We start from the raw sequence: 115343 nt of genomic DNA, 5'->3' as shown, positions 1-115343 counted from the left end.
GAACTGCACGCCGTTGGGCAGGTCGTGCACCGAGGTTGCGCCGGCCGAGGTGCCGAACTCATGCTTCATGCCCAGGTTCTCGGTGGCCACCGCGAGCAGGGCCTTGACCCATTCGCCCTCGGGGTTGCGGTACATCGGCTCGTCCAGGCTGTAGTCGAAGGCTACCGAGGTGTGGCTTTGGCGGGTCCACTTGCCCAGTTTGTCAGCCAGTTCGTCCTTGATCGTGGCGATCGGCTTGCCCTTCGGAATACGCAGGTTCACCGCCAGTTTCAGGCCTTTGTCATCCACCCCGACAAACGTCAGCGAGGCAGTCAGCGGGCCCATGAATGCGTCCTTGAACGCCACGCCGAGTTTGTTGCCCAGGTAGTCCAGGCCCCAGTTGTCGGCGGCGTAGCGGGCGGCGTCGGTGAAGTGGTTGTGCTTGAGCGGAACCTGCTTGTCCACGCCGTTGATGAAGTCGAGCATGCGGGCCACCGGGTTCACCCCGGACTCCGGCTCCGAAGAGTGGGCGGAAACACCGGTCACCGTGAGCAGCACGTTCTTGCCCTCAGCTTTGGCGTCGATGCTGAAGTCGCCGCCATGCTGCTTCACGTACTTGGCACCGGCTTGCTGCAACTGTTTGGCCAACTGCGTCGGGTTGTCTGAAACCAGGGTCGCTACCGAGGTGGTCGGGATCTGGTTGGTGGCCAGGCCGCCAGTCAGGTTGACGATTTCTGCGCCCTTGCCAGTGCCCGCCCGCTTGCTGAAGCTGGCCATGACCGTGCCGTAGCCTTTCTCGGCGATCACCACCGGGTAGCCGCCGTCGAGGGCCAGGTTGTAGTCGGGCGTGGGGTTGCGCTCGAAGTAGTAAGGGATGGCGTCACCGCTGGTTTCTTCGGTGGTGTCGATCAGCAGCTTGAACTGCCGGGCCAGCGGCAGGTTCTCGTCCTTGGCCACTTTCAGCGCGTACATCGCCACCACGATGCCGTTCTTGTCGTCTTCGGTGCCACGGCCGTACATGCGGTCGCCAACCAGAGTGACCTTGAACGGGTCCAGGCGTGTGCCGTCGGCCAGCTTCCAGTTGTCCGGGTTGACCGGCACGACGTCGGCATGGGCATGGATGCCGATTACTTCCTTGCCGCTGCCGAGCGAAATCTCGTACACGCGGTTGTCGATGTTGCGGAAGGCCAGGCCAAAGCTGTCGGCCAGGGCCTTGATCTTGTCGGCAATCTTGAGGAACTCGGGGTTCTGGTACTGCGGCGTACCCTCGACATTGAAGGTGGGGATGGCCACCAGCTCGCGCAGGGTTTCGGTGGCGGCCTTGCCATACTTGATGCGGGTATACAGGCCGAGCAGGCGGTTGATCTCGTCTTGCTGCTCGGCGGCCAGTGGCTTGCCGGCCAGGTAGGCGTCGAGGGTTGCCCCGAGGTTGTCGGCCTTGGCAAGGTCGCTGCCTTTGAGCTTGTCGAGGAACTGCTTGAAGTCGCTTGGGTTGCTGCCGTCGAAGGCTTTGACGATGGCAGCGGACTGCTGCTGGGTGAGGTTGGCCTGGGCCGGCTGGGTGAACAGGCCGATGCTGGCCAGCAGCAGGGTGGTGGCGGTGAGTTTTTTCAGGTGCATGGTTGCGTGCATTCCTTCGCCAATCATTGTTGTGGGTTACCCGTTCGAAAAACGGGAAGACGCCCACGCTAACACCAATGACCTATGGCACGGGAGTGCCAGAAACGCGACATGTCGCACAAACGAAAAAGCCCCGGGCTCAGGCCCAGGGCTTTTTTGATATGGCGCACTCGGCGGGATTCGAACCCACGACCCCTGCCTTCGGAGGGCAGTACTCTATCCAGCTGAGCTACGAGTGCAACGCGCACGCATGATACCCATCTGAATCGGTGGCGTCCATCGCCTTGATCTGTAGCTGTTTTTACCTGCCAAGTCACTCCGGCTGGGCGTTCAACCCGATCAGAGCGCGATCAGTTCTGGCCTTAGCCCTTCCACGCGGCGTACTGGCGGCAGGTAACCGCCAGTTCCAGTAATCTGGTGCAGCACCTTCTCGCGCAGGCCATGCAGCGCAACGCCGGTGCGCAACCGTGGGTGCGGCAGGTCGATTTCCACCACCGACTTGATCCTGCCTGGGCGTGGCTCCAGCACCACGACCCGGTCCGCCAGGTACGTCGCCTCTTCGGCATCGTGAGTGACCAGCAAGGTGGTGATGCCGGCACGTTCGCGAATGGCCAGCAACTCGTCCTGCAGCTGCTGGCGGGTCAGCGCATCCAGCGCGCCGAATGGCTCGTCGAGCAGCAGGATCCGAGGGCTGGCGACCAGGCCACGGGCGATAGCCACGCGCTGTGCCATGCCGCCGGACAGCTGGTGCGGGTAAGCCGATTCGAAGCCCACCAGCCCCACCAGTTGCACGAACTCATGCACGCGCCGCGCACGTTCACCTTGCGTCAGCGACTCATTGACCAGGCCCAGGGCAATGTTCTGTTCCACGGTCAGCCATGGGAACAGACGATGCTCCTGGAACACGATGCCGCGCTCACCACCAATGCCTTTCACGGTATGGCCGTCGACGCGAATGCTGCCGCTGTAGTCGGTATCCAGCCCAACCAGCATGCGCAGCAAGGTGGACTTGCCACAACCGGATGCGCCGACAATGGCGATGAACTCGCCTTCGTTGATCGACAGGTTGAAGTTGCGGATGGCCTCGAACGGTTGGCCGTCCACGGTGAACACCTTGCCGACCCCTTCGAAGCTGACCAGGGGCGGGGTGGTGTCGGGCTGGTTGGCCGCGTGCAGGTGCGAGGTGTTGAAGGCGTTCATGCGGTTCTCCAGCGCGTGGCGCGCGATTCGAGGCGTTGTCCAAGGTTGCCGAGCAGGGCGCCGACCAGGCCGATCAGGACCATGGCGGCCATTACCTGGTCCATGCGGAACAGTTGCTGGGCGCCGATCATCAGGCTGGCGATGCCGCCGTCCGAAGGCATGAAGTATTCGGCGCCGATGGTGCCCAGCCAGGCGTAGATCAGCGACAGGCGCAGGCCGGCGAAAATCGCCGGGGCCGCACCGGGCAGTACCAGCAGACGCAAGCGTTGCCACAGGTTCAGGCGCAGCGTGCGGGCGGCTTCGCCCAGCTGTGGCGAGAGGCTGGCGATACCGCGTTGGGTAGCGATCAGCAGCGGGAAGAACGCGGCCAGGGCTACGAAAACGTGCTTGGCCCCTTCACCCAGGCCGAACCAGGCGGTGAGCAGCGGCACCCAGGCGAACAGCGCCACCTGGCGCAAGGCCGAAAGGCTTGGCCCGAAAAGGCGTTCTGCGTGGTTTGAAAGCCCTAGCAGCAACCCGGTCAGCAGGCCGGCGCCACCCCCCAGCAGCAGGCCGGTGAGGGTGCGTTCCAGGCTCAGCAGCAAGGCCTGCGGCAGCGACCCATCGGCCAAACCGACCAGCAGCGTGCGCAGTACCTCAAGTGGTGAGGTGAGAATGTTCGGGTCAACCCAGCCAAAGCTGCTGCTGGCTTGCCACACTGCCAGCAGTGCCAGCGGCAACAGCAGGCTTTGCCAGCCCCGTGGCACTGGCCCGCGCTGCTGTTCGCCGGTGGCCGGTTGCGGCCAGAACAGCACGTGCTTTTCCAGGATAGAGAAGCTGCGCTCCAGCACGGCACCGACCAGGCCAATCACCAGGATGCACAACAGCACAAGGTCGAGCATGAACAGCTGCCGACCCCACACCATCAGGTAGCCGATCCCTTCGCTGGAGGCCAGCAACTCGACCGCCAGCAGCGAGGTCCAACCGGTGGCAAGGGCCAGACGCACGCCGGTGAGAAACGCGGGCAGGGCAGCCGGCAGCAGCAGGCGCAGGAACAGCAAGTGCCGGGGCAGGCGCAGGGCCAATGCGGCTTCACGCAGTTTGGGCTGGGCATCGCGCACACCTACCAGCGTGTGCAAGGTGACGGGAACCACCACGGCCTTTACCAGCACCACGAGCTTCAACAGTTCGCCGATGCCGAAGAACAGCATGAACAACGGAATCCAGGCCAGCGTAGGAATCTGTGCCAGTGCCACGAAGGTTGGCAGCACCAGTGTCTGTGCCCGCTGCGAAGCGCCCAGCCATACGCCCAGCAGCAAGCCGCTGCCGATACCTACCGCCAGCCCCCAGAACAACCGTTGCAAGCTTATCCACAGGTGCCCCCAAAGCTCGCCGGAGCCAAACTCCACCGCGCTCTGCCACACCAGCGCTGGCGCCGGCAGAATCTGCTCGCTCATCCAGTGCTGCCGGCTGGCTATCACCCAGAGCACGGCAACTACCGCAGGCACGAGGTACGCAAGGCCCCTGTAGGAGCGGCCTTGTGTCGCGATCGGGCCGCGCAGCGGCCCTCGAAGCCACCTCCGATTCCTGCTCAGAACTCCATTCATCGGCCATCTCTCGAAGCGTTGTTATGTTATTCACTTATGGAATTAGAAATTCTCAAAAGCACATTTCAAGAGATAAGAGCATGCGTCCCCTGCATACGGAAGCCCCCCGCCGTTGCGTTTTCCTCATATTTTCCATGCGCTTTTCGCAAGCCTGGCGCAGGCCCGCATGCCGCCTGATTTATGCTTTTCAGTTACTAAAAAATGAAGTTTTGATCTTTGTAGGTTCTAACCAGACCTGCCTAGCTTCTGGCCAAAGCGCCGGCCATCGCCGGTGGCAGCCTGCCAAGGAGCCTTGCCATGAAAACCCCGTTGCGCCACCTCGTCACCGCCCTTGGGCTGGCCTTCACCCTCAGCGCCCAGGCGGCCGAGCCCGCCAAGCCTGAAAGCATCCGCATCGCCGTACCCGACCTCAGCGCCGGCAGCAAGCCCAGCGCGGGCGGCGTAGTCGATGTATTGCGTGACCAGCAGTTGCTGGAGAAGGAATTCGCCAAGGATGGCATCCGCATCGACTGGCACTTCTTCAAGGGGGCCGGCCCCGTGGTGAACGAGGCGTTGGCCAATGGCCAGGCCGACTTTGCCTACCTGGGTGACCTGGCCGCGATCGTTGGCAAGGCCAATGGCCTGGATACCCGCGTGCTGACGGCGGGCGTGCGTGGGGTCAAGAGCTACCTGGGCGTGGTGCCTGGCTCTGGCATCAAGACCCTGCACGACCTCAAGGGCAAGCGCGTAGCGGTGTTCCGCGGCACAGCCAACCAGCTGTCGTTCGCCAGCGCCCTGGCCAGCCAAGGGCTGACCGAGCGTGAGCTGAAGGTGATCAACCTGGACTTCAACGCCGCCAACGCTGCGCTGGCGGCCAAGCAGATAGACGCCACCTGGGGTCTGTCCAACCTGCTGTCGCTGCGTGAACGCGGACTGGTCGAGCTGCCGGTCAACTCGCGGGACCTCGAAGGCGCCGGCAGTACCCAGGCAGTGCTGCTGGGCACGGGTGACTTCATCCGCAAGTACCCCGAACTGGTCCAGCGGCTGGTCAACGCCCAAGAGCAGGCCAGTACCTGGCTGCGTGACGAACATAACCGCGACGCCTACATCAACCTGGTGGCCAACAACGCCAACTGGCCACGCAGCATCCTCAGCGATGACCTGGCCAAGGAAGACCTCGCCCACTACTTCGACCCACGCCTGGACGCCGAATTCGTCGGCCAGTTGCAGCAGGGCGTCGACCTGGCAGCCAAGGAGCGGCTTATCCGCCGTGGCTTCCAGGTTGCCGACTGGATCGAACCGCGCTTTCTCGATGCCGCGCTGAAACAGGAACAGGCCGTGCAGGCCGCCCGCTGAAGCCGAACAACCCGACAACAACCGCAAGGACCACGACCATGAGCAATGCCGCCCTGGCCACCGCGCCACAAACCCTCGAACTCGACATTCACCCGGTTGCCGGCCGTATCGGCGCCGAAATCCGCGGTGTGCAACTGTCTGCCGACCTCGATGCCGCCACCCTGGACGCCATTCAGGCGGCGCTGGTGAAGCACAAGGTGATCTTCTTCCGTGGCCAGACCCACCTGGATGATCAGAGCCAGGAAGCCTTCGCCAAGCTGCTTGGCGAGCCGGTCGCCCACCCCACCGTGCCGGTGGTGGACGGCACCAGCTACCTGCTGCAACTCGATGGCGCCGAAGGCCAGCGGGCAAACTCCTGGCACACTGACGTGACCTTCGTCGACGCCTACCCCAAGGCCTCGATCCTGCGCAGCGTGGTGGCGCCGGCTTCGGGTGGCGATACCGTGTGGGCCAACACCGCTGCGGCCTATCAGGAGTTGCCCGAGCCGCTGCGTGAGCTGGCCGACAAGCTGTGGGCGGTGCACAGCAACGAATACGACTACGCCAGCATCAAGCCCGATGTGGACCCGGCCAAGCTGGAGCGCTATCGCAAGGTATTCACATCGACCGTTTACGAGACCGAGCACCCGGTGGTGCGCGTGCACCCGATCAGTGGCGAGCGGGCGCTGCAACTGGGGCATTTCGTGAAGCGCATCAAGGGTTATTCGCTGGCGGATTCGCAGCACCTGTTTGCGGTGTTGCAGGGGCATGTGACGCGCCTGGAGAACACCGTGCGCTGGCGCTGGCAGGCGGGGGATGTGGCGATCTGGGATAACCGGGCGACGCAGCATTATGCGGTGGATGATTACGGGACCCAGCCACGGGTGGTGCGCCGGGTGACGTTGGCGGGTGAGGTGCCGGTGGGGGTTGATGGGCAGTTGAGCCGAACTACGCGTAAAGGCTGATATCGCCGGGGGCCGCTTTGCGGCCCTTTCGCGACACAAGGCCGCTCCCACAAAAGCACGGCGTACGCCGGTCCATTGTGGGAGCGGCCTTGTGTCGCGAAACGGGGGCAAAGCCCCCGCCAGCTACAACTCGGTATCACAGGCAATCAGCTGCCTGACCAGCCCTTGAGCCAATGGCGATAGCCCATACCCCACCCGGCTCACCACCCCATAGCGGGTATAGAACGTCTCCTCCTGCTCCGCTGTCAGGTCCGCCAGCTTCAGCGCCACCAGTCCCCGCTCCATCTGATACGGCCGCAAATTGGCATTGCAGGCAATGCCAATGGTGTCCGAATGCATCACCACATTCAGCAACGCATAGCCATGCTCGCACTCCACTGATGGCAGGAAATCCTGCCGCCCGCTCAGGTCGCTGAGGATTTTGCGGATATTCGGCGGCCTGAAGGTCGTGGCCAGCGGGTAGTCGAACAGGTCACGCGCCTGCACGCTCTCCTGTTCGGTCAGCGGGTGCCCGGCGCGGCAGCAGAAATGCCAGCGTTGCGGGGCCAGCTTGTGCACCTGGTAATCCGGGTCGGACTCGAACTGGCGGGTGTCGGCAACAAAGAACTCGATCTCTTCGGCAACCAGCTTGCGGTTCAGCGCCTGCCAGTTGTCCACCTGAAAGCACGTGCGCGCCGCCGGGTACTCGGCCACGAAGCGCGCCACCGCTCGTGGCACCAACCCTCCGGCCGGTGCCGGGCCGGAGCCGAAACGCACCACGCCCGTGGTGGCGCCGTTGAACTGGTGGATTTCGTTGACCAGGTTGTGCGCCCCATGCACCAGCCGCCGCGAATGCTCCAGCACCAACAGGCCTTGGCGGGTGGGTGCCAGCTCTTTGCTGGCGCGGTCCACCAGGCGGCAGCCAATGTTGTGCTCCAGGGTCTGGATGCTGCGGCTGAACGCCGATTGCGACAGGTTCACGGCAGCCGCAGCGGCCACGAAACTGCGGTGCTCGACAAGGGCGATGTAGTGGCGCAACTGACGCAGATCGATATGCATTTTCTACATTAAAACCTTCGGTCAAATGCAATTGCTGACAAGGGTGAGTCCCCTTATAAAGGGAGTTGCTTATTCCACTAAATATGAATTACAAATATTTATATCACTTAAAAGAATATAAGCCCAACTGACCGCGATTCGGTTCCGCCAACGGAAATGCTCGCCAGGGCCCATGCCTCAAGGAGCATTTGCATGTCCGGACTTTCCCGTTGGCCTGCGCGCGCGTCGCGTTTCACCTTGCAACCCTTGGCCGCTGGCGTGCTGCTGGCGGCGTCCGCTGGCAGCTTCGCCGAAGAGCCGGTCAGTGCCACCCCGGCAGTGGAACAGGAAGCCAAGCTTGGCACCGTCACGGTCAATGCCCGCCGCCGCGAAGAAACCGCGCAAAGTGTGCCCACACCAATCAGCGTGCTCGACAGCGAGACATTGGAAACCCAGCGCATCTACCGTGTGCAGGATCTGCAACAGCTGGTGCCCAGCACCAACGTCGCCTACGTGCATGCCCGCCAGTCGAGCATCTCGATCCGCGGCCTGGGCAACAACCCGGCCAGCGATGGTTTGGAGGGCAGCGTCGGCATCTACCTGGATAACGTCTACCTCGGTCGCCCCGGCATGGCGGTGTTCGACCTGCTGGACGTGGAGCAACTGGAGGTGCTGCGCGGCCCGCAGGGCACGCTGTTTGGCAAGAACACCACGGCCGGGGTGCTCAACATCACCACGCGCAAACCCACCTTCCACCGCGAGGGCAGCATCCAGCAGTCGATTGGCGAAGACGGCTACCTGCAAACGCAAGGCAGCTTCTCGGGGCCGATCAGCGAGACCTTGGCCGGGCGTATCAGTGCCTACCGCACCGAAGACGATGGCTATGTGAAGAACATCCACAACGGCGACGACCTCAACGGCGGCAAGCGCCAGGGCTTTCGTACGCAGTTGCTGTTCAAGCCCAGCGACACCTTCAACCTGCGCTGGATCGGCGAGTACAACGAGGAGGACTCCAACAATGGCATCCTCAGCCTGTACAGCACCGGCCCCACCATCAATGGCGTCAACCGCTACGAAAGCCTGGCCGCCCAGGCGGGCGCGACGCTGGTGTCGGGCAAGGACCGCAAGGTCAATTTCGACGCCGACCAGCAGGTAACGGTGTTCCAGGGTGGCACCTCGGTGGAGGCCAACTGGACGTTGCCCAACGACTTCACCCTGACTTCGATCACCGCCTACCGCTGGTGGGACTTCACCCCGCGCAACGACGATGGCCTGAACGTGCCGGTGTTCTACAGCGCCGGGGTATCGGTGCGTGACAAGCAGTACTCGCAGGAAATCCGCCTGGCTTCGCCCACCGGTGGCGCCTTCGACTATGTGCTGGGGGCGTACTACTTCAAGCAGGACCTGGACAACAAGTCCTTCACTTATTACGGACCGCAGGCGGATGTCTGGAACCTGACGCCCGTCGGTGCCTTGAACAATGTCGACACCATCGGCAACGGCCACATCGACACCGACAGCTACGCGCTGTTCGCCCAGGGCACCTGGCATGTCACCGACCGCCTGGATTTCACTGCCGGCATTCGCGGTACCTATGAGGAGAAGAGCGCCTGGGTAACCCGCGATGCACCAAGCGGCGGTGCGGCTGTAACGGGTGCTGCTGCAGCGGCGCGGCAGGCCCGGATAGGTGCCTACGATTCGGGCGACCTCAACCAGTACAGCTTCAGCCCCTCCGGCCTGCTGGGCCTGAGCTACCGCTTCAACGAGCAGCTGCTGGGCTACGCCACCCTGACTCACGGCGAGAAGTCTGGCGGCGTCAACCTCACTGTCGGCGCTGCGCCACGGCTGGGCACCGACTCGCTGCTGGTCGGTACCGAGCGGGTCAATAATGCCGAGCTGGGCTTGAAAAGCACCCTGTTAGACGGCCGCCTGCAACTCAACAGCAACCTGTTCTGGGCCGAAGTACATGGCTACCAGGCCAACGTCTACGACCAGATCAACCGCGTGCAATACCTGGCCAACGCCGGCCGCGTACGCTCGCGAGGCCTGGAGTTCGAGGCCACGGCGCTGCCGATCCGCGGCCTTACCGTCAACTTCAACGGGTCGTGGAACGATGTGCGCTACACCGAGTACAAGGATGCCCCGTGCCCACCTGAGGTGAGCCTGGCTAATGCCACCGCCACCTGCGACTTGTCCGGCCACCAGGTGGTCGGTGCCTCCAAGTACATCGCCAACCTCAACACCCAATACAAATGGCAGGCCACCGAGCACGTAGAACCCTACGTCACTGCCAGCTACGCCTTCCGCTCGAAGGCGGTGGGCACCATCGACGATTCCGATTTCGGCCAGATCCCCAGCTACGCGCTGGTCAACCTTTCCGCCGGAGTGCGCCTGGACCAGGGCGACGGCGTAGTCGACCTGTCGCTGTGGGTGAAAAACGCCGGCGACAAAACCTATTTCACCAGCCTGTGGAACTCCGCCAACGGTGGCTATGCCGGTGTACTCGGCACCCCGCGCACCTTCGGCGCAACTGCCCGTTACGACTTCTGAGCACAAGGAGCTTTGCCATGAATGCCAAGACTGAAACCCCTGCATTGCCTGAGGGCGCCTGCCTGACCGCGAAAGTGCCGGAGCGCGACGAAGCGCTGCTGGGGGACGTGGTCGTCAACCCGTACCGCCTGGCGCCGTTGACCGCGATCATCCGGGACGGTGGCCGCAGCCTGAGTGACGCGCATGTGCGCGTATTGGGGCGCGGCGAGCGCGGTGTGGACATTGCCTATGAAGTGTCTGACCGCTCGTTGTGGACCTACGGCGGTATCCCCGTGTTCGGTTTGTACCCGGACTACGTCAATCAGGTGGAAGTGACCTATAAGCTCGACGGCGAGCGTATTCGCCAGCAATACCAGATCTACGCCCCGGCCGTGCGCCTGCCGGTGGTGGCGAAGCAGACCGCTGCGTTGCCGGAAGTGGAGCCGATCAAGGTGGCGCCGGGCTTTGAAAAGCGCCTTTACCTGTTCAACCACTTGCAGGGCGATATTCCTGGGGGCCGTGCCTTCAAATGGAACGCACTGGGCGGTGCGGCGGAATGGGACCAGGTGGGCAACAACTGGATCGCCGACAGCAACGGCGATGTGCGCTGGTACCTGGACATCGAGCAGATCCACGATTCCAACCGCCGCGATGGCCTGGGCGGCACCATGGGCTTCCAGCAGACCCGCGACGGCAAGCTGATCTGGGGCCAGGGCCAGACCTATTCCAAGTACGACTTGCTGGGGCGGCGTATCTGGCAGCGCACGCTGCCCGACAAGTTCGCCGATTTCTCCCATGAAATTCGCGAGACTACCAATGGCACTTATCTGCTGCGGGTGGGTACCAGCGACTATCGCCGCCCGGACGGTAAGCGCGTACGTTCGATCCGCGACCACATCATCGAGGTTAACGAGGCCGGGGATGTGCTGGACTTCTGGGACCTCAACCAGATCCTCGATCCGTATCGAGGCGACTTGCTGGAAACCTTGGGCAAGGCCGCCATTCAGTTGCCGGAAGGGGTGCAGAAGCAAGACGAGCGGCTGGCAAATGAACTGGCCGAAGGTGATTTGCCCTTTGGTGACACCCCCGGCGTGGGCACCGGGCGCAACTGGGCGCACGTCAATGCCATCGACTACGACGCCGATGACGACAGCATCATCGTTTCAGCACGGCACCAGGGCGTGGCGAAGATCGGCCGCGACAAGCAGGTGAAATGGATTCTTGCCTCGCCCCAAGGCTGGCCGCAGCATCTGCGTGAGAAGGTGCTGAATCCGGTCGAGCGCGAAGGTTTTGACTGGTCGTGGACCCAGCACACCGCCTGGCTGACCGGCAAGGGCACGCTGACCGTGTTCGACAACGGCTGGGGCCGCGACTTTGCACCGACCAAACTGAGCGGCAACTACAGCCGGGCGGTGGAATACCGCATCGACGAAGCCAAGGGCACCGTCGAGCAGGTGTGGGAGTACGGCAAGGAGCGCGGCGACGAGTGGTACAGCCCGGTAACATCGGTGGTGGCCTACCGGCCCGAGACCGACACCCAGTTCATTTACTCGGCCTCGGTTAATTTCCTGACCCCCGAAAAACTGACCACGACCGTGCTCAACGAGGTACGGCGCGGGACCCAGGAGGTGCTGGTGGAGCTGAAGGTGCACAGCCGACAGCCGGGCAGTGTCGGCTACCGGGCACTGGTGATCGACCTGGCCAAGGCCTTCTGACACATCCCTGCCGGGAGGGCCGTCGGTCCTCCCTTCACATTTCTTTCAGCTTGTTCGTCTAACCTGTACCGGCCCTATCGCCGGCAAGCCAGCTCCCACAGGGACCCCACAAAATTCAGCACCTGTGCAGTCCCTGTGGGAGCTGGCTTGCCGGCGATAGGGCCAGTTGCCACAGCACAAAATTGTGAAATTTCCGCCCGGCTGTTCAACCATTCGTTCTTTTTTTCGAACAGCCTATTGTCCAACACCCCAGCAGCCGCTTAGCATTCGTTTGAGATTTCAAACGCTCGATGCCCTGCCTTGGGCGCTTTTCAACAATCAACAATTCGGGAAGCCGACATGCAGCTCAAAGACGCTCAGTTGTTCCGCCAGCAAGCCTATATCAATGGTGAGTGGCTGGATGCGGACAACGGCCAGACCATCAAGGTGACCAACCCGGCCACCGGTGAAGTCATCGGTACCGTGCCGAAGATGGGCACCGCGGAAACCCGCCGCGCCATCGAAGCCGCCGACAAGGCCCTGCCGGCCTGGCGTGCCCTGACCGCCAAGGAGCGTTCGGCCAAGCTGCGTCGCTGGTTCGAACTGATGATCGAGAACCAGGACGACCTGGCTCGCCTGATGACCACCGAGCAAGGCAAGCCACTGGCCGAAGCCAAGGGCGAAATCGCCTACGCTGCCTCGTTCATCGAGTGGTTCGCCGAAGAAGCCAAGCGCGTCTACGGTGACACCATCCCTGGCCACCAGCCAGACAAGCGTCTGATCGTCATCAAGCAGCCAATCGGCGTTACCGCGGCCATCACCCCGTGGAACTTCCCGGCCGCCATGATCACCCGTAAAGCCGGCCCGGCCCTGGCCGCTGGCTGCACCATGGTGCTCAAGCCTGCTTCGCAAACCCCATACTCCGCCCTGGCCCTGGTCGAGCTGGCCCACCGTGCCGGTATCCCGGCTGGCGTGCTGAGCGTCGTGACCGGCAGCGCTGGCGAAGTTGGCGGCGAGCTGACTGGCAACTCCCTGGTACGCAAGCTGTCCTTCACCGGCTCGACCGAAATCGGTCGCCAGCTGATGGAAGAATGCGCCAAGGACATCAAGAAGGTTTCCCTGGAGCTGGGTGGCAACGCCCCGTTCATCGTGTTCGACGACGCCGATCTGGACAAGGCGGTCGAGGGCGCGATCATCTCCAAGTACCGTAACAACGGCCAGACCTGCGTCTGTGCCAACCGTATCTACGTGCAGGACGGCGTCTACGACGCGTTTGCCCAGAAGCTGGCCGCCGCTGTTGCCAAGCTGAAGATCGGTAACGGCCTGGAAGAAGGCACCACCACTGGCCCGCTGATCGACGGTAAAGCTGTCGCCAAGGTTCAGGAACACATCGAAGACGCCGTTGGCAAAGGCGCCAAGGTGCTGTCCGGTGGCAAGATCATCGAAGGCAACTTCTTCGAGCCGACCATCCTGGTTGACGTACCGAAGACCGCTGCCGTCGCCAAGGAAGAGACCTTCGGCCCACTGGCGCCGCTGTTCCGCTTCAAAGACGAAGCCGAAGTCATCGCCATGTCCAACGACACCGAGTTCGGCCTGGCTTCGTACTTCTACGCCCGCGACATGAGCCGTGTATTCCGTGTTGCCGAAGCCCTGGAATACGGCATGGTAGGTATCAACACCGGCCTGATCTCCAACGAAGTGGCACCGTTCGGTGGCATCAAGGCTTCGGGCCTGGGCCGCGAAGGTTCCAAGTACGGTATCGAGGACTACCTCGAAATCAAATACCTGTGCATCAGCGTCTGATAGCACGGTAAAGGCTTTACCTCTGCCAGCGGGGCGCGAGAGCGACGTCTCGCTGGCCTTTTTTACATCGCAGTACCTGGTGGCCAGGGCGTTTGCGGCAGTCGATCAACGAATACTGTTCGCGAGCACTCCCAGCCACCCCCGAATAAAAGCGCCATTCCTGTCGGCGCAATGAGGGCATTATGAGCAAGACCAACGAATCCTTGATGCAACGTCGTGTAGCTGCCGTCCCACGTGGCGTCGGCCAAATCCACCCGATCTTCGTCGACACCGCGAAGAACTCGACCGTGATCGACGTTGAAGGCCGCGAACTGATCGACTTCGCCGGCGGCATCGCAGTACTGAACACCGGCCACCTGCACCCGAAAGTGGTTGCAGCCGTGCAAGATCAGCTGACCAAAGTCAGCCACACCTGCTTCCAGGTGCTGGCCTACGAACCCTACGTAGAACTGTGCGAAAAGATCAACAAGCTGGTACCAGGCGACTTCGACAAGAAGACCCTGCTGGTCACCACCGGCTCCGAAGCCGTTGAAAACGCCGTAAAAATCGCCCGTGCCGCCACTGGCCGCGCTGGCGTCATCGCCTTCACCGGCGGCTACCACGGCCGTACCATGATGACCCTGGGCCTGACCGGCAAGGTCGTGCCGTACTCCGCTGGCATGGGCCTGATGCCAGGCGGCATCTTCCGCGCCCTGTTCCCGAGCGAACTGCACGGTATCAGCGTTGACGACGCCATCGCCTCGGTCGAGCGCATCTTCAAGAACGACGCCGAGCCACGCGACATCGCCGCGATCATCCTCGAGCCAGTACAAGGCGAAGGCGGCTTCCTGCCAGCGCCGAAAGAGCTGATGAAGCGCCTGCGCGAGCTGTGCGACAAGCACGGTATCCTGCTGATCGCCGACGAAGTACAGACCGGCGCTGGCCGTACCGGTACCTTCTTCGCCATGGAACAGATGGGCGTTGCGCCTGACCTGACCACCTTCGCCAAGTCCATCGCTGGCGGCTTCCCGCTGGCCGGTGTGTGCGGCAAGGCCGAGTACATGGATGCCATCGCGCCAGGCGGCCTGGGCGGCACCTACGCCGGTTCGCCGATCGCTTGCGCCGCGGCCTTGGCCGTGATCGAAGTGTTCGAAGAAGAGAAACTGCTGGACCGCAGCAAGGCTGTGGGTGAGCGCCTGACCACTGGCCTGCGCGAAATCCAGAAGAAGTTCCCGATCATCGGCGACGTCCGTGGTCTGGGCTCGATGATTGCTGTCGAAGTCTTCGAGAAAGGCACTCACACCCCGAACGCTGCTGCTGTTGGCCAGGTTGTTGCCAAGGCACGCGACAAGGGTCTGATCCTGCTGTCCTGCGGCACCTACGGCAACGTCCTGCGTATCCTGGTACCGCTGACTGCCGAAGACGCCCTGCTGGACAAAGGCCTGGCCATCATCGAAGAGTGCTTCGCTGAACTCGCTTGATGTGACACGCTTCAGAAAAAACCCGCCTCGGCGGGTTTTTTTTGTGCCCAGAAAAGCCATGGGGCGCTATCGTTAGCGGAGGATTTGCTTTGGAAGCTGCGACGGACTGTGTGTCAGGCTAATCAGGAGCTGTTGGCGATGAGCGCTGCAAACCCCACCGCACCAAACGTACTGATTGTCGAGGGCGATCCTTGGGTACGTGACATGCTCAGCGAAATGCTGCTCAGCGTACGCTGTGATGCCCGGTTGCATGTATGCGCCGACGGTTCGCAGGCACTCAACCTGTTGGCCAACAAACCTGACCTGATCATCGCCGCCCGCGAGCTGGCCGGTGTCGACGGCCTGGACCTGTTGCGCAAGGTCCGCGCCAAAGGGCCGGAGTTGCCGTTCATCCTCATGAGCAACCGCAGCGACAGCGCCAGCGTGCGCGAAACATTGCCGCTGCACCCTACCGCCTACCTGAGCAAGCCGCTGAACCTGGACAACCTGCGCAAGCGCCTGGAAGAGCTGCTGGTGGCGGTTGGCGAGGAAATCGCCTGCCCGGTCCCTGCCTTGCAGCCCGGTGCCAGCCTGCCGGCCTACCTTGAGCAACGCCGCGCTACTGCCGATGGTGGGCCGTTGCTGGCGGATGTGCAGGTAGCGATCAAGCGCGCGCTCAACCCTCAGGGCCTGAACCTGAAGGTGCTCGAAGAGGAAGTGCGTAACGACCCTCAGGTTACCGCTGTGTTGATTGCCGCCGCCAACAGCGCCGCGCTGCACCGTGACGCCCCGGTACAAACGTTGCTGCAGGCCTTGAACAAGCTTGGCAGTACCCAGAGCATGAACCTGATCCTGGGCATGACCCTCAAGCGCAGCGCACGCCTCAGCGACCCGTTGCTGGCGGAACATGCCGCCCGTTACTGGGACCTGTCGCTGCACACTGCCGAATATGGCCGTACCTTGGCGCGCATGCTCGAACTGGACGAAGGGCGTTGTTATTGCGCGGGTTTGCTGCATTGCCTGGGTGACCTGGCGGTGTTGCGTTGCCTGCAGGAGTGGCGCCTGGCCGGCGGCGAGCTGGACGAGGGCAAGGTGCAGCTGTCGCTTGACGAATTTGGTGCTGCGTTCGGCTCGGCGCTGCGTACCCGCTGGCGCTTGCCGTTGGCGCTGCGGGAGTTGATCGCGGCCATTTACCAGCTTGGCGGTGGCGTGTATTCGCGGGAGATTCTGGCCATGAACCTGGCTGGGCAGTTGTCGCGGCTGCCGGCCGAACAGGGAATGGAGAAGGTGGCCAGTGGCAAGACGGCGCGGTTACTCAAGCTTGGGTTGCCAGAGCTGAACCGGCTGCGCAAGGTGGAAAACCCGGAGTTGAAGCCGCAGCAAGAGCCGCCTGTGGCTGAGACTGAAGTGTCCAACTGAGATTTTGGGGCCGCTTTGCGGCCCATCGCCGGCAAGCCAGGCTCCCACAGGTACAGCGCAATGCCTGAGGGGTGCACCGTACCTGTGGGAGCCTGGCTTGCCGGCGATGGGCTGCGCAGCAGCCCCATTTATTCTCGGCATCGCCTGAGTCGCGGGTAATGCGTCAGCCGCGGACTATCTGGTTCTTGCCCTGCCGCTTTGCCTGGTACATCGCCGCGTCAGCCCGGGCATACAGGCTATCCAGCGTCACATCTTCATCCGTCAGCGCAGTTAGCCCCTGGCTCACCGTCACCCCGTACACCTGCTCTTCATGGCTAAAGCTCAAACGCTGGATCGCCCGCTGCAAGCGCTCGGCAATCTGTTCTGCCGCGTGGGCATCGCAACCCGGGAACACCGCCGCAAATTCCTCGCCACCAATACGCCCGAACAAGTCGCCACGGCGTAGCACGGCCTTGCCGCTGTCGGCGATGCGTTGCAGCACCTGGTCGCCTTCCTGGTGGCCGTAGCTGTCGTTGATGCGCTTGAAATCATCGATATCCAGCAACAGGAAGGCCAGCGGCGTACCGGCTTCGCGGGCGTTGTCGAAGGCTTGCTGGGCACACTCGAAAAAGTGCCTGCGGTTGCTGCTCTGGGTCAGCACGTCAGTGGTGGCCAGGCGTTGCAACTCGCCTTCAAGCTGCTTCTTTTCGGTGATGTCTTCGGCGATGCCGACAATGATCACCCGGTCGCCGTCGTGCTGCTGGTTGATGTAGCACTTGTCGCTCAGCCAGCGCAGTTGGCCGTCGGCATTGAGAATGCGGTATTCGCGGTCTTCCACCGAGCCCTTGAGCAGCACCTGGGCCAGGCTGCGCTCGGCGTACTCCAGGTCGTCGGGGTAGATGCTGTCGCGCCATTCGTTGTAGTCGGCCAGCACCAGGCTGACCGGGCGGCCGAAGATTCGCTCGTAGGCGGGGCTGACGTACAGCACCTGGCGGGTTTCCCAGTCGAAAGCCCAGAGCACCGCATTGACGCTGTCGAGCAGTGAACTGAACAGTTGCTCGCGTTCGCTCAGGCGGGCGACTTCGCCTTGGGCGTGGAGCAAGGCCAGCAGGGTCTGGGCGGCTTCAGGAGGCGGGGTACCGGGCAGGATCGTGGGGATGTTCTTGGCCATGTGCACGAATCAGGTCTCGACTTGAAAGCGTGCGGCCAGCATCCTGCCCGCCACGCGGGCGATGTGCGAGTTTGAGTGGTGGCGAGGGGGCGAAGTTCCGAACGGCATGCCCCGAAAGGGGGCATGCCGACTAACGGCGGTCAGGCGCCGGAGGGGCGTAGGGAATAGGTTTTCAGCTGCGCTGCGAAGTCGCGCAGGGCATGAATGCCGCTGGTTTCGGCCTCGTGTACCCAGTCCTTCATGGCCGCTAGCATGTCGTGCCCGTTGGCGCTGGTACGCGCCCAGATCTGCTGCAGGGCCAGGCGCTTTTCGTAAATGGTCTTCAACGCCTGGCTGTGCGCAAGCATGGACTCGATGCGCATGTGGTGGCGGTCTTCCAGCAGGCTGGTTTCACGCGACAGCAGGCGCTTGGCGCGGCGGAAGTGGTGACTTACCGAGGCGTCTACCCGGGCCAGCTCCTGCTTGACCAGCGGGCCGATCACCAGCTTGCGGTACTGCGCCATGATCTGGAAGCGGTTGTTGAGGATGGCCATGGCGGTGTCCATGTCCAGGCTGGCCTTGCCCGCCACCCGGTGAGCGATCGGCGCCACACGCTGCACCTTGGCCAGGCGCAACAGGCAGAACAGGCGTATCCAGGCCCAGCCCATGTCGAATTCCCAGCGTTTGACCGACAGCTTGGCCGAGTTGGGGTAGGTGTGGTGGTTGTTGTGCAGTTCTTCACCTCCAATGACGATGCCCCAAGGCACCAGGTTGGTGGCTGCATCGCGGCATTCGAAGTTGCGATAACCCAGTGCGTGGCCCAGGCCGTTGACCACGCCGGCTGCCCAGAACGGAATCCACATCATCTGCACGGCCCAGATGGTGATACCGATGGTGCCGAACAGCAGCAGGTCGATGACGGCCATCAATGCAATACCGCCCAGCTTGTAGCGCGAATAGAGGTTGCGCTCGATCCAGTCCTCCGGGCAGTTCTTGCCATAAATGCGCAGGGTTTCGGGGTTGCGCGCCTCTTCCCGGTACAGCTCGGCACCCTTGCGCAATACCGTGCTCAGGCCTTTGTGAACAGGGCTGTGCGGGTCGTCGGGGGTTTCGCATTTGGCGTGGTGTTTGCGGTGGACAGCGGTCCACTCGCGTGTGTTCTGCGCCGTGGTCAGCCACAGCCAGAAGCGGAAGAAGTGCTTGAGCGCGCCGTTGAGCTCCAGAGCCCGGTGCGCGGAGTAGCGATGCAGGTAGACCGTGACGCTGACGATGGTCACATGGGTCATCAACAGAGTGATGCCGACCAGTTGCCAGGCCGACAAGTCGAGCAGGCCGTTGTACCACATAGGTGTAAAAACCCTCGGAATGCAGGAGGAGGGGCTGATTATCCCCCGGGAGGGAAATAAAACCAGTCACCCGTTCAGATAGGAGGTCACGACATGTTTCAGCCTTTATACTGCCCCATTATTTCTGATGGGCTATCCCACCCGACATGTCTGTTTCCGTTCGCGACGCCTTGCGCATGGCTGCGCTGTATGTGGTGCTCTCGATCCTCTGGCTGGTGCTGGCCGAGGTGGTGCTGCACGGCATGACTGACGATCCCCTCGCATTGACCGTGGGGCGGCAGATCAATGTGGTGCTGTGGGTGCTGTTCAGTGCCTTGCTGATTTACGTGTCGCGGGTGCGCCTGCTCAATTTCATCGGCCGTGGTGCCCGCTTGCGTTGCGAAGACCGTGAGCGGCTGCGCATGGCGGCTGCGGTGTTCGACAGCACACTCGAAGGGGTGTTGGTCACCGACCGCCAGGGCCTGATCGTGCACGTCAACCGCGCGTTCATGCGCATCACCGGCTACCAGCAGGATGAGGTCATCGGGCAGCGCCCGAACAAGTTCAAGTCAGGCCGCCATGGGTTGCCGTTCTACGAGCAGATCTTCGCCACGCTGGCCGATAAGGGCGAGTGGAGCGGGGAAATCTGGAACCGGCGCAAAAGCGGCGAAATCTACCCGCAATGGCAGACCATTTGCGCCATTCGCGACGACGATGGCGAACTGAGCCATTACGTGGCGGTATTCAGTGATATCAGCGCAATCAAGCATTCGGAGCAGGAACTGGCCTACCTGGCCCACCACGACCCGCTGACCGGTCTGCCCAACCGGCTGCTGTTCACCGACCGCGTCGAGCAGGCTTTGGCGTCGGCCCAGGCCAACAAGCGCGGTTGTGCCCTGTTGCTGCTGGACCTGGACCACTTTCAAAGCATCAACGACGGCCTGGGCCACACCATCGGTGACCAGTTGCTGAAGCTGGTGGGCGAGCGCCTGGGTGAGGTACTGGGTACAGGCGTGACCTTGGCGCGCCTGGGCGGCGACGAATTTGGCGTGCTGGCGGAGAACTGCCAGCAGGTCGGCCAGGCGGGCAAGCTGGCGCAGTGCATCATCGAGCGTATGCGCGAGCCGTTCCAGTTCGATGGCCATCGCCTGTTCATCAGTGTCAGTGCGGGCATCAGCCTGTTCCCCAGCGATGCGTTGAGTGCCGAACAACTGCTGCGCAATGCCGATTCGGCGCTGTTCAAAGCCAAGAGCAACGGGCGGGCGTGCTATGCGCTGTATACCGAAGAACTGACCGCCCATGCCCAGCACCGGGTAGAGACCGCCGGTGAGCTGCGCCGGGCCCTGGAGCAGGATGAGCTGCGGGTGTACTTCCAGCCGGTACATGACCTGGCTTCAGGCCGACAAGTCGGGGTCGAAACGCTGGTGCGCTGGCAGCACCCCCAGCGCGGCCTGGTGCCGCCGGGCGAGTTCATCCCGATTGCCGAGCGCACGGGGCTGATTGCCGAGATCGACACCTGGGTGCTGCGCCAGGCCTGCCGGCAAATGGTGCAATGGCAGGCCGAAGGCCGGCAGCTGGCGTTCGTGGCGGTAAACATCTCCAGCCGCCTGTTTGGCCAGCACGAGTTGTACCGGCAGGTGGCCGAAGTGCTGCACGAGACGGGCCTGGCCCCGGCCCTGCTGGAACTCGAAGTAACCGAAAGCGCAGTGATGGAAGACCCGGAAGTGGCACTGGAGCAGTTGCACCGATTGCGTGAGTTGGGGGTGACCTTGGCCATCGATGACTTTGGCACCGGGTATTCATCGCTGCTGCGGCTCAAGCGTTTGCCGGTGCAGAAGCTGAAAATCGACCAGGGCTTCGTGGCCGGTTTGCCGCATGATGAAGACGACATCGCGATCGTGCGGGTGATCATCGCCCTGGCCCACAGCATGGGTATGCAGGTGCATGCCGAGGGCATCGAGCAGGCAGAGCAGGCCAGCTTCCTGTTGCAGGAGCAGTGTCAGCTGGGGCAGGGCTATTGGTTCGGGCGGCCGGTGCCGGCTGGGGATCTTCGCTGGGATTGAGATCTTGGGGCCGCTTTGTGGCCCATCGCCGGCAAGCCAGCTCCCACAGGTACAGCATAAGGCTGGAGGGCTGCGCGGTAGTTGTGGGAGCTGGCTTGCCGGCGATGGGCGCAAAGCGCCCCCTATCTATCGCTTGTTCAAGCCCTTCGCCAAGCGGTCCCCGCCCAGCTGGATCAACGCCACCAACGCCACCAGCATGGCGATCACGGTCAGCATGATCTGGCTGTCGAAACGCTGGTAGCCATACCGGTAGGCAATATCCCCCAACCCTCCCGCACCAATCGCGCCGGCCATGGCCGAAGAGTTGATCAGGGTTACCAGGGTAATGGTGAAGCCGCCGACAATGCCGGGCAGCGCCTCAGGCAAAAGCACATGCCAGACGATGTGCCAGCGTCGGCAGCCCATGGCCTGCGCAGCTTCCACCAGGCCATGGTCCACTTCGCGCAGGCTGACCTCGGCAATCCGCGCGAAGAACGGTGTGGCGGCAATGGTCAGCGGCACCACCGCCGCCCATACGCCGTAAGTGGTGCCTACCACCAGGCGGGTGAAGGGGATCAGCGCGACCATCAGGATCAGGAACGGGATCGAGCGGAACAGGTTGACGAAGGCGCCCAGCACGCGATTAAGCAGCGGTGCTTCGAAGATGCCACCCTTGTCACTGGTGACCAGCAGCACCGCCATCGGCACCCCTACCAGCAGGGCGATCAGCGACGACACGCCGACCATCAGCAGGGTATCGAGCAAACCTTCCAGCAGGCGATCAAACCACATGGCCCAGTACCTCCACGTCCTCGGCCCAGCGGCGGGCGCGCTCCAGTAATTGATGCGTGTCATGCGGCGAGTGCCGCACCGACAGGATCAGCTGGCCCAAGGCATGTTCGCCAATGGTCTCCACGCCGCCCTGCAGCAGGCGCACACGCCCGCCCAGTTCGTTGAACAGGGCAGACAGTTCAGGCTCGCCCAGCACCGTCAGTTTCAACACCACGGCACTGTCGCGGCTCGCCGGGCTGGCTTGCAGGCCGGCTTGCAGCGCGGCAGGCAGCCTGGCCTGCAGTGGCGCAAGCAAGGTGCGGGTGACCTCGTGGCGAGGCGAACCGAACACCCGCCAGACCTCGCCCTGTTCGACCACTTCGCCACGTTCGAGCACCACCACCCGCTGGCAGATATCGCGGATCACGGCCATTTCGTGGGTGATCAGCACGATGGTCAGCCCCAGGCGCTGGTTGATGTCGCGCAGCAGCTCAAGGATCGAGGCCGTGGTTTCCGGGTCCAGCGCGGAGGTGGCTTCGTCGCACAGCAGAATCTCGGGGTCGTGTACCAGCGCCCGGGCAATACCGACGCGCTGCTTTTGCCCGCCGGACAGCTGCGCCGGGTAGACGTGGTGTTTTTCCTGCAGACCAACCAGCTCCAGCAGTTCACGCACCTTGCGCTGGCGCTCGGCCTTGGCCACGCCGGCCACTTTCAATGGCAACTCGACGTTCTGCCACACGGTTTTGGCCGACATCAGGTTGAAGTGCTGGAAGATCATGCCGATGCGCCGACGCAGCGCCACCAGGCGGTCTTCGTCGAAGGGGGCGATGTCCACCTGATCGATCAGCACCCGGCCCTGGCTGGGTTGCTCCAGCCGGTTGATGGTGCGCAACAGCGATGACTTGCCGGCCCCGCTGCGGCCGATGATGCCGAAGATCTCGCCATGGCGGATGTTCAGGTCGATGCCTCGCAAGGCCGGTTGTGCCTGGCCAGGGTAGGTCTTGCCCAGGCCGATGAAGCGCACATGGGCTTCATTGACCTCCGGGCGCAGGGCCTGTTCCTTGACCGTTGGCGGCAATGGTTGGGGGGTAGGCGCCCTGAGCGCGCTGGCCTGGCTCATGTCAGCCTTCCCAGCCGGCTTGATAGAGCTTGCCGTGGGCTTTGTCGAGCGCTGCACGCACGGCTGGCGAGTGCTGGTAGATGTCAACAAACTTGGCCAGGCGCGGGTCGTCCTTGCTCTGTGGGCGAATGACGAACTGGATCACGTATTCCTTGTTCTCCAGGCCGTCGAACAGCAGCGCAGAGCCTGCGTCGAAGCTGTTGGCCAGGCGGATGTAGGCCGGGTAACCCTGCACCAGGTCGGCGTCATCGTAGGCGCGGACCAGCTGAACCGCCTCGACCTGAAGGATTTTCAGCTTTTTCGGGTTGGCGACGATGTCGTCCTCGGTGGCCTTGTAGCCAACGCCCGGCTTGAGGGTAATCAGCCCGGCCTTGGCCAGCAGTTGCAGGCCACGGCCGCTGTTGATCGGGTCGTTGGCAATGGCCACGCTGGCGCCCTCAGGCAGCTCGGCAAAGCTTTTGTACGTTTTCGAGTACAGGCCAACGTTGTTGATGATGCCGGGTGCGTAAGGCACCAGGTTGAAGCCGGCAGCTGCCTTGGCGTTTTCCAGGAACGGGATGTGCTGGAAGTAGTTCACGTCGATGTCGCCGCTGTTGAGGCTGACGTTGGGTGCGATCCAGTCGCTGAACTCGATGAGCTTCACTTCCAGGCCTTGCTTGTGCGCTTCTTCCACGGCGGCTTCCAGCGGGATCGCAAAGGCCGAGGTGGTGCCGATCTTCAGTGGGTCGGCTGCCAGGGCGTGGGCGGACAGGCCAAGGGTGAGGGCAATGGCCGCGACGGGCCGGAACAGTTTCTCAAGCATGGTGCGGGACTCCAGTCGGGGCAGGGGAAGGGACAAAGCGATAGGCCGAACCAGGGTGATCGGCGGGCAAGTGCGGGTGGTCGGCCTGGAACAGCTTCTCGCGCAGGGTGCCTTCGGCGTAGGCCGTCTTGTAGCGGCCACGCTGCTGCAGTTGCGGGACGACCAGGTCGATGAAGTCTTCGAAGCTTTCCGGGGTGACGGTGCGGGTCAGGTTGAAACCGTCCAGGCCGGTTTCATCAATCCACGCGATCAACTGCTCGGCCACCTGGTCAGGTGAGCCGACCAAGGTTACGTAGCGGCCACCGAGGGCGTGCTGCTCAAGCAGACGGCGGCGGGTCCAGGCGTTGTCTTGTAACTGGCGCGTGGCGGACTGAATGGCGTTGCCCTGGCTGAAGCCGATTGGCTCGTCCAGTTCATAGGCCGCAAAGTCTATGCCGGTGGATGCTGCGAAGTGCGCGACGCCGGCTTCAGGGCTTGCATGGCGCAAGTACTCGGCATGCTTGGCCTGGGCCTCTTGCTCGGTGGCTGCCACGATCACTGTGATACCCATGAACACCTTGATTGCCTGCGGGTCGCGGCCAGCGGCCTGTGCAGCGGCGCGCACCTTGTCGACCTGGGCGCGGGTGGCGGCTTTGTCCTGGCCACTGATGAACACGCATTCGGCATGATTGCCGGCAAAGGCCAGGCCGCGCTGCGAGCTGCCGGCCTGGAACAGCACCGGCGTGCGCTGTGGCGAGGGTTCGCTCAGGTGATAGCCCTCGACGTTGTAGAACTCGCCGTGGTGGCTGACTTTGCGCACCTTGTCGGGCTGGGCGTACACGCGCTGCTGGCGGTCGGCGACCACCGCATCGTCGGCCCAGCTGCCTTCCAGCAGCTTGTACAGCACCTGCAGGTATTCGTCGGCCTGGTCGTAGCGGCGGTCATGCTCCGGTTGCTGCGCCAGGCCCATGGCCCGGGCGGCGCTGTCGAGGTAGCCGGTGACGATGTTCCAGCCCACCCGGCCATTGCTCAGGTGGTCGAGGGTGGAAAGGCGCCGGGCGAACAGGTACGGCGCCTCGTAGGTGAGGTTGGCGGTAAGGCCGAAACCCAGGTGGCGGGTAACTGCTGCCATGGCCGAAACCAGCAGCAGCGGGTCGTTGACCGGCAGCTGGATCGACTCCTTGAGGGTGACGTCCAGCGACTGACCGTAGATGTCGTAGGTACCCACGATGTCGGCAATGAACAGCCCATCGAACAGGCCGCGTTCCAGCAGGCGTGCCAGGTTGGTCCAGTAGTCCAGGGTCTTGTACCGGGTCGAAGTGTCCCGTGGGTGGGTCCACAGCCCATGGTTGATGTGCCCGATGCAGTTCATGTTGAAGGCATTGAGCAGGAGCTGCTTGGCCATCAGATGGTCCCCCGGCGTGGCGGGTTGGCATCGTTGAGGTAGTAATTGCCGATGGCGTGGTACTTCCAGCGCACCGGGTCGTGCAGGGTGTGCACGCGGGCGTTGCGCCAGTGGCGGTCGAGGTTGTGTTCGGCCAGGGTGGCCTGGCTGCCGCCCAGTTCGAACAGGGCGGTACCGGCGGCAAGGGAAATCTCGGTGCTGATGGCCCGTGCTTCGGCCACGGCGATGGAGGCGGCGGCCACATTGTCGGCGGTGCTGTCGTCGCGGGCGCGGTCGAGGTATTCACCGGCGCGTTCCAGCAGGGCCTCGGCGGCGTGCAGGCGGATGGCCAGGTGGCCGAAGCTTTTGAGGGTCAGCGGGTCGTCCGTGGCTTTGTCCAGGCCGGAGTCGACCCACGGGCGGCTGCGGGTACGCACGAAGTGCAGGGCATCTTCATAAGCGGCGCGGGCGATGCCGGTGTCGATGGCGGCATGAAGGATCTGCGCCAGCGGGCCGACCGGGGTAGGGCGCTCGAAGGCGCTCTGGAACGGCACCACGTCGGCAGCGCTGACGTACACGTTGTCGAACACCACCGAGCCACTGCCGGTGGTACGCTGGCCGAAACCGCTCCAGTCGTCGATCACTTGCAGGCCCTGGCTGTCGGCCGGGACGAAGGCCAGCTGCTGTACGCCTTGGTCATCAACGACCGAAGTCGGGATGCGCTGGGCATAAATGGCGCCAGTCGAATAGAACTTGCGGCCGTTGATGCGGAAACCATCACCCTCACGGCTCAGGCGAGTGGTGCGCTCGTTGGCGGTCTTGGTGCCCAGTTCGGCCAGGGCGTTGCCGAAGCGGCTGCCGGCCAGCACTTCGGCGTACAGGCGTTGTTGCTGCTCGGGTGTACCGTTTACCCGTAGCACTTCCAGACCGTAGAAGTGGTTTTGCGGGATTTGCCCGAGCGAGCCGTCGGCCTGGGCGATACGGGCAATGACCTTGGCCAGGGTGACGTTGGACACACCAGCGCCGCCGAAGGCCTTGGGTACGCTGATGGCCCACAGGCCGGAGCGGGTGAACAGCTCCAGTTCGGCGTGGGGCAGGCGGCGCTCGCGGTCGCGCAGGGCGCTGTCGCGGCGCAGTTGCTGGGCGATGTCTTCGGCGACGGCCAGGGCTTGGGCGTCGCTGGTGATGATTCTTGTAGTCATGTTTTTTCTCCGGGGCCCTAGGGGCCGCTTCGCGCCCCAATCGCCGGCAAGCCAGCTCCCACAGGGACCGCACAGGTCTTGAGGTCAGTGCGGTCCCTGTGGGAGCTGGCTTGCCGGCGATTGGGCTGCAAAGCAGCCCCCAAGGCCTGAAAATCAGATCCAGGAATGCCGCGCAGGCAGGGTGCCGTTGAGGTGGTAAGCGCCCACCGCGTGGTACTTCCAGCGCACCGGGTCATGCAGGGTGTGCACCCGGGCATTGCGCCAGTGGCGGTCGAGGTTGAACTCGGCAAGGGTGGCGCGGCTGCCAGCCAGCTCGAACAGCTTCTCGCTGGCTTGCAGGGAAATCTCGGTGGTCAGCACCTTGGCCTCGGCCACGGCAATCGAGGCTCGCGCCGCGCTGGCTGCGTCGATTGGCGCGGCATTGACCTCGTCCAGTACCCGCGCAGCCTTGCGCAGCAGCGCTTCGGCGGCGTGTAGCTCAAGCTTCAGGCGCCCGATGTCGGCGATGACATACGGGTCGTCGCTGGCGCGGTCCACGTTGGCTTCGATCCACGGGCGAGACTTTTCGCGCACGAAGGTGATCGCATCATCAATTGCTGCTTCGGCGATGCCGGCATCAATTGCCGCCTGGATCAGCTGTGAAGCCGCACCCTGGATGTTGGGGATATCACGCTGGCGCCAGTTGTCGATCACCAGCTCCGCGTCGACCGGCACCTGGTCCAGCAGCACGGTGCCGCTGGCAGTGGTGCGTTGGCCGAACCCGGACCAGTCATCGACGATGCGCAGCCCCGGGCTGCCACGGCGCACGAACGCAAGGCGCTGACGTCCTTCGTCGTCCAGTGCCTTGACGGCCACCCAGTGGGCGAACAGGGCGCCGGTGGAATAGAACTTCTCGCCGCTGATGCGATAGCTGTCGCCAGCGCGAGTGATCCGGGCCTTGAGGGTGAGGGTGTCTTTGGTGCCGCGCTCGGGGCCGGCATTGCCGATGCGCCAACCGTCGAGCACGCTGCGGAAGATCAGCGCCTGTTGCGCCTCGGTGGCTGTCAGGCGAATCAGTTGCAGCATGCCGAACTGGTTCTGCGGGATCTGCCCCAGGGCCGGGTCGGCGGCGCTGATCACGCGGAACACTTCGGCAACGGTTTCGAACGACACGTCGGGTCCGCCGTGGGCCTTGGGTACGCTGATGCTGCCCAGGCCGCTGCGGGTGAACAGTTCGATCTCGGCCCAAGGCAGTTTGCGTTGCTGGTCGCGGCGGGCGGCCTGCTCGCGGGCGACCTCGGCCAGTTCGCGGGCCGCTTGCAGGGCTTCGGCGTCGTTACGCAGTACCTTGGCCGGCAGCAGCAGGGGCGAGCTGTCGAGATCGCTGTGGAATTGGGTATTTGGCTGGCTGGACATCAGTACCGCTCCTTGGCTGCACTCAATGCCCTGGCGATACGCACTGGGGTGATTGTGATCCTGACCATTCCTGACCTCACAAAAAAGTTGTGCCGCTACAGCTGATCGCGACAGATATGTGCTGGTCCGGTGGTCCGGTTTATATACCCTAATGCTTTATAAAAAGTTTATGAACTAACTCTTTGGAATATGTATAGAAGGAGGGATTTACAGCGGATGTGCCGGCCCTTTCGCGGGTAAACCCGCGAAGAGGCCGTAACAGGTTTACTCGGAGGCGGCAGTACCCAGGAACTTGCGCAAGAACTGCCGGGTACGCTCTTCCTTTGGCGCCGCAAACAGTGCCTTGGCTTCCCCTTGCTCCACGATCACGCCCTTGTCGAAGAAGATCACCCGGTTCGCCACATCCCGGGCAAAGCTCATTTCGTGCGTGACGATGATCATGGTGCGCTTCTCCTCGGCCAGGCCGCGGATGGTCGCCAGCACTTCACCCACCAGCTCCGGGTCCAGTGCCGAGGTGGGTTCGTCGAACAGGATCACCTCCGGCTCCATGGCCAGGGCACGGGCGATAGCCACCCGTTGCTGCTGACCACCGGACAAGCGCCGGGGGTAGGCGTCTTCCTTGCCTGCCAGGCCAACCTTGGCCAGCAGGCGCCGGCCAAGGTCGATGGCCTGCTCGCGGGGCGTCTTCTTGACGATCACCGGCCCCTCGATCACGTTCTCCAGGGCGGTGCGGTGCGGGAACAGGTTGAAGTTCTGGAACACGAACCCTGCTTGCTGGCGCAATCGGCGAATCGCACTTTGCTGCCCGCCCAGCGGGCGGTTGGCATCGATGCTGATAGCGCCGATCTGGATCTGCCCGGCATCCGGGGTTTCCAGCAGGTTGAGGCAGCGCAGGAAGGTGGTCTTGCCCGAGCCGCTGGGGCCGATGATGGCCACCACTTCGCCGGGCTGTACGGTCAGGTCGATACCGTTGAGCACGGTCTGGCCCTTGAACCGCTTGGTCAGGCCTTTGACTTCAATCATGCTCAGTGCTCCTGGTCATGCTGGTTGACCCGCGCTTCCATGCGGTTCTGGAAGTGCGCGAGGATGCTGCACAGCACCCAGTAGATGACCGCGACCGCCACGTACATGGTGAACACTTCGAAGGTGCGTGCGGTAATCAGCTGCGCCTGGCGGAACAGTTCGGGCACCTGGATGGTGGCCGCCAGGGCGGTGTCCTTGACCAGCGAAATGAAGCTGTTGCCCAGCGGTGGCAGGGCAGTGCGCAAGGCTTGTGGCAGGATCGCCCGGCGCATGGCCTGGACGCGGGTCATGCCGATGCTGGCGGCCGCTTCCCACTGGCCACGGTCGATCGAGGAGATGGCTGCGCGCAGGATCTCGCAGATGTAGGCCGCCATGTTCAACGACAGGCCGATCAGCGAGGCGGGGATGGGGTCGAGTTCGATGCCGATCTGCGGCATGCCGAAATAGATCACGAACAGCTGCACCAGCAGCGGCGTGCCGCGGAAAAACGATACGTAGATCCGCGCCAGCCAGTTCAGCGGCAAGATCTTCGACAGCCGCATCAGCGCCAGGGCAAAGCCCAGCACCAGGCCGAAGAACATGCCGCCAACGCTGAGCAGCACCGTATAACCCGCGCCCTTCAGCAGGAAGGGCGTGGAGTCGACAACGAGTTGCAGGCTTTCAGCGATCATTTGGTGACATCAGCACCGAAGTATTTCTCGGACAGCTTGGCCAGCGTGCCGTCAGCCTTGAGCTTGTCGATGGCCTTGTTGATGGCAGCCAGCAGCTCTGGCTCGCCCTTGCGAAGGGCCACGCCGCTTTCCAGGCGCGAGAAGGCATCGCCGGCCAGCTCCGTGTCCTTGGCTTTTTGCGCGTATTCCAGCGCGGCCAGGCGGTCGATCAGGATGGCGTCGATGCGGCCGTTACGCAGGTCGGCGAACTTGCTCGGGTCGTCTTCATAGGTGCGCACATCGGCTTGCGGCACGTCTTTTTTCACCCACTGTTCGTAGTTGGTGCCCAGGCCCACGCCCACTTTCTTGCCGGCCAGGTCGGCGGCCTTGTGGATGTTCAACTGCTCGGCCTTCTTCTTCAGGATCAGCGCCTGGATGCCGGAGATGGTGTAGGGCTCGGAGAAGTCGTACTTCTTCTTGCGCTCTTCGGAAATGGTCACCTGGTTGATGACTACGTCCAGGCGCTTGGACTCCAGCGCAGCAAGGATGCCGTCCCACTTGGTCGGCTGGACCTTGGCCTTGACCCCCAGCTCCTTGGCCAGCAGCTCGGACAGCTCCACTTCGAAGCCAGTCAGCTTGCCGTTTTCGTCCTGGAAGCTGAACGGTGGGTAGGTGCCTTCCAGGCCGACGTTGATCACGCCTTTTTCCTGGATGGTCTTCAGCTGCTCGCCCGCGAAGGCCTGGCTGAGCAGGCCGGTACCCAGCAGAACAGCCAGGGTAGCATTGAGTAGCGGTTTGGCGAATTTCGACATGTCAGAGCCCCGCGCTTGTTGTGTAAGTAGTGAGGTGGCGACTATAGGGTTGGCTGCTTAGGCCAGGAAATACTAAAAAATTATTTTGTTATTTCCATTTTGATTGGTGCCAGGAGCTGGCTGCTTTGAGGGTAGGCGAGGATGCCTGTGCCGTCATCGCGGCTTATGCCTGACTTAGCGCAGGATGGAATAAAGCGTTGTTTTTTCCAAGGGGCTGATTTGCCGTAGAGTGGATCGCATGTAGGCAGGCCCAGCCTCTTCACGGGCCTGGCGACACCATTAGATGGCCTATACGGCAGGAGAAAACCGTGAGCGAACAACCTTCATCCGCGCACTGGCAGTTGCAGAGCATCGTCAGTGGTCTGCGCGGCGCCCGTGAGCAATGGCGCACCCGTAATGGCCGCAGCATTGGCGAGCAGGGTGGGCGCGAGTTGCCGTCGCGCGAGGCGATGCGGCAGATTCTGGAGCAACTGTGCGGCGCGCTGTTCCCCATGCGCCTTGGCCCGGTCGATTTGCGCGAAGAGAGCGAAGATTTCTACGTCGGCCATACCCTGGATGCCGCGCTGACCGCCTTGCTTGCCCAGGCTCGCCTTGAACTGCGCTATGCGGCACGGCAAAGCAAGGCTGAGCTGGCTGGCGTCGATGCCCATGCGCTGAGCCTGATCCAGGGTTTTGCAGCTGCGCTACCGGAACTGCGCGTACTGCTCGACACCGACGTGCTGGCCGCCTACCACGGCGACCCGGCAGCGCGCAGCGTGGATGAAGTGCTGCTGTGCTACCCGGGTATCCTGGGGATCATCCACCACCGCCTGGCGCACCACCTGTACCAGGCCGGCTTGCCGCTGCTGGCGCGGATCAGCTCGGAGCTGGCGCATTCGGCCACCGGTATCGACATTCACCCTGGCGCGCAGATTGGCCCGAGCTTCTTCATCGACCACGGGACCGGTGTGGTGATTGGCGAAACCGCGATCATCGGCGAGCGCGTGCGCATCTACCAGGCCGTGACCCTGGGCGCCAAGCGCTTCCCGAGCGATGAGTCGGGGACCCTGCACAAAGGCCTGCCACGGCACCCGATTGTCGAGGACGATGTGGTGATCTATGCCGGGGCCACGGTGCTGGGGCGCATTACCATCGGCAAAGGTTCGACCATTGGCGGCAATGTGTGGCTGACCCGCAGTGTGCCGGCTGAAAGCAACATTACCCAGGCCAACCTGCAGCTGGATTGCCAGGACAAGAACTGATCTAACCTTGCGGTAGGCCGCGACGAGGCTGGAACGAGAGGGCGCCAATCGGCGCCCCGGTTCGCAATGAAATTCGATCCATGTTTAACTTGAACGCTTGTTCAATGAAAAACGCTGGTCCGCTGCCGGTGTTCAACAGGAGGATTCCTTTGCTGAACCCGTTCATTCCGAACCTCACGTCATTCGACGAGGTGCATACCTCATGAGTGCGCCGATCCCTTCCAACAGCACGATCCGCATGAACCCTCCGGTGTTCTACTTCGCGGCAAGTTTCATCCTTATTTTTGGCCTGGTAGTCATTTCCAACCCGCAAGCGGCAGGTGACTGGTTGCTGGCAGCGCAGAACTGGGCGGCCAACACGGTCGGCTGGTACTACATGCTGGCCATGACGCTGTACCTGGTCTTCGTGGTGGTCACCGCCTTGTCCGGCTACGGCAAGATCAAGCTCGGTGCCGACCACGACGAACCCGAGTTCAGTTACCTGTCGTGGGCCGGCATGCTGTTTGCCGCCGGTATCAGCATCACGTTGTTCTTCTTCTGTGTTTCCGAACCGCTGACCCACATGCTGCAGCCGCCCCAGGGCGAAGCGGGCACGGCAGAGGCCGGGCGCCAGGCGATGCAGATTCTGTTCCTGCACTGGGGCCTGCATGGCTGGGGGGTGTTCGCCTTCGTCGGCATGGCCCTGGCCTATTTCGCCTACCGGCACAACCTGCCGCTGGCGTTGCGTTCGGCGCTGTACCCGCTGATCGGAAAGCGCATCAACGGGCCGATCGGCTACGCAGTGGATGGCTTCGGCATCATCGCCACGGTGTTCGGCCTGGGGGCCGACATGGGCTTTGGCGTGCTGCACCTGAACGCGGGCCTGGACTACCTGTTCGGCATCAGCCACAGCCAGTGGGTGCAGGTGATCCTCATCACCCTGATGATGGGCGCGGCGGTAGCCGTGGCTGTTGCCGGGGTGGAGAAGGGCGTGCGGGTGATGAGCGACATCAACCTGTTCCTGGCCTGCGCACTGCTGCTGTTCGTGCTGTTCGCCGGGCCGACCCAGCACCTGTTCAATACGCTGATCCAGAACCTTGGCGACTATCTGGGCGCTTTGCCACGCAAGAGTTTCGATGTGTATGCCTACGGCGAAAACCGTGACTGGCTGGGTGGCTGGACGGTGTTCTACTGGGCCTGGTGGATTGCCTGGGCACCGTTCGTGGGCCTGTTCATCGCCCGTATCTCCCGTGGCCGCACCATCCGCGAGTTCGTCTTTGGCGTGCTGCTGATTCCGTTGGGGTTCACCCTGGCGTGGATGTCGATCTTCGGCAACAGCGCGCTGGACCAGGTGATCAACCATGGCATGACCGCACTGGGCCAGTCGGCACTGGATAACCCGTCGATGAGCCTGTACCTGCTGCTGGAGACCTACCCCTGGAGCAAGGCGGTGATCGCCACCACGGTGTTCATCAGCTTCGTGTTTTTCGTCACGTCGGCCGACTCGGGCACCGTGGTGCTGTCGACCTTGTCGGCCAAGGGGGGTGAAGCCGATGAGGACGGGCCGAACTGGCTGCGCATCTTCTGGGGCGCGATGACCGCGTTGATCACCAGTGCGCTGTTGTTCGCGGGCAGCATCGACTCGCTGAAGTCGGCGGTGGTGCTGACCTCGCTGCCGTTCTCGCTGATTCTGTTGTGCATGATGTGGGGGCTGCACAAGGCGTTCTACCTGGAGTCGCAACGGCAGATCGCGCAGATGCACTCGCTGGCCCCGTTCGCCCAGTCACGTCGCGGTCGAGGTGGCTGGCGCCAGCGCCTGAGCCAGGCCGTGCATTTTCCGTCGCGTGATGAGGTGTACCGCTTCATGGATGACGTAGTGCGCCCGGCGATTGCCGAGGTGCGTGAGGTGTTCGAGCAGAAGGGCCTGGTGCTGATTACCCAGGATGACCCGAGCCACGACAACGTCAGCCTGAAGATTGGCCATGGCGAGGAGCAGCCGTTCATCTACCAGGTGCAGATGCGTGGGTATTTCACGCCGTCGTTCGCCTTGGGTGGGCTGGGCACGCAGGAGTTGAAGAACCGCCGTTATTACCGGGCGGAGGTGCACCTGTGCGAAGGCAGCCAGAACTATGACCTGGTGGGCTACAGCAAGGAGCAGATCATCAACGACATTTTGGACCAGTACGAACGGCACATGCAGTACCTGCATCTGGTCCGCTGACCGAGCACTCCTGGCATGGCCTCTTCGCGGGCTTGCCCGCTCCCACAAGTACGGCACCGGTTTCAAAACCTGTGGTGTGCCTGTGGGAGCGGGCGAGCCCGCGAAGAGGCCGGCACAGGAAACTACTAGAAGGGTGCATCCCCCAGGATGGTCGCCCGATGCATCACCCGCCGGTTCGGCCGGTAGTCATCCACCGCAAAATGCTGGGTCACGCGGTTGTCCCAGAACGCCACGTCATTCTCCTGCCAACGCCAGCGAATGCTGAACTCCGGCCGCGTCGCATGGGCGAACAGCAGCTTCAACAGCGCTTCGCTTTCCAGCTCGCTCAGCTCATTGATGCGCGTAGTGAACCCTTCATTGACGAACAGCGCCTTACGCCCGCTCACCGGATGCGTGCGCACCACCGGGTGTGACAGCGGCGGGTTGTTGCGCCGTGTCGCCTCCCAGCGCGCCAGGTCTTCCGGCGTGGTGCCGAACCGCTCCAGCGGAAACGACTTGGTGAAGTCGTGGGTGGCGGTCAGCCCGTCGAGCATTGCGCGCAACGGCGCCGACAAGGCTTCGAAGGCCGCAATGCCGCTGGCCCACAGGGTATCGCCACCGTAAGCCGGCAACTGCTTGGCGCTGAGCACCGCGCCCAGTGCCGGGGTTGGCAAGAACGTCACGTCGGTGTGCCACACGGCGTTGTCGCGCACATCGGTCACCGCCGTGTCGAGCACCAGCACCTGCGGGGTTTCCGGCACGTTGGGGTAGATCGGGTGAATGTGCAGGTCGCCGAAGCGGGCGGCAAAGCGCGCTTGCTGTTCCGGGTTGATCGGCTGGTCGCGGAAGAACAGCACCTGATGCTTGAGCAGCGCCTGCTCGATGGCATCGCGCTGTTCGGCCGAGATCTCGCGGCTGATATCCACGCCGCTGATCTGAGCACCGAGGGCCGGGCTGAGGGGGGTAACGGTCAGGCTCATGTCTTTTCTCGTTCTAGGCGCCGGGTTGCCGGCGTGGTCAGTCGGCAATCAGTGGCTCTGCCCGTGCCAGGGCACCAGTTTGCGTTGCAGGGCACGCAGGCCCATTTCCAGGGCGAAGGCGATCAGGGCGATCAGCAGGATGCCCAGCACCACCACATCGGTGACCAGAAACTGCGCCGCCGACTGCACCATGAAGCCCAGGCCGCTGGTGGCGGCAATCAGTTCGGCGGCCACCAGGGTCGACCAGCCGACCCCCAGGCCGATGCGGATGCCGGTAAGGATGTCGGGCAGTGCACTGGGCAGGATCACATGGCGGATCAGCTGGGCCTTGGTGGCGCCCAGCGACTGCGCTGCACGCAGCTTGGCGGGGTCGACCGTGCGCACGCCGGTGGCGGTGGCAATGGCGATGGGGGCGAAGATCGCGAGGTAAATCAGCAGCACCTTCGACAGCTCGCCGATGCCGCACCAGATGACGATCAGCGGCAGGTATGCAAGCGGTGGTATTGGCCGGTAGAACTCGATCAGCGGGTCGAGGATGCCACGGGCCACGCGGTTGTAGCCGATCGCGATGCCCACCGGGATCGCGGTCAGGGTCGCGGCAACCAGCGCCAGGCCGATGCGGCCCAGGCTTGCGCCCAGGTGCTGCCACAGGCTGGCATCCATGTAGCCTTGGCTCAGCAGGGTCCAGGCCTTGGCCAGGATGTCGCCGGGCGAAGGCAGGAACAGCGGCTCGATCCAGCCGGCGGCGGTCACCAGCCACCAGACCAGCAGCAGGCTGGCCAGGGTCAGGGTACTGATCCAGCGGGTAGAGAGTTGGCGGCGTGCTGTTGCAACAGGCCGGGTTTGGGCGTCGTGCTTGCCGGCAACCGGCAGGTCCAGGCTGCTCATGCGCGCTCCTGCAGGCTTTGGCGTTGGGAGAACACCCGCGCCAGCACATGCTCGCGGGTTTCGATGAAGCGTGGGTCGGATTTGATTGCCCGGGCCGATTCGCCAGCGGCATAGCGCTGGCCGAAGTCCAGCTGCAGGCGCTCCACTACACGGCCCGGGTTGGGGGCCAGTAGCACCAGCTCGCTGGCGAGGAACACCGCTTCTTCAATGTCGTGGGTAATCAGGAATACCGGTTTGGCGGTGCGTTGCCAGACCTGCAGCAGCAGTTCCTGCATCTGTTCGCGGGTGAAGGCGTCGAGGGCGCCGAATGGTTCATCCATCAGCAACACCCGTGGGTCGGCTGCCAGTGCACGGGCCAGGCCTACGCGCTGCTTCTGGCCACCGGACAACTGCCAGATGCGTCGCTCGCCAAAGCCATCCAGGTCGACGAGTGCGAGCATTTCACGGGCCTTGGCTTCACGCTGGGTGCGAGGCACGCCAGCCAGTTCGAGGCCGAAGGCGACATTGCCCAGCACGTTCTGCCATGGCAGCAGGGCATCGTCCTGGAACACCACGCCGCGCTCGGCACCCGGGCCTTGCACCGGTACGCCATCGAGGGTGATTCGCCCGCCACTGGGGGCGACGAAGCCGGCGATCAGGTTGAGCAGCGAGGTCTTGCCGCTGCCGGACGGCCCCAGGGCCACCAGCAGCTGGCGCGGGCCCAGGCTCAGGTTGATGTCGGCCAGCACCGGGGTGCTGGCGCCAGGGTACTGTGCGCTGATGCGCTCCAGTTCAAGCAAGGCCATGACGGGCTCCGGATCAGTTTGGAAGGAACTTGGCGCTGACGTACGGCGAGTAGTCCGGCAGTACGGCGTCGACCTTGCCTTGCTGCTTGAGGAAATTGGCCGTGTCGGTCAGTGCCTGGGTGGTCGGCGCGCCCAGGGCATTGGCCTGGTCGGCGGCCAGTGGGTAGACATTGCCCTCCAGCAGCACCGGAATGTCGCTGGCCTTGGCGCCGGACAGTTTCACCAGCTTGTCTACGTTGCCCTTGTCGGCCAGCCAGGCTTTCGGGTCCTTGCGGTAGTCGGCGTAGGCGTCCAGGGTGACTTTGGCAAAGGCCTTGACCACCTCAGGGTGCTTCTCGGCGAAGTCCTTGCGCACGATCCAGGCATCGAAGGTGGGGGCGCCTTTCTGGGCCAGTTCGCCAGAAGTGATCAGCACCTTGCCGTTTTCCTTGGCTACGCCCAGGGCCGGGTCCCACACGTAGGTGGCGTCAATGTCACCGCGTTTCCAGGCAGCAATGATGGCCGGTGGTGCCAGGTTGAGGATCTGTACCTTGGACGGGTCGATATTCCAGCTTTTGAGTGCTGCCAGCAGGCTGTAGTGGCCGGTGGACACGAACGGTACGGCGACTTTCTTGCCGATCAGGTCTTGCGGCGTCTTGATGCTGTCGCGGGCGACCAGCGCTTCACCGGCGCCAATCTGGGTGGCGATAAGGAAGGTCTCGACGGGTAGCTTGCGGGTGGCGGCAGCGGCCAGCGGGCTGGAACCCAGGTAGCCGATCTGCACATCACCGCTGGCCACGGCGGTGATCACGTCGGCGCCATTATCGAATTTGCGCCAGTCGATGCTGGCCTTGCTGGCTTTTTCGTAGTCGCCGTCTACCTGCGCCACTTTGGCAGGGTCGACGGTGGTCTGGTAGGCCACGGTCAGGTCGGCAGCCTGGGCAAACCAGCTGGTGCTGGCGAGGGTCAGGGCGGCGAACAGGCGCAGCGGAGCGTGCGGGATCATGGTGGACCTCTCGTCAGGCAATCGATGTGATGGATGACGAGAAGACTAAATGATCTAAGAATATAAAAATAAATAACTTTTTTGCATTAGCTTAGGAGCCAAATGCTTTAAGCCCAGGATCGGTGATTACCCTCAATGGCGAATGTCGAGGTACCTGCTAGGCTTTTTCGTCCCTATAGAACGATACGGAATTAGGTTATGAGCAAACGTTTGCAAATAACCAAACGTTATGAATTGGGCTGTTGCTACAACGAATGGCAGTAAAGGTTCCTAACATATTCCGTAAAAATCTTACAAATTCATAAAACGGTCATTTTGGATTTATAGGATTGTCATTATCCTGTAGCGCAGGTGGCGCCTTAGACCAAAGTCTCGAAACGTTTAGAAACGATTGACTTATGAGTCACGCTTTGGGACTAAATCGCCAATCCACGGTGAGCGGGGCAGCAGACCCCGCCGCCAGAGATACACAAGAATTAGAACGTAGAGGAGCAAATTATGTACAAGTCCAGCCTGGCTCTGGCCGTGGCACTGGGGGTTCTCGCCCAACAAGCAGGCGCTGCCGGTTTCGTTGAAGACAGCAAACTGTCGCTCAGCTCGCGCACCATGTACTTCAACAACGACAACCGTGATGGCGGTGCCGACAACCGTGAGTCGGGTCAGGGCTTCAAGCTCGACTACATCTCCGGCTTCACTGAAGGCACCGTTGGCTTCGGTGTCGATGCCCAGGCCCTGTGGGGTATCCACCTGGATGGTGGCCGTGGCAAGCACCCAGACAACAGCAGCTTCTTCCCGAGCGACACCGACGGTTCGGCTGTAAGCCAGTGGGCTCGTGTTGGCGCCAACGCCAAGGCACGCTTCTCGAAGACTGAGGTTCACTACGGTAGCGCCCTGGCGCCAAACCTGCCGATCCTGGTCTCCAACGATGGCCGTCTGCTGCCGCAAACCTTCGAGGGTGGCACCATCCAGTCGAAGGAAATCGACAACCTGACCATCAACGCCGGCCAGCTGACCCACGCCATGGGCCGTGCTTCGAGCAACCGTACCGGCCTGTCGGTAGCCGGTGCTACCCAGGACAGCAACAAGTTCCGTTACGGCGGCCTGGACTACAAGCTCACGCCAGACCTGACCCTGCAGTACTACTACTCGAACCTGGAAGACTTCTACAAGCAGCACTTCCTGGGCGCCACCCACGTATTCAAGATCGCTGACGACCAGTCGTTCAAGACCGACCTGCGCTACTTCGACAGCAGCAGCGACGGCAAGAACGGTGAGGCCGGTTACCGCTTCAGCAACAACGGCGGTTATGCCAAGAACACTGGCGAGGTCGACAACAAGACCTGGTCCGCGATGTTCACCTACACCTTGGGTGGCCACTCGCTGATGCTGGGCCACCAGCGCGTCAATGACGACGGTGGTTTCGTCTGGCTGAACCAAGGCAACGTGGTTGATGGCAATGGCCGCAACGAAGGTGCCGGTGGTTCGAGCTTCTATCTGTTCACCGACAGCATGATCAACCAGTTCGCCAAGGCCGGTGAAAACACCACCTTCGGTCAGTACGCCTACGACTTCGCTCGCCTGGGTGTGCCGGGCCTGAAAGCCTCGGTTGCCTACCTGAAGGGTGAAGACGGCAAGAACGCCAACGGCAACGGTACCTTCAGCGAATGGGAACGTGACGCCCGCGTTGACTACGTCATCCAGGAAGGCACCTTCAAGGGCCTGGGCGCCAGCCTGCGTCACGGCGTATACCGTGGCACCGGCACCAGCTCGCTGGCTGACCAGGATCAGACCCGTCTGATCTTCAACTACACTTACAACTTCCTGTAAGCCGTAGCTGAACCAAAAGCCTCGCCTAGTGCGAGGCTTTTTTGTGCCTACAAATTCGTATGCATTATGGTTATAAATAAATCGTTATTTATTCTTTTTATTTTTAACCGAATGCAGGCACATTGAACCCATACGGTACAGAACCCAGCCAAGGAGCCGCAGCCCATGAGCCTCAAACTCGGCGATATCGCCCCCGATTTCGAACAGGATTCCAGCGAAGGCAAAATCCGCTTCCACGAGTGGCTGGGCAGCAGCTGGGGGGTATTGTTCTCCCACCCCGCCGACTTCACCCCGGTGTGCACCACCGAGCTGGGCCTGACCGCCAAGCTGAAAGATGATTTCGCCAAGCGTGGGGTCAAGGCCATCGCCTTGTCGGTGGACCCGGTCGACTCGCACCACCGCTGGATCGATGACATCAACGAAACCCAGAACACCGTGGTCAATTTCCCGATCATCGCCGACGCCGACCGCAAGGTGTCCGACCTGTACGACCTGATCCACCCGAACGCCAGCGACACCCTCACCGTGCGTTCGCTGTTCGTGATCGACCCGAACAAGAAGGTGCGCCTGACCATCACCTATCCGGCCAGTACCGGGCGCAACTTCAATGAAATTCTGCGGGTGATCGACTCGCTGCAGCTGACCGACAACCACAAGGTCGCCACACCAGGTAACTGGCAGGACGGTGACGAGGTGGTGATCGTGCCTTCGCTCAAGGACGAGGAAGAGATCAAGCAGCGCTTCCCGAAAGGTTACCGGGCGGTCAAACCTTACCTGCGTCTGACCCCGCAGCCTAATCGTTAAAGGATTCCTCGTTGTATTGCTCTTAGCCAAGCAGGGATTTTCGGGCCGTTTCGACGGCCCTTTTTTATGCCTGCTGAAACCGCGTGGAGGACTTTGAAGAAAAACAAAAATGGAATAAACAAATGAAAAAATATGATTTCTAGATATATGTGGCAGCTGTTAATGTCACTTCCAACAGAACACAAGGAAGCGCTGCAATGCTGGTCGTATCAATCGGTGGTAGCCCAAGTCCTCGTTCACGCTCCGGCGTGCTGCTTGAGCGTTCGCGGCAGTGGTTGCAGAACCGTGGCGTTGAAGTGGTGACGTTCCAGGTACGTGACTTCCCCGCCGAAGACCTGCTGCATGCCCGTTTCGACAGCCCGCAGGTACAGCACTTCCAACAGTTGGTAGCCCAGGCCGATGGCCTGATCGTTTCCACCCCGGTGTACAAGGCCTCGTTTGCCGGCGCCCTGAAAACACTGCTCGACCTGCTGCCCGAACGCGCTCTGGCGCACAAGATCGTATTGCCGATCGCCACGGGCGGCAGCATCGCCCACATGCTGGCAGTGGATTACGCATTGAAACCCGTGCTGTCGGCACTCAAGGCTCAAGAGACCCTGCAAGGGATCTTCGCCGACGACAGCCAGGTGGCTTACGCAGAAGGCTCCAAACCCGCGCAGCTGACACCGGCGCTGGAAGAACGCCTGCTGGACTCGCTGGAAACCTTCCACGTTGCCTTGGCCCGCCGGCCACGCCCCGTGGCCCCCGGCGTACTGAATGAACGCCTGATCAGCGCTCGCTGGAGCATCTGACCGGCCCAACCCGCTTCACCACCTTACTCGCCCGATAACGAGGCAAGCAGGTGCAACCCGAACCCAAACGTACAGGAGAGCGCCATGCGCACAGTCTTCTTGCGTCGCGGTCTGGTCGCCCTGTTTGCGGCGGCTGTGTCCTTCGGCGCCATTACCCAAGCCCAGGCCGAAAGCCTGCGCATCGGTTACCAGAAATACGGCACCCTGGTGCTGCTCAAGGCCAAGGGCACGCTGGAAAAGCGCCTGGCAGAGCAGGGCGTGCAGGTGCAGTGGACCGAGTTCCCCGGTGGCCCGCAGCTGCTTGAAGGGCTGAATGTCGGCTCCATCGATTTTGGCGTAACCGGCGAGACTCCGCCTGTATTCGCCCAGGCTGCCGGTGCCGACCTGCTGTATGTGGCTTACGAGCCGCCAGCACCACACAGCGAGGCGATCCTGGTGCCGAAAAGCTCAGCGATCCAGTCGGTGAAAGACCTCAAGGGCAAGAAAGTCGTCCTCAACAAAGGCTCGAACGTTCACTACCTGTTGGTGCGCGCGCTGGAAGATGCCGGCCTGAAATACAGGGACATCCAGCCCGTGTACCTGCCACCCGCCGATGCCCGCGCCGCCTTCGAGCGGGGCAGTGTGGATGCCTGGGTCATCTGGGACCCGTACCAGGCCGCCGCCGAACAACAGCTGCAGGCCCGCACCCTGCGTGATGGCAAGGGCCTGGTCGACAACCACCAGTTCTACCTGGCCACCCGCAACTACGCCACCCAGCACCCGGCGGTGATCAACACCGTGATCGAGGAAGTGCGCGCCGTGGGCGAGTGGTCCCAGGCCAACCCACAAGAAGTGACCGACCAGGTCGCACCGCTGCTCGGCCTGCCCGCCGACATCACCCTGACTTCGGTCAAACGCCAAGGCTACGGTGCAGCGCCGCTCACCCCTGAGGTCGTGGCCGCACAACAGAAAATCGCCGACACCTTCCAGGCGCTCAAGCTGATACCCAAGCCACTGAGCATCAAGGACGTGATCTGGACACCCCCGGCCAAGGTCGCTAGCGCGCCTTGATTGATTCGCCTGTGCCGGGGCGTCGCCCTGGCTTGAGCCACCCTTGAGGAGACAACTCCAATGAGCCTTAACATTTTCTGGTTCCTCCCAACCCACGGTGACGGCAAGTACCTGGGCACTTCCGACGGCGCCCGTGCGGTCGACCACGGTTACCTGCAGCAGATCGCCCAAGCCGCTGACCGTCTGGGTTTTGGCGGGGTGCTGATCCCCACCGGGCGCTCCTGCGAGGACTCCTGGCTGGTGGCCGCGTCGCTGATCCCTGTGACCCAGCGACTGAAATTCCTGGTGGCCCTGCGCCCAGGCATCATTTCGCCAACCGTGGCAGCACGCCAGGCGGCAACGCTGGACCGCCTGTCCAATGGCCGTGCCCTGTTCAACCTGGTAACCGGTGGCGACCCGGACGAACTGGCCGGTGATGGCCTGCACCTGAGCCATGAAGAGCGCTACGAAGCCTCGGTCGAGTTCACCCGTATCTGGCGCAAGGTGCTGGAAGGCGAAAACGTCGATTACGACGGCAAACACATTCAGGTGAAGGGCGCCAAGCTGCTCTACCCACCGATTCAGCAACCACGTCCGCCGCTGTATTTCGGCGGCTCGTCCGAGGCAGCACAGGACCTGGCCGCCGAGCAGGTCGAGCTGTACCTGACCTGGGGTGAGCCACCGGCAGCCGTTGCCGAAAAAATTGCCCAGGTGCGCGAAAAAGCGGCCGCTCAAGGCCGAGAAGTACGCTTCGGTATCCGCCTGCATGTGATCGTGCGGGAAACCAACGAAGAGGCCTGGGCCGCTGCCGACAAGCTGATTTCGCACCTGGACGATGACACCATTGCCCGTGCCCAGGCCTCGCTGGCGCGCTTTGACTCGGTGGGCCAGCAGCGCATGGCTGCCCTGCATGGCGGCAACCGCGACAACCTGGAAGTCAGCCCCAACCTGTGGGCGGGTGTTGGCCTGGTGCGTGGCGGCGCCGGTACCGCATTGGTGGGCGATGGCCCGACTGTCTCGGCACGGGTGAAAGAGTATGCCGAGCTGGGCATCGATACGTTCATCTTCTCGGGTTATCCACACCTGGAAGAGTCGTACCGGGTTGCCGAACTGCTGTTCCCGCACCTCGATGTACAACGCCCGGAGCAACCGAAAACCGGCGGCTACGTAAGCCCGTTCGGCGAGATGGTAGCCAACGACATCCTGCCCAAGTCCGTGTCGCAGAGCTGAGGGCCGGGCCATGAGTCGTGCAACTTCCTCCAACCTGGCCCAGCGCCTGGCGCCGTGGGCGCTGCCGGTACTGTTGTTGGCAGCCTGGCAGCTGGCGGTCAGCGCAGGCTGGCTGTCGACGCGCATTCTGCCGGCACCCAGCGCTGTGGTCAGCGCGGGTGTCGAGCTGGTGCGCAGCGGCGAAATCTGGACCCACCTGGCCATCAGCGGTTGGCGTGCCGGCCTGGGCTTCGTCATCGGCGGCAGCATCGGCCTGGTGCTGGGGTTCATCACCGGCTTGTCGAACTGGGGCGAACGCCTGCTCGACAGCTCGGTGCAGATGATCCGCAACGTGCCGCACCTGGCACTGATCCCGCTGGTGATCCTGTGGTTCGGTATCGACGAGTCGGCAAAGATTTTCCTGGTCGCGCTGGGCACGTTGTTCCCGATCTACCTGAACACCTACCACGGCATTCGTAATGTCGACCCGGCATTGGTGGAAATGGCGCGCAGCTATGGCTTGTCCGGCTTCAGCCTGTTCCGCCAGGTGATCCTGCCGGGGGCGCTGCCATCGATTCTGGTGGGTGTGCGCTTCGCGCTGGGCTTCATGTGGCTGACCTTGATCGTGGCGGAAACCATCTCGGCCAACGCCGGCATCGGTTACCTGGCAATGAATGCCCGTGAGTTCCTGCAGACCGACGTGGTGGTATTGGCCATCGTCCTGTACGCCGTGCTCGGCAAGCTCGCCGACCTCGCCGCTCGCGGCCTGGAGCGTGTGTGGCTGCGCTGGCACCCGGCCTATCAAGTAGCCAGGAAGGAGGGCGCATGACCGTGCTCAAGGAACAGCCGCCTCGCCTGCTGCGTGGCATCCCGCTGGCCTCCAACGGCCTGCGCAAGACTTTTGGCCAGCGCGAAGTGCTGAAAGGTATCGACCTGCACATTCCGGCCGGTCAGTTCGTTGCCATCGTTGGCCGCAGCGGCTGCGGCAAGAGCACCTTGCTGCGCCTGCTGGCCGGGCTCGATCAACCCACCGCCGGCCAACTGCTGGCCGGTGCTGCGCCGCTGGAAGAGGCCCGTGAGGAAACCCGCCTGATGTTCCAGGACGCACGCCTGCTGCCCTGGAAGAAGGTGATCGACAACGTTGGCTTGGGCCTGTCTGGCGACTGGCGCCCACGTGCGCTGGAAGCGCTGGAGGCGGTGGGCCTGGCCGATCGCGCCAATGAATGGCCGGCAGCCCTCTCGGGTGGCCAGAAGCAGCGCGTGGCCTTGGCCCGCGCCTTGATTCACCAGCCACGCCTGCTGCTGCTGGATGAGCCGCTGGGTGCGCTGGATGCATTGACCCGTATCGAGATGCAGCAATTGATCGAGCGCCTGTGGCGTCAGCATGGCTTCACCGTGCTGTTGGTCACCCACGATGTCAGCGAAGCCGTTGCCGTGGCTGACCGGGTGATTTTGATCGAGGACGGCGAGGTCGGGCTCGACCTTACTGTCGACCTGGCACGGCCCCGGGCGCGTGGTTCGCACCGCCTGGCCGCGCTGGAAAGCGAAGTGCTCAACCGTGTTCTGTCGGCCCCGGGCACTGCGCCCGAGCCGGATCCTGTAGCCCCTCTGCCCACGCAGTTGCGTTGGGCGCACTGACTCACTCACTTACCAGACTGAAGCCATAGAGAAGGAATCAAATCATGACTATCAAAGCCATCAACGTCCGCAACCAGTTCAAAGGCACCGTGAAAGAAATCCTCGAAGGCCCGGTACTGTCGGAAATCGACGTGCAGACTGCCTCGGGTATCGTGACTTCGGTCATCACCACCCGTTCTGTGAAGGAGCTGGAATTGCAGGTTGGCAGCGAAGTGATTGCCTTCGTGAAATCGACTGAAGTGTCTATCGCCAAGTTGTGATGAAAATGGCCAATGGGGCTGCTTTGCAGCCCAATCGCCGGCAAGCCAGCTCCCACAGGTACTGTGCAGGTTTCAAGCCTTGTGTTGTACCTGTGGGAGCTGGCTTGCCGGCGATGAGGCCTTTAAATCTAACGCTTGGCCAGAAACGGCGGCAGGTACAACCCCAGATACGCCTCGAACACCCGCTTGCCTTCTTCGGCCATGCGCGGGGTGATCGCTTCGTGCAACTGCACCGATCGCGCATACACCCGGTCGCTCAGTTCCATGGCCAGGGCAAACACATCCACATCCAGTGGCATCACCGGCAGGTGAAAATGCTGGTCGAACAACTTGTGCATCAAGTCGCCCAGTTCCATGTCGTGCTGCCGATCGGCCTGCACCACTTCGCTCAGCCCATGCTGGGCCAGGATTAGCTGCCGCGCCGCCGCATCTTCGTTATAGATACAAAGCATGCGTTCTTCGATGAGCCGTGACAGTTCGTGCCAGGTGCTGAACGCGCTGCTGTCGATCGGTGCACTCAGTGCTTCGCGAAAGGCCCGGTGTACGTCGGCAGTCAGTGCTTCCAGCAACGCTGGCACGCTGGCGAAGAAGTGATACACCGACGACGGCGGAATCTGTGCCCGTTCGGCCACGCTGTAGATGGACAGTGCCGCCACCCCTTGCTCTGCCAGCAACTCGCGTGCAGCCGTCAGGATCGCTTCGATCCTGGCCTGGCTGCTGGCGCGCGGCTTGCGCGGGGTGGCGGTACGGGTCATCAGTTGCTGATCGCCAGGATACTGGCCTGGTAGGCACCGACGAACAGGTCGAAGTCACCGACTTCTTCCTGTTCCAGCTCGGACTGCTTGGCGAGCGATTCACGGGCCAGTGTTTCGAACGCCTGTTGCTGCTCGTTGTTCAGGGGCTGTTCGCGGAACGTTTCGGCGTGGATCCGGCTTTGGCGCAGGGAGAACTGGACGAAGGTTTCGTCGTGTTCGGTCATGCGCGCCAGCACCTGGGCCGACGGTGTCAGCGAAGCGTCGTCAACCTTGGCTTGCTGGGCATCCAGGGCTTTGGCGTGCTCGTCAACGCCTTGCGCCTGGTCGAGCAGGTCGGCCAGTGGCCGGATACGCCCGATAAGCTCGCTGGCCCAATCTTTCAAGCTGATTGGCTGGCCATCGCGGTGCAGCTCCAGTCCTGGTCGGCGACCTTCCTTGACCACGGTCAGGAAGTTGCTGGTGCACTGGCCGCATTCGCCGTTGTCCAGCTGCGGGCTGTCTTCCAGTGCGCAGAACAGCAGGAACGCATCGAGGAAGCGTGCCTCGGGCAGGTCGATGCCCACCGGCAGGAACGGGTTGATATCCAGGCAACGCACTTCCACATACTGCACGCCACGCGAGGTCAGGGCCTGGATCGGCCGTTCGCCGGTGTAGGTGACCCGCTTGGGGCGGATGTTCGAGTAGTACTCGTTCTCGATCTGCAGGATGTTGGTGTTCAGCTGCACCCACTCGCCGTCCACGTGGGTACCGACTTCTACGTACGGCGGGTAGGGCGTGCCCACGGCCTTGCGCAGGCTATCGGTGTAGCTGGCCAGGTTGTTGTAGCACGGCGTGAGGCCGGCCTGGGCGTTGCTCTGGTAGCCCAGGTCGCTCATGCGCAGGCTGGTGGCATAGGGCAGGAACAGGGTTTCGGCATCCAGCTCTTCGAGCTGGTGCGGGCGGCCACGCAGGAAGCCTTTGTCCAGGGCCGGCGAAGCGCCGAACAGGTACATCAGCAGCCAGCTGTAGCGGCGGAAGTTGCGGATCAGGGCGATGTAGGCCGATGACTGGTAGTCGCGGTCGTTTTCGCTGCCGCCTTCAGCCTCACGCAGCAGCGGCCACAGGGCCTCGGGCAGCGAGAAGTTGTAATGGATACCGGCGATGCACTGCATGGTGCGGCCGTAGCGCAGGGCCAGGCCCTTGCGGTAGACGTGCTTGAGCTTGCCGATGTTCGAGGTGCCGTACTCGGCAATCGGGATGTCCTCCTCGGCCGGCAGCGTGCACGGCATCGACGGGCTCCACAGGTATTCGTCGCCCAGCTTGCTGTAGACGAAGCGGTGGGTCTGTTCGAGGCTTTCGAGTACCTTGGCCGGGTCGGGCAGGGCTGGGGTGATGAACTCCAGCAGCGACTCGGAATAGTCGGTAGTGATCTGCTCGTTGGTCAGCGCCGACCCCAAAGCTTCCGGGTGCGGGGTCTGGGCCAGGCGACCTTCTTCGGTCACACGCAGGCATTCGCGCTCAATACCGTGCAGGCACTGCTTGAGCAGGGGGAGATTGGCGCCGAGCAGGCTCAGGCGGCGGTTGAGGAGGTCGCTCAAGATGTATTCCTTCACGCGTCAGTCGCCCCAATATGGGGGTAGAGATAACGGTCTACAAGGGTAGGAAGAAAGGAACTGGCGTTGTCGCCTGGTTTACGCGGTTCCAGCAGTGCCAGCGCACTGCTGAAAATACCGCAGATACTGCTTGGTGAGCTAGAGAACCGCGAAGGTTCCTTGCGCTTTTGCCACCAGCTTGTCGCCCTGGACTACGTCGGCGTCGACCACCAGGGTACGTCGCCCGGCGTGCAGCACACGGGCGGTGCACAGCACTTCGCCGTCACTGACGGCGCGCATGTAGTTGATCTTGCACTCGATGGTGACGCTTTGCTGGTCAAAGCCATGGCTGGCCGAGCAGGCCAGGCCCATCGCGATGTCCACCAGGCTGAAGATTGCCCCGCCGTGCAGCTTCTGGCCACGGTTGCGCAAGTGCGGCTCGAGCGGCAGGGCCACCTCGGCAACACCGGTTTCCAGGCGTTGCAGGCGGCAGCCCAGCAGTTGGCTGAAGGCGCTTTCGACGTATTCGCGTGGTACGTCCATCACTTCTTCTTCAACTGCTTGGCATTGGCGAACAGGGCGGCCATGGCGTTGTTGGCCGGGGCGGCAGTGGCGGTTTCACGCTGGCGTGGGGCCTGCTGCTGACGGTTGCCGCCATTGCCACGGTTGCCGCCGCGGTTGCCTTCGACCTTCTCGCCCGGTGTGTCGCTCATGCGCATGGACAGGCCGACGCGCTTGCGCGGGATGTCCACTTCCATGACCTTGACCTTGACCACGTCGCCGGCCTTGACCGCTTCACGCGGGTCCTTGACGAACTTTTCCGACAGCGCCGAGATGTGTACCAGGCCGTCCTGGTGCACGCCGATGTCGACGAAGGCGCCAAAGTTGGTGACGTTGGTGACCACGCCTTCGAGGATCATGCCCGGCTCCAGGTCCTTGAGGTCTTCGACGCCGTCCTGGAAGGTGGCAGTCTTGAACTCGGGGCGTGGGTCGCGGCCCGGTTTGTCCAGCTCCTGCAGGATGTCGGTGACGGTCGGCAGGCCGAAGGTTTCGTCGGTGAACTTTTTTGGGTCCAGGCGCTTGAGGAAGCTGCTGTCGCCGATCAGCGAACGGATGTCGCGGTCGGTGTCGGCGGCAATACGTTGCACCAGCGGGTAGGCCTCGGGGTGCACTGCAGAGGCGTCCAGCGGGTTGTCGCCGTTCATCACACGCAGGAAGCCAGCGGCTTGTTCGAAGGTTTTCTCACCGAGGCGGCTGACCTTTTTCAGCGCCGCACGGGTGGCGAACGGGCCGTTGGCATCGCGATGGGCGACGATGTTCTGTGCCAGCGTGGCGTTGAGGCCAGAGATACGGGTCAGCAGCGCCACCGAAGCGGTGTTCACGTCCACGCCCACGGCGTTCACGCAGTCCTCGACCACGGCATCCAGGCCACGCGCCAGTTTCAACTGGGACACATCGTGCTGGTACTGGCCGACACCGATGGATTTCGGGTCGATCTTCACCAGCTCCGCCAGCGGGTCCTGCAGGCGACGGGCAATCGACACGGCGCCACGGATCGACACGTCCAGGTCCGGGAACTCGCGGGCGGCTAGCTCAGATGCCGAGTACACCGAAGCGCCGGCTTCGGAGACCATGATTTTGGTAATTTTCAGCGCTGGATATTTTTTGACCAGCTCGGCCACCAGCTTGTCGCTTTCGCGGCTGGCGGTGCCGTTGCCGATGGCGACCAGCTCCACCGAGTGCTTGGCGCACAGCGCGGCCATGATGGAAATGGTGCGATCCCAGTCGTTTTTCGGCGCGTGCGGGTAGACCGTGGTGTGGTCCAGCAGCTTGCCGGTGGCATCGACCACGGCGATCTTGCAGCCGGTGCGCAGGCCCGGGTCGAAGCCCAGGGTGGCGCGCGGGCCGGCCGGTGCGGCCAGCAGCAGGTCGTGCAGGTTGTGGGCGAACACGTTGATCGCCTCGCCTTCGGCGTTGTCGCGCAACTCGCCGAACAGGTCGGTTTCCAGGTGGGTGTACAGCTTGACCTTCCAGGTCCAGCGCACCACTTCACCCAGCCACTTGTCGGCCGGGCGGCTGCGGTTTTCGATGCCGACGTGGTTGCCGATCATCACTTCGCACGGGTGCAGGGTGCCAGGCAGCTCTTCGCTGACTTTCAACGAGGCACTCAGCACGCCTTCGTTGCGACCGCGGAAGATTGCCAGGGCGCGGTGCGACGGGGCGGTGCGCAGCAGTTCGTCGTGGGCGAAGTAGTCGCGGAACTTGGCGCCTTCTTCTTCCTTGCCCGCTACCACGCGGGCGCTGAGCACCGACTCCTGCTTGAGGAAGTTGCGCAGTTTTTCGAGCAGCGAGGCGTCTTCGGCGAAACGCTCCATGAGGATGTACTTGGCGCCTTCCAGCGCAGCCTTGACATCGGCCACGCCTTTTTCGGCGTTGACGAAGCGTGCGGCTTCGCTTTCCGGTGCCAGGGTCGGGTCGTTGAACAGGCCGTCGGCCAGCTCGCCCAGGCCGGCTTCCAGGGCGATCTGGCCCTTGGTGCGGCGCTTTTGCTTGTACGGCAGGTACAGGTCTTCGAGGCGGGTCTTGGTGTCGGCCAGCTTGATCTCGCGGGCCAGCTCCGGGGTGAGCTTGCCTTGTTCCTCGATGCTGGACAGGATGCTGGCGCGGCGCTCGTCGAGTTCGCGCAGGTAGCGCAGGCGCTCTTCCAGATGGCGCAGTTGGGTGTCGTCCAGGCTACCGGTCACTTCCTTGCGATAACGGGCGATGAAAGGCACGGTCGAGCCTTCGTCCAACAGGCCCACGGCCGCCTCGACCTGCTGGGGGCGTACGCCCAGTTCCTCGGCGATACGGCTGTTGATGCTGTCCATGTAAACCACCTGACATTTGTGAATACGGGGGTCGCCTGTGGGCTTTTCGCCCGGCGGCGCTGGATGAAAGCCGCGCATTATACCCATCGCAAACGGCTTGCGGTGATGGCGCCCGGCCAGCCGGAACTGGCGCCCGGGGAAAAATCTGCTAACAATGCTCACGCAACGTGCAGCAATGGCTACGCCATAATGCGCGGCGATATCAGAGGAGTTATTCATGACCGGCACCGCAAACACCGCTGAAGGTGACAAGATTCTCATCGTCGACGACGACCCGGGGCTTAGCAGCCTGCTGGAACGTTTCTTCACCAGCAAGGGCTACCGTGCCCGCGCGGTGCCCAACACCGAACAGATGGACCGCCTGCTGCAACGCGAGGTGTTCAACCTGGTGGTGCTCGACCTGATGCTGCCAGGCGAAGATGGCCTGTCCGCGTGCAAGCGCCTGCGCCAGCAGAACAACCAGATCCCAATCATCATGCTTACCGCCAAGGGCGATGAGTTGAGCCGTATCAAAGGCCTGGAGCTGGGCGCCGACGACTACCTGGGCAAGCCGTTCAACCCGGACGAGCTGATGGCCCGCGTCAAGGCTGTGCTGCGCCGTCAGGCACCCGCTGTACCGGGGGCACCGGGTAGCGAAGACGAATCGGTCACTTTCGGTGATTACGAGCTGTCGCTCGCTACCCGCGAACTCAAGCGTGGCGATGAAGTGCACATGCTCACCACCGGTGAGTTCGCCGTGCTCAAGGCCTTGGTGATGCACGCCCGCGAACCGCTGACCCGCGACAAGCTGATGAACCTGGCCCGTGGCCGCGAGTGGGATGCACTGGAGCGCTCCATCGACGTGCAGATCTCGCGCCTGCGCCGCATGATCGAGCCGGACCCGTCCAAGCCGCGTTACATCCAGACCGTCTGGGGCGTGGGCTACGTGTTCGTGCCAGACGGAAACGCCGGTAAGTGATGCCTGGCCGTCGATGAAAACCCCGCTCTGGTTTCCGCAAAGCTTCTTCGCCCGCACCCTGTGGCTGGTGTTGATCGTGGTCCTGTTCAGCAAGGCCTTGACCCTGGTCTACCTGCTGATGAACGAGGACGTGCTGGTCGACCGTCAGTACAGCCACGGTGTGGCGCTGACCTTGCGTGCCTATTGGGCTGCCGATGAAGAAAACCGCGACAAGATTGCCGAGGCGGCTGGCCTTATCCGCGTGACCGGCTCGGGTGTGCCCGAGGGCGAACAGCACTGGCCCTACAGCGAGATCTACCAGCGGCAGATGCAGGCCGAACTGGGTGAGGACACCGAGGTGCGGCTGCGCATTCATGCGCCACCGGCGTTGTGGGTCAATGCGCCAAGCCTGGGCCCCGGTTGGCTGAAAGTGCCGCTGTACCCGCACCCGCTGCGCGGGCAGAAAATCTGGAACGTGCTGGGCTGGTTCCTGGCCATTGGGCTGTTGTCCACCGCCTCGGCCTGGATCTTCGTTCGTCAGCTGAACCAGCCGCTCAAGCGCCTGGTGTTCGCCGCTCGTCAGCTGGGCCAGGGGCGCAGCGTGCGTCTGCCGATCAGCGATACGCCCAGCGAAATGACCGAGGTGTACAAGGCCTTCAACCAGATGGCCGAGGACGTCGAGCAGGCCGGGCGCGAGCGTGAGCTGATGCTGGCCGGGGTTTCCCATGACCTGCGCACACCGCTGACCCGTTTGCGCCTGTCGCTGTCACTGCTGAACAGTGACAGCGATTTGAGTGACGACATGGTCCGCGATATCGAAGACATGGACGCGATCCTCGATCAGTTCCTGGCCTTTATCCGCGATGGCCGTGACGAGCCGGTAGAAGAGGTCGACCTGGCGGACCTGGTGCGCGAAGTGGTGGCGCCGTACAACCAGCCGGAAGAACGTGTGCGACTTTGCCTGGAGCCTATTCCGCCATTTCCGCTGCGTAGGGTTTCGCTCAAGCGCATGCTGGGCAACCTGATCGGCAACGCCCTGCACCACGCTGGCAAAGGGGTCGAGGTGGCGGCCTATGTGTCGGGTGACGAGAGTGCGCCGTATGTGGTGCTGAGCGTGCTGGACCGTGGCACAGGGATCGACGAATCGGAGCTGGAGACCATCTTCAACCCGTTCATTCGTGGTGACCGGGCGCGGGGTGGCAAGGGCACCGGGCTGGGGCTGGCGATCGTCAAAAGGATCGCGGCGCAGCATGGCGGGAATGTAGAGCTGCGCAACCGGTCTGGCGGTGGGATCGAGGCGCGGGTGCGGTTGCCGTTGGGGCTGTTGTTACCTCGGAATGCTGTGTGAAATTTGCCGGCCTCTTCGCGGCTAAAGCCGCTCCCACAGGTACTGCACAGGCCTGAGGGCTGTGGTAATCCTGTAGGAGCGGGTTTACCCGCGAAGGGGCCGGTACAGGCTTACATCAGCCTTTACCCTTGGTCCGGGTCTGGTTAGGCCCGCCGTTCTTCTCCAGGTGCTCGATGATCATCCCGGCCACGTTCTTGCCGGTGGTCACCTCGATCCCTTCCAGCCCCGGCGACGAGTTCACCTCCATCACCAGTGGCCCATGGTTGGAACGCAGGATATCCACACCCGCCACACTCAACCCCATCACCTTTGCAGCACGAATCGCGGTAATCCGCTCTTCAGGGGTGATCTTGATCAGGCTGGCGACGCCCCCCCGGTGCAGGTTGGAGCGGAACTCACCCGGCTTGGCCTGGCGCTTCATCGAGGCAATCACTTTGTCGCCCACCACGAAGCAGCGAATGTCGGCGCCACCGGCCTCCTTGATGTACTCCTGAACCATGATGTTCTGCTTCAGGCCCATGAACGCCTCGATCACCGACTCGGCCGCCTGGGTGGTTTCACACAGCACCACACCAATGCCTTGGGTACCCTCCAGCACCTTGATCACCAGCGGGGCACCATTGACCATCTGGATCAGGTCGGGGATATCGTCCGGCGAATGAGCGAAACCGGTGATCGGCAGGCCAATGCCGCGTCGTGACAACAGCTGCAACGAGCGCAGTTTGTCGCGCGAGCGGGCAATGGCCACAGACTCGTTGAGCGGATACACACCCATCATCTCGAACTGGCGCAGGACTGCGCAGCCGTAGAAGGTGACCGAGGCACCGATACGCGGGATGACCGCGTCGAAACCTTCCAGCGGCTTGCCGCGGTAGTGAATCTGCGGCTTGTGGCTGGCAATGTTCATGTAGGCCCGCAGGGTATCGATCACCACCATTTCGTGACCGCGCTGGGTACCGGCTTCGACCAGGCGGCGGGTGGAATACAGACGCGGATTGCGCGACAGCACAGCGATCTTCATGCAGCACCTGTGGCAGGAGAAAGAGTGGCCGGAAAGGCCGGTTTGTCTTGTACGTATTTCAGGCCAGGGTTGACCACCAACTGGCCGTGAATCAGGGCCTTGGAACCCAGCAACAGGCGGTAACGCATGTTCTTGCGGCAGGCCAGGGTGAACTCCACTTCCCAGACACCATCGCCCAAGGCCAGTGACGTGCGGATGACATAACGGGTCTGGGCCTGGCCGTTGGAGCTCTTGATGGTTTTCATGGTCACCAGCGGTGCTTCGCAACGGCGGTGGCGCAGTTGTACCACCGAGCCCAGGTGCGCAGTGAAGCGGACCCAAGGCTGGCCGTCGCGCTCGAAGGGTTCCACCTCGGTGGCGTGCAGGCTGGAGGTGCTGGCGCCGGTGTCGATCTTGGCGCGCAAACCGGCCACGCCGAGGTCAGGCAGGGCGACCCACTCGCGCAGGCCGATCACAGTCAAATGGTCAAATGTCTTCACGAAACGCACCCTGCGAATGAGGTGGTGAACTGTAAGCACGGCGGGGATTTTTTGCATCCGCTGGTTACGGTAGTACAGTTCGATGAAACACAGTGTTCGAGGTAACGGGATGGCACAAAAAGCCGAAGATGACGACAAGGTTCGCCTGGACAAGTGGCTGTGGGCGGCGCGTTTCTACAAGACGCGGGCGCTGGCCAAAGCGGCGATCGAGAGTGGCAAGGTGCATTGTCGGGGCGAGCGTTGCAAGCCGGGCAAGGAACCGCGTGTGGGGGACGAATTTGTGCTGCGCACCGGGTTTGACGAGCGCACCGTGGTGGTGAAGGCGTTGTCGGTGGTGCGGCGTGGGGCGCCGGAGGCGCAGACGTTATACGAGGAAACCGAAGAAAGTGTGCGCCGGCGCGAGCAGGCGGCCGAGTTGCGCAAGGCGGGGGCCATGGGCGTGACCACCGATGGCCGGCCGACCAAAAAGCAGCGCCGACAGATTCACCAGTTGCATGGGAATTTTGAATAGCTGGGGCCGCTTTGCGGCCCATCGCCGGCAAGCCAGCTCCCACAGGTACTGCGCAAGCCCTGAAACTTGTGCGATCCCTGTGGGAGCTGGCTTGCCGGCGATGGGCTGCGCAGCCGCCCCGAGGATCTAGCGCACTACCGCCAATCGCCCGACCAACGGTAGCCTGGCTGCAAGGTTGAACAACGGCGCCGTCCAACGCACCAGTGCTGCGCTACCCTTGGCCGCCAGCGGCGTGTAATAGCTCCAGCCCAACGCCAGCACCGCCATCAGCAACCCGCCGATGTAGTCATCCTGCCCCCAGTGAGCACCGGCCACCAGGCGCGGCAACATGAACAGCACCGCCAGCCCCCAGATCACCAGGTACTGCACCAGCCGGCGGCTGAACACGCTCATGAACAGTGCCCAGATCAACAGCACCGAAGCGTGATCCCCCGGGAAACTCTTGCTGGAACGGTCCTTGAGCTCCCAGGCCGCCTCCAGGTTCGGGTAGTAGTCACTGAGGTGGACGACGTCGTCAAACATCATCGACGGGCTCTTGTGTTGCCACCCGGCTGCATCCACCCACTTGGAAAACAGCGCGCGAATCACCACTAAGAGGAGTAGCGTGACCAGAAAGCCGAAGAAGGCCTGGCGAACTTGAGCAGCCTTGAACACCCAGTCGCCCCGGATAAGCACCGCCAGAAGGATCAGGCCGACAACGATGTCGAACGGGCGCAGGCTGCCGACGGTCCAGATGTAGCGCCAGGTGGTGCTGTCGGCCAGCGGCGCATTGAGGCTGTGGAACAGCCACTCGTCGAAAGTCAGGCACAAGATCTGGCCAATGGGCCATAACCAGAAACACAGTAGAGCGATGGGTAGCAGCGTGCAGGCTGCCAATGGCCCCAAGGACCACCTTGCTTGGAACAGTGGTCGATTGTCCATAAAATACCTCTATTGCAAACAGGAATCGGAGCGCCTTGTGAGCGCTCTGTCACGGGTTCTCGCAGGTTTTTCGATAACCCTTGTAACCATTTTGTCATCATTTTTAGATAGCCAAAACCTATGAGCGATTTGCCTGATACCGATTTCACCCAACGTTTCATCTTCGACGAGCGCGATGTGCGCGGCGAGTGGGTGTCTCTCGATGACAGCTACGCCGCGGTGCTGGCGCGTCACGAGTACCCACAGCCGGTCCAGGCACTGCTCGGCGAGCTGATGGCTGCCACCGCCTTGCTGGTGGGGGCTTTGAAGTTTGATGGCCTGCTGATTCTGCAGGCGCGTTCCGCAGGGCCGATCCCGCTGCTGATGGTGGAATGCTCCGGTGACCGCGACATCCGCGGCATGGCCCGTTACGAGGCAGACCAGATTCCGGCAGACGCCACCCTGTCGCAGTTGATGCCCGACGGCCACCTGACCCTGACCATCGATCCGGTCAAGGGCCAGCGCTACCAGGGCACCGTGGACCTCGATGGCGCCAACCTGTCGGAGTGCTTCACCAACTACTTCGTTCAGTCGCAGCAGCTCAACACCCGCTTCTGGCTCAACGCTGAAGGTGGCAAGGCCCGTGGGCTGCTGCTGCAGCAACTGCCGCGTGACCGCCAGCCGGACGATGAAGAGCGTGAAGAAAGCTGGCAGCACGTCGTGGCATTGGCCACCACGCTCAAGGCTGATGAGTGGGCGCTGGACAACGAAACCCTGTTGCACCGCCTGTACCACGAAGACGCTGTGCGCCTGTTTGATATCCAGCCACTGCGCTTCAATTGCAGCTGCTCCCGCGAGCGCTCCGGTAATGCGCTGGTCAGCCTGGGTGAGCACGACGCCAAGGCGTTGGTGGAAGAATGCGGTGGGACGGTGGAGATCGATTGCCAGTTCTGCAACGAGCGCTATTTCTTCGATGCCAGCGATGTGGCGCAACTGTTTGCCGGTGGCGGCACGGACGTAGCCTCAGAAACTCGTCACTGAAACGTTTAATTGCAGGGAAATCTCCTGTCGAATTGCGCAAAAGCGCGGTTACGACAGGAGGGGCCTACTTTTTTTGGGCGTTTCTGGCATAATCCGGCCACTTTTTTCGCTGTAGTAGTTTTTTCAAGACAACTACAAAACGTTTGGAGCACTCGGCCTCGGGCCGGATGGGGTATCTCATGACGCAAGCCAACAACACCGTGTACACCGACCTGAGCGTCGATGAGCTGGTAAAAGAAGCGCTGCAACGCGGTGAAGGCGTACTAGCCGATACTGGTGCACTGGTCGTGGAGACTGGTCACCGTACTGGCCGTTCGCCGGCTGACCGTTTCATCGTCGAAGAACCTTCCACCCAGGACGCCATTTCCTGGGGCCCGATCAACCGCAAGTTCCCGGCCGACAAGTTCGATGCCCTGTGGGACCGCGTCGAGGCGTTCAACAACGCCCAGGATCACTTCGTTTCCTACGTTCACGTAGGGGCGGCCGCCGAGCACTACCTGCCGGTGAAGATGACCACCCAGACTGCCTGGCAGAACCTGTTCGGCCGTTGCCTGTTCATCAACCCGGAGCAGTTCAACCCGGCTGGTCGCGACCAGTGGCAGGTCCTGAACGTCGCCAACTTCGTGTGCGAGCCTGAGCGTGACGGCACCAACTCCGACGGTTGCGTGATCATCAACTTCGCCCAGAAGAAAGTGCTGATCGCAGGCATGCGCTACGCCGGCGAAATGAAAAAAGCCATGTTCTCGGTGCAGAACTTCCTGCTGCCGGCTGCCGACGTACTGCCAATGCACTGCGCGGCCAACATCGGCGAAGAAGGCGATGTGACCCTGTTCTTCGGCCTGTCCGGCACTGGCAAGACCACCCTGTCGGCCGACGAAAGCCGTTACCTGATCGGTGACGACGAGCACGGCTGGGGCGAAGGCGTTGTCTTCAACATGGAAGGCGGCTGCTACGCCAAGTGCATCGACCTGTCCGAGAAGAACGAGCCGGTCATCTGGAAAGCCATCAAGCACGGTGCAGTGCTGGAAAACGTCGTCCTCGACGCCAACAAGCACGCCGACTACACCGATGTCAGCCTGACCCAGAACAGCCGTGCGGCCTACCCGCTGGAGCACGTTGCCAAGCGTTCCGAAGCGAACCTGGGCGGCGAGCCTAACGCAGTCATCTTCCTGACCTGCGACCTGACCGGTGTTCTGCCACCCGTTTCGATCCTGAACAACGAGCAGGCGGCCTACCACTTCCTGTCCGGCTACACCGCGCTGGTCGGTTCGACCGAAATGGGCTCGGGCGGCGGCATCAAGTCGACCTTCTCCACCTGCTTCGGCGCACCGTTCTTCCCGCGCCCGGCTGGCGAGTATGCCGAGCTGCTGATCAAGCGTATCAACGGCTTCAACTCCAAGGTCTACCTGGTCAACACCGGCTGGACCGGCGGTGGCTACGGCGTTGGCAAGCGCTTCAGCATCCCGACTACCCGTGCGGTGATCGCTGCGATCCAGAGCGGCGCGCTGGTCGGTGCTGAAACCGAGCACCTGGACATCATCAACCTGGACGTGCCAAAGGCCGTTCCGGGCGTTGAAACCGAGCTGCTCAACCCGCGCACCAACTGGGCTGACAAAGCGGCCTACGACGAGGCCGCCAAAGGCCTGGCCAAGCTGTTCATCGAAAACTTCAAGAAGTTCGAAGTTTCCGACGCCATCAAGGCTGCTGGCCCACAGCTGTAAGCTGAGCCTAGCCGCAACGAGAAAGCCGCCCTTAGGGGCGGCTTTTTTGTTCCTGCTAATCAGCACGGTCATTGTGGGAGCGGCCTTGCGTCGCGAAAGGGCTGCGTAGCAGCCCCAGGATTTCAGTGATGTATAGATTGCCGGGGCTGCTCTGCAGCCCTTTCGCGACGCAAGGCCGCTCCCACAACGGATCGCAGGCAGCCAAAGTCCGGAAATTCTGTTTCACTGTCAGCATCCATTGCGAAGACAAGAGCCAGACAGATGACCGAATCCCCTCAGCGCACTGCCTTCTCCCACTTCCACCCCATCCTTACCCGCCCTCAGGACAACGACCTGAACGGCCATATCGCCGGCGCCACCGTGCACGGTTTCTTCGAGACGGCCATTCAAGCGTTTCTTGTAGAGCAGGCCGAGCTGGACCTGCGTGACGGTGAGCTGGCGGCCTTCGTGGTCAGTTCGGCGGCGGACTTCTACGCGCTGCCGGGCTTCCCGGATGTACTGGAGGTGGGCTTGGGGATAACGCGCCTGGCGGGCAGCACGGTGGAGTACCGCCTGGCGCTGTTCCGCCCGGGCGAACCAGAGGCGTGCGCGGCAGGCACGGTGGTGCAGGTGTTCATCGAACGGGCCAGTGGCCGGCCTGTGACGCTGCCAGAGGCGCTGCAGGTGATCCTGTCCGGCCTGGTGCTGGAACCACAGGCATAAAAAAGCCCCGCCGGCAGGGGCGGGGCTTTTGTTGCCGGGGCGAGGCCCTCAGGCATTAGTCGCGCCAGTGGCGCTTGTGCTTGCGGTGGCCGTAGTGGTGGCCACGGTCGTAGTGACGACGGTCGTCATAGTCGCGACGGTAGCGGCGGTTCTCGTGGCGCTCGTCTTCGTCGGCCTTGTTGCCCATGTAGTTACCCAGTGCGCCACCGGCACCACCGCCGGCTGCTGCGCCAATGTAGCTACCAGTGGTGCCGCCCACCGAGCGACCGACCACGTTACCGCCTGCAGCGCCCAGTGCGCCGCCGATAGCGGCCTCACCGCGCTGGCGCTTGTCGGCGCCCAAGGCACCGCCGGCTGCGCCGCCAAGACCGGCACCAATGGCGCCACCGGTGCTACCACCGATGGAGTTGCCCACCACTGAGCCCAGTACCCCACCCAATGCGCCGCCAATGCCGGCCTCGGTGGTGCCGCCTGCCATGGCCACGCCGCTGAGCAAGCTAAAAGACAACAACAGAATCGAGGAGTACTTCTTCATCAAGAGAGCCTCATAAGGATGACGAGGCGAATTTGAGGCTAAGCGGCGTGGCTGGCAAACGAAATCCGACGAGTAACACGAGTTGTACACAATTCTCTAAGTTACTGTATTTGCTGTGAAACTTTATCGATTTTCGGCTGTCTGAGACCTTTATGACAAAGCCCTGAACCGTTACGGAACAGGGCTTTTTTCGTTTTTACAGGATACGCCCGTCGTCCTGCGCCCGCTCCAGTTTGATGGCGATGAACTTCGAGGTTGGCGTATGGCTGCCATCGCCAATGCTCTCCAGCGGCACCAGCGGGTTCACCTCGGGGTAGTACGCCGCCGCCTGCCCGGCCGGGATGTCGAAGGCCAGCAGGGTGAAGCCCTGCACCCGGCGCACATGCTCATCCCCCCACAACGAGACGATGTCCACTTTCTGCCCCGGCTGGAAGCCCAGGCGGATGATGTCGGCTTCGTTGGCGAACAGCACCTCGCGCTGGCCGCGCACACCACGATAACGGTCGTCCAGGCCGTAGATGGTGGTGTTGTACTGATCGTGCGAACGCATCGACTGCATGATCAGATCCGGCAGTTGGCCGCTGGCGCGCACGCGTTCGTCGAGCAACGTATCCGGCAACAGGTTGGCCTTGAAGTTGGCGCGGCCGGTGCTGGTCTTCCACTCGCGGCTGGCGGCGCTGTTACCCAGGTAGAAGCCACCGGGGTGTTGCAGGCGCTGGTTGAAATTACTGAAGCCCGCGATGGTATCGCCGATCAGGTCGCGAATACGGCCGTAGTCGGCCACCAGCCAGTGCCAGTCCACCGGTTGCTTGCCCAGGGTGGCGGCGGCAATGCCGGCTACCACTGCCGGTTCCGAGCGCATGTGCGTCGACAGGGGTTTCAGTTGGCCGTTGGAGGCATGGACCATGCTGAACGAGTCTTCCACCGTTACCGCCTGCGGCCCGTCGGCTTGCAGGTCGATGTCGGTGCGGCCCAGGCACGGCAGGATCAGCGCCTGCTTGCCATGCACCAGGTGGCTGCGGTTGAGCTTGGTGCTGATGTGCACGGTCAGTTCGCAGTTGCGCAGCGCCTGGGCGGTACGTTCGGTATCCGGCGTGGCTTGGGCGAAGTTGCCGCCCAGGCCGATGAATACCTTGGATCGGCCCTCCAGCATGGCGTGGATCGCTTCGACGGTGTTGTGGCCGTTGTGCCGCGGTACGGGGAAGCCGAAGCGTTTTTCGATGGCATCCAGCAGCGCTACCGGTGGGCGTTCGTTGATGCCCATGGTGCGGTCACCCTGCACGTTGCTGTGCCCGCGTACCGGGCACAGGCCTGCGCCTGGTGCGCCAATGTTGCCGCGCAGCATCTGCAGGTTGACGATTTCCTGGATGGTCGGCACCGAGTGGCGGTGCTGGGTGATGCCCATCGCCCAGCACATGATCACCCGTTTGCCACGGCAGTACATGCGCGCGGCCAGTTCGATATCCGCCAGTGTCAGGCCGGACTGTGCCTGGATGTGTTCCCAGGGTGTGGCATCCACCACTGCCAGGTACTCGTCGACGCCGTGGCCATGCTCGGCGATAAAGGCATGGTCGAACACGGCCGGTTCGCCTTTGGCCTGGGCCTCGCGTTCCCACTGCAGGACGAACTTGGCCATGCCGCGCAGCATCGCCATGTCGCCACCCAGCGCCGGGCGGAAGAAAGCGGTGTTGGTCGGCCGGTCGCTGTTGGTGAGCATCTCCAGCGGGTTTTGCGGGTGCTGGAAGCGCTCCAGGCCACGTTCCTTGAGCGGGTTGATGCACACCACCTGGGCGCCACGCTTCACCGCATCGCGCAGCGGGTCGAGCATGCGTGGGTGGTTGGTGCCCGGGTTCTGGCCCCAGACGAAAATCGCATCGGCATGCTCGAAGTCGTCGAAGGTGACGGTGCCCTTGCCGACACCGACGCTCTGCCCCAGGGCGACGCCACTGGCTTCGTGGCACATGTTCGAGCAGTCGGGGAAGTTGTTGGTGCCGTAAGCACGGACGAAAAGCTGGTACAGGTACGCCGCTTCGTTGCTGGCGCGCCCCGAGGTATAGAACTCGGCCTGGTCAGGGTTGGCCAGTTTGTTCAGCTCGCGGGCGATCAGGGCGAAGGCAGCATCCCAGCTGATGGGTTGGTAGCGATCGCTGGGGGCGTCGTAGACCATTGGCTCGGTCAACCGGCCTTGGTACTCCAGCCAGTAGTCGCTCTGCTGCAGCAGCGAGGTGACGCTGTAACGGGCAAAGAAGGCGGCATCCACGCGGCGCTTGGTCGCCTCCCAGTTCACCGCCTTGGCGCCGTTCTCGCAGAACTTGACCATGCCGCTTTCCGGCGAGTCGCCCCAGGCGCAGCCCGGGCAGTCGAAGCCGCCGTTCTGGTTGGTCTTGAGCAGGGCGCGAATGTTCTTCAGCGCGTTGTCGCTGCCGACCCAGGCCTTGGCCACGCTGCGCAGTGCGCCCCAGCCACCGGCGGGGCCGTGGTAGGGCTTGTAGCGAGGGGTGGAGGCTGGGGCGTTGTCCGGAAGGTGCTGGTACGAGGTCACGGCTGTTACGACTCCGCCGCTGGGCTGTAGACCCGCGGTGCGCTGTGCTTGGGCAAATGGATGAGGTTGAGGTTGTGCTTGCGCGCCCATTGCAGGGCAAGGCCGGTGGGTGCCGACAGGCTGACCAGGGTCTGGATGCCGGCACGCAGCACCTTCTGGATCAGCTCCAGGCTGCAGCGGCTGGTGACGATGGCCAGGCCGCCCTGGCTGTCGATGCCTTGGCGCAGCAGTGCGCCGATCAGCTTGTCGAGGGCGTTGTGCCGGCCGATGTCTTCGCGGCCGAGCAGCAATTTGCCATGGCGGTCCATGAACAGCGCAGCATGTACGGCGCCGCAATGCTGGCCCAACGGCTGGAAGGCATCGATACGCTCACGCAGGCCGGCCAGCCACTGGGCCGGGGGCAAGGGCGCACCGGGCAGCACGGCCAGGTCCGGCAGGGCCTGCTCCAGCGCTTCGACCCCACACAGGCCGCAACCACTGGTGCCGGCCAGTTGCCGGCGCTGGTTTTTCAGGTTCCAGAAGGCCCGGCTGGAGATTTCAAGGTCGGCGTACATTGCCGAACCACTGCCGGAGAGCTTCAGGTCGTAGATTTCGGCCGTGCCTTCGACAATGCCGCTACCGACGCTGAAGCCTACGGCGAAGTCTTCCAGGTCGGTGGGGCTGACCAGCATCACTGCCTGGTTGAGGCCGTTGTAGACGATGGCCAGGGCTACTTCTTCGGCCAGCGGCGTGCTGTCACGTTTGGCGTCACTGAGCTGGACGTAATCGTAGGTGTTGCTGGCGGCGGGCATGGACAAGGGCGATGAGGCCGCGCAGACCGGAGGTTTGCTGTTCATCGGAGGCGTTGAATACCGGCGGCTTTCTGATAGCACAAGCCTAGGCTTGCGGGCCGGCGGCGTCTAATCGCTAGGGTCTATGCCTTGATAGACCGCGTCGATTGGTCGCACAGGGGCAGGAGGGGAAAAGCTGGCCTAGACTGCTGTGTCCGAGGTTTCGTCAACAAGGAGAACGCAATGAGCCTGTTCAGTTTCGTGAAGGAAGCCGGCGAGAAGTTGATCGACCTGCTGACCCCCGGTAACGCCAATGCCGAAGAGCAGTTGAAAAAACACGTGGAAAGTGTCGGCCTGGGCAACCCGAACATCAGTGCCACTGTAGAGGGTGACAAGATTATCCTCAAGGGTGAGGTGGCCAGCCAGGAGGAGAAGGAGAAGATCATTCTCGCCGCCGGCAACATCAATGGCGTTGCAAGTGTGGAGGACCAGATTACCGTAACCGGGCCGGTGGTGGTGGCGGCCAGGTTTGTTACGGTGAAGAAGGGCGACACGCTGTCGGCCATTTCTTTGGCGGTCTATGGCAATGCCAACCAGTACAACAAGATCTTCGAGGCCAACAAGCCGATGCTGTCGCACCCGGACAAGATCTATCCGGGGCAGGAGCTTCGTATTCCTGAATGATTTCTTCCGCCTGTACCGGCCCATTCGCGGGCTTGCCCGCTCCCACAGGTACAGCGCCAGTCGTGAATGTGGCGCTGTACCTGTGGGAGCGGGCGAGCCCGCGAAGAGGCCCTCACAGGCCTACCAATAGTTCCCGGTAATCCTCGACTGCGGCAAACTCTTCGGTATCCCGTGGCCCAGCCTGGCTATCCGGCTGGCGCACCGCCAACAAATGCCCCACACCAAACCGCCGCGCACTGCGCAGTATGGCCAACGTGTCATCGATAAACAGGCTGCGCGCCGGCTCAAAGCCGATATCCGCCTGCAACGCATCCCAGAACTGCGGGCTCTCTTTCGGGTAGCCATAATCGTGTGAGCTGATCAGCCGCTCGAAATACGGCGCCAGTTCCACCCGTTCCAGCTTCAGCGACAGCGAATCACGATGCGCGTTGGTAATCATCACCACCCGCTTGCCGGCTTGGCGAATCGCCGCCAGGAAAGTATCGGCATCCGGCCGCAGGGCAATCAGGTCGGCGATTTCCTGCTTCAGCTCGCGAATCGGCAGGCGCAACTCGCGGCTCCAGAAGTCCAGGCAATACCAGTTCAGCGTGCCGGCATTGCGTTCGAACAGCGGCTGCAGCTCCATTTCCGCCATGGCCCGGCTTACCCCGTGCAGCTCGGCATAGCGTTGGGGCAGGTGCTCCAGCCAGAAGCGGTTGTCGTAGTGCAGGTCGAGCAGGGTGCCGTCCATGTCCAGCAGGACGGTATCGATGGCAGACCAGGGAAGAACAGGCATGGGAAACTCTCGTTCAGTCGGCAAGCCACGGTATAGTAACCCGTTCACGCCAAGGAGCCGCCCCATGCGCCAGAAACCCACCGTCCTCAGCCGCGAAATCGTCGCCAGCAGCCGCCTGTTTCGCGTCGAAGCCGTGCAATTGCGCTTCAGCAATGGCAACGAACGTACCTACGAGCGTTTGGTGGGCCGGGGTAACGGCTATGGTGCGGTGATGATCGTGGCCATGCTCGACGCCGAGCACGCTGTGCTGGTGGAGGAATACTGCGGTGGCACCGATGAGTACGAGCTGTCGTTGCCCAAAGGCCTGATCGAACCGGGCGAAGACGTGCTGGCGGCCGCCGACCGGGAGCTCAAGGAAGAAGCCGGTTTTGGCGCGCGTCAGCTGGAGCACCTGACCGAGCTGTCGCTGTCGCCGGGCTACATGAGCCAGAAGATCCAGGTGGTGTTGGCCAGCGACCTGTACGAAGAACGTCTGGAAGGCGACGAGCCAGAGCCGATGCGGGTCGACAAGGTCAACCTGCGCGAGCTGTCGGCATTGGCCATGCACCCGCAGTTCACCGAAGGACGTGCCTTGGCGGCGCTGTACCTGGCGCGTGACCTGCTTATCCAGCGGGGGCTGCTGGAGCTATGAACGACCTGCAACTGATGCACGAAGTGGTCAAGCTGGCGCTGACGGCGGGCGAGGCGATCCTGCCGTTCTGGCGTGCCGATGTAGCGGTTACCAACAAGGCTGATGACTCGCCGGTAACCGCCGCCGATCTGGCAGCGCACCGGGTAATTGCCGATGGCCTGTTGGCGCTGGCCCCGCACATTCCGGTGTTGTCCGAAGAAGACTGCAACATTCCGTTGGCCGAGCGCCAGGGCTGGAGCCGCTGGTGGCTGGTCGACCCGCTGGATGGCACCAAGGAATTCATCGCGGGCAGTGAGGAGTTCACGGTCAACATCGCGCTGGTGGAAAACGGTGAGGTGGTGTTTGGCGTGGTGTCGATGCCGACCAATGGGCGCTGCTACTTTGGTGGGCGGGGTTTGGGGGCTTGGCGTGCGGAGGCCGGTGAGGCAGCACAGCCGATCCAGGTGCGTAACGCACCCGCTGTGGACGAGCGTTTCACCGTAGTTGCCAGCCGTCGGCATTCCAGCCCGGAGCAGGAAGCGCTGTTGGCCGGGCTGGGTGCTGCGGTGGGGGAGCTGGAGCTGGCCAATATCGGCAGTTCGCTGAAGTTCTGCCTGTTGGCTGAGGGTAGTGCCGATTGCTATCCGCGCCTGGCGCCGACTTCGCAGTGGGATACTGCGGCGGCGCAGGGGGTGGTGGAAGGGGCCGGTGGCGAAGTGATCGGTTTGGATGGTTTGCCGTTCCGGTACCCGGCGCGGGAGTCGCTGCTGAATCCGTATTTCCTGGCATTGCCGGCCAATGCTACGTGGCGCCAGGCCTTCCTGAAGCTGATCTGACAGGTATCACCACACTCTGTGGGAGCTCAGGATTTCAGCTTCGCCGCCTATATCGCTGGGGCCGCTTTGCGGCCCATCGCCGGCAAGCCAGCTCCCACAAGTACTGCGCAGACTCTCAGCATGGCGCTGCCCTGTGGGAGCTGGCTTGCCGGCGATGGGCTGCGCAGCAGCCCCAACAGCACTAACTGACAGGCATCAGTATTTATCCGCAGTCAGCGGTGCAGCACGTACTGGCCACTGAACTTCACGGCAGGCTCGTCACTCCCGACATTGCTCACCGTGGTCTCCAGCGTCAAGCGCGCCCGCCCGCGACGCTGGTACATGTTCACGAACCGCTCCCAGGTTTTCTCATCCGGCGCCGCGCAGCGCGCCACCGCCGCACCGGTAACCGGCAGTGGGTAACTGATCTGCCCCTCCTGGATGACGATATGCCCGTCATCGATCCCCAGCTCACGCAGACGCAGGTGCAGCCAGCCCCAACCCACCAGCACCGCTGCGCAGTACAAACTGCCGCCGAACATGGTGCTCTTGTGGTTGACGTTGGCCGCCAGTGGCAATTGCAGGCGCAGGGTGTGCTGCTGCCAGTCGAGTACTTCCAGCCCCATTTCGCGGGTCAGGGGGATGTCGCCGTGCAGGACGGACTGCAGGTATTGGCTATCGGTGTTCATCAACGGTTGTCCTCATGGTCGTCATGCCCGCCGCTGCCGCCGTCAAAGCTCAAGCCGTGCTTGCGCAGCTTGTCGTGCAGGGTCTTGCGGGGGATGCCCAGCGCCTCGGCCAGGCTGCGCATGGAGCTGTGTGGCTGGGCCAGTTCGGCAGCGATCAGCGAGCGTTCGAACTGCTCGACCTGTTCGCTCAGGTTGCCAATCAGCACGGGCGCTGCAGGGACTGCTGCCGGTGGCGCCTGACCGTCCAGGGCCAGTTCCAGGCCAAGGGCGAAGCGCTCGGCCGCGTTCTGCAGCTCGCGTACATTGCCTGGCCAGTCGTGGCGCAGCAGCACGGCGCGCTGGGCCGGTTGCAGGGTGTGCGGTGGCAGGCCATGACGCTGGCTGGCAGCGTCGGCGAAGTGCTGGAACAGCACCAGAATGTCGTCGCCGCGTTCGCGCAGCGGTGGAATACGCAGCGGTGCCACGTTCAGGCGGTAGTACAGGTCAGCGCGGAAGCGGCCTTGGTCGGCAGACTGGCGCAGGTCTTCCTTGGTTGCGGCAATGATACGGATGTCCAGCGGGATCAACTGGTTGCCGCCCAGGCGTTCGACTACCCGCTCTTGCAGCATGCGCAGCAGCTTCACCTGCACATCCAGGCTCATGCTCTCGATTTCGTCGAGGAACAGCGTGCCGCCGTTGGCAAACTCGAACTTGCCGATGCGGCGCTTCTGCGCGCCGGTGAATGCGCCCGGCTCATGGCCGAACAGTTCGCTCTCGACCACCGACTCGGCCAGTGCGCCGGCATTGATTGCCACGAACGGCCCCTCGCGGCGGCTGGACAGATCGTGCAGGGCGCGGGCCACTACCTCCTTGCCTGCGCCGGTTTCACCCAAAATCAGCACATCGGCGCGGGTACCGGCCAAGGCGCCGATCTGTTCGCGCAGGCGCAGCATGGATGGCGAATGGCCTACCAGTCGGGTGGCCAGTTGCTGGCGGTCGCTCAGCGCCAGGCGCAGGCTGCGGTTTTCCAGCACCAGGCGGCGCAGGGCCAGGGCGCGGCGCACGCTGTCGAGCAGGGCGTCTGTGGCAAAGGGTTTTTCCAGAAAGTCATAAGCCCCGGCGCGCATCGCCTGCACCGCCAGCGGCACATCGCCGTGGCCGGTAATCAGCAGCACCGGTAGCTCACTGTCGCGGCCATGCAATTGCTCCAGCAGTTGCAAGCCATCGATGCCGGGCATGCGAATGTCGCTGACCACCACGCCGGGCCAATCGGCCTCGATACGGTCGGCCAGGCCTTGGGCATCGGCCAGCGCGACCACCTTGAGACCGGCCAGGTCCAGGGTCTGGCTCAGTGCCTGGCGCAGGTGCGGGTCATCGTCGACCAGGATGACCTGGGCTCGGCTGTCGATCAGTGTCTCGGTGGTCATGCCGAGGGGTCCTCCGAATTGGGCAAAGTAGCGCCAGGCGCGGCCACACGCAGTTGCAAGGTCAGCAGCGCGCCGCCTTCCGGGTGGTTGGCCAGCAGCAGTTCACCGCCCAGGGCACGCATCAGGCTTTCACAGATGGCCAGGCCCAGGCCCAGGCCCTGGGTGCGGGTCTTGGTGGTGAAGAATGGCTCCTTGGCGCGCTCCAGGGCCTGGCGGCTGAAGCCGGGGCCGTTGTCGCGGATGTACAGGTAGACGCAGTCATCACGTTGCTCGGCACTTAGCCACAAGCGGCGCGGGTTGGCTTTTTCGGTCAGGGCGTCGAGGGCGTTGGCCAGCAGGTTGCCCAATACCTGACGCAGGCGGGTTTCGCCGGCTTGTACCCACAAGGTGGCCTCGGGCAGGTCGCGGATCAGCTCCACGGCCATGGCCCGGCGGCGCTTGGCCAGCAGCGCCAGGGCATCGTCCAGAGCAGGTTGCAGGGCTACGCTCTCCGGGGCGTGCCGGTCGCGGCGGGCGAAGGCGCGCAGGTGGGCAATGATCGAGGCCATACGTCCGGTCAGTTCGCCAATCAGCTTGAGGTTGCCGCGGGCGTCTTCGGTGCGTTGGTGGTCGAGCAGGATCTCGGCGTTTTCCGCATAACTGCGGATGGCCGCCAGTGGCTGGTTCAGCTCATGGCTGATGCTGGCCGACATGGTGCCGAGAACCGACAGTTTGCCGGCCTGCACCAGTTCGTCCTGGGCACGCACCGCTTCCTGCTGAGCGTTCTCGCGCTCCAGCACGGCGCTTTTGAGGCGGGAGTTGAGGCCTTCGAGGTCGGCCGTACGTTCGGCCACACGCTTTTCCAGCTGCTGGCGGCCACGGGCCTCGAAGTCGATACGGTCGATGTAGTGGCGGCGCCGCTGCATCACCAGCCCGGCCAACAGCATCACCACCAGCAGGGTGCCTGCGCCGATGGCCATTACCGTCTGTACCGAACGGTCGACCAGTAGGCGAGGGGCGAGAATGCTCACTTGCCAGCCGGTTTCCTTGATATCGCGGGTCTGGGTGATCCAGGCATCCGGGTTGAGCATCAGGGGTTGCGGTGCCTGGGTCGGGTAGGGCTGGATGGCGATGATGGCCTGGCGTTCGGCTTCGGTCAGCACACGGGTAGCGCGGAACCGCCAGTCAGGCCGCGAGGTGAGGATGACCACGCCATTGTGGTCGGTCAGCAACAACTGCTCGGGGGTACGGCCCCAGAGGGTCTCGGTGTGGTCGAGGTCAACCTTCACCACCAGCACGCCAACGACACGCTCACGGTCCCGCACGGCGGCGGCAAAGAAGTAGCCGCGCTTGGCCGAGGTGGTGCCCTGGCCGAAAAAACGGCCCAGGTGGCCGGCCATGGCTTCGTTGAAGTAGGGGCGGAAGGCGAAATTGCGGCCGACGAAGCTGTCGTGCTTGTCCCAGTTGGACGCGGCCAGGGTGTTGCCGCTGATGTCCATCAGGTACATCACCTCGGCGCCGGTCTGCTGCACGATGTCCTTGAGCAGGCGGTTGGCGTTGGTTACTGCTTCCAGGCGGAACGGGTCGGCCAGTACACCCCGCAGCGCCGGCAGGTCGCCAAGGATTTGTGGCAGGGTTTCATAACGGTGCAGGGTGCCGAGCAGGTTGGCGACGTACAGGTCGAGGGTCTGGCGGTTCTGCGAGGCCAGTTCATCCTGGTAGTAACGCTCGGCCAGGTGGTGCAGGGGCCACAGGAGCGGGGCCAGGCACAGGGCCAACAGGGCCAGGCTGCGCCAGCGGGGACGGCGTGGGGGCGTGGGTTTTGCAATCATCACGTAAATGCGCCAGAAAAGTCTGGCGCAATTATGCGCTAGTTAAGGCAGCAGTTCCGCCTCTGCCAGTGGCAGGCCGACCTTGTCCTTGTCTGATAGCACCGGGGGTTGCTGCAGCCCCCAGTTGATTGCCAGTTGGGGGTCGTCCCAGCGTATGCAGCGATCGGCGTCCGGGTTGTAGTAGTCGGTGGTCTTGTAGAGAAACTCGGCCGACTCGCTCATTACTGCAAAGCCATGGGCGAAACCGGGTGGAATCCACAGTTGACGGTGATTGTCGGCCGACAGATGCACGGCGACCCATTGGCCGAACGTTGGCGAGCTTTTGCGCACGTCAACGGCGATATCACGTATTTCCCCCTGCACCACGCGCACCAGTTTGCCTTGGGTGTTTTTCACCTGGTAATGCAGCCCGCGCAGTACGCCCTTGATGGAGCGTGAGTGGTTGTCCTGGACGAATTCGGCATTCACGCCGGTTTGCCGTGCGAACTCACGCGCGTTGAATGCTTCGAAGAAAAAACCACGGCTGTCACCGAAAACCTTCGGCTCGATAATCAGTACTTCAGGTATTGCAGTAGGAATGATGTTCATAGTGGCTCGCTGGCCCGTTGCCCAAGTATTGACCCTAGTCGGCCCCGCTGGAATTTTCCGCTGGGAGCTGTAACAGGATGCATAAGGTGTGGCTATGGTAGACGTCAGACTGTTATCGGCACCAGACAAGGGCAGATTAGATTCGATTGTTATCGGTACAAGCTTGTCGTTTTAGCGGAAAAGTCCCGACTGCCGGGCTTTAAATGTCGATATATATCGGTTATAAATTCACAAACGCCCCAGCACAGTCCGGCTCAGGGCCATCACAGAGGTCACCCATGAAAACCCTCAACACCACGCCCCGTGCCGATGGTTTCCACATGCCCGCCGAGTGGGCCCCGCAAACCCAGGTGTGGATGGTCTGGCCGGAGCGCCCGGACAACTGGCGCCTGGGTGGTAAGCCTGCCCAGGCAGCCCACGTCACCTTGGCCAAGGCCATTGCCCGCTTCGAGCCTGTGACCGTCGCAGCCTCTGCCGGCCAGTACGAAAATGCCCGCCGCCAGCTCGACCAGCCGAACATTCGCGTAGTCGAAATCAGCAACGATGACGCCTGGGTGCGTGACACCGGCCCCACCTTCGTCATCAACGACCAGGGTGAAGTGCGTGGTGTGGACTGGGGCTTCAATGCCTGGGGCGGCTTCGATGGCGGCCTGTATGCACCCTGGAACCGTGACGAGGAGCTGGCCGCCAAAGTGCTGGAGATGGAGCGCTGCCAGCGCTACCACACCGAAGGCTTCGTGCTTGAGGGCGGCTCGATTCACGTGGACGGTGAAGGCACCGTGATCACCACCGAGGAATGCCTGCTCAACCGTAACCGCAACCCGCACCTGAACCGCGAGCAGATCGAAGCGGTGCTGCGCGACCAGCTGGCGGTCGACACTGTGGTGTGGCTGCCGGATGGCCTCTACAACGACGAAACCGACGGCCACGTCGACAACTTCTGCTGTTACGTGCGCCCAGGCGAAGTGTTACTGGCCTGGACCGATGATTCCAACGACCCCAACTATGCGCGCTGCCACGCGGCCATGGAGGTGCTGAAGAACACCCGCGATGCCAAGGGCCGTGAGTTCATCGTGCATAAAATGCCGATTCCGGGCCCGCTGTTCGCCACGGCTGAAGAGTGTGCCGGTGTCGATCATGTGGCCGGCAGCCAGGAGCGTGACCCGTCGGTGCGCCTGGCCGGTTCGTACGTGAACTTCCTGATCGTCAACGGTGGCATCATCGCGCCAAGCTTCGATGACCCGGCAGATGCCGAAGCCAGAGCGATCCTGGCGAAGATCTTCCCCGACCACGAGGTGGTGATGATCCCGGGTCGTGAGCTGTTGTTGGGCGGTGGCAACATTCACTGCCTGACCCAGCAGCAGCCGGCGCCGGTCAAGCGCTGAGCGCGGAGCGAATGAAGAGGCCCGTCATGTGACGGGCCTTTTTTTTCGGGCGATGGCCGGAGGCCAGGGTGGCATACGTTTTGTATTGCTTTTCAAACAGATAGCTCGGCCAGGTCGCGCTCTCGGATCTGTAACAATACTTACGTAAATTTGCCGCTCACGGGCCAGGGAGTACGTGTAGAAATGAACGCAGCAAGTGAGTCGGCATTGCGCCCATCGGCAGTGAATCACCAATCGCTCAAGCGGGTTGCGAAGTGGTTGAAGCACCATGGAAGCAACAAGGTCAGGACGACCGACCCACAGCGGCTGCTTGCAGGGCGCTACCCCCAGGGGCTGATCAGCGATGCAGAAATGCAGGCGTTGATGGGGGTGTGGCACTGATCGATCGCTTAAACCTGTGCCGGCCTCTTCGCGGGCGCGCCCGCTCCCACAGGGATTTCCATCGTCTTCCAGACTTGTGGAGGCCCTGTGGGAGCGGGCATGCCCGCGAAGAGGCCGGCACAGGCTAAAGATCAGAAGCTGTAGCTACCCGTCACCACCAGGCTGCGTGGATCCCCAACCATGATCTGTGCAGCACTGGTCGCCGAGCTGTAGTAGGTCTTGTCGGCAATGTTGCTCAACGCCGCCCGCACATCCCAGTCATGGGTGCGGTACCCCGCCAGCGCATCCCAGCGGCCATACCCCGGCAGCACCGTGGTGTTCTGGTTGTCTGCGTAACGTTCACCCACCAGCGTCAGGCCGGTTTCGGCATACCAGCCCAGCTCCGGTTTCCAGGTGATGAACAGGCTGCCATTGCGCTTGGCCACATCGTTGATGCGGTTACCTTCCTGGCCGTTGTTGTCCTCGACGATGATCGCATCCTGCAGGCCGATGCCGCCGCGTACATACCAGTTGCCGACGATGTTGCCGGTGGCCGTCAGCTCGATGCCGCGCGAGCGCTGCAAGCCGCTAAGCAAGATGTTATTCAGGTTTTCCGGATCACGGGTGCGGCGGTTGTACAGTTCAAGCTCGTAGACGGCCAGGGTGGTGGTCAGGCGTTGGTCGAGCCAGTCGCTTTTCACCCCGATTTCTTTCTGGCGAGTCTCTTCCGGCTTGGCTTCGTTACCGTTGCCCGGCGCACCCGGGGTGATGCCGATCAGGCCGCCGCCCACCGGCGAGAAGGTCTTGCTCCACGAGGCGTAGAACGAATGGTCACGCCATGGCGTGTAGACCACGCCCAGACGCGGGCTGGTGCTGTTGCTGTCCTGCGGTTCGCGCACGCCATCCTTGTTGGTGGTTTCCACGTCGAACTGGTCGAAGCGCACGCCAGCCAGGATTTGCCATTGATCGTTCAGGCGGATCTGGTCTTGCAGGTAAAGGCCGCGGCTATCGACCACGGTGTGGTTGTCACTCGACAGCAACAGCTTGCCATTGTGCTGCTGGTTGTTGCCAGGTCTTCCCAAGCCCGGAAGCGGCTGACTAACGGCGCTATACAGCACCGGGTCTCGCTTCTGGTTACCGATCTCCAGGCCCAGCAGCAGCTTGTGCTCCAGGCCCAACGTATCGAAGTCGCCCTCAGCCTCCAGGTTGTTGAACAGGTTGCGGGTGTTCAGGTCCTGCTGCCAGCGCTGGCGGGTCAGGACATTGGTGCCGGCGTTGTAGCCCGTGACATAGGTGTTGTCGAACTCACTGTCGAGCTTGAACAGGCCCAAGGTATGGCGCAGCTGCCAGGTTTCGTTCAGCTGGTAGTTCAGGCGTGAGCGCAGGGACTGGGCGCGGTCATCGATGTAGTCGCGCTGGTCGCCGTAGGTGGTACCACGGCTGACGTCGGCCGGGCGACCGTTGACCCCGGGGATCCCGCGGTCCGGGGTGCGGTTGTAGCGGCTGTATTCGTACTGCACCAGCCAGTTCAGGTCTGGGTTGATCTGCCAGCTGATCGACGGGGCGAACAACTGGCGGCTACCGTCGATCCCGTCGCGGAAGCTGTTGTTGTCCTGGTTGCCCATGTTCAGGCGCAGGCTGACGGTGTCGCTGGGGTCGGCGCTGAGGTCGGCATACAGGCTGCGCAGGTCTTCGCTGCCGGCCTGTGCTTCGATGGTCGAGCGGCGGCCAGGTTCTGGCGCCTTGCTGACCCTGTTGACGATACCGCCCTGGCTGCCACGGCCGTACAGCACTGCTGCTGGCCCTTTCAGTACCTCGACCCGCTCGATGTTGTGCAGGTCGCGGATGTACTGGCTGTCGTCGCGAATGCCGTCCAGGTAGAAGTCGTTGCTGGCCTCGAAGCCACGGATGCGCACGCTGTCGAAACGGGTGTCGGCGCCACTGCTGACGTTGGGGATGCCTTCCAGCGCCTTGCCCAGGGTGTTGCTGCCGTAGTCCAGCACGTTGGCGGTTTTCACCGTGTCGATCGCCTGAGGCACGTAACGCACTGGCGTCGAGGTGCGGGTGGCGGTGCTCACCTCTTTGACACGCGGGTTGTCCTTCTCGCGTTCGCTGTCGGCGGTAACCGACGACTCCGGCAGCGTGGTGGTGGCGGCACTGGCCAGGCTGGCGCTGAACAGCAGCGACAGGCCAAGCGTGAGAGGGGAAAGGCGGCAGGGTACAAGCATGGGCACATCCGGACCGGGCAGGTGAAAAAGAGGTGCGAATGGTAATGCTTGCTATTTGCTCTTGCTTGGGTATTTGTAAAGGCTTGTCTTTACATATGTGTCTATTTGTAACAGGTTCTTCTGCTGCGAAATCGCCCTTCGCAGGGAATTTGTCCGTTCGATCAAAAGGCCTTTTCCGGCACAAGATAAATTGCCCACTGATAGCGCAAGGTGGCGTGAAAATGCACCAGACCTACCGGTCATTTTGGTTATATCAACCTGCATTTCACGACTTTTTGACATTTGTAATCGCACACGGCTAGGATTCGGCCAACGCCTGCTGGCCATGATCTTGGCCAAGCTGCTGCCAAGGGCCGCCGTGTACTTACCGGCAGGCCCACCAGGCTGGATCCGCATAGCGTCGAACCTACGAAGGGGCGTTGGTTCCTGGCGTCATAGTGCAGAGCGTTTTTGATTAAGAAATAAGGAAAACAACATGTTGAAAACCAGGATCAGCCTGGTCGCCCTGGCGATGATCGCCGCGACCCAGGCACAGGCCAATGACCAGGCCGACAGCAAGGGCTTCATCGAGGACAGCCACGCCAACGTCCTTCTGCGCAACGCCTACATCAACCGTGACAAGAAGCACGGCACCGACGACCAGATCGAATGGGGCCAGGCGTTCATCGGCACCTTCAACTCCGGTTTCACCCAGGGCACCGTTGGCGTCGGCGTCGATGCATTCGGCCTGTACGCTGTTCGCCTTGATGGCGGCAAAGGCCACAACGGTGGCGGCGGCGTCGACTTCTTCAAGCCGCACGAAACCACCAACGCCGAAGGCAACGCCAGCTCGCCGCACAACCTGGCCCGCGCCGGTGCAGCGGTCAAGTTCCGCATCTCCAACACCGTGCTGAAGTACGGTGACCAGATGCCAGCACTGCCAGTGCTGCAATACGACGATGCGCGTCTGCTGCCAGAAAGCTACACCGGTACCCTGATCACTTCCAAAGAGATCCAGGGCCTGGAACTGAACGCCGGTCGCTTCACCCAGGAAGCGCGCAAAAGTGCCGAGGGCCGCGATAGTGGCGGTCTGAAGTCGATCAACGTCTTCGGTGGTAGCTACAAGTTCACCGACAACTTCACCGCTTCGTTGTACACCGCCGACACCGAAGACGTGATGAAGAAGCACTACCTGGGCTTGAACTACGTCTTCCCGATTGCCAGCGACCAGTCCCTGACCCTGGACTTCAACGGCTACAAATCGGACATCGACAAGCAGTACGTCCAGGCTGCCGGCCTGAACGGCGACTCCAACACCATCTGGAGCCTGGCTGCCACTTACGCGTACGGTGCACACTCGTTCACCCTCGCCCACCAGCGCAGCACCGGCAGCACTGGCTACAACTACGGCTTCTACCAGAACGCCGGTGGCGTGGGTGACGGTGGTTCGACCATCTACCTGGCCAACTCGTACTGGTCTGACTTCAACGCCGAAGACGAGCGCTCCTGGCAGCTGGGCTATGGCTTGGACTTCGGTGCCTACGGCATCCCGGGCCTGACCTACAAGCTGGCCTACGTCGTGGGTGACAACATCAACACCCGCAACGTCGCCAACCCGCAGGGCTTCGGCGAAGGTAAAGAGCGCGAGATCTTCAACCAGATCCGTTACGTGGTGCAGGACGGCCCGGCCAAGGACCTGTCCATCAAGCTGCGTAGCTCGTTCGTGCGTACCAACAACGCCGTGCAGCAGAACGGTTACAACGACGACGGCAACGAAGTCCGCGTATTCGTTGAATACCCGATCAGCATCTTCTGATCCTGGTCTGATGTATCAACAGCCCTGGCTTATGCCGGGGCTGTTTCTTTTCGGCGCACCGCTTTTGCCATTATGGGCATCACCTCTCCATTCTCCGGTGCAAAGCTGTCGCTGCGTGCCATTCGCCACATCCGCGCATAAAACTCGCTTTCAATCGAGCCACTGAGCAGTTCGCCTGGCTTGAGGAAGGTGTGCAGGTCCGAAAACAACCCGATTTCGCTGGGGCTGATGCGCCGCGCCAGGTGCTTGGGCTTGAGCTCCGAGGGGTGTTCCAGGCCCGCCGCCGCCAGCATTTCGGCCAGTGCATGCAGTGTGTTGCGGTGGAAGCTGGCTACCCGCTCGGCCTTGTCTGGCACCACCAGGGCACGCTGGCGCAGCGGGTCTTGCGTGGCCACGCCGGTCGGGCATTTGTTGGTGTGGCAGCTCTGCGACTGGATGCAACCAATGGCGAACATGAAGCCGCGTGCCGAATTGACCCAGTCCGCGCCGATGGCCAGCACGCTGGCGATATCGAAGGCACTGACGATCTTGCCCGCCGCACCAATGCGAATGCTGGAGCGCAGGTTCAGGCCGACCAAGGTGTTGTGCACGAACATCAGGCCTTCACGCATGGGCACGCCCATATTGTCGCTGAACTCGCGGGGTGCCGCGCCGGTACCGCCTTCCTTGCCATCCACGACGATGAAGTCCGGGGTGATACCGGTGGCCAGCATGGCTTTGGCGATACCCATGAATTCCCACGGGTGGCCCAGGCAAAACTTGAAGCCAACGGGTTTGCCACCCGACAGCTCACGCAGGCTGGCAACGAACTGCAGCAATTCCACTGGCGTGCGGAAGGCGCTGTGCGCCGCGGGTGAGATGCAGTCTTCGCCTACGCGCACACCACGGGTTTCGGCAATTTCGGGGCTGACCTTGTGCCCTGGCAAGATGCCGCCGTGGCCCGGTTTGGCACCTTGGCTGAGCTTGATCTCGATCATCTTCACCTGCGGCGAGCGGGCCTGCTCGGCGAAGCGTCGAGGGTCGAAGCGGCCGTCCTCGGTGCGGCAACCGAAGTAGCCGCTGCCGATCTCCCAGATCAGGTCACCGCCATGTTCGCGGTGGTACGGGCTGATGCTGCCTTCGCCGGTGTCATGGGCAAAACGGCCCATGCGCGCACCCCGGTTCAGGGCGGCAATGGCGTTGGCGCTGAGGGCGCCGAAGCTCATGGCCGAGATGTTGAAGATCGAGGCCGAGTAAGGCAGGCGGCATTGTGGCCCGCCAATGGCGATGCGGAACGATGCCGGGTCTGGCGTAGCCACTGGCAGCATGGAATGGCTGATGAACTCGAAGCCGGGCTTGTAGGCATCGTTGAGCGTGCCGAAGGCTTTCTCGGCGCTTTCGTTCTTGGCGCGGGCGTACACCAGCGAGCGTTGCGAGCGGGAGAACGGCAGTTTGTCGTCGTCACCTTCGATCAGGTACTGGCGGATTTCCGGGCGGATGGTTTCGATCAGGTAACGAATGTTGCCCAGAATCGGGTAGTTGCGGCGCACGGCATGGTGGCTCTGGCGCAGGTCGTTCAGCCCGACCAGGCTGAGCAGGGCGGTAATCAGCGTTAGTGGCCAGAGCCAGGCATGCTGGGGCAGCAGTGGCAGGCTGGCGAAGGTGAACAACAGGCAGATGGCAAGGCAGGCGTAGCGGCTGGGCAGAGAGTGTTTCATGGGTCCATCGCAGGCAGGATGACCGGGCATAGGATAGGCAAAGGCGGGCAGGGGAAAACCTGGGTAATCGGTAAAAGACTGTTACCTGATTGCGTATTCCAGGGCTATGCAGTCCCTTGTGGGAGCGGCCTTGTGTCGCGATGGGCTGCGTAGCAGCCCCAGGTTTCTGTGTCACAGCATAAATCGCCGGGGCTGCTGCGCAGCCCTTTCGCGACGCTAGGCCGCTCCCACAAAAGATTGTGTCAGCGAGGTAGGAGTATGCTGACCCGCAACCCACCGCCTTCACGATTTGCCAGCATCAGCTCCCCCCCATGGCTGCTGGCAATCCGTTGAGCGATGCTCAACCCCAACCCATACCCACCGGAAGCCTGGTTACGCGACCCTTCACCGCGCACGAACGGGTCGGTGATGGTCGCTAGCAGCGCTGGCGCAATCCCTGGCCCACGGTCATCGATATGGATGAACACCCCCGTGGTAGCCCGTTCCAGTGTGACCGAAACGTCCTTGGCGTATCGCAATGCATTCACCAACAAGTTTTGCAGGCAGCGCTGCAGGAGCAGGGCATCGAGCTGTGAATGACCCGCTTGGCCATGCACCGGTAGCGGTTCTTCAGGGGTAGCCAGTTCGGCGCACTGGCGTGCCACCAGCCGGTCCAGGTCCACTTGTTGCAGGTTCAACTGCTCCCCTGCGCGCAGGTAGTCGAGTACCTGGCCGATCATGTCGTCCATCTGCGTAATGTTCTGCCGCAGACGCTGTCGGTGCTCATCGTCGGGCAGGCGCTCCAGGCGCAGGCGCATGCGGGTCAGCGGGGTACGCAGGTCGTGAGACACGGCGGCCAGGAAGTAGGCCTTGTCGTTGACCATGGCAATCAGGCGTTGCTGCATGGCATTGAAGGCCTGGGCAGCCTGGCGCACTTCCTCCGGGCCATCCAGTGCCAAAGGCGCTTGCTCAAGGTTGCTACCCAGGCCACGTGCGGCATCGGCCAAGCGCCGCAAGGGGCGCAAGCACAGGCGTACGGCTACCAGGCACACCAGCAACACCGCGACGATGCGCAGTGCATACACCCGCAACAGGTAATCGCTGATCAACACCCAGGCCGACTCGCCGCTCCAGCCTTGCAGTTCCTGGCCATCGATGGTCAGCCAATGGCCATCGGCCAACGGCACCGCGAACTGGATATGCGCCTGGGCCGTGCGCAGCCCGAACAGGCTGCGCCAGACGATTGGCTGGCCCTGCTCATCGGTAAGCTGCACCTTTATCAGACGCACGTCCTGGGCATGCCCCAGTTCGTATTTGAGGGCCTGATGCAGCAACAGCTCGACACGCCTGCGCCCGCGGCGCTCGTCATGCTCAGGCTCCGGCAAGGTTTCGGCGCAACGCAGGTGGTAGTGGGCGGGTACCTGCAACGTGCCAGCGTGGCAGTTGGCCTGGGCAATGAGCGGTGCACTGCGCGCAGCGATCAGCCGAATGGGGGCTTCGAGTACCTGGGCGAAACGCACATCGAACCAGATGCTGCTCGACATCAACTGGATCACCAACGTGCCGCTGACCATGATCAGCAGCAGTTGGCCAAACAGGGTTCGTGGCCACAGGCGGCGAAGCCAGCGCATCTCAGGCATCCGCCACGTTACTGGCGATACTCAGCAGGTAGCCTTCATTGCGGATGGTGAGTATTTGCGCGGCACCTGCCGGCGCGCGGCGCAGGTGCTGGCGCAGGCGGCTGACGCACATGTCCACCGAACGGTCATCGGGCAGGTGGTCGCGGCCGAACGCACTGCGGGTCAGTTGGTCGCGCGAAACGACCCGGTTGTTGGCTTCCAGCAGTTCGCGCAGCACGCGGTAGTCGGAGCGCGGCAGGGTCAGGGTTTCGCCATCGGGGCGGGTGAGCAGGCGCTTCACATGTTCCAGGCGGAAGCCCGCGAACAGTTGGGCATCCACAACGGCAGGCTCTTCTGCGGGTGTTTCCAGGCGTTGCGGGCGCCGCAGCACGGCCTTGATCCGGGCGATCAGCTCACGGGGCTCGAAAGGTTTGGCCAGGTAGTCGTCGGCGCCTACTTCCAGGCCGATGATGCGGTCCAGCGTGCTGCCCTTGGCCGACAGCATGATCACCGCCAGCCCCGGGGTCGCTTGCAACTGGCGGCACAAGCTAAGGCCGTCTTCACCCGGCAGCATCAGGTCGAGCACCACCAGCTCCACTTTGTGCCGGGCCAGCTGGTCGCGCATTTGCTCGCCGTCGGCAGCCGCCAGCACGTTGTAGCCGGCATCTGTCAGGTAATCACAAAGAAGTTCGCGGATCTCGTCGTCATCGTCGACAACCAGCAGGGTCGTGCTCATGCGGAAAAACACCTGTTTGGTGAGGGCCTGTGGCGCTCATTACCTTCAATTACATCCCCGTACATGTCGGGTCTGGAGCCCGGAGGGCCGATCCCTAGAATCCTAACAAAAAATCATCTGCAAATACGAAGCCTTCCCAAATGAATCCCATGAGCATTCCGCAATCCTTCACCCCCATCAGCCGAAGCGGCAACCGCATCAAGCCGCTGGCCTTCTTCGTCGCCGTCGCCATTAGCGGTGGTGCCATGGCGGCCGACAGTAAACCCCTGGAGCTGGACGCCACGCAGATCGAGGACAGCGCCCTGCTACCCGCCGACGATGCGGGCCAACTGGGCTACACAGTCGAGAGCACCCGCAGTTCCACCGGCCTGGCACTGACACCACGGCAGACGCCACAGTCGGTCACCACCATCACCCGCCAGCAGATGGATGACCGCGACATCCACACCATCGAGCAGGCGCTGGAAACCACGCCGGGTGTAACGGCCAACAAGTCCGAAGTGGGTGGGCGTACCGACTACCGTGCCCGTGGTTACTCGATCAGCAACTGGAAGGTCGATGGCCTGCAGACACAGGGCGGCTCCGACTTCAGCGGCAGCGGCAACGCGCTGAACATGGACCTGTACGAGCGCATCGACATCGTGCGCGGCGCCAACGGCCTGTTGGGCGGCACCGGCGACCCTTCGGCCACGGTCAACCTGATCCGCAAGGCCCCCACCAAAACCTTTGGCGGCAGTGCCTACGCTACCTACGGCAGCTGGGACAAACGCCGCCTGGGCGCCGACCTCAACCTGCCGCTGTCCGAAGACGGCCGTCTGCGTTCGCGCTTCGTGATGACCCAGCAGGACGCCAACTCGTTCCGCGACAACCAGTCCGAGCGCTCCCGCGCCGCGCTGGCCAACTTCGAGTTCGACCTGGACGACGCCACCACCCTGGGTGCCGGCTACCAGTACGAGTACAACAAGGTGGTGGGTGGCGGCTGGGGTGCGAACATCCCGCTGTGGTACCGCGACGGCAGCAAGACCGACCTGCCGCGCAGCACCAACGTGGTGCCGAGCTGGAGCTTTGGCGAGTACACCACCCGCACCGCGTTCGGCTCGCTGGAACACCGCTTCGACAACGACTGGACGCTGGACCTGAAAGCCGCCCAGGCCACTACCGAAGCCCTGAACCACCGTGGCCTGGCCAAGGTCAACTCGGCCGGGCGCGGCACCTATGGCGGCTACTGGGACCAGGATGGCAGCGGCGCCGTGCTCAACGGCCTGCACAGCTCCAGCGACACCACCCAGCAGTCGGCCCAGATCGACCTGTCCGGCCCGTTCCAGCTGTTCGGCCGCACCCACCAGGCGATGGTCGGCTACAACGACAGCCGCACCGTGGGCTGGTCGCCGGAGTACACCTGCACCATGGTTGGCGACGGCATGGCCAGCGCGCCTGCATTGGGTTGCCAGTTCCGCGCCAACAACGGCTTCCCGCTGACCGACTGGCGTAACGGCGTGGACGACGACTACGACATCATCGCCTCACGCACCGGCCGCCACAGCAAGACCACCACCCGCTTGCAGGGCATGTACGCCGCCACCCGCCTGAGCATCACCGACCCGCTGTCGGTGATCGTCGGCGTGCGCACCAGCAATTACTCGTCGGTTACCCGCAGCGTGGCCGGTGCGCGCAGCAGCCAGGAAGAGAACGGCATCGTCACCCCGTACCTGGGCGCCGTGTACGACCTCAACGACAACTACTCGCTGTACGCCAGCTACACCGACATCTTCACGCCGCAAACTTCGGAAACCGTAAGCGGCAGCAAGGTCGAGCCGATTCGTGGGCAAAGCTACGAAACCGGTATCAAGGGTGAGTGGTTCGACGGCCGCCTGAACGCCTCGGCGGCGTACTTCCGCACCAAGCAGGAAAACAAGGCCGTGCTGGACGGCGACCTGACCACCCCGACCGGTGGCAACGCCTACAAGGCCGGCTCCGGCCAGGAAACCGACGGCATCGACCTGGAAGTCGCGGGCGCCCTGACCCCCAACTGGAACGTGTATGCCGGCTACACCTACCTGCACTTCCGCCGCGTCGACAGTGACGGCCGCAGCGACCCGTCGCACCTGTTCAAGGCCTCGACCACCTACCGCCTCAGCGGCCCGCTCGACCGCCTGACCCTGGGTGCCGGTGTGACCGCGCAATCCAACATCCGCGCCATTTCCAGCCCGGCTGGCCAGCCCACCAATGGCGTGAGCAACGGCGCCACCGACGTGAACTGGTCCGGTTATGCCATCTGGAATGCCATGGCCAAGTACCAGCTCACCGACGACACCAGTGTCAGCGTCAACGCCAACAACCTGTTCGACAAGCACTACTACACCCAGTACGGGTTCTATGCGGGGGCGATTTATGGTGACCCGCGTAATCTGTCGCTGACTGTCAGCACGGCGTTCTGATCAAAGCCGCTGCCCTTTGTGGCGATTACGGCCGATAGAAATGACAAAGCCCGGGGCGCATGCCCGGGCTTTGTCGTTACTGCAGGCCCGCAAAGAGCCCGCTCAACCACGGTCACTCTTTGATGCAATAGGCCGTCGGCGTCAGGCACCAAGGGAACTTGCGCAAGGTGACCTTGATGTTGCGCGACTTGACGAACTCATCGAACGCCGTCGCCTCACCACCCCATGGCGGCAGGCCGTACTCGTCGAACACCACCACGCCGCCCGGCACCACCAGGTCCCAGAGCTTTTCCAGGGTGTACAGCGTCGGCTCGTACAGGTCCAGGTCGAAGTGCAGCAGGTTGATACGCAGGCCAGGCGTGGCCTCCAGGAAAGGTTCCAAGGTGTCTTGGACCCGCCCCTTGATCAGCCGCGAGCGCTCCCGAGCGAGGATGTTGTCTTCGTTGAACAGCCGGGTCAGGGCGAAGATCTCGCCCTCGACCGACTCGGCCGACCAGCCGCCGGACTTCTTGTCGGCCTGCAGGTCGTTGACCGCCACGCCATCCTTGCTGTTGAAGTCGGACAGGCCTTCGAACGAGTCGAAGCCATAGACTTTCTTGGAGGTGTCGGTGGGCGCGAAGATTTCCAGGAACTTGTGGAAGGTGAAGAATGACACGCCACGCGAAACGCCGAGCTCGACGATGCTCCCCGGCAGGTCCACGGTCATCTTGAACAGTTCGAAATGAGCCAGGAAACGCGTCATCAGGATCCGCTTGGTGTACACCGGCCAATGCGTCAGCGTGTGCAGCGTACCGTGCGGATACTGGGTTTGAATGTCTTCCAGATCGTTCCAGAACTTTTTGTCTTTGTCAGACTGCACCCCGTACATCTGTTCGAGGGGTGCGTCATGCGGGGTTAGATCCCAGATCGCCATAGACCACCTTTACTTTGAAAACTACAACGAAGAAACCACGTTGGGTTTGAACGCATGGCTGATGAATTCTGCATTGCCGAAGTCAGCGATCCTGATTTGGATGGTGAACCGCGAGTGCTGCGCGGACGCGACCGGCCGTGACTTGTGTAGCGTATTGAACTTGAATAGCACCACATCGCCCGGGCAGCACAGCCCTTCGATGGACTGCGCGTGCGCCTGCGGAATCGCCTCGTCCAGCAGCACCGAGTCGGCATAGGTGACATAGGTGTCGCCGGGCCGGGTCCGGTAAAGCCGCCCCTGGGTATGCCGATGGGAGATCAGGTCCAGGCCGCCGGTATTCTGGTCCACCGCTGTCAGTGGCACCCAGGCCACCAGCGATTGCGGCGAACACACCGAAAACCAGTAGTCCTGGTGCCAGTCGAACAGGAAACGGTCCTCACCGAACGAGTCGATGCGGCAATTGATATCGATGATCGCCGGTGACGCCACGTCGCCATGCCGACGGGCCAACGCCAGCAGCTCGGGGGAGCTGGCCAGTCTCATCACCGAAGGTAAACGCTTGAAGGCATTATATAGCAGCCCGCCCAGTGCCCGGTCATGCGCCTTGAAATGGTTCCAGGCCGCGTCCAGCGAGTCGAAGGACTGGCCCGCCAACTGGGCGGCGACGTCGAGCAGTTCCGTCTCGATACCTGAGATGTAAGGCTGGGGAATGGCGTTCGAAAAAATCTCGAAACCATCTGAATCAAGCGAAAAAGCACTCATAAGGCCCCTACGACTTCCTGGACACGCGACTCTCTACGCCGCCTCGTTTCTTCAGCGTTGGGCCTGCAGGCCATGGGTCATGGGCCATTGAGACGGCGGCAGCGCGTTGACTAGCTTATCGTCAGGCCTGGCGAAAGCTTGAGCGCGGCGCTTGGCCCCGGCCTCGGGCTAGGGGGTGTTCTTGTTCAGGCCAACCCTATTCCCATTTGGGCACCATGTTGGCGTGCCTGTCGAGGGTAACCCGTGGCCGCAGATATCTACCTTGGCGTCGTAGCCCATCGTTCTGAGCGCTGCATTCCCGTGTTCTCGGACATTGGTTCTCATGGTCCAACGGGCGAAATCCAGAAACATTTTTTGCACCCGTCTGGCGTATGCAACTGCGCTACATTCCCTAGCTTCTGACTTCCATGCTGTCCGCACCTTTAGTGATTTTTTCTGGGTACTGCTGTGAGAAAGTTTGCATTCGTCAGTGCTGCAGCTGAGCGTGAGTACAAGGACCTGCCACAGGATGTACAGGATGACTTCGGCAAGGACCTGCGGCGTATTCAGTACGGGCAGGACCCCGAGCGGCCAATCAAGTCACTGACGGACTCGGTGGGAGCGGGGGCGATTGAGCTCAACGGCAGCCCGGCATTCAGATGCGTGTATGTAGCCAAGTACGCAGACATGGTTGTTGTGCTGCATTCGTTCGTGAAAACGACCAACCGCTCTGACCGGCATGCGATGCAGGTCGCTGAAGACCGGTTGAAGGAGCTGAAGCTGGAGCTGAGAAAAATGGGCTACAGGGTTTAGCAACCTTGCGTTTGCGAAATGACAATCTGGGGAAGGGCGCCATCATCGTTCGAGGGCAAGACAAGGCTGGTGCGGAAGCCGAGCTTGTCGAGCATATCCATCATGGCGTCCAGCGTAAATTTCTCGATCTTGCCATTGGCCAGCTCGGACACCCGTGACTGTGCCACGTTGAGCCTGGCTGCGGCCTCGTGCTGCTTGAGGCCCATTTTCTTGATGCAGTCTGTGATGAAGATGGACAGGTCCATTTTCAAGGCCATCTTGCTGGCCGTTTCCGCATCGTGGGTGACGTGGAAAGGGCTCTCGTGGAATTGAAGCGCCATTGGCTTGCCTCAGCAGAATTATCTAAAATTTAAGATAAATCGTAGCGGGGCTTAATTGGAGAGTCAAAGCGTTTCTGTTTGAAGGCGTGTCTGTTTTTTGAGCTGCGTTGTTGCCTAGAAAATGTGCTCTCTTGAGATTGCCGGGGCCGCTGCGCAGCCCATCGCAGGCAAGCCAGCTCCTACACCGATCGCGTCGTCTTCAAGGATTTGTGACACCGAAAACAAAAAAGGCCCACCTTTCGGTGAGCCTTTTGAGTACTGCGTATGGTGGCACCAGACGAACGGTTTCTTGCTGTGAAGGTAGTAAATTCGCGGGGCTGGAATTTGGTGGATTTATTGGCGTACCTCAAAGGATAGCTACAAATAAATCAGCTAGTTATGGCACTCGGTGGAATCGAATCGGGAAGGTGCGATGAGGCTAAACTGAGTTTTCTGCCTCAGATGTCTTTGATCCATCGCGGAGTTATACCAAGGTCGCTGTATATTGGTTCAAGCATTTGCAGATCAAATGGCCAATGCTTAGGCAGGGTGCGAGACTTGCTCTGAACAAGGAAATATATAAGAGTAATCGCGGAAATACGATAGATAGATTCTTTTGGGCTCCTGTCCGTTATTTTGACCTTGAGGACATCCGCAAATCGCTTTACAAAAACTCCGAACTCGTCAAGTCCATTGGTGGTAATGATGCCCCGTAATTGGTCAATTATATAATCATTCTCGCGAGATTTGTTCTCGAAAATGATTGTAGAAAGCTCTAATGCGTTTACCTCTGTCACCTTATCCTTGATGGTCTGGATAGTAGATAGTGACGTTAGGGTACTTTTGTTGGCCCTAAGCAGCATGTCATCGGTCGTCTCCATAAGCGCCATGCTCTTGGCGAACAGTCGATGAACCTCAGGCTGGTTGGTGATGCTTGATTTATAAAGAGTGTCATGGCTCAACTCAGCATAGGCGTGCTGTAGAAGAGTTCTAATCTGTATTTCGCACTTGGTGCCTGCTGGTATTGATACCCCTTCGTGAGATAAATCGCTATGGGCCGTTACGATGAAGTGCGCAGATTGATAGTCAAATATTCTAGGATCTTTTTCGCGCCATTCATCAAACTCTTTACTGCTCATGGTCTGCCAGTGATCAGATGCCTCTATGAGCTTCGAGATCTCCACAATCTGATCAGATAACCCCAATACAAAGCGGGCTCCAACTTTATCTGTAATGTCCTCATAGTTGGAGAACCAGCCTTTGTTAAGCAGAAAGGCCTTGGCAATCAGTGAGTTCTCGTCCTTAACCCTAATATCAGGTGGGATTTTGACCCATTTCTTATACGCTTCGGTGCCATAAGTATAGGTTATTGCTTGTGTGATTTTTTCAACGACAAATAGGCCCCACGCCTTGAGGTGTGGGGCCTCACTTCTAAACCGACTGAGGTACTCTTCCTCTGTCATTTGTCCTGGCTCACAAGAGCTCCTTTGATAACCAGTGTAGTATGCGTTTCCGTCGTTTCCACCACATTTACAAGCTCTGAAAATTTATCAGCTGGGGCGGTAATTTTGACATCATTCGTGAAGCTTAGCTTGCGACGAGCTAGTTTCCTGTTAATGGCCTTTGTATCTTTGACAATCGCAGAGTCAGGAAATCCTTTTCTACCGATGTAGTCGACAAAATCATCTGACTCCTCGGGAGTCATATAACGTTCAGCAAACTCGGCACCTTCGATGGTAGTCGATGTATCCGTTTTAAGATAGGTGTACAATGCTTGCTGTAAGTCGATTTTTCGTTCTGGTGGCGCGTCCATTCCGCCAATAAACTCGGCGGTATATTCGAAAAAATCACGGGTCCGTTGTACCGCGTTGTCCGGAATTCTAAGTCCTAAGAAGCTAGAGTAGAAGTATTTGGCAGCTTGACGATCGTCATCGGATTTTATGTTACTGTCAAATACATGCGCATGTAGATCAGTAACTGTGCCGCTAGTTTTGGCAGATGTCTCATAAAAAATACCGATTTTATAAAGCTTGGACTGCGGTGTGAGGATAAGATTCTCAAGATAGGCGAGAATGATTTTGCCATCCTCTTCCGTTTCTGTGAACCCAGCCTGCTTTTCGGCCTTGATGATGATCAAGCACCGCTTGTTGTCCGTATCCGTTGTCCCAGAAATAATCACCAATGTACCCCCTGGCCAACGCTTGCTGGTGTGGATGGAGGTGTGATGGTGGGCAATTGCTGCCGAGGTTGTTATAAATCCCCGCTCAGGCGCTTGAATTAGTTGCTTGGAGTACTCATAGCAGCTGGCGGCCGTTTTATTGGCAACATCCATTGCCAGAGAACCTGACCCTGTCCCAAGCACCTTGCTCACCCGCTCCTGAAGCATTTGCTTACCTGCCTGATCCAGAGTGGTCAGCTCAAGACTGATCGTGGCCGGCGTTGCACCATGCTCATCGGGCTTGTGTACGTTGTGCAAAATAATTCGATTAAAAATTAAGTTATTGAATGGGTTGTTCATTGACCATTCCTTTTCATCGCAGCGTCAAAGATCCGCTTGGACACACTCGGGCTTTCGGTTGCGAGCTTGTTTAATTCAGCCTCGGCTTCCTTCAGTCGGATTTCTTTTTCTGAATTTTCGAGAGTCATGGCTAGTTCAAGTTTTCGGCGAACTTGGCCATAACCAGCTCCAGAAATTCGATGAAGGTTTGTGCGATCTTCAAGCTTCAGAAAAGTTTGCAAAGAGGAGAGGATAGCTGCCAGCAAAGTTAGGAGGCCAATCACAACCTTGGAAACATCCCCAAGTGTGGCCAGCAACGTGGTAGCGCCTGCACCTGCGGTAATAGCTATGGTTAGCATGCCCAGCCAACGATGTACCGAGCTTAGGCGTTCTGCCATTAATTGATGCGAAAGTTGCGATTCTCTGGATCGCTTGAGCCAGCGCTGTAAAACATCAGCACTGCTGCGAAATTCTAGTTCAGAGCTCATTTACATCCCTTAGTGTAGAAATGCGAGGAAGGGATGTACGGAAATATCTTAGACGTCCCTGCCAAGCTTGGGAGTTAAACGTATCACATGACATGGCTTTTTGGCATCATCAGTTCCTCTGCCGCTAACTGGGAGAATCACAGCTGGGGAAGCTCGCAGATTTTCGGATTGGCAGTTAGCGTGGATAACTGTATGTATAAACAGTATTTTATGCAAGTCAATGTGGAATTAGGCATAACCCTTCCATATGGTCGATGACAGATCCATAGAGATAGCCTATGATACGATTAGCCCGTTTTCGGCGGCGATTTTATTTCCACTCAGAGATCGAAAGTCCATGACGCCTCCAGGCGCTGAGTTATTAGTCGCGCAGTGAGGAGGTAGTAATACCGCGTGTTCGCACTGCGCTGTGCCAAACAATGCTTCAAAAACCAATCCAAGTGCTTCCTCTTCCAAACCCAAGGCGTCTTTCGCTGCCATCGTTCCTCGATAGCAGCCTGGATAACCTTCGCCTGCCGCAAGTGCCGCTGCCGCGTTGCATGTGACCCAGCCTGCACACTAACCAAGAACACCTCCATATCAAACGGCCTAGTCATACTCGCCCCCCAATGTAGGCAGCGACCACATCGATCCGACCGTGCCCCAACTCATAGCTGATTTGCCTTCGAGCCTCACGATCTAGGTTCCTATCTGCCTGGCAACATTGGCCGCCGTTGATAGGCGCGGGGTGTTGGGTGATTTGCTCATAGCGTTCACATGCGTACGCCGCTCGTAGCTCATGGAAGCCCTTGAGCTTGTGTGCATGCAGGACGTCCCGCGCTGGGCGGATGATTTCCTGCAGAACATTTCGATAACTTTCGTCTGGCGCAATCAGGTTGCGGCTATTCGCAGGCGACATCTGCCGTGCAAACCCAAGCGCGTCCTGAACATGGTGGTCCACCGCAATCCATCGTGGCGCTGAGGCGCCGGCGCGGCCGCCTTTGGTGCCATCCTGAATGTTAATTCTGCCTAGCTCGTTAGCCTCACGGCTTAGCCGTGGCAGGTCAGCCAAGATAGCCTCACGCAAGCGCATGCCGGTGGCTCGCGCCAACAGAACGATTGCAGCGGCCCGTTGCTGATGATTTCTGCAGAGCGCATTGACGATCTCTTTAACCTGGTCGCGTTCTTGGCCCTGCGGCACTGATTGGCGAATCCCGGTGCGCTGCATACCCAACGCCTTGCTCGGACTTGGCAACTTCACGTACTGATCACCGCGAAGCGCAGCCATGACCCTGTTAACGCTGGATAGCCGATTTTGTGCGGTGCTGACGGCGAGATCACCGCGCCTAACAATGTCGCGCAGATACGCCGCGTAGTCGGCCAATACCTTTCGATCAATCTGCCGCGCATCATTGATACCGGGACCCTGTTCGGAGCGGCACCACTTCACGAATGCCTGCCACCGATCACAGTGTGCCTTCACCGTGCCGTAGTGGCCGCCGCCGAACATGTCTCTCAACGCCTGTGGCCCTGCATAGCTCAGTTGCCTGCCGTAACCGAAATTTCGGCCATCGCGTCTACCCACCAATGCCATGTCGGTCACCTCATCTCTTGCTCTCCAGTCCTCGCCCCACGTCATCCCGCCAAGAATGCTGAGTGTTATCAGGGATCAAGGCCCCTGCGACCTGTGGGGGTGTCCTCTACGCGGGACTGGCGGCTCCTTACGACCGGGAGCACGGGCATCTCATGATCTGGCCTCCTGAACACCGTTACCGGTGGGCGGGTGGAGGCAGCACTGGCTGACGAGACCAGCGCATGAAGATCCTGAGCCATGTGCAAGCAGCAATACGATGACCGGGGCATACCTGACTGTCAGTCAGGTGCAGTCCATTCCCTGGTCTGCGGCACCATCATCTACATGGCTGTTGCTGGTGACATCGGCGTTTGTCACGCCGATTGTCACGAGGGGGAATGCCGCAAAGCCTTGTGCGATCAGGGCTGCAGCAGTGGTAGGAGCGCCCGTCTCTTTCCAGAAGAAAGAGACGGGCACAGGTTGGCGCAATATTCGGCCAAGCGGATAGGTTGCTGCAGGGCAGCGAGGTACGGTGTATCTGGCGCACGAGCGCTATATGTGTAAGAGCATCCATCACATGGGTAGTGACCGGGCGAGCTGCCGGATGCGAATCGCCCTTGGGGGAGAACCACCGCGGGAGCGGCGTGACCTTGAAGGCTCGGGTCACCTGGGGTGCTGTCAACGACAGCGTTTGCAACAACAGTTCTACGCCTGTGGATAATTTTGGTCAACGCCCCATTTCTCGTGGCCTCTGGGGCTGTGCATGAAATTATCCACCGGTGGAAATCAGTGGTATCCAAAGGATTTGTATCGACTTTTAGCTTTGCAAAGCGAGGTCCATCCAAACAGGGCGGCTTTGCAGCCCTGTTTGGATGGACCCGAATTAAAGAGCGGTCAGCGGTCTTCTCGAGGGTTCACCGACGATTGAATGCGCCACGCCCACTTGGCAAGGGGGTGATGTTTTCCCCAGATGGATGGGCAAACTCATGTGGAGTGACATGCCCCGATCTGTTGGCATCGATGTAATTGCTCCACCACGCCATGATCAGCCTGCGCTGTTCCAAAAATTCGGCCTTGTGGATATAGGCGGCGCGCACGCGATTGCGTTCCTTGTGGCTCATCTGCCGCTCAATAGCCGCGTCTGTCCACAGTCCTGACTCCAGCAAGGCGCTACAGGCCATGGTCCTGAATCCATGCCCGCATACTTCCTTTGATGTGTCGTAGCCAACGTTGCGCAGCACCTGGTTAACCGTGTTCTCCGACATTGGCTTCCAGTACTTGTGGTCACCGGGCAGCACCAGTTCGGAGAAGCGACTCAAGCCGCGCAGCCGTTCAAGGATCGCGATGACTTGGGGGGAGAGTGGCACCATCTGTATGTCTCCGCTCATCTTGGTGCCACGAGTGGAATTGCGCACGCCGTCGATTGGCTTACGGGTGTCCGGGATTTCCCACATCGCCCTTTGCAAGTCGAACTCATCCCAGCGCGCAAAGCGCAGTTCGCTGGAACGCACGAACACGTGCAGCGTCAGCAGCACAGCCAGTTTGGTTAGCTCACGGCCGTTGTAGTTGTCGATCCGGCTGAGTAGTTCGGGGAGGCGGTTGAGTGAGAGGGCAGGGCGGTGCACGGTACGCGGGGCATGAATCGACCCTGCCAGATCGAGCGCCGGATTCTGGCTGATATGCCGCGCCCGCTTCGCGCCCCGCATGATCGTGGAGAGATAGTTCTGCACGCGAAGGGCAACGTCCATGGTGCCGCGCTCTTTGATACGGAGGGTTACCTCAAGCAGATCATGAGTATCGAGTTCAGCAATGGGGCGTTGGCCTATCAGGGGGAAGACGTGGGTGCGCAACCGACTCATGACGGTCTTGGCGTGTCCCTCTGTCCAGCGCCGGGACATTTCGGCGTGCCACTCCAGGGCGACGGTTTCGAAAAGCAGGGAAGCTCGTTGAGCCGCTACCTTCGCTTTCTTCTTCTCTTCCATAGGGTCGAGGTTGTCGATCAACAGGGCCTTGGCTTCATCGCGCTTGGTCCTCGCGACGGCCAGCGAGATGATGGGGTAGTTGCCGATGATCAGCGTGCCTTCTTTGCCGCTGGGCTTGAAGTAGCGCAATCGCCACGTTTTCACGCCATTGGGTTTCACGAAGAGGTACATGCCGCCACCGTCGAATAGCTTGTAGGCACGTTCGCGAGGTTTCGCCGTACGGCATTTGAGGTCGCTGAGAGGAACGGCTAGACGTGGCATAAGGGTACGTTCTCCATGCAGGCAAGACGCTGTACCCTAAAAATACCCCCGGGGATGGGGTATTTTGTTGGATCCCGACGGAGGGTCCTGGAACGGAAAAACCCGCCAAAGGGCGGGTTTTAGGGGCTTCCAAGGCATTCGGTGGAATGCGATGGAGCTGGATATGGTGCCGGCACCAGGAATCGAACCCGGGACCTACTGATTACAAGTCAGTTGCTCTACCATCTGAGCTATACCGGCAATGGGGCGTCATTATAACGATCGTTTGGCGCCTGTAAACCACTTCGTTGCGAATGTTCGCAAAAGACCTAAGTCACCGGCCCAAAAGGAGAATTTTCCTACCAGCCACGGTGGATCGTGGTAACGCTCGGCTCGCTTTTGCCCGGGTTGAAGAACAGCTTGTCGTTGTCGCAGCCGCGCTTGCGGCAAGGGCTTTCGGTGCGCAGGGGCAGGCCGTTGTCGCCGCCCAGTTGCATGCCGGGGTGGTTCCAGCCCAGGTTGCTGTTGGCGTGGGGTGCGGTGCCGCTGGCGCAGCCGGTCAGGGCCAGGGCGAGGGTCAGCAAGGCGAGGGGTTTGGCTTGGGTCACGATGGTCAGGTCCGTTGGTCCACTGTCGGTTCTGGCGCAACGCCAGAAGGTCGCGGGGCTGGCGGGCAGCGCGCGACGTCACTTTTTAATGATTTGGGGGAGGGATCATACACGGTTGCGAGGTTGGGGTATTAGCCCTGTGTTGCCTGTCAGGGCCTTTTCGCGGGTGAGCCCGTTCCCGCAAGGGCCGCGTAAGCGGCTGCAATCTGTGTAGGGTAATTCTGAACCATGGGGCCAGGCGCTTCAGGGTTTGGCTGCTTAGGAAGTATCCTACGCGCGCCGCCGAAGTATCGCTGTTGTCGGGGAAGTGGCTCACGGATACCGTTTTCGGGTCGCTCTGGCGACCGGGTGTGAGAACCCGATTTTGAACGTATCGGCTGCGTAATGGCGACCGTGCGCGGGCAGACCTTGGTCTGGCCGGGCTTCCTATGTTCACTCGGTTTCTCACCTCGTGCACGGTTGCCGCCTTTGTTCCGTGAGAAAGAATGAACACGGCAACTCCTCTGAACTAGGGAGTTTGAAAATTGAAAACGATCGATACTGATTCCAGCAGCCCCAAGCCGATCACCACCGCAGGCGTGGAAACCTTCCTCGCAGCCGGTAACCCCTCCCTCAACCTGCTACGCGTAGAGCCCGGCATTCCGGTCGATGCGGCCTATGAGCATGTTTCGATCCTGATGGGCTACATCAAGCACCTGGTGCGCGAGGGCGATATGGAGGATGACCATAAATTCCTGGGGGCGGCTGATTACTTGTGCGATATGGCCAAGGCGCTGATGAACGATATCGAGATTGCCAAGAATAAATCGCATTGAAAATGTGAGATCGCCGAGGCCGCTTTGCGGCCCTTTCGCGACACAAGGCCGCTCCCACAGACACCTCTTGCGCTAACCACAAGAAATGTTTATGCACAAGTGGCATTGGCGACTTGCGCGAAAGGCATGCCGGATCAATACGCCGCCGGTCTTTGCGCAAACGCCTGTTTTTACTGGGCTTGACGCACAGGCAGGAATAAGCCAAGCGCTTGAAATAGCGTTGGGATCCAACAGGTAATCACAAGCTTGTTCACAGAGTTATCCACAGGTTGTGCTGCGGCTATCGGTCGCGTTCGGCAAGGATGAGCAGGTTGCGCGGGGTCAGCAGGTAGTCGCAGAACAAGCCGAGGCGCACCTCAAAGCCTTGTTCTTCGAGGAACAGGGCGCGATCGAGCACCAGCCACAACTCCAATGGCCGACGGAACAGGTTGCGCACGCGCTCCAGGTTGCGTACTTCGGCCAGGCGTTGCCAGCCGGCGGCTTCCAGAGCGGCCCAGTCCGGGTTGCCATTCAAGGGCAGTTGCTTGAGTTCGGCCAAGTCGCGGCAGTACTGCTCGAAGGGCTTTTCCAGCCAGGCTACCGGCAGCGACGGTGTTGGCAGGTAGTTATCGCGCTGGCGCTGCTGGCGTTGCAGCAGGTCGAAGCCCAGGCGGCGGGCCATCGAGGTATCGCGTTGGCGTCGCACCCGGGCGCCAGCAGTAACGGTTTCGCTCAGGGGCAGGCCCAGATCGTCCAGCGACAGCTGCAGGCCGGACGCTTGCGCGGCTGTGGATAACGGCTGGTATTGCTGCACTGCAATGCGGTTGTAGCAGCAGGGGGCTATCGCCAATTGCCGGCAACCTTGCTGGCTGGCCAGTTGCATCAGGTGTACATGCAGGTCGCCGCAGGCGTGCAGGGCAACCACGCTTTTGTCGCCAGCCAGGTGGCGGGCGCTGTCGCTGGCCATCACATCTTGATGTACGTGCTGTGCGGGCAAGTGATGATGGGTGCTCAGGCCCTGGCCGGCTGCGACCAGTTCGGCATCGTACTCCAGGCAGGTCAGTTGCTGGCCCGGTTGCAGCAGGCGGCGGCCAAGGTGGCCTTTGCCGGAGCACCAGTCCAGCCAGTGGCGGGGCTGGTCGTGGAAGGCCAGGTGGCTGGCGAAGGCTTCGATCTGCTGCCATTTGCGGCCGGGGACGGCGACGTCCAGGCGGTGGGCGGCGGGGGGCAGGTCGGTTGCCGGGAGGTGGCCGAGGGCGGCGAGCTGTTGGGCTTGCTGGGCCAGTTGCGGGAACGGGGCCGGCAAGGCGTCAGCGGGGCATTCGGTTTCGGCGTCGGCCAGCGAGCATTGGCGCAGGTGGGTGGCCAGCTCGGGGTGGGTGGTTTCCCAGTCCAGTTGCAGGGTGGTGAAGGGGCGGGGTTTCCACAGCTGTTGGTGCTCGACCAGGAACTGGTCGAGGGCCCGGAAGCGGGTGCTTAGGTGGTGGCTGTGGAGGTGGCTGGACATGGGTAGATGTATGTTGGTTTTCAGGGCCTCTTCGCGGGCAAGCCCGCGAAGCTGTCAGTGAGGTCTCAGCGACCCTGGCAGGCATCCACGCGCAACCAGCGCTCCAGCAGCTTGAAGCCTTGCACCAGCAGGAACGAGATCACCAGGTAGAACACGCCAGCAGCAAAGAAGATCTCCACCGGCAGGTAAGTACGGGCAATGATGGTGCGGGCCATGCCGGTCAGTTCCAGCAGGGTTACGGTACTGGCCAGGGCACTGGCCTTGAGCATCAGGATCACTTCGTTGCTGTACGCCGGCAGGCCGATGCGCGCAGCACGTGGCAGCATGATGTAGAACAGCGCCTTGCCACGCGACATGCCCAGCGCCCGTGCCGCCTCGATCTCACCTTTGGGGATCGATTGCAGCGCGCCACGCAAAATCTCGGCGATGTAGGCGGCGGTGTGCAGGGTCATGGTCAGCACCGTGCACCAGAACGGATCGCGCAGGTACGGCCACAGCGAGCTGGAGCGCACTGCATCGAACTGCGCCAGGCCGTAATAGACCAGGAACAGCTGCACCAGCAGCGGCGTGCCGCGGAAGAAGAAGATGTAGCTGAACGGCACGGCGCGCACATACCAGTGGCGCGAGGAGCGGGCGATGCCCAGCGGGATGGCCAGGATCAACCCGGCAACCACCGCAATGGCCACCAGCTCCAGGGTCAGGACCGCGCCCTCGGCCAGGCGTGGCAGCCATTTGAAGATGACTTCCCAATTCATTATTCGGCCCTCGCAAAGCCGCGAGCGGCGCGTTTTTCCATGAAGTGCATGCCGGTCATGGCGATGACGGTCAGGCTCAGGTAGATGCAGGCCGCGACCATGTAGAAGGTGAACGGCTCCTTGGTCACGGTCACGCCGATTTGTGCGTGGCGCATGATTTCTTCCAGGCCGATCACCGACACCAGTGCGGTGTCCTTCATCAGGATCATGAACAGGTTGCCAAGGCCGGGCAGGGCGATGCGCCACATCTGCGGCAGGATGATCCGCGACAGGATGCGGCCCTTGGACAGTCCCAGTGCCAGGCCCGCTTCACGGTGGCCCTTGGGGATTGCCAGGATGGCGCCACGGAACACTTCGGTGGCGTAGGCGCCGAAGCACAGGCCCAGGGCGATCACGCCCGCGGCAAAGGCACTGAGCTCAAGGCCCGGCATGTTCAGGGCCTCGCCGAGGGCGTTCATCAACCCGACGGTGCCGAAATAGATAAGCAGAACCCACAGCAGTTCGGGCACGCCACGAACCAGGGTCGAGTAGAAACCGCCAAGCCATTGCAACGGCTTGATCGGGGAGGTTTTGGCCAGGGCGCCGAGCAGGCCCAGCACCAGCCCCAGCAGCAAGGCGCAAAGCGCCAGTTTTACGGTCATCAGGGTGCCGGCCATCATGGCCGGACCGAATCCGTGCAGGTCGATATTCATGGGCAGGTCATATTAGGGACTGGCGCGCCGCAAGGGCGCGCCGGTCGGGGCGGGTCATTCGATGCTGAACGGGAAGTACTTGTCGTTGATCTTCTTGTACGTGCCGTCGGCCTTGATTTCGGCCAGGGCTTTGTTCAGGTCGTCGCGCAGCTTGGTGTCACCTTTGCGCACGGCAATGCCGATCTTGTCGCTGTCCATCACCGGCTCGCCCTTGAACTCGAAGTTCGAGCCGTCTTTGCTCTTCAGCCACTCGTACTGCACGTACTTGTCGGCCAGGATGCCGTCGATGCGGCCGGACACGAGGTCCAGGTAGGCGTTTTCCTGGGTGTCGTACAGCTTGATGTCGACGCCTTTGAAGTTGTCTTCCAGGTAGGTACCGGCCAGGGTTGCGCGCTGGGTGCCGATGACCTTGCCCTTCAACGACTCTTTGTCAGTCTTGAAGTCGACGTTTTTCGGCGCAATGAACTGCAGCTTGTTGGAGTAGTACGGCTCGGTGAAGTCGACGGCCTGTTTGCGCTCGTCGGTGATCGACAGCGACGACACCAGGAAGTCGAACTTCTTGGCGTTCAGGGCCGGGATGATGCCGTCCCAGTCGGAGGTGACGACCGAGCACTCGACTTTCATCTTGGCGCACAGGGCGTCGCCGATGTCTTTGTCGAAGCCGACCACGTTACCGCTGGCGTCCTTGTTGTTGAACGGTGGGTAGGCGGCTTCGATGCCCATGCGCAGTTTTTCTGCGGCCATGGCGTTTGCCGACATCACCAGCGTGGCAGCAGCTGCCAGGAGGAACTTCTTGTAAGTGTGCATGTATTGCTCCGTTAGCGGTGGCTGGACATGAATTGCTTGCAACGCGCCGAGGTCGGGTTTTCGAAGACCTGTTGCGGCGATCCCTGCTCTTCTACCAGGCCCTGGTGCAGGAAGACGACTTCACTGGACACATGGCGGGCAAAGCTCATCTCGTGCGTTACCAGCAGCATGGTACGGCCTTCTTCGGCCAGTGCGCGGATAACGTTAAGCACTTCCTGGACCATTTCCGGATCGAGTGCCGAGGTTGGCTCGTCGAACAGGATGACCTTGGGCTTCATGGCCAGGGTACGGGCAATGGCGGCGCGCTGTTGCTGGCCACCGGAAAGCTGGGCGGGGTAGCTGTGGCGTTTGTCGTAGATGCCCACCTTGTTCAGCAGGGCTTCGGCGGCTTCGATGGCCTCGGCCTTGCTTTGGCCGAGCACGCGGCGTGGCGCCTCGATGATGTTGTCGAGGATCGACATGTGCGGCCACAGGTTGAAGTTCTGGAAGACAAAGCCGATTTCGCTGCGCAGGCGGTTGATCTGGCGGTTGTCGGCTGCGATCAGGTCGCCGTTCTTGGCGGCCTTGAGCTTGAGGGCTTCGCCGGCAACCAGGATTTCGCCCTGGTGCGGGTTTTCGAGCAGGTTGATGCAGCGCAGCAGGGTGGACTTGCCGGAGCCGGACGACCCCAGGATGGAGATCACGTCACCGTCGCGAGCGGTCAGCGAAATACCCTTGAGAATTTCCTGCTCGCCGTAGCGTTTGTGCAGATTGCGGATTTCCAGCGCGGGCGTGGCCTGAGCCATGTGCGGTCCTCATGTGTTCGGGTGCGTTCCCAGCTGTTGGCGGCCTTCCTGGCGTGCGCCAAGCTAGCATAGCGGCATTATGACGGCCAACAGGGTCGCCGGGGACTGTGGGCACTGGTGGGGCAGTTTGTCGCATCGCTACAGCGTAACGTCGCGCAGATGTCCGCGAAGGTGTCGCCCAGCACCAGAGCCTTGATGAAAAAAGGCGCGATGGTGCCAGCTTTGGCCCGCTCATGGAAGCGGTTTTGGCCCATTGAAGGGGTAAACCCGACCTTTAGGTCAAACGTTTGCAGTGGATGCAGGTTTACCCGCGAATGCGTCAGGCGCTTTTGAGGTTGTACCCATAGGTTGCACTTTTTCGCATTGCAGTGGTGCACAGGTGTTACCGGGGAGCACCTTTGGTGCGTTTGTAAGTGGGTATTTCAGTAATCCGATGATTTGGCGCCCTTTCGGTCAAGGTGTGGCCGAAAGCCCTCCAAACCTTGTCCTAAAAGGCCTGCAGAAGTTTCTGACGAATGCATTCAGCACATGGCCTGCTTATTGCCAGTAGGAAACCGCCGATTGCAGCGACGCCTAGGTCAACCCTTGGCGCGCTCCGTACCCGCAGTCGGAGTGGTCCACTCCTTACAAAGGTAGTTTCAATGAGCGGTAACAATTCCAATGACCTCGCTCAGGGGCTCAAACAACGGCATGTCACCATGCTGTCCATCGCTGGCGTCATCGGTGCCGGCCTGTTCGTAGGCTCTGGCCACGCCATCGCAGCGGCCGGCCCGGCCGTGCTGCTGGCTTACGCTGCTGCCGGTACGCTGGTCGTGCTGGTGATGCGCATGCTGGGTGAAATGGCGGTCGCTTCGCCAGACACCGGTTCGTTCTCTACATACGCCGACCGCGCCATCGGGCGTTGGGCCGGTTTCACCATTGGCTGGCTGTACTGGTGGTTCTGGGTGCTGGTGATTCCGCTGGAGGCCAACGCTGCCGCCGCCATCCTGCACGCCTGGTTCCCTGCGGTCGACCTGTGGGCGTTCTCCCTCATCATTACCCTGGCGCTGACCTTGACCAACCTGTGCAGCGTGAAGAACTACGGCGAGTTCGAGTTCTGGTTCGCCCTGCTCAAGGTGTTGGCAATCATCGGCTTCATCGCCGTGGGTTGCGCTGCCATGTTCGGCTTCGTGCCAAGCAGCCAGGTGAGCGGTGCCAGCCACCTGTTCGATACCCAAGGCTTCATGCCCAACGGCCTGGGCGCAGTGCTGGCAGCCATGCTGACCACCATGTTCTCGTTCATGGGTACTGAAATCGTCACCATCGCTGCTGCCGAGTCGAAGGACCCGGGCAAGCAGATCAGCCGCGCCACCAACTCGGTGATCTGGCGTATCTGCCTGTTCTACCTGGTGTCGATCTTCCTGGTGGTGGCCCTGGTGCCATGGAACGACCCGGCCCTGGCCGAGACCGGTTCCTACCAGACCGTGCTGAGCCGCATCGGCGTGCCGAATGCCAAGCTGATCGTCGACATCGTCGTGCTGATTGCCGTGACCAGCTGCCTGAACTCGGCGCTGTACACCTCTTCGCGCATGCTGTTCTCGCTGAGCAAGCGTGGTGACGCCCCGGCCATTGCCCAGCGCACCACCAAGTCGGCGACCCCGCATGTGGCGGTATTGCTGTCCACTGCAGCGGCGTTCCTCTGTGTGTTCGCCAACTTCGTGGCACCGGCTCAGGTGTTCGAGTTCCTGCTGGCCAGCTCGGGCGCCATTGCGCTGCTGGTGTACCTGGTGATTGCCGTGTCGCAACTGCGCATGCGTGCCCAGCGTGAAGCCCGCGGCGAGAAGATTACCTTCAAGATGTGGCTGTTCCCGGGCCTGACCTGGGCGACCATTGCCTTCATCATTGCCATTCTGGTGGTGATGGCGCTGCGTGAAGACCACCGTGCGGAGATCATCGCGACTGCACTGCTGAGCATTGGTGTGGTGGCGGCTGGCCTGCTGGTGCACCGCAAGCGTGAAGCTGCCGGGCGGGTAGCGCTGGATAACTGATCCGCGCTCGCAATGAAAAGGCCGCGCCTTGTGAAGGGTGCGGCCTTTTTTGTTGCCTGTACCGGCCCTATCGCCGGCAAGCCAGCTCCCACAGGAAGCGTGCTGCCCTCAGGCCTGTGATGAACCTGTGGGAGCTGGCTTGCCGGCGATAGGGCCCGGGCAGGTTACACAGCCCGATCAGCCAAACTGCTTCTGCTGTTGCTGCTGCTTTGCCACCAGTTCGGAAGCGGCAATGTAGGCCTCCTGGAACTCATCGCTCTCCAGCCAGGCCATGGTCGCCTCTTCGTCGGCACCATCCAGCCATTTGCGGTAGGCGTTGAACACCAGCACGATGTAGTCGGTGGCGTGTTCTTCCTTGTGCCCCTTGAGCACCAGGGCCAGCAGCGGGTCTACCAGGAACACCGAAATCATCGGTACCAGGCCGCCCTCCTGGGCTTCCTTCATCTTGTTGAACATGGCGTCGTAGCTGCCCGATTCCATGGCCTTGTTGTACACCTGCTCGACACTGGCGCTGTCACCGGCACTGGCCTTGACCGCCTGGCCGCTGCGTACCATGCGGTTCTGCTTGGCCTTGCTGGCGGCGCGCTTGGCGCGTTTCTGTTGCTTGGTAGGGGTGGCCATGGGGCTGGAGTCCTTGGGTGGCGCTGGAAAAGTGCGTATTGAATCGCAGATGGCAGTGAAACCCAAGCAGCATTGGCGGGTCTGAGTCAGGCTGCCGGACATTCGGCATTCACACACAGGACATTCACGGATGAAAGCACCCCTCTTGCTCGGCCTGCTGGCCGTCGCCCTGGCCGGCTGTGGCAACATCGCCGCAGTCAAATCCTTCAACACACCTTATGGCTCGCCCAGCGCCGGCGACACTGCACGCCTGCGGGTGATTGCTGATGGCATGGTGCGCGCGGTACCGGAAAAGGACTGCGTGGACTGGTACAGCCCAGGCGCTGGCGTGATTGCGGTGCCCACCAAAGGCTTTGCCGACCGTAATGGTGAAACCCTGAACATGCCGGCCGGTGCGCCTGCCCAAGCGGGTGACGCAGTCAGCGAAGTGCTGGTGCCTGCCGGCAAGCCGTTCACCCTGCATTTTCTCGATGGTGGCCGCCCGGCGGGTTACAACAGCGTGCAGAACTGCCTGGGCATGTTCTCGTTCGTGCCGGAAAAAGGCGCGGACTACGAACTGGTCGTGCACGGCTACAGCGCGTGCGGCGGTACGCTCAAGCGTTTGGATAAAACGGAGGAAGTGGCCAGGCGCAAGGCTGACTATTGCAGCGCCATCGCCAATTTTTAGGCTGGGCAGGCGGGCGGGGATAAAAATCACAGACAACAAAAAACCCGCACTGGGCGGGTTTTTTGTTGTCGCTTCGGGTAACTTTGCAACCACCAGAAGCTTGAAGGTGGTGCCCAGAGACGGAGTCGAACCGCCGACACGAGGATTTTCAATCCTCTGCTCTACCGACTGAGCTATCTGGGCGACGAGGTGAATTAAATAGATTTCCGGACCGCTCGTCAACGACTTTTTGAAAAAATTTTAAATTAATTCCGTCGCTTACGATTTTTGGGGTCATTCGGCCGGTGGAACGTAGCCTTCCGCCTGCGCGTATTCTTCGCCGGCGAAAAACTTGTCCATCTCGGCCTGGAGGAATTTGCGGTCTTCGGCATTCATCATGTTCAGGCGCTTTTCGTTGATCAGCATGGTCTGGTGCTTCTGCCAGTCGGCCCAAGCCTTCTGCGAGATGTGTTCGAAGATGTCCTGGCCCTTGGCGCCTGGGTAGGGCGGGCGTTCCAGGCCTGGCAGTTCTTCTTGGTACTTGCGGCACATCACGGTGCGGGTCATCGGGCGTCTCCTGCAATCAGTTCGTCGGCCGCGCGTTTAAGCAGCTTTTTCACCGGGGCGGCAAGGCCCAGGCGCGGCGGGGTGGCGAGGTTATACCAGAGCCAGTCGGCCTCGGCCATGTGCTGGCCGACCGGGTCGACGCGCACCAGCCAGGGCTCGATGGCCAGCTGAAAGTGGCTGAAGGTGTGGGTCAGGCTGTCCATGGCACGGCTGTCAGCCAGGCGCAGGCCGTGCTGGTAGGCCAGGTCATCGAGCTGGGCGATGTCGTCCAGTTCCGGCAGGCTCCACAACCCTCCCCACAGCCCACTGGATGGGCGGCGGTAAAGCAGGATGGCGCCTTCGTGGTTGGCCAGCAGTGGCATCAGCGTACGCCGCTGCGGCAGCGCCTTGCGCGGCTTGGGTTCGGGGTAGCGGGTTTCTTCACCGTGCAGGTGCGCTTCGCAGCCACGCTGCAGCGGGCAGATCAGGCAGCTGGGCTTGCTGCGCGTGCACAGCGTGGCGCCCATGTCCATCATCGCCTGGGTGTAGTGGTTGGCGCGCTGCTGCGGGGTAAAGCGCTCGGCCGTGGCCCACAGCTGGTTGGCCACCTTGGGTTCGCCGGGGTAGCCCGCCTGGGCGGTGTAGCGGGCCAGTACGCGCTTGACGTTGCCGTCCAGAATCGGCGCACGAATGCCCATGCTGATGCTGGCGATGGCACCTGCGGTGGAGCGGCCGATGCCGGGCAGCTCGGTGAGCTGCTCGACACTGCGTGGGAATTCGCCGCCATGTTGCTCGACGACGATCCTGGCGGCCTTTTGCAGGTTGCGTGCACGGGTGTAATAGCCCAGCCCCGTCCACAGGTGCAGCACTTCGTCCTCCGGCGCTTCGGCCAGGGCCTGCACGGTCGGCAGGGCCTGCATGAAGCGGTCGAAGTAGTTGAGCACGGTGCTGACCTGGGTCTGCTGCAGCATGATTTCCGACACCCACACCCGGTACGGGGTGATGCCCTGTTGCCAGGGCAGGTCGTGCCGGCCGTGCTCGTCATACCAATCCAGCACAGCGCTGGAGAACTGCTCGGGGCTCATCGCTTGAACAGCCCCTTGAGCGCGTCTTTCACTTCCGGGCTCACTTTGTCTCCAAGTTTTTCATCAAGCTTTTCGTCAATCTTGTCTTTCAGGCGGTTGCCGGCCAGCTTGGCAGCGACCTTGCCCAGGCCGTTCTGGTCCAGACGGCAGGCCTTGGCACCAAGTTCCAGCGGGCCACGGCAGCGCAGCGGCACTTCAACGCCAACGTAACGCTCGTTGACTTGGCAGGCTGGGTCCGGCATGGCGCGTTGGTCGCCTTCGACGATCACGCCCACGTTGTAGTCCATGCCCAGCACACGCAGGTCGAGGTCGCCGTTACCGTTCACGGTCAGGCCTGGGATGCGTGCCTTGAGGTCGGGGTTGCTGGCGACGCCATTGCGCACTACCAGGCTACCGCGCAGCTCCTGGAACGGGGTGTCCTTGCCGCGTGGCTCGCCGCTCAGGGTCTTGCGGTTGAGCGTGGCGATAGCCTGGCACAGCTGCTGCTCCAGGTTGGCGTTGACCAGCACGCCATCGTTGATGGTGAAGTTTGCGCTGCCGTTGAGGGTGTCGACCAGTGCCTTCTGGCTGTTGCCGGTGGCGGTCAGATCACTGGTCAGGGTCAGCAGGCCTTTCACAGGGGGTGCCTGCTCCTTGCCTTCGGTCTTGATGAAGTGCTCCACCGGCACCCGTTGGATGTTGGTGTTCACACCCAGTTGCGGGACGGCAGGGCGTACGTCGACCGTGCCCTTGGCTTCGAAGGTGCCGTTGTACAGCTCGCCGCGCAGGGTTTGCAGGGTCAGCAGGCCGCCCTGGCCGATGGCTTTGAGCTGGGCGTCTTCGATCGGCAGTTTGTCCAGGGTCAGCGAACCGAAGGCCAGATCGGCCTGCAGGTCCAGGGCACGCAGGCGGTCGACGGGCAGCAACTTGTCGTCGCTCCAGGCCACTTGGGTCGGGGCATTTGGCAGTGGCGTGGTGCCCGCACCGGCCACGGCGCTGGCCTCTTGCTGCTTGACCTCGGCCTGGCGTGCAGCGGTGGTGCCCTTGGCTTCTTCGCTCTTGGCGGGGAAGTAGCGGTCGGCGTCAAAGGCATCGCCCTTGAGCTGCAGGCGCAGGGCCTGCTTGGCGAAGTCTTCCACGGCCACGCGGCCGCTGAAGGTGCTGTCGTCCAGCTTCACGGCCAGGTCTTCCAGCGCCAGGCTGTTGGGCGTGCCCTGCAGGCGGGTGACCAGCTCCAGCTTGGCGAAGGCCGCCGGGTCGTTGGTAGCCGGCAGCGGGCGGCCAATGCTGTCGAGGAAGGTGCGCAGGTTGAACTGGGCGATGGACAGGCCGCCGCTCAGTTGTGGCGCCTTGTCCAGGTCACGCAGGTTCAGCTCGCCCAAGGCACGTAGCTGGTTGGCCGAGACTTTCAGGCCGTTCCAGGAGGCGACATTGGCAGCCAGGTCGACCAGCAGCTGGCCTTGGGCGGCGAATGTCACGGTCTTGCCACCGGTGGGTTCACCCGAGGTTTCGCCCGACAGGCGCATGTCTTCGAAGTTGTAGCGCTTGAGCTTGCGGTCGAAGCGCAGCTCGCCGGCCAGTTCGGTGCGGGCTTTGATGTTCGGCTCGCTGGCGCTGATGAAGGCGCTGGCCTTGAGCGGAATGTTGGCGCCTTCGTGGACCGGGCCCGTGCTTAGCTGGATGCTTTCGGCGCTGTAGCTTTGGCCGGTCTTGGCATCGGTGTACTGCACGCGGGCGTTGTTCACGGTCAGGCTGTCGATGTCCAGTTTGACGGCACGCTCGTTGCCTTCGGCAGGTGCCGGCTTCTGTTCAGCGGGTGCCTGAACGGAGGCATTGGCCTGCGCATCGGCAGGGGTGCCGTTTTGCGCGGGCAGTGGTTTGCCGATGTCTTCCCAGTTGCCGTGGCCGTGTTCGTCACGGGCCAGGGTCAGGTTCAGGCCCTCGACGCGTACGTCGCTCATCTGCACTTCGCGGCGCAGCAGCGGCAGCACACGCACGGACAGGCCGAGCATTTGCAGGTCGGCGAACGGTTCCTTGGGTTTGGCCAGGGTGGCAATGCTGGCCTCATGCAGCTCCAGGCCTAGCCACGGGAACAGGCTCCAGCCGATATCCCCGTCGAGTGTCAGTTCGACGTTAGCCTTGTCGCGCGCCAGCTGGCGAATCTCGTCTTTGTAGTCGTTGGGATCAAAGAGGTGGGTCAGGGCAAAGCCCAGCGCCACGATGATCAGCAGCAACCCGAGAAGCCCCAGTCCCAGGATTTTGCCGAACGCTTTCATGGGCGAGTCCTTGTAGTCCGTTAGTGAAATTCAGGCGGCAGAGTATAACGCCGCAGTGGTTGTCCCTGCGTATTCGACCAGAGATACAGGGCATTTCTTACGCTTGCAGCAGATGGTACGGCTTTCCACAAGCAAACATGACCGTTTCAGCCGGGCAAGAATTAACGATATCAGACTGCTTTCGCGCTACTTGGCTCTGCTACCCTTGCGCCGCTTTGCGAGCACCTCCCTATAAAAAGGATCAGATCCATGACCAGTACCGTCGCAACCGGCTCTGTGGCCAGTGCGCCTGGCTTCCTGTCGAAGGAACGCATCATCGCCCGCCCGGGCTTCAACCGCTGGTTGGTCCCGCCAGCCGCCCTGGCCATTCACCTGTGCATTGGCATGGCCTATGGTTTCTCGGTGTTCTGGCTGCCCCTTTCGCAAGCCCTCGGCATCACCGCGCCTGTCGTCTGTGCAGCGGACATGGGCTTCATGGCCCGTATGTTCAGCGCCGAATGCGACTGGCCGATCTCGATGCTGAGTTGGGTTTACACCCTGTTCTTTGTTTTTCTGGGTTGCTCGGCGGCCGTGCTGGGCGGCTGGCTGGAGCACGCCGGCCCGCGCAAGGCCGGCCTGGTCTCGGCGCTGTGCTGGTGCGGCGGCATGCTGATCTCGGCCATTGGCGTGAAAACCCACCAGCTGTGGCTGATGTGGCTGGGCTCCGGTGTAATTGGCGGTATCGGCCTGGGGCTGGGCTATATCTCGCCCGTGTCGACGCTGATCAAATGGTTCCCTGACAAACGCGGCATGGCCACCGGCATGGCGATCATGGGCTTCGGCGGCGGTGCCATGGTGGGTGCACCACTGGCCACTGCGCTGATGGGGCACTTTGGCAATGAGCACGAAGTGGGCGTATGGCAGAGCTTCGTCGCCATGGCGGCGATCTACTTTGTATTCATGACCGCTGGCGCCCTGGCGTACCGCGTGCCGCCGACTGGCTGGAAGCCCGAAGGCTGGGTCGCTCCGGCCAAAAAAGCTGGCAATGCCATGGTCACCGACCGCCATGTGCACGTCAGTGTGGCCTGGAAAACCCCGCAATTCGCCTTGATCTGGCTGGTTCTGTGCCTGAACGTGTCGGCGGGCATCGGTATTCTCGGCATGGCATCGCCACTGCTGCAGGAAGTGTTCGCGGGCAAATTGCTGGGCAACGAGCTGACTTTCAGTGAGCTGAATGCGGCTCAGTTGGCGCAGATTGCCGCGATTGCTGCCGGCTTTACCGGCCTGTTGAGCCTGTTCAACATCGGTGGGCGGTTCTTCTGGGCGTCGTTCTCCGACTACATCGGCCGCAAGAACACCTACTTCGCCTTCTTCGCCCTGGGTGTGGGCCTGTACAGCCTGGTGCCGAACATGGGGCACCTGGGTAACGTTGCGCTGTTCGTGGCGGCGTTCTGCATCATCCTTTCAATGTACGGCGGTGGTTTTGCCACGGTACCGGCCTACCTGGCCGACCTGTTCGGTACGCAGATGGTCGGCGCCATTCATGGTCGCCTGCTGACCGCCTGGGCGGCGGCAGGGGTGTTGGGGCCTGTGTTGATCACCTACCTGCGCGAATACCAACTGGCGGCAGGGGTTGAGCGTGCGGCGGCCTACGACATGACCCTGTACATCCTCGCCGGCCTGCTGGTACTGGGCTTTATCTGCAACATGCTGGTGCGGCCGGTGGCCGACAAGCACTTCATGAGCGATGCCGAACTGGCGGCCGAGCGAGCGTTGAGCCATGACAAAGGGGCCGACGGTGCGCGTTCGCTGGAGTGGAAAGCGGCACCGGGCAGCCTGCCGCTGGTGCTGCTGGCCTGGGCGGTGGTGGTTGTGCCGTTGGCCTGGGGGGTGTGGGTAACCTTGCAGAAGACTGCGGCGTTGTTCCATTGATGTGATCCTGCAATGGCCAATGGGGGCGCTATGCGCCCCTTTCGCGACACGAGGCCGCTCCTATAGGAGAGCGCATGCTTTCAATACCAGGTTGTATAGACTTGTAGCGGTATCCAGACCCCGTAATTCCTCGTTTTGCCATATGTCATCCGCGTTTCAAGCTGGCGCGTTCTGGGCCTATAATGGAGCCCTTTTCGCCCAATGATTTTGCGGAGCTGGTGATGGTCGAACGTAAGGCTTCCGTCGAGCGCAATACCCTGGAAACCCAGGTCAAGTGCTCGATCAACCTCGATGGCAGTGGCAAGGCCCGATTCGATATCGGCGTGCCTTTCCTTGAACACATGCTGGACCAGATCGCCCGCCATGGGCTGATCGATCTGGATATCGAGTGCAAGGGTGACACGCATATCGACGATCACCATACCGTCGAAGACGTCGGTATCACCCTGGGCATGGCATTCGCCCAGGCCATCGGTGACAAGAAAGGCATCTTCCGCTACGGCCACGCCTACGTGCCGCTGGACGAAGCACTGTCGCGCGTGGTCATCGACTTCTCCGGCCGCCCAGGCCTGCAGATGCACGTACCTTACACCCGTGCCAGCGTCGGCGGCTTCGATGTCGACCTGTTCCAGGAGTTCTTCCAGGGCTTCGTCAACCACGCCCTGGTCACCCTGCACATCGACAACCTGCGTGGTCACAACACCCACCACCAGATCGAAACCGTGTTCAAGGCTTTCGGCCGCGCCCTGCGCATGGCCGTCACCCTCGACGAGCGCATGGCCGGGCAAATGCCGTCGACCAAAGGGTGCCTGTAAATGCAGACGGTAGCCGTAATCGACTATGGCATGGGCAACCTGCACTCGGTGGCCAAGGCGCTTGAGCACGTCGGCGCCGGCAAGGTGCTGGTCACCAGCGACGCTGCGGTCATCCGTGAAGCTGACCGTGTGGTGTTCCCGGGTGTAGGCGCGATCCGCGACTGCATGGCCGAAATCCGCCGCCTGGGCTTCGACAGCCTGGTGCGCGAAGTGAGCCAGGACCGTCCGTTCCTCGGTATCTGCGTTGGCATGCAGGCACTGCTTGAGCACAGCGAAGAGAACGACGGTGTCGACTGCATCGGCCTGTTCCCCGGCCAGGTGCGCTTCTTCGGCAAAGACCTGAAAGAAGACGGCGAGCACCTGAAGGTGCCGCACATGGGCTGGAACGAAGTGGGCCAGACCATCGACCACCCGCTGTGGCACGACATCCCCGACCGCGCGCGCTTCTACTTCGTGCACAGCTACTACATCAATGCCGGCAAACCGGGCCAGGTGGTCGGTCGCGGCCATTACGGTGTCGATTTCGCCGCTGCGCTGGCCGATGGCTCGCGCTTTGCCGTGCAGTTCCACCCGGAGAAGAGCCATACCCATGGTCTGCAGTTGCTGCAGAACTTCGTCGCCTGGGACGGGCGCTGGTAAATGAGCAGGTCGAAGACCAAGGCCCCGGTCATTACCCTGGCCCCCGAGCAGGAGCGCGACGCACTCGACACCCTCAAGCGCTTCCTCGAAGACCGTTTCGAGCTGGAGCTGGGGTCGTTTGAGGTGGCCGAGGTCCTTGAGCTGTTCAGCAAAGAAATTGCACCCCATTACTACAACAGGGCGATTGCCGATGTTCAGCTGCACCTCAAGGAGCGGTTCGAGAGCATCGAAAGTGATCTGTGGGCGCTCGAGAAGCCCTGAAACCCTAAGAACAGACAGGTTCCCAAGATGCTGATTATCCCCGCTATCGATCTGAAGGACGGTGCCTGCGTGCGCCTGCGCCAGGGCCGCATGGAAGACTCCACGGTATTTTCCGACGACCCGGTAAGCATGGCCGCCAAGTGGGTCGAGGGTGGCTGCCGCCGCCTGCACCTGGTCGACCTTAACGGCGCTTTCGAAGGCCAGCCGGTCAACGGTGAAGTGGTCACCGCCATCGCCAAGCGCTACCCGACCCTGCCGATCCAGATCGGCGGCGGCATCCGCTCGCTGGAAACCATCGAGCACTACGTCAAGGCTGGCGTCAGCTACGTCATCATCGGCACCAAGGCGGTCAAAGAGCCTGAGTTCGTGGCCGAAGCGTGCAAGGCCTTCCCGGGCAAGGTCATTGTTGGCCTGGATGCCAAAGACGGCTTCGTTGCCACCGATGGCTGGGCCGAAGTCAGCGCGGTTCAGGTTATCGACCTGGCCAAGCGTTTCGAGGCGGATGGCGTGTCGTCGATCGTCTACACCGACATCGCCAAGGACGGGATGATGCAGGGCTGCAACGTGCCGTTCACCAAGGCCCTGGCTGAAGCCACCCGCATTCCGGTAATCGCCTCGGGCGGCATCCACAACCTGGGCGACATCAAGGCCCTGCTGGACGCCAAGGCCCCGGGCATCATCGGCGCCATTACCGGCCGTGCCATCTACGAAGGCACCCTCGATGTCGCCGAGGCCCAGGCCTTCTGCGACAACTACCAAGGCTGAGGACTGAACCATGGCACTGGCCAAGCGCATCATCCCTTGCCTGGACGTGGACAACGGCCGAGTGGTCAAGGGCGTCAAGTTCGAGAACATCCGTGATGCCGGCGACCCGGTGGAAATCGCCCGTCGCTACGACGAGCAGGGTGCCGACGAAATCACCTTCCTCGACATCACCGCCAGCGTCGATGGCCGCGACACCACCCTGCATACCGTCGAGCGCATGGCCAGCCAGGTGTTCATCCCGCTGACCGTGGGCGGTGGCGTGCGCACCGTGCAGGACATCCGCAACCTGCTCAATGCCGGTGCCGACAAGGTATCGATCAACACGGCGGCGGTGTTCAACCCGGAGTTTGTGGGCGAGGCGGCGGACCGTTTCGGTTCGCAGTGCATCGTTGTCGCCATCGATGCCAAGAAGGTGTCCGGGCCGGGTGAAGCACCGCGCTGGGAAATCTTCACCCACGGTGGGCGCAAGCCGACCGGGCTGGATGCAGTCGAGTGGGCGAAGAAGATGGAAGGCCTGGGGGCTGGCGAGATTTTGCTGACCAGCATGGACCAGGACGGCATGAAGAACGGCTTTGACCTGGGCGTTACCCGTGCCATCAGCGATGCGCTGGGTATTCCGGTGATTGCTTCGGGTGGTGTGGGTAACCTGCAGCACTTGGCTGACGGTATTCTGGAAGGGCATGCCAGTGCGGTGCTGGCGGCCAGTATCTTCCACTTTGGTGAGTACACGGTGCCGGAGGCCAAGGCTTATATGGCTTCGCGCGGCATCGTCGTTCGCTGACAGATTGATTGGGGCTGCTTTGCAGCCCATCGCGGATAAATCCGCTCCTACAGGGACCGCGCAGGCCCAGTACCATGCGCGATCCCTGTAGGAGCGGATTTATCCGCGATGGGCCGCAAAGCGGCCCCAATTGCTTCAACCGTGGTTCTTGCCTAGCAGAGCGTGATACAACTCGGTATCCCCAAGAATCCCCACCACCCGGTCGTTATCCTGCAACACCAGCTTGTTGCCAGTCTGATAACGAATCTGCAGCGCCTCGCGCATGCCAATATCGGCGTGCACCACCGTCGGCCTGCGCTCCAGCAGCTCCACATCCTGTCCCGGTGCCCAGTTCTGCATGTCCAGCCCGTTCTGGCCCTGGCGTGCACGCTTCAGCGCGCCGCCTTCGCCCAGGTCCAGCCATGAATCGATACCCGGGTCCAGGCACACCGAACCATTGACCCGTTTGCAGTTGTCCAGGCTGCGCATCAGGCTGCGACCGCACAGCACGTTCAGCGGGTTGGTGTGGGCAACGAAGGTACGCACGTACTCGTCGGCCGGGTTGAGCACGATTTCTTCCGGCTTGCTGTACTGGATGATCCGCCCGTCTTTCATGATGGCGATGCGGGTACCCAGCTTCAGGGCTTCGTCCAGGTCGTGGCTGACGAACACGATGGTCTTGCTCAGCTTGGCTTGCAGGCCCAGCAGCTCATCCTGCAGGCCCTGGCGGATCAGCGGGTCGAGGGCCGAGAACGGTTCGTCCATCAGCAGGATGTCGGCATCCATCGCCAGCGCCCGGGCCAGGCCCACGCGCTGCTGCATGCCGCCAGACAACTCGTCCGGCTTCTTGTTGCGCCACTGGGTCAGGCCCACCAGCTCAAGCTTTTCGTCGACCAGCTTGCGCCGTTCCTTCTCCGGGCGGCCCTGCATTTCCAGGCCAAAGCTGATGTTCTCGCGCACCGTCAGCCAGGGCATCAGGGCGAATTTCTGGAACACCATGGCAATGCGCTTGGTGCGCATCATCTTCAGCTCGGCCGGGGTGCAGTGGGCAATGTCGATGTGCTTGCCTTCGTGCTCGACGAAGAGCTTGCCGCGGCTGACGGTGTTCAGGCCGTTGATGCAGCGCAGCAGGCTCGACTTGCCCGAACCGGACAGGCCCATCAGCACGCAGATCTCACCCTTGTTGATGTCCAGGTTGGCCTTTTCGACGCCCACCACCAGGCCGGTCTGCTTGAGGATCTGCTCGCGGGTCTTGCCTTGGTCCAGCAGCGACAGCGCCTCGCGCGGCTTGTTGGAGAAAATGACGTCGACGTCTTCGAAACGAATGATGCTCATGCCTCACCCCTTACCGGCAGTTCCGGTTGCTTGCAGATACGGTCGAGCATGATCGCCAGCAGCACGATCGCCAGGCCCGCTTCGAAGCCCAGGGAGATATCGGCGGTGTTCAGTGCGTTGACCACAGGTTTGCCCAAGCCGTCCGCGCCGACCAGGGCGGCAATGACCACCATCGACAGCGACAGCATGATGCACTGGGTGACGCCGGCGGCGATGCTTGGCATGGCGTGCGGCAGTTCGATACGGGTAAGCAGCTGGCGGCGCGAGCAGCCGAACGCTTTACCCGCGTCCATCAGCTCTTGCGGCACGTCGCAGATGCCCAGGTAGGTCAGGCGAATAGGCGCGGCGATGGCGAACACCACGGTAGAGATCAACCCCGGCACCACACCCAGGCCGAACAGGGTCAGGGTAGGGATCAGGTACACGAAGGTCGGCACCGTCTGCATCAGGTCCAGCACCGGGCGCATGGCGGTATAGAACATCGGTTTGTGCGCGGCAAGGATGCCCAGCGGCACGCCGATCACCACGCACACCACCGTGGCGAACGTGACTTGCGCCAGGGTTTCCATGGTTTCCTGCCAGTAACCCAGGTTGAGGATCAGCAGGAACGACAGGGCAACGAACACGGTCAGCGCCCATTTGCGCTGGATCAGGTGCGCCAGGGCGGCGAACAGGGCGATGAGTACGAATGGGTTGAACCAGGTCAGGGCACTGGTGACCCCATGGATCATGAATTCCAGGCCTTGGGCGATAGCATCGAAATAGTTGGCGCCGTTCTGGGTCAACCACTCGACAAATGAGGCGATGTACTGCCCCAGGGGTATTTTCTGATCGATAAGCATGATAGCGAGCTTCCACCTGCATAGATTGAAATCAACCCGGGGCAGGCACGGTCCTGCCCCGAGGTAGCGCTATTGCGTAGTACGTTATTGCGCGAGCTTGGCCTTGGCTGCCTCAAGGCCCGGTTTGCCATCCACGGTGGTCACGCCGGCCAGCCAGGCATCCAGCTTGCCTGGGTTGTCCTTGAGCCATTTCTTGGCGGCGGCCTCGGGTTTCATCTTGTCGTCCAGGACATAGCCCATCATGGTGCTTTCATCCTTGAGCTCGAACGACAGGTTCTTCAACAGCTGGCCGACGTTGCTGCACTCCTGCGCATAGCCCTTGCGGGTGTTGGTCAACACGGTCGCCTTGCCGAAGTCGGGGCCGAAGAACTCGTCCCCGCCGGTCAGGTACTGCATCTTGAAGCGGGTGTTCATCGGGTGCGGTTCCCAGCCCAGGAACACCAGCGCCTCGCCGCGTTTCTGCGCGCGGTCGACCTGCGACAGCATGCCGGCCTCGCTCGATTGCACGATCTTGAAACCGGCGTCCTTCAGGCCGAAGGCGTTCTTGTCGATCATGCTCTGGATGGTGCGGTTGCCATCGTTACCGGGCTCGATGCCGTAGATCTTGCCGTCCAGTTCCTTCTTGAACTTGGGAATGTCGCTGAAATCCTTCAGCCCCTTGTCGTACAGCGCCTGGGGTACCGCCAGGGTGTACTTGGCGTTTTCCAGGTTGGCGCGCACGGTTTCTACCGTGCCAGCGTCGCGGTACTGCTTGATGTCGTTCTCCATGGTCGGCATCCAGTTGCCGAGAAACACGTCCAGGTCCTTGCCGGTGGCCAGCGACTTGTAGGTCACCGGTACCGAGATCATGGTGGTGTGGGTCTTGTAACCCAGTGCTTCAAGCACAACGCTGGTGGTGGCGGTCGTGACCGTGATGTCGGTCCAGCCGACATCGGAGAAACGTACCGTCTGGCACTGCTCGGGCTCGGCGGCCTGGGCCAGCAACGGCGCGGACAGCAACGCAACCAGCAACAGCGAGGGTGAACCTTTCATGGATGGACTCCTGTGATTTTGTCTTCGGGTTCGCGTGGGTCGCCGGGCTTTCTCAGGGTCCGGTCGACCAGGCCTGCAGAGGGCAGGATGCGTGGCCGTGCTTTACGAGTCGCTTTCGATAATCCTCCAGCGCCGGGCAATCGCCTACTGGTGGGGTCGTAACCAGTACGGAACGGGTCGTATCCAGTATGGGCGATGTCGCTTATGGATTTTTCCACCCCCTCAGCCGCATTTTTACGTCACCAGGCCGCCGGAAAACGGCGAGGTGAGCGCTGCTCTCCCTGTAAAAAACGCGCGGCGCTGCTGGACAAAAGTACGTCGGTTGCAGACGGCGAGGGGGGCGGTAAAAGCCCGATGATGCTGGCATTCAAGGCGGCCCGCTGTTTGAGCCTAGCAGCTGCCCCGCCCTGCGCATGGCGCGCAGAGACAAGCCCAGCAAGAGGTGATTCGACAATGGCCATCAGCGTGTTCGACCTGTTCAAGATCGGTGTCGGGCCTTCCAGCTCCCACACCGTCGGCCCCATGCGTGCTGGCGCCCTGTTCGTCCAGGGGCTGCGCGAACGCGGCGAGCTGGAGCGTGTTAAACGGATCGAAGTGCGCCTGTACGGCTCGCTGTCGGCCACCGGTATCGGTCATGGCACCGACAACGCCACCATCATGGGCCTGATGGGCGAATGGCCTGACGCCATCGACCCTACCCAGATCGTGCCGCGAATCGCCGACCTGCGTGAAACCAACACCCTGCAGCTGGATAGCCGCCTGCCCATCGAGTTTGTCTGGGCTCGCGACATGCTGCTGCTGGACGAGAACCTGCCGTACCACCCCAACGCCATGACCTTGATTGCCGAAGGCGAGCAGGGCGAGCTGCACCGCGATACCTATTACTCGGTGGGTGGCGGCTTCGTGGTCGATGCCGCCCAGGCCGCCAGTGGCGTGCTGGACGCCGACCAGACGGTGCTGCCGTACGATTTCAACAGCGCCGCCGAGCTGCTGCGCCTGTGCAAGCAAAACGACCTCAGCGTGTCGCAATTGATGATGGCCAACGAGAAGGTCTGGCGCAGCGAGGAAGAGATCCGCGCCGGCCTGCACAAGCTCTGGGAAGCCATGCAGGAATGCGTCAACAATGGCCTTAAATACGAAGGTACGCTGCCCGGCGGGCTGAACGTGCGCCGCCGCGCCGCGAAGCTGCACCGCAGCCTGCAGGAAGTCGGCAAGCCCAATGTGATCGGCTCGACCATGAGCGCCATGGAGTGGGTCAACCTGTTCGCGCTGGCGGTCAATGAAGAAAACGCCGCCGGCGGGCGCATGGTCACCGCGCCTACCAATGGCGCGGCCGGCATTATCCCGGCGGTGTTGCATTACTACATGCGCTTCAGCGACGCGGTAAACGAGTCCAACGTGGTGGAGTACTTCCTCGCGGCGGCCGCTGTGGGCATCTTGTGCAAGAAGAACGCGTCGATTTCGGGTGCCGAAGTGGGTTGCCAGGGCGAGGTTGGCTCCGCTTGCGCCATGGCCGCTGCTGGCTTGGCCGAAGTGCTTGGCGCCACCCCGCCACAGGTGGAAAACGCCGCTGAAATCGCCCTGGAGCACAACCTTGGCCTGACCTGCGACCCGGTCGGCGGGTTGGTACAGGTGCCGTGCATCGAGCGCAATGCGATTGCGGCAGTAAAGGCCATCAACGCAGTGCAGATGGCCCTGCGCGGTGACGGCGAACACTTCATCTCCCTCGACCAGGTGATCCGCACCATGCGCGACACCGGCGCCGACATGCACGACAAGTACAAAGAGACCTCGCGCGGTGGCCTGGCGGTCAGCGCTATCGAATGCTGATTGCCTGATCCGACTTCAAGGGCCTCTTCGCGGGCACGCCCGCTCCCACAGGAATTGCACAGATCCTGGACTGCCCCCAAGAAGTTGGACACCAATCCAACCCTTGGGGGATTTATGGGCAAATACTCAGAGCAGTTCAAGCTCACGGCGATCACGGCCTATCTGGAAGGCAGCAACGGCTTTCGCAAAGTGGCCCGACACTTGGGCATCGATTTCAGTTTGCTTCGGCGCTGGGTTGCCAGTTACCGATCCACCGCCAGCCTCAGTCCCCGCCCACATGGCCAGCGCTACACTGAGGACTTCAAACGGCAGGTACTCAAGCACATGCTTGAGCATCGACTCTCGCTGCGCCAAACAGCAGCGCACTTTG

102 protein-coding genes and 3 tRNA genes (1 of these 105 running past the window's edge) are annotated in these 115343 nt (G+C 61.9%); 43 read left to right on the top strand and 62 right to left on the bottom strand.

Annotated features, from left to right (window positions below; genetic code table 11):
- From N436_RS21900 to N436_RS21885, 4 genes are all read right to left on the bottom strand, one after another.
- Positions 1–1599, bottom strand: the 5' portion of a protein-coding gene (locus N436_RS21900; RefSeq protein WP_105947424.1) for a dipeptidase. The gene continues 132 nt to the left of window position 1, outside the view; only the first 1599 of its 1731 coding nucleotides appear in the window; it begins with the start codon at positions 1597–1599; its stop codon lies beyond the left edge, outside the window.
- A 162-nt stretch (positions 1600–1761) separates the two neighbouring features.
- Positions 1762–1838: transfer RNA gene (locus N436_RS21895), tRNA-Arg, on the bottom strand.
- Positions 1839–1938: 100 nt separating this feature from the next.
- Complete coding sequence (locus tag N436_RS21890) at positions 1939–2799, bottom strand: ABC transporter ATP-binding protein (RefSeq protein ID WP_105947423.1); 861 nt, start codon at positions 2797–2799, stop codon at positions 1939–1941.
- On the bottom strand, positions 2796–4385 hold the full coding sequence (locus tag N436_RS21885) for an ABC transporter permease (RefSeq protein ID WP_256589713.1): 1590 nt from the start codon (positions 4383–4385) through the stop codon (positions 2796–2798). The genes N436_RS21890 and N436_RS21885 overlap by 4 nt, the downstream gene beginning before the upstream one ends.
- A gap of 297 nt (positions 4386–4682) precedes the next feature.
- Between N436_RS21885 and N436_RS21880 the strand changes: the two genes are divergently transcribed.
- Both N436_RS21880 and N436_RS21875 read left to right on the top strand, forming a co-directional pair.
- Positions 4683–5720 (top strand): ABC transporter substrate-binding protein, encoded by a 1038-nt coding sequence (locus tag N436_RS21880; RefSeq protein ID WP_110741930.1) that lies wholly within the window; start codon positions 4683–4685, stop codon positions 5718–5720.
- Between the two features lie 38 nt (positions 5721–5758).
- Positions 5759–6664, top strand: a complete 906-nt coding sequence (locus tag N436_RS21875; RefSeq protein WP_110741929.1) for a TauD/TfdA family dioxygenase — start codon at positions 5759–5761, stop codon at positions 6662–6664.
- Positions 6665–6787: 123 nt separating this feature from the next.
- Here the strand turns inward: N436_RS21875 and N436_RS21870 are convergent, their stop codons facing one another.
- A complete protein-coding gene (locus N436_RS21870) occupies positions 6788–7702 on the bottom strand; it encodes a LysR family transcriptional regulator (protein ID WP_105947419.1) in 915 nt (304 codons plus the stop codon).
- A 192-nt stretch (positions 7703–7894) separates the two neighbouring features.
- On the opposite strand from N436_RS21870, the gene N436_RS21865 reads away from it, so the two are divergent.
- The 5 genes from N436_RS21865 (at position 7895) to N436_RS21845 (ending at position 16565) form a co-directional block, all read left to right on the top strand.
- Positions 7895–10231 carry a TonB-dependent receptor gene (locus N436_RS21865; RefSeq protein WP_110741928.1) on the top strand — a complete coding sequence of 779 codons (2337 nt, stop codon included), beginning with the start codon at positions 7895–7897 and terminating at the stop codon, positions 10229–10231.
- 17 nt (positions 10232–10248) lie between these two features.
- Entirely contained in the window at positions 10249–11925 is a 1677-nt protein-coding gene (locus N436_RS21860; RefSeq protein WP_105947417.1) for an aryl-sulfate sulfotransferase, read from the top strand.
- Positions 11926–12264: 339 nt separating this feature from the next.
- Positions 12265–13707, top strand: coding sequence for an NADP-dependent succinate-semialdehyde dehydrogenase (gene gabD / locus N436_RS21855; RefSeq protein WP_015268576.1), 1443 nt, complete (start codon positions 12265–12267; stop codon positions 13705–13707).
- Between the two features lie 182 nt (positions 13708–13889).
- Positions 13890–15167, top strand: a complete 1278-nt coding sequence (gene gabT, locus N436_RS21850; RefSeq protein WP_105947416.1) for a 4-aminobutyrate--2-oxoglutarate transaminase — start codon at positions 13890–13892, stop codon at positions 15165–15167.
- A 138-nt stretch (positions 15168–15305) separates the two neighbouring features.
- The gene (locus tag N436_RS21845; RefSeq protein WP_105947415.1) at positions 15306–16565 is read left to right on the top strand and encodes a response regulator; all 1260 of its coding nucleotides are present in this window, start codon (positions 15306–15308) and stop codon (positions 16563–16565) included.
- Between the two features lie 163 nt (positions 16566–16728).
- Here the strand turns inward: N436_RS21845 and N436_RS21840 are convergent, their stop codons facing one another.
- On the bottom strand, positions 16729–17715 hold the full coding sequence (locus N436_RS21840) for a sensor domain-containing diguanylate cyclase (RefSeq protein WP_105947414.1): 987 nt from the start codon (positions 17713–17715) through the stop codon (positions 16729–16731).
- Positions 17716–17855: 140 nt separating this feature from the next.
- On the bottom strand, positions 17856–19040 hold the full coding sequence (gene desA / locus N436_RS21835) for a delta-9 fatty acid desaturase DesA (RefSeq protein ID WP_019096488.1): 1185 nt from the start codon (positions 19038–19040) through the stop codon (positions 17856–17858).
- Between the two features lie 146 nt (positions 19041–19186).
- Between desA and dibA the strand changes: the two genes are divergently transcribed.
- On the top strand, positions 19187–21082 hold the full coding sequence (gene dibA, locus N436_RS21830; RefSeq protein WP_110741927.1) for a phosphodiesterase DibA: 1896 nt from the start codon (positions 19187–19189) through the stop codon (positions 21080–21082).
- A 126-nt stretch (positions 21083–21208) separates the two neighbouring features.
- Here dibA and N436_RS21820 read toward each other — a convergent pair whose 3' ends face one another.
- The 9 genes from N436_RS21820 to tcyJ form a co-directional block, all read right to left on the bottom strand.
- Positions 21209–21853: a methionine ABC transporter permease gene (locus N436_RS21820; RefSeq protein WP_008096606.1), complete on the bottom strand. Its 645-nt coding sequence runs from the start codon at positions 21851–21853 to the stop codon at positions 21209–21211.
- A complete protein-coding gene (locus N436_RS21815; protein ID WP_110741925.1) occupies positions 21843–22952 on the bottom strand; it encodes a methionine ABC transporter ATP-binding protein in 1110 nt (369 codons plus the stop codon). Before N436_RS21815 ends, N436_RS21820 begins: the two co-directional genes overlap by 11 nt.
- A 1-nt stretch (position 22953) precedes the next feature.
- On the bottom strand, positions 22954–23754 hold the full coding sequence (locus tag N436_RS21810) for a MetQ/NlpA family ABC transporter substrate-binding protein (RefSeq protein WP_105947409.1): 801 nt from the start codon (positions 23752–23754) through the stop codon (positions 22954–22956).
- Positions 23747–25138 (bottom strand): LLM class flavin-dependent oxidoreductase, encoded by a 1392-nt coding sequence (locus N436_RS21805; protein ID WP_110741924.1) that lies wholly within the window; start codon positions 25136–25138, stop codon positions 23747–23749. The genes N436_RS21810 and N436_RS21805 overlap by 8 nt, the downstream gene beginning before the upstream one ends.
- A complete protein-coding gene (locus N436_RS21800; protein WP_110741923.1) occupies positions 25138–26319 on the bottom strand; it encodes an SfnB family sulfur acquisition oxidoreductase in 1182 nt (393 codons plus the stop codon). Before N436_RS21800 ends, N436_RS21805 begins: the two co-directional genes overlap by 1 nt.
- 153 nt (positions 26320–26472) lie before the next feature.
- The gene (locus tag N436_RS21795) at positions 26473–27714 is read right to left on the bottom strand and encodes an SfnB family sulfur acquisition oxidoreductase (protein ID WP_105947406.1); all 1242 of its coding nucleotides are present in this window, start codon (positions 27712–27714) and stop codon (positions 26473–26475) included.
- A 264-nt stretch (positions 27715–27978) separates the two neighbouring features.
- Entirely contained in the window at positions 27979–28737 is a 759-nt protein-coding gene (tcyN, locus tag N436_RS21790) for an L-cystine ABC transporter ATP-binding protein TcyN (protein ID WP_060499433.1), read from the bottom strand.
- Positions 28738–28739: 2 nt separating this feature from the next.
- The gene (gene tcyL / locus N436_RS21785; RefSeq protein ID WP_016714445.1) at positions 28740–29408 is read right to left on the bottom strand and encodes a cystine ABC transporter permease; all 669 of its coding nucleotides are present in this window, start codon (positions 29406–29408) and stop codon (positions 28740–28742) included.
- Entirely contained in the window at positions 29405–30199 is a 795-nt protein-coding gene (gene tcyJ / locus N436_RS21780; protein ID WP_110741922.1) for a cystine ABC transporter substrate-binding protein, read from the bottom strand. Before tcyJ ends, tcyL begins: the two co-directional genes overlap by 4 nt.
- A gap of 308 nt (positions 30200–30507) precedes the next feature.
- Between tcyJ and epsC the strand changes: the two genes are divergently transcribed.
- Both epsC and betT read left to right on the top strand, forming a co-directional pair.
- Positions 30508–31440, top strand: a complete 933-nt coding sequence (epsC, locus tag N436_RS21775) for a serine O-acetyltransferase EpsC (protein WP_110741921.1) — start codon at positions 30508–30510, stop codon at positions 31438–31440.
- A 238-nt stretch (positions 31441–31678) separates the two neighbouring features.
- Positions 31679–33640: a choline transporter BetT gene (betT, locus tag N436_RS21770; RefSeq protein WP_177410893.1), complete on the top strand. Its 1962-nt coding sequence runs from the start codon at positions 31679–31681 to the stop codon at positions 33638–33640.
- A gap of 125 nt (positions 33641–33765) precedes the next feature.
- Here the strand turns inward: betT and tauD are convergent, their stop codons facing one another.
- Genes tauD through tauA form a run of 4 tightly spaced genes read right to left on the bottom strand, consistent with a single transcriptional unit; the run spans position 33766 to position 37257 of the window.
- Positions 33766–34599: a taurine dioxygenase gene (tauD, locus tag N436_RS21760; protein WP_105947404.1), complete on the bottom strand. Its 834-nt coding sequence runs from the start codon at positions 34597–34599 to the stop codon at positions 33766–33768.
- A 48-nt stretch (positions 34600–34647) separates the two neighbouring features.
- Positions 34648–35487 carry a taurine ABC transporter permease TauC gene (tauC, locus tag N436_RS21755; protein WP_105947403.1) on the bottom strand — a complete coding sequence of 280 codons (840 nt, stop codon included), beginning with the start codon at positions 35485–35487 and terminating at the stop codon, positions 34648–34650.
- Positions 35484–36272, bottom strand: coding sequence for a taurine ABC transporter ATP-binding subunit (gene tauB, locus N436_RS21750; protein WP_110741919.1), 789 nt, complete (start codon positions 36270–36272; stop codon positions 35484–35486). The genes tauC and tauB overlap by 4 nt, the downstream gene beginning before the upstream one ends.
- Positions 36273–36285: 13 nt before the next feature.
- On the bottom strand, positions 36286–37257 hold the full coding sequence (gene tauA / locus N436_RS21745) for a taurine ABC transporter substrate-binding protein (protein ID WP_016484395.1): 972 nt from the start codon (positions 37255–37257) through the stop codon (positions 36286–36288).
- A gap of 498 nt (positions 37258–37755) precedes the next feature.
- Here tauA and N436_RS21740 point away from each other — a divergent pair, with 498 nt between their 5' ends.
- The 8 genes from N436_RS21740 to N436_RS21705 all read left to right on the top strand — a co-directional run bounded on the left by N436_RS21740 (position 37756) and on the right by N436_RS21705 (position 44815).
- Positions 37756–39084, top strand: a complete 1329-nt coding sequence (locus N436_RS21740) for an OprD family porin (protein WP_105947401.1) — start codon at positions 37756–37758, stop codon at positions 39082–39084.
- A gap of 165 nt (positions 39085–39249) precedes the next feature.
- Positions 39250–39888, top strand: coding sequence for a peroxiredoxin (locus tag N436_RS21735; RefSeq protein ID WP_105947400.1), 639 nt, complete (start codon positions 39250–39252; stop codon positions 39886–39888).
- 197 nt (positions 39889–40085) lie between these two features.
- Positions 40086–40679 (top strand): NADPH-dependent FMN reductase, encoded by a 594-nt coding sequence (gene ssuE, locus N436_RS21730; protein WP_110741918.1) that lies wholly within the window; start codon positions 40086–40088, stop codon positions 40677–40679.
- 84 nt (positions 40680–40763) lie between these two features.
- Positions 40764–41729 carry a sulfonate ABC transporter substrate-binding protein gene (locus tag N436_RS21725; RefSeq protein WP_110741917.1) on the top strand — a complete coding sequence of 322 codons (966 nt, stop codon included), beginning with the start codon at positions 40764–40766 and terminating at the stop codon, positions 41727–41729.
- A 60-nt stretch (positions 41730–41789) separates the two neighbouring features.
- Positions 41790–42938: an FMNH2-dependent alkanesulfonate monooxygenase gene (gene ssuD, locus N436_RS21720; protein WP_110741916.1), complete on the top strand. Its 1149-nt coding sequence runs from the start codon at positions 41790–41792 to the stop codon at positions 42936–42938.
- A 10-nt stretch (positions 42939–42948) separates the two neighbouring features.
- Entirely contained in the window at positions 42949–43746 is a 798-nt protein-coding gene (ssuC, locus tag N436_RS21715; RefSeq protein WP_060501271.1) for an aliphatic sulfonate ABC transporter permease SsuC, read from the top strand.
- The gene (gene ssuB, locus N436_RS21710) at positions 43743–44555 is read left to right on the top strand and encodes an aliphatic sulfonates ABC transporter ATP-binding protein (protein WP_019096900.1); all 813 of its coding nucleotides are present in this window, start codon (positions 43743–43745) and stop codon (positions 44553–44555) included. The genes ssuC and ssuB overlap by 4 nt, the downstream gene beginning before the upstream one ends.
- Positions 44556–44599: 44 nt before the next feature.
- The gene (locus tag N436_RS21705; protein WP_008095172.1) at positions 44600–44815 is read left to right on the top strand and encodes a molybdopterin-binding protein; all 216 of its coding nucleotides are present in this window, start codon (positions 44600–44602) and stop codon (positions 44813–44815) included.
- A 128-nt stretch (positions 44816–44943) separates the two neighbouring features.
- On the opposite strand, the gene N436_RS21700 is transcribed toward N436_RS21705, so the two are convergent.
- From N436_RS21700 to N436_RS21685, 4 genes are all read right to left on the bottom strand, one after another.
- Entirely contained in the window at positions 44944–45570 is a 627-nt protein-coding gene (locus N436_RS21700) for a TetR/AcrR family transcriptional regulator (RefSeq protein ID WP_105947396.1), read from the bottom strand.
- A complete protein-coding gene (gene gshA, locus N436_RS21695) occupies positions 45570–47147 on the bottom strand; it encodes a glutamate--cysteine ligase (protein ID WP_371920927.1) in 1578 nt (525 codons plus the stop codon). The genes N436_RS21700 and gshA overlap by 1 nt, the downstream gene beginning before the upstream one ends.
- A gap of 153 nt (positions 47148–47300) precedes the next feature.
- Complete coding sequence (locus N436_RS21690; protein WP_110741914.1) at positions 47301–47684, bottom strand: PaaI family thioesterase; 384 nt, start codon at positions 47682–47684, stop codon at positions 47301–47303.
- Positions 47684–50008 carry a Tex family protein gene (locus tag N436_RS21685; RefSeq protein WP_110741913.1) on the bottom strand — a complete coding sequence of 775 codons (2325 nt, stop codon included), beginning with the start codon at positions 50006–50008 and terminating at the stop codon, positions 47684–47686. The genes N436_RS21690 and N436_RS21685 overlap by 1 nt, the downstream gene beginning before the upstream one ends.
- A 217-nt stretch (positions 50009–50225) precedes the next feature.
- Between N436_RS21685 and ompR the strand changes: the two genes are divergently transcribed.
- Together ompR and N436_RS21675 are read left to right on the top strand one after the other, a co-directional pair.
- Complete coding sequence (ompR, locus tag N436_RS21680) at positions 50226–50966, top strand: two-component system response regulator OmpR (protein WP_016484407.1); 741 nt, start codon at positions 50226–50228, stop codon at positions 50964–50966.
- A gap of 13 nt (positions 50967–50979) precedes the next feature.
- Complete coding sequence (locus tag N436_RS21675; RefSeq protein WP_060501261.1) at positions 50980–52293, top strand: ATP-binding protein; 1314 nt, start codon at positions 50980–50982, stop codon at positions 52291–52293.
- Positions 52294–52408: 115 nt separating this feature from the next.
- Here the strand turns inward: N436_RS21675 and rimK are convergent, their stop codons facing one another.
- Both rimK and N436_RS21665 read right to left on the bottom strand, forming a co-directional pair.
- Positions 52409–53314 (bottom strand): 30S ribosomal protein S6--L-glutamate ligase, encoded by a 906-nt coding sequence (rimK, locus tag N436_RS21670; protein WP_012316721.1) that lies wholly within the window; start codon positions 53312–53314, stop codon positions 52409–52411.
- Entirely contained in the window at positions 53311–53793 is a 483-nt protein-coding gene (locus tag N436_RS21665; protein ID WP_025754077.1) for an ATP-dependent zinc protease, read from the bottom strand. The genes rimK and N436_RS21665 overlap by 4 nt, the downstream gene beginning before the upstream one ends.
- A gap of 109 nt (positions 53794–53902) precedes the next feature.
- Here N436_RS21665 and N436_RS21660 point away from each other — a divergent pair, with 109 nt between their 5' ends.
- Complete coding sequence (locus N436_RS21660; protein ID WP_105947392.1) at positions 53903–54304, top strand: RNA-binding S4 domain-containing protein; 402 nt, start codon at positions 53903–53905, stop codon at positions 54302–54304.
- A gap of 126 nt (positions 54305–54430) precedes the next feature.
- On the opposite strand, the gene N436_RS21655 is transcribed toward N436_RS21660, so the two are convergent.
- Positions 54431–55225 (bottom strand): phosphatase PAP2 family protein, encoded by a 795-nt coding sequence (locus N436_RS21655; protein ID WP_105947391.1) that lies wholly within the window; start codon positions 55223–55225, stop codon positions 54431–54433.
- Between the two features lie 120 nt (positions 55226–55345).
- Between N436_RS21655 and hslO the strand changes: the two genes are divergently transcribed.
- From hslO to N436_RS21640, 3 genes are all read left to right on the top strand, one after another.
- Positions 55346–56245, top strand: a complete 900-nt coding sequence (gene hslO, locus N436_RS21650) for an Hsp33 family molecular chaperone HslO (RefSeq protein ID WP_105947390.1) — start codon at positions 55346–55348, stop codon at positions 56243–56245.
- A gap of 179 nt (positions 56246–56424) precedes the next feature.
- A complete protein-coding gene (locus N436_RS21645; protein ID WP_016714468.1) occupies positions 56425–57966 on the top strand; it encodes a phosphoenolpyruvate carboxykinase in 1542 nt (513 codons plus the stop codon).
- 261 nt (positions 57967–58227) lie between these two features.
- Positions 58228–58668, top strand: coding sequence for a thioesterase family protein (locus tag N436_RS21640; protein WP_110741912.1), 441 nt, complete (start codon positions 58228–58230; stop codon positions 58666–58668).
- Between the two features lie 55 nt (positions 58669–58723).
- On the opposite strand, the gene N436_RS21635 is transcribed toward N436_RS21640, so the two are convergent.
- The 3 genes from N436_RS21635 to fdhD form a co-directional block, all read right to left on the bottom strand.
- Positions 58724–59203: a glycine zipper domain-containing protein gene (locus N436_RS21635; protein WP_060501250.1), complete on the bottom strand. Its 480-nt coding sequence runs from the start codon at positions 59201–59203 to the stop codon at positions 58724–58726.
- 196 nt (positions 59204–59399) lie between these two features.
- Positions 59400–61745 (bottom strand): FdhF/YdeP family oxidoreductase, encoded by a 2346-nt coding sequence (locus tag N436_RS21630; RefSeq protein ID WP_110741911.1) that lies wholly within the window; start codon positions 61743–61745, stop codon positions 59400–59402.
- Positions 61746–61750: 5 nt separating this feature from the next.
- Positions 61751–62581 (bottom strand): formate dehydrogenase accessory sulfurtransferase FdhD, encoded by an 831-nt coding sequence (fdhD, locus tag N436_RS21625; RefSeq protein ID WP_110741910.1) that lies wholly within the window; start codon positions 62579–62581, stop codon positions 61751–61753.
- Between the two features lie 177 nt (positions 62582–62758).
- Here fdhD and lysM point away from each other — a divergent pair, with 177 nt between their 5' ends.
- Positions 62759–63199 carry a peptidoglycan-binding protein LysM gene (gene lysM, locus N436_RS21620; protein ID WP_110741909.1) on the top strand — a complete coding sequence of 147 codons (441 nt, stop codon included), beginning with the start codon at positions 62759–62761 and terminating at the stop codon, positions 63197–63199.
- A 112-nt stretch (positions 63200–63311) separates the two neighbouring features.
- On the opposite strand, the gene yrfG is transcribed toward lysM, so the two are convergent.
- Positions 63312–63974, bottom strand: a complete 663-nt coding sequence (gene yrfG, locus N436_RS21610) for a GMP/IMP nucleotidase (protein WP_019096888.1) — start codon at positions 63972–63974, stop codon at positions 63312–63314.
- A 64-nt stretch (positions 63975–64038) separates the two neighbouring features.
- On the opposite strand from yrfG, the gene nudE reads away from it, so the two are divergent.
- Together nudE and cysQ are read left to right on the top strand one after the other, a co-directional pair.
- Complete coding sequence (gene nudE / locus N436_RS21605) at positions 64039–64605, top strand: ADP compounds hydrolase NudE (protein WP_060501240.1); 567 nt, start codon at positions 64039–64041, stop codon at positions 64603–64605.
- A complete protein-coding gene (gene cysQ / locus N436_RS21600; protein ID WP_110741908.1) occupies positions 64602–65420 on the top strand; it encodes a 3'(2'),5'-bisphosphate nucleotidase CysQ in 819 nt (272 codons plus the stop codon). The genes nudE and cysQ overlap by 4 nt, the downstream gene beginning before the upstream one ends.
- A gap of 212 nt (positions 65421–65632) precedes the next feature.
- On the opposite strand, the gene N436_RS21595 is transcribed toward cysQ, so the two are convergent.
- The 4 genes from N436_RS21595 to rfbC are packed head-to-tail and all read right to left on the bottom strand — an operon-like array spanning position 65633 to position 69893.
- Positions 65633–66088 (bottom strand): YiiD C-terminal domain-containing protein, encoded by a 456-nt coding sequence (locus N436_RS21595; protein ID WP_110741907.1) that lies wholly within the window; start codon positions 66086–66088, stop codon positions 65633–65635.
- The gene (locus N436_RS21590; RefSeq protein WP_105947383.1) at positions 66088–67494 is read right to left on the bottom strand and encodes a sigma-54 dependent transcriptional regulator; all 1407 of its coding nucleotides are present in this window, start codon (positions 67492–67494) and stop codon (positions 66088–66090) included. The genes N436_RS21595 and N436_RS21590 overlap by 1 nt, the downstream gene beginning before the upstream one ends.
- The gene (locus tag N436_RS21585) at positions 67491–69305 is read right to left on the bottom strand and encodes an ATP-binding protein (protein ID WP_110741906.1); all 1815 of its coding nucleotides are present in this window, start codon (positions 69303–69305) and stop codon (positions 67491–67493) included. The genes N436_RS21590 and N436_RS21585 overlap by 4 nt, the downstream gene beginning before the upstream one ends.
- Positions 69306–69347: 42 nt before the next feature.
- On the bottom strand, positions 69348–69893 hold the full coding sequence (rfbC, locus tag N436_RS21580; RefSeq protein ID WP_019096884.1) for a dTDP-4-dehydrorhamnose 3,5-epimerase: 546 nt from the start codon (positions 69891–69893) through the stop codon (positions 69348–69350).
- Between the two features lie 278 nt (positions 69894–70171).
- Between rfbC and aguA the strand changes: the two genes are divergently transcribed.
- Complete coding sequence (aguA, locus tag N436_RS21575) at positions 70172–71278, top strand: agmatine deiminase (RefSeq protein WP_019096883.1); 1107 nt, start codon at positions 70172–70174, stop codon at positions 71276–71278.
- 183 nt (positions 71279–71461) lie between these two features.
- On the top strand, positions 71462–71659 hold the full coding sequence (locus N436_RS21570) for a hypothetical protein (RefSeq protein WP_019096882.1): 198 nt from the start codon (positions 71462–71464) through the stop codon (positions 71657–71659).
- Positions 71660–71790: 131 nt separating this feature from the next.
- On the opposite strand, the gene N436_RS21565 is transcribed toward N436_RS21570, so the two are convergent.
- Positions 71791–73866 carry a TonB-dependent siderophore receptor gene (locus N436_RS21565; protein WP_110741905.1) on the bottom strand — a complete coding sequence of 692 codons (2076 nt, stop codon included), beginning with the start codon at positions 73864–73866 and terminating at the stop codon, positions 71791–71793.
- A 475-nt stretch (positions 73867–74341) separates the two neighbouring features.
- Between N436_RS21565 and N436_RS21560 the strand changes: the two genes are divergently transcribed.
- Entirely contained in the window at positions 74342–75661 is a 1320-nt protein-coding gene (locus N436_RS21560; RefSeq protein WP_105947381.1) for an OprD family porin, read from the top strand.
- A 29-nt stretch (positions 75662–75690) separates the two neighbouring features.
- On the opposite strand, the gene N436_RS21555 is transcribed toward N436_RS21560, so the two are convergent.
- The 3 genes from N436_RS21555 to N436_RS21545 all read right to left on the bottom strand — a co-directional run bounded on the left by N436_RS21555 (position 75691) and on the right by N436_RS21545 (position 79692).
- A complete protein-coding gene (locus tag N436_RS21555; RefSeq protein ID WP_110741904.1) occupies positions 75691–77358 on the bottom strand; it encodes an FMN-binding glutamate synthase family protein in 1668 nt (555 codons plus the stop codon).
- A 242-nt stretch (positions 77359–77600) separates the two neighbouring features.
- A complete protein-coding gene (locus N436_RS21550) occupies positions 77601–78968 on the bottom strand; it encodes an ATP-binding protein (protein ID WP_110741944.1) in 1368 nt (455 codons plus the stop codon).
- 1 nt (position 78969) lies between these two features.
- The gene (locus N436_RS21545; RefSeq protein WP_105947378.1) at positions 78970–79692 is read right to left on the bottom strand and encodes a response regulator; all 723 of its coding nucleotides are present in this window, start codon (positions 79690–79692) and stop codon (positions 78970–78972) included.
- Positions 79693–79832: 140 nt separating this feature from the next.
- Here N436_RS21545 and N436_RS21540 point away from each other — a divergent pair, with 140 nt between their 5' ends.
- Entirely contained in the window at positions 79833–82130 is a 2298-nt protein-coding gene (locus tag N436_RS21540; protein ID WP_110741903.1) for a TonB-dependent siderophore receptor, read from the top strand.
- Positions 82131–82242: 112 nt separating this feature from the next.
- On the opposite strand, the gene N436_RS21535 is transcribed toward N436_RS21540, so the two are convergent.
- Entirely contained in the window at positions 82243–83043 is an 801-nt protein-coding gene (locus tag N436_RS21535; protein ID WP_105947376.1) for a TylF/MycF/NovP-related O-methyltransferase, read from the bottom strand.
- 21 nt (positions 83044–83064) lie between these two features.
- On the bottom strand, positions 83065–83805 hold the full coding sequence (locus N436_RS21530) for a phytanoyl-CoA dioxygenase family protein (RefSeq protein WP_105947375.1): 741 nt from the start codon (positions 83803–83805) through the stop codon (positions 83065–83067).
- Positions 83806–84252: 447 nt separating this feature from the next.
- Between N436_RS21530 and N436_RS21525 the strand changes: the two genes are divergently transcribed.
- A complete protein-coding gene (locus N436_RS21525; RefSeq protein ID WP_110741902.1) occupies positions 84253–84597 on the top strand; it encodes a type II toxin-antitoxin system RelE/ParE family toxin in 345 nt (114 codons plus the stop codon).
- On the opposite strand, the gene N436_RS21520 is transcribed toward N436_RS21525, so the two are convergent.
- From N436_RS21520 to N436_RS21475, 8 genes are all read right to left on the bottom strand, one after another.
- Entirely contained in the window at positions 84594–84917 is a 324-nt protein-coding gene (locus N436_RS21520; RefSeq protein WP_110741901.1) for a helix-turn-helix domain-containing protein, read from the bottom strand. The two genes, N436_RS21525 and N436_RS21520, sit on opposite strands and share 4 nt — an antisense overlap.
- A 437-nt stretch (positions 84918–85354) precedes the next feature.
- Positions 85355–86359 (bottom strand): GTP pyrophosphokinase family protein, encoded by a 1005-nt coding sequence (locus tag N436_RS21515; protein WP_110741900.1) that lies wholly within the window; start codon positions 86357–86359, stop codon positions 85355–85357.
- On the bottom strand, positions 86356–87414 hold the full coding sequence (locus N436_RS21510; RefSeq protein WP_110741899.1) for a nucleoid-associated protein: 1059 nt from the start codon (positions 87412–87414) through the stop codon (positions 86356–86358). The genes N436_RS21515 and N436_RS21510 overlap by 4 nt, the downstream gene beginning before the upstream one ends.
- Positions 87411–87881 (bottom strand): SLATT domain-containing protein, encoded by a 471-nt coding sequence (locus N436_RS21505; RefSeq protein ID WP_110741898.1) that lies wholly within the window; start codon positions 87879–87881, stop codon positions 87411–87413. The genes N436_RS21510 and N436_RS21505 overlap by 4 nt, the downstream gene beginning before the upstream one ends.
- Positions 87882–88473: 592 nt before the next feature.
- Positions 88474–89454 carry an integrase domain-containing protein gene (locus N436_RS21495; RefSeq protein WP_110741943.1) on the bottom strand — a complete coding sequence of 327 codons (981 nt, stop codon included), beginning with the start codon at positions 89452–89454 and terminating at the stop codon, positions 88474–88476.
- 893 nt (positions 89455–90347) lie between these two features.
- The gene (locus tag N436_RS21485; RefSeq protein WP_110741896.1) at positions 90348–91676 is read right to left on the bottom strand and encodes an integrase arm-type DNA-binding domain-containing protein; all 1329 of its coding nucleotides are present in this window, start codon (positions 91674–91676) and stop codon (positions 90348–90350) included.
- 164 nt (positions 91677–91840) lie between these two features.
- Positions 91841–91916: transfer RNA gene (locus N436_RS21480), tRNA-Thr, on the bottom strand.
- Positions 91917–92014: 98 nt separating this feature from the next.
- Positions 92015–92263 (bottom strand): hypothetical protein, encoded by a 249-nt coding sequence (locus N436_RS21475; protein ID WP_016714488.1) that lies wholly within the window; start codon positions 92261–92263, stop codon positions 92015–92017.
- Between the two features lie 524 nt (positions 92264–92787).
- On the opposite strand from N436_RS21475, the gene N436_RS21470 reads away from it, so the two are divergent.
- The gene (locus N436_RS21470; RefSeq protein WP_105947367.1) at positions 92788–93078 is read left to right on the top strand and encodes a DUF3077 domain-containing protein; all 291 of its coding nucleotides are present in this window, start codon (positions 92788–92790) and stop codon (positions 93076–93078) included.
- Positions 93079–93358: 280 nt separating this feature from the next.
- On the opposite strand, the gene N436_RS21465 is transcribed toward N436_RS21470, so the two are convergent.
- The 5 genes from N436_RS21465 to N436_RS21445 form a co-directional block, all read right to left on the bottom strand.
- The gene (locus N436_RS21465; protein WP_110741895.1) at positions 93359–94564 is read right to left on the bottom strand and encodes a methyltransferase; all 1206 of its coding nucleotides are present in this window, start codon (positions 94562–94564) and stop codon (positions 93359–93361) included.
- 65 nt (positions 94565–94629) lie between these two features.
- Positions 94630–95319, bottom strand: coding sequence for an ABC transporter permease (locus tag N436_RS21460; RefSeq protein ID WP_016497592.1), 690 nt, complete (start codon positions 95317–95319; stop codon positions 94630–94632).
- Positions 95319–96011, bottom strand: a complete 693-nt coding sequence (locus tag N436_RS21455; RefSeq protein WP_105947365.1) for an ABC transporter permease — start codon at positions 96009–96011, stop codon at positions 95319–95321. The genes N436_RS21460 and N436_RS21455 overlap by 1 nt, the downstream gene beginning before the upstream one ends.
- Before the next feature lie 54 nt (positions 96012–96065).
- Entirely contained in the window at positions 96066–96818 is a 753-nt protein-coding gene (locus N436_RS21450) for an ABC transporter substrate-binding protein (RefSeq protein WP_011953233.1), read from the bottom strand.
- Between the two features lie 11 nt (positions 96819–96829).
- Positions 96830–97603: an ABC transporter ATP-binding protein gene (locus N436_RS21445; RefSeq protein ID WP_003255746.1), complete on the bottom strand. Its 774-nt coding sequence runs from the start codon at positions 97601–97603 to the stop codon at positions 96830–96832.
- Positions 97604–98244: 641 nt separating this feature from the next.
- Here N436_RS21445 and gabP point away from each other — a divergent pair.
- The gene (gene gabP, locus N436_RS21435) at positions 98245–99630 is read left to right on the top strand and encodes a GABA permease (RefSeq protein ID WP_060499161.1); all 1386 of its coding nucleotides are present in this window, start codon (positions 98245–98247) and stop codon (positions 99628–99630) included.
- 177 nt (positions 99631–99807) lie between these two features.
- Here gabP and N436_RS21430 read toward each other — a convergent pair whose 3' ends face one another.
- The gene (locus tag N436_RS21430; protein WP_012270086.1) at positions 99808–100251 is read right to left on the bottom strand and encodes a hypothetical protein; all 444 of its coding nucleotides are present in this window, start codon (positions 100249–100251) and stop codon (positions 99808–99810) included.
- A 130-nt stretch (positions 100252–100381) separates the two neighbouring features.
- Here N436_RS21430 and N436_RS21425 point away from each other — a divergent pair, with 130 nt between their 5' ends.
- A complete protein-coding gene (locus N436_RS21425) occupies positions 100382–100918 on the top strand; it encodes a hypothetical protein (protein ID WP_110741894.1) in 537 nt (178 codons plus the stop codon).
- 107 nt (positions 100919–101025) lie between these two features.
- Here the strand turns inward: N436_RS21425 and N436_RS21420 are convergent.
- The 4 genes from N436_RS21420 to N436_RS21405 all read right to left on the bottom strand — a co-directional run bounded on the left by N436_RS21420 (position 101026) and on the right by N436_RS21405 (position 104783).
- Positions 101026–101101 (bottom strand) — tRNA-Phe (locus N436_RS21420).
- Between the two features lie 90 nt (positions 101102–101191).
- Positions 101192–101464, bottom strand: a complete 273-nt coding sequence (locus N436_RS21415; protein ID WP_003255742.1) for an oxidative damage protection protein — start codon at positions 101462–101464, stop codon at positions 101192–101194.
- The gene (mutY, locus tag N436_RS21410) at positions 101461–102528 is read right to left on the bottom strand and encodes an A/G-specific adenine glycosylase (RefSeq protein ID WP_110741893.1); all 1068 of its coding nucleotides are present in this window, start codon (positions 102526–102528) and stop codon (positions 101461–101463) included. The genes N436_RS21415 and mutY overlap by 4 nt, the downstream gene beginning before the upstream one ends.
- The gene (locus tag N436_RS21405; RefSeq protein WP_110741892.1) at positions 102525–104783 is read right to left on the bottom strand and encodes an AsmA family protein; all 2259 of its coding nucleotides are present in this window, start codon (positions 104781–104783) and stop codon (positions 102525–102527) included. The genes mutY and N436_RS21405 overlap by 4 nt, the downstream gene beginning before the upstream one ends.
- 249 nt (positions 104784–105032) lie before the next feature.
- Here N436_RS21405 and N436_RS21400 point away from each other — a divergent pair, with 249 nt between their 5' ends.
- The 6 genes from N436_RS21400 (at position 105033) to hisF (ending at position 109955) form a co-directional block, all read left to right on the top strand.
- Complete coding sequence (locus N436_RS21400) at positions 105033–106694, top strand: OFA family MFS transporter (protein ID WP_105947361.1); 1662 nt, start codon at positions 105033–105035, stop codon at positions 106692–106694.
- Positions 106695–106915: 221 nt separating this feature from the next.
- The gene (gene hisB / locus N436_RS21395; RefSeq protein ID WP_009682881.1) at positions 106916–107509 is read left to right on the top strand and encodes an imidazoleglycerol-phosphate dehydratase HisB; all 594 of its coding nucleotides are present in this window, start codon (positions 106916–106918) and stop codon (positions 107507–107509) included.
- Positions 107510–108148, top strand: coding sequence for an imidazole glycerol phosphate synthase subunit HisH (gene hisH, locus N436_RS21390; RefSeq protein WP_016714499.1), 639 nt, complete (start codon positions 107510–107512; stop codon positions 108146–108148).
- Positions 108149–108409 (top strand): DUF2164 domain-containing protein, encoded by a 261-nt coding sequence (locus tag N436_RS21385; protein WP_050703409.1) that lies wholly within the window; start codon positions 108149–108151, stop codon positions 108407–108409.
- Positions 108410–108436: 27 nt separating this feature from the next.
- Positions 108437–109174, top strand: a complete 738-nt coding sequence (gene hisA, locus N436_RS21380) for a 1-(5-phosphoribosyl)-5-[(5-phosphoribosylamino)methylideneamino]imidazole-4-carboxamide isomerase (protein WP_016714501.1) — start codon at positions 108437–108439, stop codon at positions 109172–109174.
- 10 nt (positions 109175–109184) lie between these two features.
- Positions 109185–109955: an imidazole glycerol phosphate synthase subunit HisF gene (gene hisF / locus N436_RS21375; RefSeq protein WP_003255729.1), complete on the top strand. Its 771-nt coding sequence runs from the start codon at positions 109185–109187 to the stop codon at positions 109953–109955.
- Positions 109956–110090: 135 nt separating this feature from the next.
- Here hisF and choV read toward each other — a convergent pair whose 3' ends face one another.
- The 3 genes from choV to N436_RS21360 form a co-directional block, all read right to left on the bottom strand.
- A complete protein-coding gene (gene choV, locus N436_RS21370; RefSeq protein ID WP_019471303.1) occupies positions 110091–111269 on the bottom strand; it encodes a choline ABC transporter ATP-binding protein in 1179 nt (392 codons plus the stop codon).
- The gene (gene choW, locus N436_RS21365) at positions 111266–112114 is read right to left on the bottom strand and encodes a choline ABC transporter permease subunit (protein ID WP_174244689.1); all 849 of its coding nucleotides are present in this window, start codon (positions 112112–112114) and stop codon (positions 111266–111268) included. The genes choV and choW overlap by 4 nt, the downstream gene beginning before the upstream one ends.
- Positions 112115–112195: 81 nt before the next feature.
- Complete coding sequence (locus N436_RS21360; RefSeq protein ID WP_105947359.1) at positions 112196–113143, bottom strand: choline ABC transporter substrate-binding protein; 948 nt, start codon at positions 113141–113143, stop codon at positions 112196–112198.
- A gap of 453 nt (positions 113144–113596) precedes the next feature.
- Here N436_RS21360 and N436_RS21355 point away from each other — a divergent pair, with 453 nt between their 5' ends.
- Positions 113597–114973, top strand: coding sequence for an L-serine ammonia-lyase (locus tag N436_RS21355; protein WP_016714505.1), 1377 nt, complete (start codon positions 113597–113599; stop codon positions 114971–114973).
- 114 nt (positions 114974–115087) lie between these two features.
- Positions 115088–115343 (top strand): transposase (locus N436_RS21350; RefSeq protein ID WP_256590006.1); only part of this gene is annotated, 256 nt, incomplete at its 3' end.

This window comes from Pseudomonas sp. RV120224-01b (genome assembly GCF_003208145.1).
Classification (GTDB): domain Bacteria; phylum Pseudomonadota; class Gammaproteobacteria; order Pseudomonadales; family Pseudomonadaceae; genus Aquipseudomonas; species Aquipseudomonas monteilii.
This window is presented reverse-complemented; position numbering and strand designations above follow the sequence as displayed.

Coding starts and splice junctions, on each gene's coding strand:
- N436_RS21585 (WP_110741906.1), bottom strand. CDS start 69,305: ATGATTGCAAAACCCACGCCCCCACGCCGTCCCCGCTGGCGCAGCCTG.
- N436_RS21505 (WP_110741898.1), bottom strand. CDS start 87,881: ATGAGCTCTGAACTAGAATTTCGCAGCAGTGCTGATGTTTTACAGCGC.
- yrfG (WP_019096888.1), bottom strand. CDS start 63,974: ATGCCTGTTCTTCCCTGGTCTGCCATCGATACCGTCCTGCTGGACATG.
- rimK (WP_012316721.1), bottom strand. CDS start 53,314: ATGAAGATCGCTGTGCTGTCGCGCAATCCGCGTCTGTATTCCACCCGC.
- lysM (WP_110741909.1), top strand. CDS start 62,759: ATGAGCCTGTTCAGTTTCGTGAAGGAAGCCGGCGAGAAGTTGATCGAC.
- N436_RS21355 (WP_016714505.1), top strand. CDS start 113,597: ATGGCCATCAGCGTGTTCGACCTGTTCAAGATCGGTGTCGGGCCTTCC.
- N436_RS21360 (WP_105947359.1), bottom strand. CDS start 113,143: ATGAAAGGTTCACCCTCGCTGTTGCTGGTTGCGTTGCTGTCCGCGCCG.
- desA (WP_019096488.1), bottom strand. CDS start 19,040: ATGTGGTACAACGGCCTGCTCGACTTGTCGGCCTGGCAACTGGTCGGC.
- N436_RS21675 (WP_060501261.1), top strand. CDS start 50,980: ATGAAAACCCCGCTCTGGTTTCCGCAAAGCTTCTTCGCCCGCACCCTG.
- N436_RS21400 (WP_105947361.1), top strand. CDS start 105,033: ATGACCAGTACCGTCGCAACCGGCTCTGTGGCCAGTGCGCCTGGCTTC.
- hisB (WP_009682881.1), top strand. CDS start 106,916: ATGGTCGAACGTAAGGCTTCCGTCGAGCGCAATACCCTGGAAACCCAG.
- N436_RS21590 (WP_105947383.1), bottom strand. CDS start 67,494: ATGACCACCGAGACACTGATCGACAGCCGAGCCCAGGTCATCCTGGTC.
- tauB (WP_110741919.1), bottom strand. CDS start 36,272: ATGGCCTTGCTTGAACTGGAGCGCATCAGCGCACAGTACCCTGGCGCC.
- N436_RS21510 (WP_110741899.1), bottom strand. CDS start 87,414: ATGAACAACCCATTCAATAACTTAATTTTTAATCGAATTATTTTGCAC.
- N436_RS21820 (WP_008096606.1), bottom strand. CDS start 21,853: ATGTGGTTTGATCGCCTGCTGGAAGGTTTGCTCGATACCCTGCTGATG.
- N436_RS21685 (WP_110741913.1), bottom strand. CDS start 50,008: ATGGACAGCATCAACAGCCGTATCGCCGAGGAACTGGGCGTACGCCCC.
- gabP (WP_060499161.1), top strand. CDS start 98,245: ATGAGCGGTAACAATTCCAATGACCTCGCTCAGGGGCTCAAACAACGG.
- N436_RS21875 (WP_110741929.1), top strand. CDS start 5,759: ATGAGCAATGCCGCCCTGGCCACCGCGCCACAAACCCTCGAACTCGAC.
- N436_RS21535 (WP_105947376.1), bottom strand. CDS start 83,043: ATGGCGATCTGGGATCTAACCCCGCATGACGCACCCCTCGAACAGATG.
- N436_RS21815 (WP_110741925.1), bottom strand. CDS start 22,952: ATGAGCCAGGCCAGCGCGCTCAGGGCGCCTACCCCCCAACCATTGCCG.
- N436_RS21520 (WP_110741901.1), bottom strand. CDS start 84,917: ATGGCGCTTCAATTCCACGAGAGCCCTTTCCACGTCACCCACGATGCG.
- hisF (WP_003255729.1), top strand. CDS start 109,185: ATGGCACTGGCCAAGCGCATCATCCCTTGCCTGGACGTGGACAACGGC.
- N436_RS21655 (WP_105947391.1), bottom strand. CDS start 55,225: ATGGACAATCGACCACTGTTCCAAGCAAGGTGGTCCTTGGGGCCATTG.
- N436_RS21640 (WP_110741912.1), top strand. CDS start 58,228: ATGACCGAATCCCCTCAGCGCACTGCCTTCTCCCACTTCCACCCCATC.
- N436_RS21690 (WP_110741914.1), bottom strand. CDS start 47,684: ATGGACGTACCACGCGAATACGTCGAAAGCGCCTTCAGCCAACTGCTG.
- ssuD (WP_110741916.1), top strand. CDS start 41,790: ATGAGCCTTAACATTTTCTGGTTCCTCCCAACCCACGGTGACGGCAAG.
- N436_RS21795 (WP_105947406.1), bottom strand. CDS start 27,714: ATGTCCAGCCAGCCAAATACCCAATTCCACAGCGATCTCGACAGCTCG.
- N436_RS21885 (WP_256589713.1), bottom strand. CDS start 4,385: ATGAATGGAGTTCTGAGCAGGAATCGGAGGTGGCTTCGAGGGCCGCTG.
- hslO (WP_105947390.1), top strand. CDS start 55,346: ATGAGCGATTTGCCTGATACCGATTTCACCCAACGTTTCATCTTCGAC.
- ssuE (WP_110741918.1), top strand. CDS start 40,086: ATGCTGGTCGTATCAATCGGTGGTAGCCCAAGTCCTCGTTCACGCTCC.
- N436_RS21870 (WP_105947419.1), bottom strand. CDS start 7,702: ATGCATATCGATCTGCGTCAGTTGCGCCACTACATCGCCCTTGTCGAG.
- gabD (WP_015268576.1), top strand. CDS start 12,265: ATGCAGCTCAAAGACGCTCAGTTGTTCCGCCAGCAAGCCTATATCAAT.
- N436_RS21740 (WP_105947401.1), top strand. CDS start 37,756: ATGTACAAGTCCAGCCTGGCTCTGGCCGTGGCACTGGGGGTTCTCGCC.
- N436_RS21735 (WP_105947400.1), top strand. CDS start 39,250: ATGAGCCTCAAACTCGGCGATATCGCCCCCGATTTCGAACAGGATTCC.
- N436_RS21565 (WP_110741905.1), bottom strand. CDS start 73,866: ATGCTTGTACCCTGCCGCCTTTCCCCTCTCACGCTTGGCCTGTCGCTG.
- N436_RS21880 (WP_110741930.1), top strand. CDS start 4,683: ATGAAAACCCCGTTGCGCCACCTCGTCACCGCCCTTGGGCTGGCCTTC.
- N436_RS21840 (WP_105947414.1), bottom strand. CDS start 17,715: ATGGCCAAGAACATCCCCACGATCCTGCCCGGTACCCCGCCTCCTGAA.
- N436_RS21700 (WP_105947396.1), bottom strand. CDS start 45,570: ATGACCCGTACCGCCACCCCGCGCAAGCCGCGCGCCAGCAGCCAGGCC.
- tauD (WP_105947404.1), bottom strand. CDS start 34,599: ATGAGCCTGACCGTTACCCCCCTCAGCCCGGCCCTCGGTGCTCAGATC.
- mutY (WP_110741893.1), bottom strand. CDS start 102,528: ATGAGCCCCGAGCAGTTCTCCAGCGCTGTGCTGGATTGGTATGACGAG.
- N436_RS21595 (WP_110741907.1), bottom strand. CDS start 66,088: ATGAACACCGATAGCCAATACCTGCAGTCCGTCCTGCACGGCGACATC.
- N436_RS21450 (WP_011953233.1), bottom strand. CDS start 96,818: ATGCACACTTACAAGAAGTTCCTCCTGGCAGCTGCTGCCACGCTGGTG.
- gabT (WP_105947416.1), top strand. CDS start 13,890: ATGAGCAAGACCAACGAATCCTTGATGCAACGTCGTGTAGCTGCCGTC.
- rfbC (WP_019096884.1), bottom strand. CDS start 69,893: ATGAACATCATTCCTACTGCAATACCTGAAGTACTGATTATCGAGCCG.
- N436_RS21540 (WP_110741903.1), top strand. CDS start 79,833: ATGAATCCCATGAGCATTCCGCAATCCTTCACCCCCATCAGCCGAAGC.
- nudE (WP_060501240.1), top strand. CDS start 64,039: ATGCGCCAGAAACCCACCGTCCTCAGCCGCGAAATCGTCGCCAGCAGC.
- choV (WP_019471303.1), bottom strand. CDS start 111,269: ATGAGCATCATTCGTTTCGAAGACGTCGACGTCATTTTCTCCAACAAG.
- N436_RS21425 (WP_110741894.1), top strand. CDS start 100,382: ATGAAAGCACCCCTCTTGCTCGGCCTGCTGGCCGTCGCCCTGGCCGGC.
- N436_RS21810 (WP_105947409.1), bottom strand. CDS start 23,754: ATGCTTGAGAAACTGTTCCGGCCCGTCGCGGCCATTGCCCTCACCCTT.
- N436_RS21465 (WP_110741895.1), bottom strand. CDS start 94,564: ATGTCCAGCCACCTCCACAGCCACCACCTAAGCACCCGCTTCCGGGCC.
- N436_RS21805 (WP_110741924.1), bottom strand. CDS start 25,138: ATGGCCAAGCAGCTCCTGCTCAATGCCTTCAACATGAACTGCATCGGG.
- hisH (WP_016714499.1), top strand. CDS start 107,510: ATGCAGACGGTAGCCGTAATCGACTATGGCATGGGCAACCTGCACTCG.
- N436_RS21845 (WP_105947415.1), top strand. CDS start 15,306: ATGAGCGCTGCAAACCCCACCGCACCAAACGTACTGATTGTCGAGGGC.
- aguA (WP_019096883.1), top strand. CDS start 70,172: ATGAAAACCCTCAACACCACGCCCCGTGCCGATGGTTTCCACATGCCC.
- N436_RS21545 (WP_105947378.1), bottom strand. CDS start 79,692: ATGAGCACGACCCTGCTGGTTGTCGACGATGACGACGAGATCCGCGAA.
- N436_RS21800 (WP_110741923.1), bottom strand. CDS start 26,319: ATGACTACAAGAATCATCACCAGCGACGCCCAAGCCCTGGCCGTCGCC.
- N436_RS21415 (WP_003255742.1), bottom strand. CDS start 101,464: ATGACCCGCACCGTGATGTGCCGCAAGTACCAAGAAGAACTGCCAGGC.
- N436_RS21405 (WP_110741892.1), bottom strand. CDS start 104,783: ATGAAAGCGTTCGGCAAAATCCTGGGACTGGGGCTTCTCGGGTTGCTG.
- N436_RS21705 (WP_008095172.1), top strand. CDS start 44,600: ATGACTATCAAAGCCATCAACGTCCGCAACCAGTTCAAAGGCACCGTG.
- fdhD (WP_110741910.1), bottom strand. CDS start 62,581: ATGAACAGCAAACCTCCGGTCTGCGCGGCCTCATCGCCCTTGTCCATG.
- N436_RS21430 (WP_012270086.1), bottom strand. CDS start 100,251: ATGGCCACCCCTACCAAGCAACAGAAACGCGCCAAGCGCGCCGCCAGC.
- N436_RS21460 (WP_016497592.1), bottom strand. CDS start 95,319: ATGAATTGGGAAGTCATCTTCAAATGGCTGCCACGCCTGGCCGAGGGC.
- N436_RS21560 (WP_105947381.1), top strand. CDS start 74,342: ATGTTGAAAACCAGGATCAGCCTGGTCGCCCTGGCGATGATCGCCGCG.
- N436_RS21485 (WP_110741896.1), bottom strand. CDS start 91,676: ATGCCACGTCTAGCCGTTCCTCTCAGCGACCTCAAATGCCGTACGGCG.
- N436_RS21890 (WP_105947423.1), bottom strand. CDS start 2,799: ATGAACGCCTTCAACACCTCGCACCTGCACGCGGCCAACCAGCCCGAC.
- cysQ (WP_110741908.1), top strand. CDS start 64,602: ATGAACGACCTGCAACTGATGCACGAAGTGGTCAAGCTGGCGCTGACG.
- N436_RS21550 (WP_110741944.1), bottom strand. CDS start 78,968: ATGCGCTGGCTTCGCCGCCTGTGGCCACGAACCCTGTTTGGCCAACTG.
- N436_RS21660 (WP_105947392.1), top strand. CDS start 53,903: ATGGCACAAAAAGCCGAAGATGACGACAAGGTTCGCCTGGACAAGTGG.
- N436_RS21645 (WP_016714468.1), top strand. CDS start 56,425: ATGACGCAAGCCAACAACACCGTGTACACCGACCTGAGCGTCGATGAG.
- ssuB (WP_019096900.1), top strand. CDS start 43,743: ATGACCGTGCTCAAGGAACAGCCGCCTCGCCTGCTGCGTGGCATCCCG.
- N436_RS21445 (WP_003255746.1), bottom strand. CDS start 97,603: ATGGCTCAGGCCACGCCCGCGCTGGAAATCCGCAATCTGCACAAACGC.
- hisA (WP_016714501.1), top strand. CDS start 108,437: ATGCTGATTATCCCCGCTATCGATCTGAAGGACGGTGCCTGCGTGCGC.
- tcyN (WP_060499433.1), bottom strand. CDS start 28,737: ATGATTGAAGTCAAAGGCCTGACCAAGCGGTTCAAGGGCCAGACCGTG.
- N436_RS21530 (WP_105947375.1), bottom strand. CDS start 83,805: ATGAGTGCTTTTTCGCTTGATTCAGATGGTTTCGAGATTTTTTCGAAC.
- dibA (WP_110741927.1), top strand. CDS start 19,187: ATGTCTGTTTCCGTTCGCGACGCCTTGCGCATGGCTGCGCTGTATGTG.
- ompR (WP_016484407.1), top strand. CDS start 50,226: ATGACCGGCACCGCAAACACCGCTGAAGGTGACAAGATTCTCATCGTC.
- N436_RS21570 (WP_019096882.1), top strand. CDS start 71,462: ATGAACGCAGCAAGTGAGTCGGCATTGCGCCCATCGGCAGTGAATCAC.
- N436_RS21860 (WP_105947417.1), top strand. CDS start 10,249: ATGAATGCCAAGACTGAAACCCCTGCATTGCCTGAGGGCGCCTGCCTG.
- N436_RS21515 (WP_110741900.1), bottom strand. CDS start 86,359: ATGACAGAGGAAGAGTACCTCAGTCGGTTTAGAAGTGAGGCCCCACAC.
- N436_RS21385 (WP_050703409.1), top strand. CDS start 108,149: ATGAGCAGGTCGAAGACCAAGGCCCCGGTCATTACCCTGGCCCCCGAG.
- N436_RS21865 (WP_110741928.1), top strand. CDS start 7,895: ATGTCCGGACTTTCCCGTTGGCCTGCGCGCGCGTCGCGTTTCACCTTG.
- tcyL (WP_016714445.1), bottom strand. CDS start 29,408: ATGATCGCTGAAAGCCTGCAACTCGTTGTCGACTCCACGCCCTTCCTG.
- betT (WP_177410893.1), top strand. CDS start 31,679: ATGAACCCTCCGGTGTTCTACTTCGCGGCAAGTTTCATCCTTATTTTT.
- N436_RS21495 (WP_110741943.1), bottom strand. CDS start 89,454: ATGGCATTGGTGGGTAGACGCGATGGCCGAAATTTCGGTTACGGCAGG.
- N436_RS21455 (WP_105947365.1), bottom strand. CDS start 96,011: ATGAATATCGACCTGCACGGATTCGGTCCGGCCATGATGGCCGGCACC.
- tcyJ (WP_110741922.1), bottom strand. CDS start 30,199: ATGTCGAAATTCGCCAAACCGCTACTCAATGCTACCCTGGCTGTTCTG.
- tauA (WP_016484395.1), bottom strand. CDS start 37,257: ATGATCCCGCACGCTCCGCTGCGCCTGTTCGCCGCCCTGACCCTCGCC.
- N436_RS21635 (WP_060501250.1), bottom strand. CDS start 59,203: ATGAAGAAGTACTCCTCGATTCTGTTGTTGTCTTTTAGCTTGCTCAGC.
- N436_RS21555 (WP_110741904.1), bottom strand. CDS start 77,358: ATGAAACACTCTCTGCCCAGCCGCTACGCCTGCCTTGCCATCTGCCTG.
- N436_RS21725 (WP_110741917.1), top strand. CDS start 40,764: ATGCGCACAGTCTTCTTGCGTCGCGGTCTGGTCGCCCTGTTTGCGGCG.
- ssuC (WP_060501271.1), top strand. CDS start 42,949: ATGAGTCGTGCAACTTCCTCCAACCTGGCCCAGCGCCTGGCGCCGTGG.
- tauC (WP_105947403.1), bottom strand. CDS start 35,487: ATGAGCAGCCTGGACCTGCCGGTTGCCGGCAAGCACGACGCCCAAACC.